The organism is Phocaeicola fibrisolvens, from assembly GCF_025567125.1.
GTDB lineage: Bacteria > Bacteroidota > Bacteroidia > Bacteroidales > Bacteroidaceae > Phocaeicola > Phocaeicola fibrisolvens.
The window spans coordinates 40,090-139,335 of sequence record NZ_JAOQJI010000006.1; the positions used below are offsets into that span (position 1 = coordinate 40,090).

The 99,246-nt window shown below is 45.4% G+C and carries 77 protein-coding genes and 5 tRNA genes; 44 read left to right on the forward strand and 38 right to left on the reverse strand.

Annotation, left to right across the window (positions count from 1 at the left end; translation table 11 throughout):
- Positions 1–10 precede the first annotated feature (10 nt).
- The 4 genes from OCV81_RS04035 to OCV81_RS04050 all read right to left on the reverse strand — a co-directional run bounded on the left by OCV81_RS04035 (position 11) and on the right by OCV81_RS04050 (position 1,533).
- Positions 11–83: transfer RNA gene (locus OCV81_RS04035), tRNA-Gly, on the reverse strand.
- Between the two features lie 5 nt (positions 84–88).
- Positions 89–174 (reverse strand) — tRNA-Tyr (locus OCV81_RS04040).
- 49 nt (positions 175–223) lie between these two features.
- Positions 224–718 carry a 6,7-dimethyl-8-ribityllumazine synthase gene (gene ribH / locus OCV81_RS04045; RefSeq protein ID WP_148328599.1) on the reverse strand — a complete coding sequence of 165 codons (495 nt, stop codon included), beginning with the start codon at positions 716–718 and terminating at the stop codon, positions 224–226.
- A gap of 137 nt (positions 719–855) precedes the next feature.
- Positions 856–1,533: a tetratricopeptide repeat protein gene (locus OCV81_RS04050; RefSeq protein ID WP_148328601.1), complete on the reverse strand. Its 678-nt coding sequence runs from the start codon at positions 1,531–1,533 to the stop codon at positions 856–858.
- Positions 1,534–1,679: 146 nt separating this feature from the next.
- Between OCV81_RS04050 and recF the strand changes: the two genes are divergently transcribed.
- Together recF and OCV81_RS04060 are read left to right on the forward strand one after the other, a co-directional pair.
- On the forward strand, positions 1,680–2,801 hold the full coding sequence (recF, locus tag OCV81_RS04055) for a DNA replication/repair protein RecF (protein ID WP_148328603.1): 1,122 nt from the start codon (positions 1,680–1,682) through the stop codon (positions 2,799–2,801).
- Positions 2,788–3,078 (forward strand): DciA family protein, encoded by a 291-nt coding sequence (locus OCV81_RS04060; protein WP_007561091.1) that lies wholly within the window; start codon positions 2,788–2,790, stop codon positions 3,076–3,078. The genes recF and OCV81_RS04060 overlap by 14 nt, the downstream gene beginning before the upstream one ends.
- Here the strand turns inward: OCV81_RS04060 and OCV81_RS04065 are convergent.
- Genes OCV81_RS04065 through OCV81_RS04090 form a run of 6 tightly spaced genes read right to left on the reverse strand, consistent with a single transcriptional unit; the run spans position 3,046 to position 8,966 of the window.
- On the reverse strand, positions 3,046–3,618 hold the full coding sequence (locus OCV81_RS04065; protein ID WP_148328605.1) for a 5-formyltetrahydrofolate cyclo-ligase: 573 nt from the start codon (positions 3,616–3,618) through the stop codon (positions 3,046–3,048). The genes OCV81_RS04060 and OCV81_RS04065 overlap by 33 nt on opposite strands.
- A gap of 6 nt (positions 3,619–3,624) precedes the next feature.
- Positions 3,625–5,277, reverse strand: coding sequence for a S41 family peptidase (locus OCV81_RS04070; RefSeq protein WP_204434996.1), 1,653 nt, complete (start codon positions 5,275–5,277; stop codon positions 3,625–3,627).
- A gap of 4 nt (positions 5,278–5,281) precedes the next feature.
- A complete protein-coding gene (locus OCV81_RS04075; protein ID WP_022354294.1) occupies positions 5,282–5,716 on the reverse strand; it encodes a dCMP deaminase family protein in 435 nt (144 codons plus the stop codon).
- Positions 5,717–5,727: 11 nt separating this feature from the next.
- On the reverse strand, positions 5,728–6,201 hold the full coding sequence (locus OCV81_RS04080; protein WP_148328609.1) for a DUF4847 family protein: 474 nt from the start codon (positions 6,199–6,201) through the stop codon (positions 5,728–5,730).
- Positions 6,202–6,209: 8 nt separating this feature from the next.
- Positions 6,210–8,249: a M3 family metallopeptidase gene (locus OCV81_RS04085; protein ID WP_148328612.1), complete on the reverse strand. Its 2,040-nt coding sequence runs from the start codon at positions 8,247–8,249 to the stop codon at positions 6,210–6,212.
- Positions 8,250–8,279: 30 nt separating this feature from the next.
- Positions 8,280–8,966 carry a Crp/Fnr family transcriptional regulator gene (locus OCV81_RS04090; RefSeq protein WP_148328614.1) on the reverse strand — a complete coding sequence of 229 codons (687 nt, stop codon included), beginning with the start codon at positions 8,964–8,966 and terminating at the stop codon, positions 8,280–8,282.
- 183 nt (positions 8,967–9,149) lie between these two features.
- Between OCV81_RS04090 and OCV81_RS04095 the strand changes: the two genes are divergently transcribed.
- The 3 genes from OCV81_RS04095 to OCV81_RS04105 all read left to right on the forward strand — a co-directional run bounded on the left by OCV81_RS04095 (position 9,150) and on the right by OCV81_RS04105 (position 12,010).
- Positions 9,150–9,749 carry a MarC family protein gene (locus tag OCV81_RS04095; RefSeq protein ID WP_239464885.1) on the forward strand — a complete coding sequence of 200 codons (600 nt, stop codon included), beginning with the start codon at positions 9,150–9,152 and terminating at the stop codon, positions 9,747–9,749.
- Positions 9,750–9,818: 69 nt separating this feature from the next.
- On the forward strand, positions 9,819–10,892 hold the full coding sequence (mnmA, locus tag OCV81_RS04100; protein WP_148328616.1) for a tRNA 2-thiouridine(34) synthase MnmA: 1,074 nt from the start codon (positions 9,819–9,821) through the stop codon (positions 10,890–10,892).
- Positions 10,893–10,906: 14 nt separating this feature from the next.
- A complete protein-coding gene (locus OCV81_RS04105) occupies positions 10,907–12,010 on the forward strand; it encodes a tetratricopeptide repeat protein (RefSeq protein WP_148328618.1) in 1,104 nt (367 codons plus the stop codon).
- Positions 12,011–12,027: 17 nt separating this feature from the next.
- Here OCV81_RS04105 and OCV81_RS04110 read toward each other — a convergent pair whose 3' ends face one another.
- A complete protein-coding gene (locus OCV81_RS04110) occupies positions 12,028–12,891 on the reverse strand; it encodes an AraC family transcriptional regulator (protein WP_148328620.1) in 864 nt (287 codons plus the stop codon).
- A gap of 104 nt (positions 12,892–12,995) precedes the next feature.
- Here OCV81_RS04110 and OCV81_RS04115 point away from each other — a divergent pair, with 104 nt between their 5' ends.
- Both OCV81_RS04115 and uxuA read left to right on the forward strand, forming a co-directional pair.
- Positions 12,996–13,811, forward strand: coding sequence for an SDR family oxidoreductase (locus OCV81_RS04115; protein WP_148328622.1), 816 nt, complete (start codon positions 12,996–12,998; stop codon positions 13,809–13,811).
- Positions 13,812–13,831: 20 nt separating this feature from the next.
- Positions 13,832–15,013 carry a mannonate dehydratase gene (gene uxuA / locus OCV81_RS04120; protein WP_148328624.1) on the forward strand — a complete coding sequence of 394 codons (1,182 nt, stop codon included), beginning with the start codon at positions 13,832–13,834 and terminating at the stop codon, positions 15,011–15,013.
- A gap of 1 nt (position 15,014) precedes the next feature.
- On the opposite strand, the gene OCV81_RS04125 is transcribed toward uxuA, so the two are convergent.
- A complete protein-coding gene (locus OCV81_RS04125) occupies positions 15,015–15,851 on the reverse strand; it encodes a helix-turn-helix transcriptional regulator (protein WP_148328626.1) in 837 nt (278 codons plus the stop codon).
- 143 nt (positions 15,852–15,994) lie between these two features.
- On the opposite strand from OCV81_RS04125, the gene OCV81_RS04130 reads away from it, so the two are divergent.
- On the forward strand, positions 15,995–17,188 hold the full coding sequence (locus OCV81_RS04130; RefSeq protein WP_262640108.1) for a multidrug effflux MFS transporter: 1,194 nt from the start codon (positions 15,995–15,997) through the stop codon (positions 17,186–17,188).
- Between the two features lie 23 nt (positions 17,189–17,211).
- Here OCV81_RS04130 and OCV81_RS04135 read toward each other — a convergent pair whose 3' ends face one another.
- Together OCV81_RS04135 and OCV81_RS04140 are read right to left on the reverse strand one after the other, a co-directional pair.
- Complete coding sequence (locus OCV81_RS04135; protein ID WP_148328630.1) at positions 17,212–17,574, reverse strand: Fic family protein; 363 nt, start codon at positions 17,572–17,574, stop codon at positions 17,212–17,214.
- On the reverse strand, positions 17,567–18,082 hold the full coding sequence (locus tag OCV81_RS04140) for a Fic family protein (RefSeq protein WP_148328631.1): 516 nt from the start codon (positions 18,080–18,082) through the stop codon (positions 17,567–17,569). Before OCV81_RS04140 ends, OCV81_RS04135 begins: the two co-directional genes overlap by 8 nt.
- 148 nt (positions 18,083–18,230) lie before the next feature.
- Between OCV81_RS04140 and OCV81_RS04145 the strand changes: the two genes are divergently transcribed.
- The 4 genes from OCV81_RS04145 (at position 18,231) to OCV81_RS04160 (ending at position 22,326) form a co-directional block, all read left to right on the forward strand.
- Complete coding sequence (locus OCV81_RS04145) at positions 18,231–18,800, forward strand: helix-turn-helix domain-containing protein (protein ID WP_204434990.1); 570 nt, start codon at positions 18,231–18,233, stop codon at positions 18,798–18,800.
- A gap of 83 nt (positions 18,801–18,883) precedes the next feature.
- The gene (locus OCV81_RS04150) at positions 18,884–21,100 is read left to right on the forward strand and encodes a TonB-dependent receptor (protein ID WP_148328743.1); all 2,217 of its coding nucleotides are present in this window, start codon (positions 18,884–18,886) and stop codon (positions 21,098–21,100) included.
- A gap of 29 nt (positions 21,101–21,129) precedes the next feature.
- Complete coding sequence (locus tag OCV81_RS04155; protein ID WP_148328633.1) at positions 21,130–21,486, forward strand: heavy-metal-associated domain-containing protein; 357 nt, start codon at positions 21,130–21,132, stop codon at positions 21,484–21,486.
- A gap of 90 nt (positions 21,487–21,576) precedes the next feature.
- Positions 21,577–22,326, forward strand: coding sequence for a Cof-type HAD-IIB family hydrolase (locus tag OCV81_RS04160; RefSeq protein ID WP_394802513.1), 750 nt, complete (start codon positions 21,577–21,579; stop codon positions 22,324–22,326).
- 331 nt (positions 22,327–22,657) lie between these two features.
- On the opposite strand, the gene OCV81_RS04165 is transcribed toward OCV81_RS04160, so the two are convergent.
- Both OCV81_RS04165 and OCV81_RS04170 read right to left on the reverse strand, forming a co-directional pair.
- Positions 22,658–23,668: a GGGtGRT protein gene (locus OCV81_RS04165; RefSeq protein WP_072541826.1), complete on the reverse strand. Its 1,011-nt coding sequence runs from the start codon at positions 23,666–23,668 to the stop codon at positions 22,658–22,660.
- Between the two features lie 17 nt (positions 23,669–23,685).
- The gene (locus OCV81_RS04170; RefSeq protein WP_022354280.1) at positions 23,686–24,387 is read right to left on the reverse strand and encodes an iron-sulfur cluster assembly scaffold protein; all 702 of its coding nucleotides are present in this window, start codon (positions 24,385–24,387) and stop codon (positions 23,686–23,688) included.
- A 291-nt stretch (positions 24,388–24,678) separates the two neighbouring features.
- On the opposite strand from OCV81_RS04170, the gene OCV81_RS04175 reads away from it, so the two are divergent.
- Both OCV81_RS04175 and OCV81_RS04180 read left to right on the forward strand, forming a co-directional pair.
- Positions 24,679–25,188, forward strand: coding sequence for a DMP19 family protein (locus OCV81_RS04175; protein ID WP_148328637.1), 510 nt, complete (start codon positions 24,679–24,681; stop codon positions 25,186–25,188).
- A 125-nt stretch (positions 25,189–25,313) separates the two neighbouring features.
- Positions 25,314–26,096 carry a hypothetical protein gene (locus OCV81_RS04180; RefSeq protein ID WP_148328639.1) on the forward strand — a complete coding sequence of 261 codons (783 nt, stop codon included), beginning with the start codon at positions 25,314–25,316 and terminating at the stop codon, positions 26,094–26,096.
- 96 nt (positions 26,097–26,192) lie between these two features.
- On the opposite strand, the gene OCV81_RS04185 is transcribed toward OCV81_RS04180, so the two are convergent.
- The 3 genes from OCV81_RS04185 to OCV81_RS04195 all read right to left on the reverse strand — a co-directional run bounded on the left by OCV81_RS04185 (position 26,193) and on the right by OCV81_RS04195 (position 29,886).
- Positions 26,193–26,849, reverse strand: coding sequence for an HAD family hydrolase (locus OCV81_RS04185; protein ID WP_148328641.1), 657 nt, complete (start codon positions 26,847–26,849; stop codon positions 26,193–26,195).
- Complete coding sequence (gene folB / locus OCV81_RS04190) at positions 26,846–27,226, reverse strand: dihydroneopterin aldolase (RefSeq protein WP_148328643.1); 381 nt, start codon at positions 27,224–27,226, stop codon at positions 26,846–26,848. Before folB ends, OCV81_RS04185 begins: the two co-directional genes overlap by 4 nt.
- A gap of 119 nt (positions 27,227–27,345) precedes the next feature.
- Entirely contained in the window at positions 27,346–29,886 is a 2,541-nt protein-coding gene (locus tag OCV81_RS04195; protein WP_148328645.1) for an adenosylcobalamin-dependent ribonucleoside-diphosphate reductase, read from the reverse strand.
- Between the two features lie 320 nt (positions 29,887–30,206).
- On the opposite strand from OCV81_RS04195, the gene OCV81_RS04200 reads away from it, so the two are divergent.
- Positions 30,207–30,947 (forward strand): NADPH-dependent oxidoreductase, encoded by a 741-nt coding sequence (locus tag OCV81_RS04200; protein WP_148328647.1) that lies wholly within the window; start codon positions 30,207–30,209, stop codon positions 30,945–30,947.
- Between the two features lie 49 nt (positions 30,948–30,996).
- Here the strand turns inward: OCV81_RS04200 and dnaA are convergent, their stop codons facing one another.
- From dnaA to OCV81_RS04215, 3 genes are all read right to left on the reverse strand, one after another.
- On the reverse strand, positions 30,997–32,412 hold the full coding sequence (gene dnaA, locus OCV81_RS04205) for a chromosomal replication initiator protein DnaA (RefSeq protein WP_148328649.1): 1,416 nt from the start codon (positions 32,410–32,412) through the stop codon (positions 30,997–30,999).
- Between the two features lie 432 nt (positions 32,413–32,844).
- Positions 32,845–33,732: an MlaD family protein gene (locus OCV81_RS04210; protein WP_148328651.1), complete on the reverse strand. Its 888-nt coding sequence runs from the start codon at positions 33,730–33,732 to the stop codon at positions 32,845–32,847.
- Positions 33,733–33,750: 18 nt separating this feature from the next.
- A complete protein-coding gene (locus OCV81_RS04215; RefSeq protein ID WP_148328653.1) occupies positions 33,751–34,929 on the reverse strand; it encodes an N-acetylmuramoyl-L-alanine amidase family protein in 1,179 nt (392 codons plus the stop codon).
- A gap of 166 nt (positions 34,930–35,095) precedes the next feature.
- Between OCV81_RS04215 and folD the strand changes: the two genes are divergently transcribed.
- From folD to OCV81_RS04230, 3 genes are all read left to right on the forward strand, one after another.
- Positions 35,096–35,974 (forward strand): bifunctional methylenetetrahydrofolate dehydrogenase/methenyltetrahydrofolate cyclohydrolase FolD, encoded by an 879-nt coding sequence (folD, locus tag OCV81_RS04220; protein ID WP_148328655.1) that lies wholly within the window; start codon positions 35,096–35,098, stop codon positions 35,972–35,974.
- 88 nt (positions 35,975–36,062) lie between these two features.
- Positions 36,063–36,136: transfer RNA gene (locus OCV81_RS04225), tRNA-His, on the forward strand.
- A 34-nt stretch (positions 36,137–36,170) separates the two neighbouring features.
- Positions 36,171–36,244: transfer RNA gene (locus tag OCV81_RS04230), tRNA-His, on the forward strand.
- A gap of 247 nt (positions 36,245–36,491) precedes the next feature.
- On the opposite strand, the gene gdhA is transcribed toward OCV81_RS04230, so the two are convergent.
- Positions 36,492–37,829: an NADP-specific glutamate dehydrogenase gene (gene gdhA / locus OCV81_RS04235; RefSeq protein WP_148328657.1), complete on the reverse strand. Its 1,338-nt coding sequence runs from the start codon at positions 37,827–37,829 to the stop codon at positions 36,492–36,494.
- 210 nt (positions 37,830–38,039) lie between these two features.
- Here gdhA and OCV81_RS04240 point away from each other — a divergent pair, with 210 nt between their 5' ends.
- Positions 38,040–41,006: a PEP/pyruvate-binding domain-containing protein gene (locus OCV81_RS04240; protein WP_148328659.1), complete on the forward strand. Its 2,967-nt coding sequence runs from the start codon at positions 38,040–38,042 to the stop codon at positions 41,004–41,006.
- A 71-nt stretch (positions 41,007–41,077) separates the two neighbouring features.
- On the opposite strand, the gene OCV81_RS04245 is transcribed toward OCV81_RS04240, so the two are convergent.
- The 4 genes from OCV81_RS04245 to OCV81_RS04260 form a co-directional block, all read right to left on the reverse strand.
- Complete coding sequence (locus OCV81_RS04245; protein WP_148328661.1) at positions 41,078–43,552, reverse strand: glycoside hydrolase family 31 protein; 2,475 nt, start codon at positions 43,550–43,552, stop codon at positions 41,078–41,080.
- 134 nt (positions 43,553–43,686) lie between these two features.
- On the reverse strand, positions 43,687–46,536 hold the full coding sequence (locus OCV81_RS04250) for a ligand-binding sensor domain-containing protein (protein ID WP_148328663.1): 2,850 nt from the start codon (positions 46,534–46,536) through the stop codon (positions 43,687–43,689).
- 179 nt (positions 46,537–46,715) lie between these two features.
- Entirely contained in the window at positions 46,716–47,561 is an 846-nt protein-coding gene (locus OCV81_RS04255; protein WP_148328665.1) for a helix-turn-helix domain-containing protein, read from the reverse strand.
- A 40-nt stretch (positions 47,562–47,601) separates the two neighbouring features.
- The gene (locus tag OCV81_RS04260; RefSeq protein ID WP_148328667.1) at positions 47,602–50,070 is read right to left on the reverse strand and encodes an outer membrane beta-barrel family protein; all 2,469 of its coding nucleotides are present in this window, start codon (positions 50,068–50,070) and stop codon (positions 47,602–47,604) included.
- Positions 50,071–50,402: 332 nt separating this feature from the next.
- On the opposite strand from OCV81_RS04260, the gene OCV81_RS04265 reads away from it, so the two are divergent.
- The 7 genes from OCV81_RS04265 to OCV81_RS04295 are packed head-to-tail and all read left to right on the forward strand — an operon-like array spanning position 50,403 to position 59,546.
- Positions 50,403–51,224, forward strand: a complete 822-nt coding sequence (locus OCV81_RS04265) for a DUF4493 domain-containing protein (protein WP_148328669.1) — start codon at positions 50,403–50,405, stop codon at positions 51,222–51,224.
- Positions 51,225–51,236: 12 nt separating this feature from the next.
- Positions 51,237–52,577, forward strand: coding sequence for a DUF4493 domain-containing protein (locus OCV81_RS04270; protein ID WP_148328671.1), 1,341 nt, complete (start codon positions 51,237–51,239; stop codon positions 52,575–52,577).
- Positions 52,578–52,581: 4 nt separating this feature from the next.
- Entirely contained in the window at positions 52,582–54,264 is a 1,683-nt protein-coding gene (locus OCV81_RS04275; RefSeq protein WP_148328673.1) for a DUF4493 domain-containing protein, read from the forward strand.
- 8 nt (positions 54,265–54,272) lie between these two features.
- A complete protein-coding gene (locus OCV81_RS04280) occupies positions 54,273–55,001 on the forward strand; it encodes a hypothetical protein (RefSeq protein ID WP_148328675.1) in 729 nt (242 codons plus the stop codon).
- Between the two features lie 11 nt (positions 55,002–55,012).
- Entirely contained in the window at positions 55,013–56,632 is a 1,620-nt protein-coding gene (locus tag OCV81_RS04285; RefSeq protein ID WP_148328677.1) for a PCMD domain-containing protein, read from the forward strand.
- Positions 56,625–58,841 carry a DUF4493 domain-containing protein gene (locus OCV81_RS04290; protein WP_148328679.1) on the forward strand — a complete coding sequence of 739 codons (2,217 nt, stop codon included), beginning with the start codon at positions 56,625–56,627 and terminating at the stop codon, positions 58,839–58,841. Before OCV81_RS04285 ends, OCV81_RS04290 begins: the two co-directional genes overlap by 8 nt.
- Positions 58,842–58,850: 9 nt before the next feature.
- A complete protein-coding gene (locus OCV81_RS04295) occupies positions 58,851–59,546 on the forward strand; it encodes a DUF4493 domain-containing protein (protein ID WP_262640092.1) in 696 nt (231 codons plus the stop codon).
- A 160-nt stretch (positions 59,547–59,706) separates the two neighbouring features.
- On the opposite strand, the gene OCV81_RS04300 is transcribed toward OCV81_RS04295, so the two are convergent.
- From OCV81_RS04300 to OCV81_RS04310, 3 genes are all read right to left on the reverse strand, one after another.
- Positions 59,707–61,041, reverse strand: a complete 1,335-nt coding sequence (locus tag OCV81_RS04300) for an NADP-specific glutamate dehydrogenase (protein ID WP_148328684.1) — start codon at positions 61,039–61,041, stop codon at positions 59,707–59,709.
- A gap of 166 nt (positions 61,042–61,207) precedes the next feature.
- Complete coding sequence (locus tag OCV81_RS04305) at positions 61,208–61,387, reverse strand: hypothetical protein (RefSeq protein ID WP_148328686.1); 180 nt, start codon at positions 61,385–61,387, stop codon at positions 61,208–61,210.
- A 107-nt stretch (positions 61,388–61,494) separates the two neighbouring features.
- Complete coding sequence (locus OCV81_RS04310) at positions 61,495–63,780, reverse strand: NADP-dependent malic enzyme (RefSeq protein ID WP_148328688.1); 2,286 nt, start codon at positions 63,778–63,780, stop codon at positions 61,495–61,497.
- A 431-nt stretch (positions 63,781–64,211) separates the two neighbouring features.
- Between OCV81_RS04310 and OCV81_RS04315 the strand changes: the two genes are divergently transcribed.
- From OCV81_RS04315 to OCV81_RS04360, 10 genes are all read left to right on the forward strand, one after another.
- A complete protein-coding gene (locus OCV81_RS04315) occupies positions 64,212–65,318 on the forward strand; it encodes an efflux RND transporter periplasmic adaptor subunit (RefSeq protein WP_394802515.1) in 1,107 nt (368 codons plus the stop codon).
- Between the two features lie 98 nt (positions 65,319–65,416).
- Complete coding sequence (locus tag OCV81_RS04320; protein WP_148328690.1) at positions 65,417–68,647, forward strand: efflux RND transporter permease subunit; 3,231 nt, start codon at positions 65,417–65,419, stop codon at positions 68,645–68,647.
- 8 nt (positions 68,648–68,655) lie between these two features.
- Positions 68,656–70,038, forward strand: coding sequence for a TolC family protein (locus tag OCV81_RS04325; protein ID WP_148328692.1), 1,383 nt, complete (start codon positions 68,656–68,658; stop codon positions 70,036–70,038).
- 22 nt (positions 70,039–70,060) lie between these two features.
- Positions 70,061–70,828, forward strand: coding sequence for an acyl-ACP--UDP-N-acetylglucosamine O-acyltransferase (gene lpxA, locus OCV81_RS04330; protein ID WP_148328694.1), 768 nt, complete (start codon positions 70,061–70,063; stop codon positions 70,826–70,828).
- Between the two features lie 11 nt (positions 70,829–70,839).
- The gene (locus tag OCV81_RS04335) at positions 70,840–71,481 is read left to right on the forward strand and encodes a TetR/AcrR family transcriptional regulator (RefSeq protein WP_148328696.1); all 642 of its coding nucleotides are present in this window, start codon (positions 70,840–70,842) and stop codon (positions 71,479–71,481) included.
- A 138-nt stretch (positions 71,482–71,619) separates the two neighbouring features.
- Positions 71,620–72,996: an SGNH/GDSL hydrolase family protein gene (locus OCV81_RS04340; RefSeq protein ID WP_148328698.1), complete on the forward strand. Its 1,377-nt coding sequence runs from the start codon at positions 71,620–71,622 to the stop codon at positions 72,994–72,996.
- The gene (locus tag OCV81_RS04345; RefSeq protein WP_148328700.1) at positions 72,983–73,951 is read left to right on the forward strand and encodes a GDSL-type esterase/lipase family protein; all 969 of its coding nucleotides are present in this window, start codon (positions 72,983–72,985) and stop codon (positions 73,949–73,951) included. Before OCV81_RS04340 ends, OCV81_RS04345 begins: the two co-directional genes overlap by 14 nt.
- The gene (locus OCV81_RS04350; protein WP_148328702.1) at positions 73,917–75,419 is read left to right on the forward strand and encodes an MBOAT family O-acyltransferase; all 1,503 of its coding nucleotides are present in this window, start codon (positions 73,917–73,919) and stop codon (positions 75,417–75,419) included. The genes OCV81_RS04345 and OCV81_RS04350 overlap by 35 nt, the downstream gene beginning before the upstream one ends.
- Before the next feature lie 163 nt (positions 75,420–75,582).
- A tRNA-Arg gene (locus tag OCV81_RS04355) sits at positions 75,583–75,654 on the forward strand.
- Between the two features lie 261 nt (positions 75,655–75,915).
- Positions 75,916–76,665: a copper homeostasis protein CutC gene (locus tag OCV81_RS04360; RefSeq protein ID WP_148328704.1), complete on the forward strand. Its 750-nt coding sequence runs from the start codon at positions 75,916–75,918 to the stop codon at positions 76,663–76,665.
- Here OCV81_RS04360 and OCV81_RS04365 read toward each other — a convergent pair.
- The 3 genes from OCV81_RS04365 to nagB all read right to left on the reverse strand — a co-directional run bounded on the left by OCV81_RS04365 (position 76,649) and on the right by nagB (position 82,181).
- Positions 76,649–79,279 carry a transglutaminase domain-containing protein gene (locus OCV81_RS04365; protein WP_148328706.1) on the reverse strand — a complete coding sequence of 877 codons (2,631 nt, stop codon included), beginning with the start codon at positions 79,277–79,279 and terminating at the stop codon, positions 76,649–76,651. The genes OCV81_RS04360 and OCV81_RS04365 overlap by 17 nt on opposite strands.
- Before the next feature lie 113 nt (positions 79,280–79,392).
- A complete protein-coding gene (locus OCV81_RS04370; protein ID WP_148328708.1) occupies positions 79,393–81,378 on the reverse strand; it encodes a glucosamine-6-phosphate deaminase in 1,986 nt (661 codons plus the stop codon).
- 11 nt (positions 81,379–81,389) lie between these two features.
- Complete coding sequence (gene nagB / locus OCV81_RS04375; protein WP_148328710.1) at positions 81,390–82,181, reverse strand: glucosamine-6-phosphate deaminase; 792 nt, start codon at positions 82,179–82,181, stop codon at positions 81,390–81,392.
- 181 nt (positions 82,182–82,362) lie between these two features.
- Here nagB and OCV81_RS04380 point away from each other — a divergent pair, with 181 nt between their 5' ends.
- Complete coding sequence (locus OCV81_RS04380; protein ID WP_148328712.1) at positions 82,363–83,568, forward strand: ROK family transcriptional regulator; 1,206 nt, start codon at positions 82,363–82,365, stop codon at positions 83,566–83,568.
- An 80-nt stretch (positions 83,569–83,648) separates the two neighbouring features.
- Here OCV81_RS04380 and OCV81_RS04385 read toward each other — a convergent pair whose 3' ends face one another.
- The 4 genes from OCV81_RS04385 to lysS form a co-directional block, all read right to left on the reverse strand.
- The gene (locus tag OCV81_RS04385) at positions 83,649–84,389 is read right to left on the reverse strand and encodes an HAD-IA family hydrolase (RefSeq protein ID WP_148328714.1); all 741 of its coding nucleotides are present in this window, start codon (positions 84,387–84,389) and stop codon (positions 83,649–83,651) included.
- A gap of 128 nt (positions 84,390–84,517) precedes the next feature.
- Positions 84,518–85,867, reverse strand: coding sequence for a glucose-6-phosphate isomerase (locus OCV81_RS04390; RefSeq protein ID WP_148328716.1), 1,350 nt, complete (start codon positions 85,865–85,867; stop codon positions 84,518–84,520).
- Between the two features lie 14 nt (positions 85,868–85,881).
- A complete protein-coding gene (locus OCV81_RS04395; protein ID WP_022353602.1) occupies positions 85,882–86,877 on the reverse strand; it encodes an NAD(P)H-dependent glycerol-3-phosphate dehydrogenase in 996 nt (331 codons plus the stop codon).
- Between the two features lie 76 nt (positions 86,878–86,953).
- A complete protein-coding gene (gene lysS / locus OCV81_RS04400) occupies positions 86,954–88,681 on the reverse strand; it encodes a lysine--tRNA ligase (protein WP_148328718.1) in 1,728 nt (575 codons plus the stop codon).
- A gap of 250 nt (positions 88,682–88,931) precedes the next feature.
- Between lysS and OCV81_RS04405 the strand changes: the two genes are divergently transcribed.
- From OCV81_RS04405 to OCV81_RS04430, 6 genes are read left to right on the forward strand one after another with little or no spacing between them, the layout of a single operon-like run.
- Positions 88,932–89,696 (forward strand): amidohydrolase, encoded by a 765-nt coding sequence (locus OCV81_RS04405; RefSeq protein WP_148328720.1) that lies wholly within the window; start codon positions 88,932–88,934, stop codon positions 89,694–89,696.
- Positions 89,697–89,707: 11 nt separating this feature from the next.
- The gene (locus OCV81_RS04410) at positions 89,708–91,327 is read left to right on the forward strand and encodes a thiamine pyrophosphate-dependent enzyme (RefSeq protein WP_148328722.1); all 1,620 of its coding nucleotides are present in this window, start codon (positions 89,708–89,710) and stop codon (positions 91,325–91,327) included.
- Positions 91,324–91,911: an indolepyruvate oxidoreductase subunit beta gene (locus tag OCV81_RS04415; RefSeq protein ID WP_148328724.1), complete on the forward strand. Its 588-nt coding sequence runs from the start codon at positions 91,324–91,326 to the stop codon at positions 91,909–91,911. Before OCV81_RS04410 ends, OCV81_RS04415 begins: the two co-directional genes overlap by 4 nt.
- Positions 91,912–91,917: 6 nt before the next feature.
- Positions 91,918–93,240, forward strand: a complete 1,323-nt coding sequence (locus OCV81_RS04420) for an aminotransferase class I/II-fold pyridoxal phosphate-dependent enzyme (protein ID WP_148328726.1) — start codon at positions 91,918–91,920, stop codon at positions 93,238–93,240.
- A gap of 33 nt (positions 93,241–93,273) precedes the next feature.
- Complete coding sequence (locus OCV81_RS04425) at positions 93,274–94,575, forward strand: phenylacetate--CoA ligase family protein (RefSeq protein WP_148328727.1); 1,302 nt, start codon at positions 93,274–93,276, stop codon at positions 94,573–94,575.
- 17 nt (positions 94,576–94,592) lie between these two features.
- Positions 94,593–95,009, forward strand: a complete 417-nt coding sequence (locus OCV81_RS04430) for a hypothetical protein (RefSeq protein ID WP_022353609.1) — start codon at positions 94,593–94,595, stop codon at positions 95,007–95,009.
- Positions 95,010–95,172: 163 nt separating this feature from the next.
- On the opposite strand, the gene OCV81_RS04435 is transcribed toward OCV81_RS04430, so the two are convergent.
- Positions 95,173–97,377, reverse strand: a complete 2,205-nt coding sequence (locus tag OCV81_RS04435; RefSeq protein WP_148328729.1) for a sodium-translocating pyrophosphatase — start codon at positions 97,375–97,377, stop codon at positions 95,173–95,175.
- A 124-nt stretch (positions 97,378–97,501) separates the two neighbouring features.
- Here OCV81_RS04435 and OCV81_RS04440 point away from each other — a divergent pair, with 124 nt between their 5' ends.
- Positions 97,502–98,620, forward strand: a complete 1,119-nt coding sequence (locus OCV81_RS04440; protein WP_148328731.1) for an AraC family transcriptional regulator — start codon at positions 97,502–97,504, stop codon at positions 98,618–98,620.
- The last annotated feature ends 626 nt before the right edge of the window (positions 98,621–99,246 follow it).

The following is a 99,246-nucleotide window of genomic DNA, read 5'->3' on the forward strand; positions in this document are numbered from 1 at the left end:
TTTTTTGATGAGCGGAAGACGGGACTCAAACCCGCGACCCTCAGCTTGGAAGGCTAATGCTCTATCAACTGAGCTACTTCCGCAAATTTGGTGGGCAAAGATGGATTCGAACCACCGAAGGCGTAAGCCAGCAGATTTACAGTCTGCCCCATTTGGCCACTCTGGTATTTGCCCGTCCGCAACTAAGATTATTGCTTTTCTCAATTGCGTTGCAAAGGTACGATTATTTTTTTAACTTGCAAACAAAATCAATCATTTTTATTGCTGTAACTGCACATTCGTCACCTTTATTCCCTAATTTGCCTCCAGCACGATCTTCCGCTTGTTGCATATTGTTGGTGGTAATCAGACCATAAATAACTGGGATGTCGGTAGTTGCATTCAGTTCAGTAATACCTTGGGTAGCACCGGCGCATACATAGTCGAAATGGGGGGTGTCGCCTCGAACCACACAACCTAATGCGATGACGGCGTCTACTTTTCCACTTTTGATGAGTTGGGCGGAACCAAATGTCAGTTCGAAACTTCCAGGAACAGGATAAACCAAAATGTTTTCATCTTTGGCGCCGTGTTTTTTCAGGGTACGGACGGCCCCTTCGAGCAGGGCACCGGTGATATTGTGATTCCATTCGGAAACTACAATACCGAAACGCATCTGTGAAGCATCGGGTACGGAGTTGAAATCGTAATCAGAAAGATTGTGATAAGCTGTTGCCATATTTTTTGTTTTAAGGGTTATTAGAAGATAAAAAAGCCAGACCGAAAAACTGGAGTACATCCGCAGATGCTTTGAGTTTTTCGGTCCGGCTTGAATGATGATACTCTTTTATGATAATAGAAGAATGTTTGCTGGAATTATTTCAAAGAAGCACGTTCGATGTACTTGTCGATATCCATAGCTTGGTAAGAGTTGCCGTATTTGTTTTTTACTTGTTTGTAAGCATCTACGGCTTCTGCGTTCTTACCTTGTTTCTCCAAGATCTGTCCGGCCTGAATCAGATAAATCGGACTCAATGACGTGCTGTTGGCACGTTCGGCAGCTTTCAGTAAAGTAGCCACTGCTTTGTCAAGTTGACCAACCTGTGCGTAGCAGTTTCCTAGTGCTCCCATTACGGATGGGGCTACCAGCAAGTCGCTTCCACTAAATTTGTCCAAGTATTTGATGGCATCTTCGTATTTGCCAAGTTGAGCATAGCAGAGACCTGCGTATGCATTGGCCAGGTTTCCGGCATCTGTGCCGCTGAACTGGTCTGCCAGTTTGACGAAACCTGCATAGCCCAGGCTGTCGCCCTTCAGTGCTGTTTCAAAATTGTCTGCTCCAAAATATTGTTCACCTTTGAAAATAGCTTCTGAAGCCTTCAACTCGTTCGGTTCAGAAATGAAGTGTTTGTATCCGAGGTAACCTCCGACAACGACAACCAGAACGATTACTATCCCTAAAAGTACATTCTTGTTTTTGATAAGAAATGCTTCTGAAGTGCTGAGCGCTTCGTCTACATTCAATGGGTCATGAGTGTGTTTTTGTTCAGTCATTTGATATTTGTTTTTATTATTTTCAGAATCCACTTATTTGGACAGCAAAAGTAGTTTATTTATACTTATAAATGAAATTTGCGGGCAGTTTTTTTAATCAATCTTGCTTTTATTGTTAATTTTGTATTCTAAATAATGAGTATCTTATGTGGCTTAAACGCATTTCAATCGTAAACTATAAGAATCTGGAGCAGGCGGAACTGACTTTTTCCCGTAAGATGAACTGCATCATCGGAAAAAACGGAATGGGGAAGACCAACCTGATGGATGCCGTGTATTATCTTTCTTTCTGCAAGAGTGCAACCAATCCAATTGATTCACAGAATATCCGTCATGAGCAGGATTTTTTCGTGTTACAGGGATTTTATGAGACGGACGGCGGCGATCCGGAGGAAGTGTATTGCGGGTTGAAACGTCGTCAGAAGAAGCAATTTAAGCGGAACAAGAAGGAATATACCCGCTTGTCGGACCATATCGGGCTGATACCGCTGGTCATGGTTTCACCGGCAGATACGTTGCTGATAGCGGGAGGAAGTGAAGAGCGCAGAAGGTTTATGGACGTGGTGATTTCGCAGTTCGACCGTGAATATTTGGATGCGTTGATTCGTTACAACAAGGCCCTGATGCAGCGGAATACGTTGCTGAAAGCAGAACTGGAACCGGATGAGGAACTGATGATTGTGTGGGAGGAAATGATGGCTTCCACGGGAGAGATTGTGTTCCGCAAGCGGCGTCAGTTTATTGAAGAGTTTATTCCGATTTTTCAGTCGTATTATGCTTATATTTCCCAAAACCGGGAGCAGGTGAAACTGTCGTATCAGTCGCATGCGGCAGAGGGAGACTTGTTGACCTTGCTGCGCGAGAACCGGCAGCGGGACCGGGTGATGGGATATTCCCTGAAAGGTATTCATAAGGACGACCTGATTATGCAGCTGGGGGAATTTCCCATGAAGCGGGAAGGCTCACAGGGGCAGAACAAAACGTATCTGATTGCACTCAAACTGGCACAGTTTGAATTCTTGAAGCGGACAGGGAGCGGCACTACACCATTGATTCTGCTGGATGACATCTTCGACAAACTGGATGCTCTTCGGGTGGAGCAGATTGTGAAGCTTGTGGCAGGTGACAATTTCGGACAGATTTTCATAACGGATACCAACCGTGACCATCTGGACCGTATCTTGAAAAAGATTGAGGGCGACTATAAGTTGTTCGAGGTAGAAAACGGAGAGGTTTCCGAACGAAAGGAAGGGTATGAAGCGGAATAATACGGAACAGATAGGGGACGTGCTCCGGCAATTCCTTCGTCAGCAGGGGCTGGAGACGCCTTTGAACGAATATCGGTTGGTAGATGCCTGGAAGGATGTGGTGGGGCCGGTCATTACCCGTTACACTACGAATCTGTTTATCAAGAACCAGGTGCTTTATGTCAGCCTCTCTTCCTCGGTCATCCGTCAGGAACTGATGATGGGGCGGGAGATGCTGATTCGTAACCTGAATGCGCAGGTGGGCTCACAAGTCATCGTGAACATTGTGTTCCGTTGAGTATACACATCCTTGTTCAGTCCAAACTTCGTGCATGGGGCGGTCTGTAGGCTCTGTCGGGATGTGCGGGTAGAGCTGGAAATGAAAGCAGACACCTATATTATAGGAATGCAGGCGGGAGAGGGCACGGTCATAGTATCCCTTTCCACGTCCTAGTCGGTTTCCAGTCCGGTCGAAGGCTACACCGGGAACGATGCTAAGTTCAATTTCATCCAAGTTTTCCACTTGTCTTCCGGTCGGTTCTTCAATGCCGAATGAACCAGTCTGCAACGAATCTTTTCCTTCGTAATACCGGAATTCCAATTCATTTCCTTTTACCAGCGGCAGTATGATGTGTTTGTACGGATGCCACCGTTCGATAAACGCGTGAGTTTGTACTTCATCCGGTAAGGAATGATAGAGCAGGATGGTTTTTGTTTGTAAGAATAAAGGGTGGTCTTCCAGTTTTTGGAATAAACTGGAAGACCATTCCGCTTTTTGAGAAGCGGAGTATTTCCGCTTCTCTTGTGCTATTTGTTTGCGTAATTCTCTTTTGTCCATGAAGTCCTATTTCTTTTTCTCGTTGGAAGCCTGCATTTCAGGAGCCTGTGGGAAAGACTCACCCTTTTCCAGAATTTCCACTGCCTTCAATACCGTCTTGTCGGTTTCATTGAGGAATTCTACATACGCCTCCATGCCCAGCATGTTGTAGATAATATTTCCGTAAAGGCTCATTTCAAACAGCTTCCGTGATTTAGCCATCAGGTTGTTGCGGCGTTTCAATCCTTTCTTTTCAGCCCATGCGGCAAAATTGTTCAGCAGGTTCTGCTTTTTCAGGTATTCCTCCATCTTTTCAGTGGTATCGTATTTCTGAAGTGTGCTCCGGTTTTGGTCGGTATACTCGAAGGTATAGCGGATAATCAGTCCACGGTTGGCGGCCATGCGGAAATAAGAGGTCATACCCGTGGTGTCTTGTGGTACGAAGATATCGGGCATGATGCCTCCTCCTCCATACACCGGACGTCCCAGACGGGTGCGGTAGACTTCTGTTTCGTTCTGCTTGATGCTGTCGGCCGAGAAGAACTCTCCGTGTTCGTATCGGGTAAGCAAGTCCAATTCATATTCCGATTCTTTTCCTTTTTCGTATGGCTTCTGAATGCAACGGCCCGACGGAGTGTAATAACGGGCGATGGTCAGGCGGATGGCAGAGCCGTCGCTGAATTCGATGGGTTGTTGTACCAGTCCTTTCCCGAACGAACGGCGTCCGACGATGGTTCCGCGGTCATTGTCCTGGATGGCTCCGGCAAAGATTTCGCTGGCAGAGGCTGAACCTTCGTCCACCAAAACCACGAGCGGCATTTTCTGGTTGCTTCCCGTGCCGTTGGAATTGTAGTCCTGGCGTGGGGATTTCCGTCCTTGCGTGTACACAATCAGGCGGTTATTGGGGAGAAATTCATTGACCATCTGTATGGCAGCAGCCATGTAACCTCCTGTATTTCCACGAAGGTCTATAATCAGTCCTTCACAGTTTTTCTGGCTCAGTTTGGCCAAGGCTATCAGTAATTCCGGATAAGTAGTCTCTCCAAACTTGTTGACTTTGACATATCCCACTTTTTCGTTAATCATGTAGGCTGCATCAATGCTTTTGACCGGAATGTTGCCTCGTACAACCGTGAAATGCAGCAACTCTTTTTCTCCCGGGCGGTACACACCGAGTTTGACCTTGCTGCCTTTTTCACCTTTCAGTCGTTTCATGGCTTCTTCATTGGTGACGATTTTTCCTACGAAGGCAGAATCGTCTACTTCTACGATACGGTCGCCGGCCATCAGTCCCACCTTTTCGGATGGGCCTCCCTGAATGACGTTGTTCACATGGATGGTGTCATTCTGGATGGTAAACTGGATGCCGATGCCACTGAAACTGCCTTTTAAGTCGGCTGTAACGGCTTCCAGGTCTTTGGCCGGAATATAAGAAGAATGTGGGTCGAGTTCCGAAAGAATCTGTGGCATGGCTTCTTCCACCAGGTCGCTGATATTGACGGTATCCACATACTGGTCGTCAATGATACGCAGCAAGGCATTCAATTTGTTGGAAGACGTGTTGATGATGCCCAGTTTGTTGCCGGAAAAATGGTTGGCATAGAATGTACCGATGGCGATACCTGCAATCAGGCAGATGGCCAGCAGAAACGGAATAAAGCGTGTACTATTGTTCTTCATAATTTTATTCATTGGGGTTAAGATATACAACTTCAATATGCGCTCGTTTCAATAAGTCCAGTCCGTCTTCCAGGCGGTATTTCTCGGCATAGACCACTCGCTTGATGCCAGCCTGGATAATCAGTTTCGCACATTCGATGCAAGGGGAGGCGGTGACATACATGGTAGCCCCTTCACTGCTGTTGCTGGAGCGGGCTATCTTGGTGATGGCATTGGCTTCCGCATGAAGGACGTAAGGGCGGGTCACTCCGTTTTCGTCTTCACACACATTTTCGAATCCTGCCGGTGTGCCATTGTATCCGTCCGAGATAATCATCTTGTCCTTGACAATCAATGCTCCCACCTGACGCCGCTTGCAATAGGAGTTTTCGGCCCAGATGAGAGCCATGCGCATATAGCGCTTGTCCAGGATTTCTTGTTTATGTTCTGATGGTTCCATAATGATGCTGCCTAGTTGTTAAATCCTTTGGGGTAAAATTGAATGTAATGATTCTTGTCGAGGTTGAACAGTTTGATAAGTCGTGAGCTACCACGATAGAATTTCGCATTACTTATTTCGTCATAAAACGTTTTATCTAGTCCGGTACGATTTCCATTGGTCTTCAGTTGAATGGAAAAGCTTTGGTCGTTGCCGTTGGCACTCCAAGTTCCAGTAAAAGTGAAATTATTTCCGTTTCCTTCCACTGTACCGTCTTCTTTAAAAATGATGTTGTATTTGTTTTGGTCATCATTGATTTTAGCCAGTTCATCCCGTGTCAAAGTGGAATTGAAGTTGTTGTCGTCTTTCCAGTCGCTGGTGCTGTAAGAGCCGCTCCAGTGCCATGTTTGTCCGCTGGAGAAAATTTCATGCACATCGTCTTCTTGGTTACATCCGGCCAGCAGTAGGAGTAACATGAAGAACCTGTAGATTTTGAATGTTTTCATTTGTATGCTTATTTTATTCCATTTCTTTTTAATAGAGCGTCGATGGTCGGTTCTTGTCCTCGGAAACGTTTGTAAAGCGTCATCGGATGTTCGGTGCCCCCTTTTGATAAAATATTTTCCCGGAAGGAACGTGCCGTTTCCGGATTGAAGATTCCTTTCGCCTTGAAAACTGAAAAGGCATCAGCATCCAGTACTTCCGCCCATTTATAGCTGTAGTATCCGGCTGAATAGCCGCCTGACATGATATGCCCGAACTGTACGCTCATGCAGGTGTCGTCCAGTTGTGGAAGCAGTTGGGTGCGTTGCCAGGAAGCTTTTTCGTATGCCTTTACATCTCCCTCAAACGGGGTCTGGCGGGTGTACCAGGCCATGTCGAGCAATCCGAAACTGACTTGACGCAGGCAAGCATAAGCTACGTTGAAGTTGGAAGCATCTACAATGCGCTGAATCAGTTCCTCGGGAATCGGTTCGCCCGTCTGGTAATGACATGCGAATGTATTTAAAAATTCCTTTTCTATGGCAAAGTTTTCCATGATTTGTGAAGGAAGTTCCACAAAATCCCAATATACGTTCGTGCCGCTCATGCTTTGGAAGCGCGTATTGGCAAACATGCCGTGCAGGGCATGACCGAATTCGTGCAGGAAGGTGTTGACTTCAGAGAAAGTCAGCAAGGCCGGTTTGTCTTTTGTAGGCTTGGTGAAATTCATGGTTACGGAGACATGCGGGCGGCTGTTGGTGCCGTCGTCTTCTATCCATTGTTCCTTGTAACTTGTCATCCAAGCGCCCGAACGCTTGCCTTCACGGGGATGAAAATCGGTATAAAGCACGGCCAGAAAACTGCCGTCACGGTCGAACACCTCGTAGGCCTGCACGTCCGGATGGTACACCGGGATTTCTTGGTTTTCCTTGAAGGTGATTCCATACAGGCGGGTAGCCAGTCCGAATACCCCTGCTTTTACGCGGCTCAGTTCGAAGTAAGGGCGGAGCGCTTCTTCGTCGAGACTGAATTTCCGGTTCTTCAGTTTTTCTGCATAATAAGAAAAGTCCCAGGGCATCAGTTCGAAGTCGTTGCCTTCCAGTTCGCGGGCCAAGGTGCGGATTTCCTTTACCTCCTCCCGAGCCACGGGTGTGTAGGCCTCCAATAAGTCGTTCAGCAGCTTGTACACATGGTTGCTGTTCTCAGCCATACGCTTTTTCAGTACATATTCCGCATAATTGGAAAAGCCCAACAGCTGTGCCAGTTCCATGCGTAGGTTGACCAACCGTTTTACGATGTCCAGGTTGTTGAACTCATTGTCGTGGCAACACTGGGTGTTGTAGGCCATGTAAAGTTGTTTGCGTAAGTCTCTTTTGTCGCTGTACTTCATAAAGGGTACGTAGCTGGGAGCCTGCAGGGTGATAATCCAGCATCCGTCTTTCCCTTTCTCATGAGCGGTATGGGCAGCTGCTTCCACGGCACTTTCCGGCAGTCCAGCCAATTCGTCTTCGTGTCGTAGCACCAGTTCAAAGCTGTTCGTTTCTTTCAGATGGTTCTGTGAAAATTTCAGGGTCAGGCTGCTCAGTTCCATACTCAGCTTGCGGAAAGTCTCTTTATCCTTTTCCGGCAGGTTGGCACCGTTACGGACAAATCCGTCGTATGACTTTTCCAACAGGCGTCGTTCTTCCGGTGTCAGTGGAAGTGCGTCCCTTTGTTCATATACCGCCTTGACCCGTGCAAACAATGCCTCGTTGAGGCTGATGTTGTTGGCATGTTCCGAAAGTTCCGGCGTCATTTTCTCCGCAATGGCTTCCAGTTCATCGTTTGTTTCCGCACTCAGCAGGTTGAACAAGACGGTGGTGACTCTGTCTAAAGTTTTTCCTGCGTGTTCCAAAGCCAGAATGGTGTTTTGGAATGTGGGTGCTTCCTGATTTTGTATGATATTTTGTATTTCCTTATCTTCTAGTTGCATACCTTCCCGAATAGCTGGTTCGTAATCTTCCATTCGTATCAGTTGAAATGGAGTGGTATTATGAAGGGTATGATAAGGTTGTAAAAATGGATTATTCATAATGGTAACAATTAATATAGGATAGGAATATCAGTCTTTTTTGTCTTGTAGGAGTGTGACTTCTCTTAAGTCATTGATTGTAAATGTTCTTCTTCCTAGTTGGATTAGTCCTTTGTTTTGTAAATCATTCAGTACATTCGATACATTGATACGGGTATCGTCAATCAATCTTGCCAGATCTTCCATGCGGATAGACATTTTTTTTGTTCCATACGGTGTCATGCACCTCAATAAGAGAAAGTTGATGATTTTGTCGCGTGTCTTTCCGATGTGGGCATTCCAAAGTTTGTTGTAAATTACCTGACTTCGGTTGCTTAGCATGTTCATATAGTTCAAGTTAAATACTTCATAGCGGCACAGTTCATTGAGAATGTATGATTTTTCGATGTTCAGCGTATTAACTTCCGTGATTGCTGTATAAGAAGCTGTGAAATAGGGACGCATGCCAAATAGTGAATAAGGTTCGATGACATTTGGACTTTTGAAACTTTCCCAGATGGTGTATTTATGGATAGGGTCATTGGATTCTATTTGTACTTCTCCATCTAATACAAAAATAAGTTGATTACAGGGAGTGTCTTGTTTGACTAGACAACTTCCTGGTTCATATTTATTAAAGTGAATCTTCACTTTTTCTAGAATATCAGTAAAGTCGAATTTGGATATTCCCTGAAACAAGGGGAGCTGTAAAAGCTTGTCATACATTGTCAATTCCATCTCGCGTTAACTTTATTAAGTTATCTTTTAACAGACAAAGTTAAGTATATTTCCTCAGCGAAGATATCGGCAGTCAGTTGCTTTTATCTTTTTTATTCTTTCTTACCGTCTGATAATGTTTGTAGAAGATTTGCAGATGAATGAAAAAATGATAACTTTGCAGAAGTAATTTTGGATATGATTATGAGTGGATTTGATTTTCAGCAGTTCCTTAGTGCTTTTATTGTGCTTTTTGCGGTGATTGACATCATTGGTTCTATTCCTATTATTCTGGATTTGAAGCAGAAGGGACGATCAGTGAATGCTCCGAAAGCCACTCTGATAGCTTTTGCTCTTCTTTTGGGTTTCTTTTATGCCGGTGATATGATGTTGCGCTTGTTTCAGGTGGATATTGCTTCCTTTGCCGTAGCTGGTGCTTTTGTTATATTTCTGATGTCGCTGGAGATGATTCTGGATGTAGAGATTTTCAAAAACACGGGCCCTATTAAAGAAGCCACTTTGGTGCCTTTGGTGTTTCCATTACTGGCTGGTGCAGGAGCATTTACCACCCTGTTGTCTTTGCGGGCAGAATATGCACCGATAAACATTGTACTGGCATTGGTCCTGAATATGGTATGGGTATATATAGTATTGAAATTGACCGACCGTATTGAGCACATGTTGGGAAAAGGTGGAATTTATGTCATCCGTAAGTTTTTTGGCATTATTCTATTAGCTATTTCGGCTCGTTTGTTTACGGCCAACATTACTTCATTAATAGAACAATTCCAGGCTTTGAAATGAGATATACCGTGAAAAGGGTATTGGGCATTTGTCGTGTGAGCGGTATATTTGCCGTTAAAAAAGAAATATATGAATATAGCAGCATTGATATCAGGAGGAGTTGACAGTGCAGTGGCTGTGCATCTGTTGTGTGAGCATGGATATAAGCCAGACCTTTTTTATATAAAAATAGGAATGGATACGGATGACGGATTGACTTGTACGGCAGAAGAAGATATTGAATTAGCTTCCGCTACTGCCCGTAAATATGGCTTGCCTTTTCATATTGTGGACTTGCAGAAAGAATATTGGGATAACGTTGTGGCCTATACGGTTGACAAGGTACGGCATGGGTTGACTCCCAATCCGGATGTGATGTGTAACAAATTGATAAAGTTTGGTTGTTTTGATCAAAAGGTCGGACATGATTATGAGAAGATTGTTACAGGACATTATGCCTCTACACTTGTAATAGACGGACAGACATGGTTGGCTACAGCAAAAGATCCGGTAAAGGATCAGACCGATTTTCTGGCGCAGATCGACTCTCTTCAGGTATCGCGTTTGATGTTTCCATTAGGAGGGCTGCTTAAGCAGGAAGTTCGCTCACTGGCTTTAAAGGCAGCGTTGCCGAGTGCTCGTCGAAAGGACAGTCAGGGAATTTGTTTCTTGGGAAAGATTAACTATAACGAGTTCATTCGTCGTTTTTTAGGCGAACGTCCGGGACCCGTAATAGAATTGGAGACTGGAAAGATTATCGGGCAGCATCGAGGCTACTGGTTTCATACTATCGGACAACGTAAAGGTCTAGGGCTTGGAGGTGGACCTTGGTTTGTGGTAGGCAAAAATATAGAAGAAAACATTATCTATGTGTCGCATGGTTATGATACGGACAAACAGTTTGGCCATTCTTTTTTTCTAAAAGATTTTCATTTCATTACATTGAATCCTTGGAAAGAACAAGAAACTGAGATTCGTTTCAAAATACGTCACACAGATACCTTTCAGACTGGAACGGTCCGTCTTTTAGAAAAAAATGGATTGCTGGTGTCCAGTAAGGAGCCGATACAGGGGATAGCTCCTGGACAGTTCGGGGTGATTTATGATAAAGATGCTCGCTTATGTATAGGCAGTGGCGAGATCAGGACGAATGAACTTTTTTAACAGAAAGGCTGACTATGCAAATTTCTTTTCAACTGAATTCATCTGCTCCTTTGCATTTCAAGGAATTTTTTAGCCGCTTGGAGGTCCCTGTGAATGTGACTCTTAAAGGTATATATAAAGGGAAGTTAATTTGTTATTTTCATCGTCCGGGACATTCTACCACTTCGTTTGTGATTTCAGACGACCGGAAAGGCCGGGTGGAGGTGGCCATGGATGGGTTGTCTTCTTATGATGACTATAAGTTTTTTCCTTATTTGATTGATACATTGGGATTATATCTGAATGGAACTAGTCCCAAACTACTATCAAAAGAGGATGGAAAGTCTTATTCTGTTTATGAACGGTTGAGTACACAATGGATTGAAGACTGTATCAGTGAAGAGATTGCTTCATTGAAGGTCGTACTTTCTGTTATTCCCCGCTGTTATCTGGAATTACCGAAAGAAGGTATCCGTTATGTGTCGTTGGAGCAGTTGAAACAGTATGGAGTAAATCTTCATTCTTCGACTTCCCGTATTTATGGTTATATTCAATATTTGCTTCGTAAGGGATGGCTTTTGGAAGCAACAAGGGAGGAATTGATGGCCGATAGTTTGGAGTACGCTATGGAAGTAGAAATAGATGTTCCCCAACACGTATCAATAGGGCGTATCAAATCATGGCAGACGGATGGCACTGAAACGTGGGAGAGTTTTTCACAGGAAGATGTAGATATGTTGCTGGAACTGGGAAAGGAATATCGGAAAGGCGTGCATGTGGATGGAGTAGTTCTAAATGATATTGGTACTTTGTATCAAGAAGGAGTGGGGGTTGCGCCCGATGGGTATGAAGCTGAGTTTTGGTTTAAAGAGGCTGTTCGTCAAGGAGATTTGACTTATGCTTCTGTTAACTTGGGCGATTTATACCGTAAGGGGTGCGGTCGAATGCCTGTATCATTGCCCCAGGCATTCGAGGCTTATCGTCATTCGTCTGATCCTTATGCATTTTATCGTATCGGGCAGGGATATGAAGAAGGATGGGTAGGTACACCTGATTTGCATCTGGCAAAGTTTTGGTATGAGAAAGCTGCTCAGGAAGGACATCATCTGGCACTCAAACGTCTGGGGCGTAAAGAGTGATGGGATAAGCTGTTCGTTTAACTCATTTTTTTTCGATAGGAGGTTGGTGTTATTCCAGTGTGCTGCTTGAAACATCGGTTAAAGTGAGCTATTGACTCAAACCCACACTCCAGACAGATTTCAGAAATGTTCCATCGTTCATTTAGTAACAGTTTGCAGGCGTAGCCTATTCGCATGTCTGTGATGTGTTGCTTGAAAGTCTTTCCCGTATTTTCCTTGAAGAAACGGCAGAAAGCGGTCGTATTCATGGCTGCATAAGAGGCTACGTCTTCCAAACGGATGTTTTGTGTATAGTGTGTGTTGAGGTATGCTATAACCTTTTCGATTTTTCGTCCATGCAATCGGGAGGGAACGGGTTCGTAGGCGGGAGAAGAAATGAATTTGAAGGGAATTGTGTGTGTCAGTACATCCAGTAGCCGTAGAAATTCTACAATCTGTTCCACTCCTTCTTTTTGGGGAATGCATTTGATTTTATTGGGAATATCCGGATAGGCAGCAAGTGAATATAACAACCCTCTTTGGGCATTTTTTAGCAGGCGGCTGATGGCTTGGAATTGGCTGTAGTGGGAAAAAGCATATTGCATGAAATCTTTTTCGAACTGGATGATGACCCCGTTTACTCTCAGATTCTCCTGTTGGGTGTATTCCGGTGGATTTTCTACGTAGTGTGGCAAATTGGAGCCAAGTACAAAAAGTGACTGGTCTGAAAAGTGGGTTATGCTGTCTCCAATCATCCCTTGACCATATCCTTTTTCAACGTAAATAATTTCAAATTCACTGTGGAAATGCCAAGGATAGGTGAAACGTTTGTAATCGTAGTACCGTGCTTTAAGCGGGTTGGTATCCGAAATGTCCAGTTGTTCGTTGAGTATCTTTTTCATGGTGAACGTAATAATGGCAAAGTTACGCAAATAACCTGCAAAAATCGGTGAATTTGTGTGTTTATTTCTCCTCTAACTTTGTGGCAGATTAAAATCTGTAAGTTATGAATAATCTGTTTGATGTATCCGGACGTGTAGCCGTAGTTACGGGTGGTTCCGGGGTATTGGGAAGTAATATATCCGAAGGTCTGCTGAAGGCCGGAGCAAAGGTGGCTGTGATTGGGGCACATCCCGACCATGTGGAGGAAGCTGTGGAAAGATTGAGGCAGACGGGAGGCGAAGTGTATGGCTTTACCTGCAATGTGCTCGATATGGATAGCTTGCGGAAAGTGAAGAACGAGGTGTTGGCACAATGGGGAAGGGTGGATATTTTGGTCAATGCGGCAGGAGGAAACATTCCCGGAGGTACGCTGACCGAAAGCCAGCATGTGTTCGACATGAAAGTAGAGGATTTGAATAAAGTGCTTGATTTGAACCTGAACGGAACGGTGTATCCTTGTCTGGTGTTTGGAGAAGTGATGGCAGCACAGAAGAGTGGTAGCATTGTCAATGTCTCCTCCATGGCGGCGTGCGAAGCCATTACCCGGGTGCCGGGATATTCTATGGCCAAAAGTGCGGTGGAGAACTTTACCCGTTGGATGGCCCAGGAAATGGCCCTTAAATTCAGCGAGAAAATCCGGGTCAATGCCATTGCTCCCGGTTTCTTTATCGGCAACCAGAACCGGGCCGTGCTGATTAATCCGGATGGCTCATTCACGGAACGCAGCCGGAAGGTCATTGCTAAAACTCCGATGAGGCGTTTTGGGGATATTTCAGAGCTTAATGGAGCCGTACAGTTCTTGTGCAGTGAAGCCGCCAGTTTCATTACGGGCGTGACATTGCCAGTAGATGGCGGATTCAGTTCATTCAGTGGAGTTTAAAATCGGTCGGAGGGAAAAAGATGGAAAAGACATGGCGATGGTTTGGAAAGAAAGACCCTATCACGCTTTCTATGCTCCGTCAGATAGGAGTGGAAGGGATTGTCACGGCCCTGCATGAGGTGCCCAACGGAGAAGTCTGGACGGTGGAAGCCATCCAGGACCTGAAAGCTTACATAGAGTCGTATGGATTGAGGTGGTCGGTCGTAGAAAGTCTTCCCGTGTGTGAAGCCATCAAATATGGTGGCCCGCAACGGAATCGGTTGATTGAAAACTACAAAACCAGTCTGGCCAACTTGGGTATGTGTGGCGTGAAAACCGTTTGTTATAATTTTATGCCGGTTATCGACTGGATACGTACGGATTTGCATTATGCATTGCCGGACGGAAGCACGTCGCTTTATTTCAATCGCATACGTTTTGCTTATTTCGATTTGAAAATCCTGCGTCGGGAAGGAGCGGAACAAGATTATATTCCGGAAGAAGTGCAGGAGGTGGACGAGCTGGACCAAAGTATTACTGCAGCCGAAAAGGCCGAACTGATTGATACGATTATCGTCAAGACCCAGGGATTCATCGACGGGAACATTCAGGAGGGGGAACTTTATCCGGTCCGCAAGTTCCGTGAATTGCTGGCTTTATATAAAGGTATAGACCGCCAACGGTTGAGAGAAAATTTGCGTACATTTCTGGAGGCGGTGATGCCCGTGTGTGATACCTACGGAGTGAACTTGTGCATTCATCCCGATGACCCTCCTTTCCAGGTGCTGGGTTTGCCTCGCATTGTGACAGATGGAGCAGATATCGAATGGTTGTTGCAGGCTGTGGACAATCCGCATAACGGACTGACCTTCTGTGCCGGTTCCCTGAGTTCCGGCAGTCAGAACGATACCCGTGAACTGGCCCGCCGTTTTGCCCGAAGAACCCATTTTGTCCATCTGCGCAGTACGGAGATTTTACCAGGAGGAGATTTTAGGGAAACGTCTCATTTAGCCGGAAGAGGACAGCTGCTCGACCTGATTCGCATCTTCGAGAAAGAGAATCCCGGACTTCCCATGCGGGTAGATCATGGACGTACGATGCTGGGAGATGAAAAGGAAGGGTATAATCCCGGGTATTCTTTCCACGGGCGCATGCTGGCGTTGGCCCAGGTGGAAGGCATGATGACCGCTGTCCGTGACGAGCTGAAGCGGGGACTGATATAACTTAGCTTTGTTTCAGGGCTCGGAAAGCCTTTGGGGCGATGCCGGTGTTCTTTTTAAAGAAGCGGCTCAGGTAGGACGAGTCAGGAAAGTGGCAGAGGGAAGCAATCTCGGCAATCGACAAAGCCGGGTTGTTGAGCAACACCTTTAGCTCGGCTGTCAGCTGTTCGTCAATGAGCGCCTTGGGCGTTTTTCCGTTGGAAAACGACAAGGTTATTTCATTCAAGTAGCGTGGAGAGATGCAAAGCTGTTCGGCATAGAAAGACACTTGGTGCATCTGTGCCGCATGCTCGTGAATGAGGTGCATGAATTTATGAAACAAAAGCTGTTTCCGGGTGTACGACTCAGCTTTCGATACGTATGTGTCGGGAATGGAACTGAAAATCCACATGAGCATGCTTTGCAGGAAGTTCAGTTCCAGCCGTTCGCGGAATGCAGGTGAAGGCCGGCTGAAGAGTAGCTGGGCCATGTCAATCCACAGGTTGACATTCTTCCAGCTTTCTTCTCCATGGTCGTATTGGGGGAATTCCCTCATGTAATTAAAATAGGTTGTATCGAGGGAAATGGCGGCTTGTAGAAATATCTTTTTGGGGTAGAGCAGCAGACGTACGTGGAAGTTGTCCGAGGCTTCCATCAGTTGCATGATGCTTCCTCCCCAGAAAATAAGTTCCGACATTTCCCGAAGATGAAACTGCTGGGCTCCTGTAGAAAGAATGCATGCTCCGCGGGTGCACAATATCTGTACGCCACAGTTGAAGTGGAGGGGAGAAGGCCGGAGAAAATCCAGATTCCCTTCGTCGTAGTGGATTCCGTTGAGGGATGATAACAGAGAAATATCCATGTGTAGGTGCTTTTATGAAACAAAAATAGACTTTTTTCTCGGAATAAAATTCATTTTGTGCGGTTTTTGAAAAGTTTTGTGCGGCAAAAGGTATGATATGGCCTTTGGATAATTACTAATTTTGCAGCGTTTTAAAAACAAGCATTATGACAAGAAAAAATTCGCAATTGTTTATTCTCGTATTTTTAGGGGTACTGACGGCTTTCGGGCCTTTTGTAACCGATATGTATTTGCCTACTTTGCCTGCCATGACAGGCTTTTTCCATACCACTTCCTCACAGGTGCAGCTGGGACTGACGGCCAGCATGATTGGGCTGGCTGTGGGACAGCTTTTTTTCGGTCCGCTCAGCGACAAGTATGGCCGTCGTCGTCCGTTGATTATCGCCATGTGTCTGTTTCTGTTAGCTACTTTGGGTTGTCTGTATTCTCGCACCATCATGCAGTTCGTGGGTTGGCGATTGATTCAGGGAATGGCGGGTGCTGGAGGTATCGTCATTTCTCGTTCCATCGCAGCCGATAAATATTCCGGTAGGGAGTTGGCAAAGATGCTGGCCATTATCGGAGCCATCAACGGGGTTGCTCCTGTGGCCGCTCCGATTGCCGGAGGCGGTATGGCTGACAGTGTGGGGTGGCACGGTATTTTCTGGGTATTGTTTGGACTGGGTGTTATTCTGTTGGCCGGAAGTCTGCATTTCACGGATTCCTTGCCGGCTGTCCGTCGGCAGAATGCGCGTTGGAGCGATGTCTATAAGAGTTTCCTCACCGTCATTCAGAACCGTCGGTACGTGTGCTACATTTTTCAGTTTGGTTTTGCGCAGGGAGTGATGTTTGCCAACATCTCTTCTGCTCCCTTTATCATGCAGCAGCATTATGGATTCTCTCCTTTGATGTTCAGTCTTTGTTTTGGCATCAATGCCATTGCTATTGTGGTTTCTGCGGCTGCATCGGTCAAGTTTGCCCATTCAGAACAGGCGTTGTACCGGGGAAGTGTGGGAATGGTCATCGCCTCTTTCTTCCTCTGCATTGCACTTTGTGCCAATTGTCCTTTCTGGCTTTACGAGGTCTTGCTGCTTTGTCTGCTTTCCATGCTGGGGCTGACTTTCACCGCCTCCAATACGTTGGCAATGGATAGTGAACGGGAAAATGCTGGTATGGCTTCGGCTTTGCTGGGAGCGCTGGGCTTTGCTTTTGGCGGTATCGTCTCTCCGTTGGTGGGACTGGGCAATATCATGGTATCCACGGGGATTATGTTTTTGGTCGGTTCTGTCTGTGCGCTGGTGTGTACACGTATCGCGCTTCGTCGGGCTTTCTCACTGGCGCAGTATTACCGGAGATAATCTTCGATACTTCTTTCCCTCCCTCAGCCAAACGAGGGAGGAGTTGTGGACAGAAAGCGGGTTGTTTGTTGAGCAGCCTCTTTCAGGGTCTGGAGGAAGAATATCACCCAAGATTCATACGTACCGCTTTCGTGTACTTTCTGTAATTCTGTGTAGTATCGGAGGGCGTACTTCCCTAAAGTGTAAGAAAAGATGAAAGCCGGTTTCCGGATGACTTTGTGGTCGAACAGAAAGAGAAGGTGGAGCAATCGGCCGATTCGTCCGTTGGCATCGATGAAAGGATGGATGGCCTCAAACTGGTAATGGATGAGTGCAGCCCGTATGAGAATGTGCAGGCCTGATTCCTCGTGGATGAATTTTTCGAGTTCGGAGAAGGCTTCAGTCATGTCTTCTTCGGTGGGAGGAACGAAAAGAGCGTTTTTTCAGGTTGCATCCTTCCGGCCCTATCCATACGGGTGAGTTACGGAATTCTCCCGGATATTTCTTTTCATACAAGTCGCTTTGGCACATCAGGTAATGTGCATTCTTGAGCAGACGTCCGCAGAGAGGCAGTGTTTCCAGACTGTCTAACGCATAGGTTGAGGCCTCTGTCAGTTGCCGGATTTCTTCCTGTTCCTCTTCATTCCATTGGGAAGAGAAGGACGGGATGCCAAAAGGGAAAAAGTATTTCCCTGCAGCAAGCATCCACGAAGCTTCAGCTTCTTTTCGGAGGACTTTTTGTACCTCTTCCTCTTCCAGTTTACAGAGGGTTTGATTCAACTGGTCGATGGCCTCCTGAGCCTCGCTAACGAAAGGGGCGAGCAATTCCTCTTCCACGTGAACGGTGGAAAGAGGGGCGGGAATGAAAGAGGTATATTGGGCCGTTCCCTGCAGTTTTTTGCGATAAGTTCCCATGGTATAAGTGGTTGAATTTTCTACAAAGATACTTTTCCTTTTGCATAACCCTCATGAAATGTAGATTAAATGACCGGAAAAGAAGATGACAACATGGTTGTAAAGTTTTATACTTATCTTTGCCGTCCGATAAACAGGAGATTGTGGAATGGAAAAGACCTGCATTTACATTAAAAATATGGTTTGCCGCCGTTGCATCTATACGGTGACGGAAGTGTTTCAGGAAAATAGCGTTTCTCCCTTGAAAGTAGAATTGGGCGTTGTGACGTTGGCCCAGCCTTTGCTTCCTGACCACTTTCATAACATACAGGCTCGTTTGGAACATTATGGCTTTGAGGTGATTGACGACAAACGCATGCGTATTGTCGAACAGATTCGGGTGGGAGTCATCGAACTGGTACATCATGCCGAAGAGCAGGAAAAGGTGAATCTTTCTGACTATTTGCAGCAGAAGTGTCACCGGGAGTACAGTTTCCTCAGCAAATTGTTTACCGAAATGCAAGGCATTAGCATCGAGAAATATTATATCCATCAGAAAATAGAACGGGTCAAGGAGTTGCTTTTCTATGATGAACTGAGTGTCGGTGAGATTGCCGATAAGTTGCATTATTCCAGTGTGGCTCATTTGAGCGGGCAGTTTAAGGCTGTGACCGGATTGTCGCCTACTCAATTCAAACGGATGAAAGGGCATGCGTTGAGGCCGTTGGACGAGATATAAATCATATCCATAATTATGTAACGTCCGGTTTGTGTATGTAGCTTACTTTTGTCGTGTGAATTTAAAGCATGAACAGTGATATGATGAAGAAAATTGTATGGTTGATAGGAGTGTGGATAGGATGTGGAAGTGTGGCAATGGCACTTCCTGAAAGGACCGTCAAAGGATATGTGATGGATAAAGAGGGAGCTCCCTTGCCCGGGGCTTATGTGTATGATGAGAGCAAGCATACTTCGGTGACGGATGAAAACGGATATTTTGAGTTGGCAGTACCGGACGAGGCCAAACTGCTGAAAGCCGATTACGTAGGCTTTACGACATTGACATACGAGATGGAACGTCCGGACGATATCCAGATTCTGGTGATGTCTCCCAGTACGGAATTGAAAGAAGTGGTGGTGACAGCCGGAGGTCTCGGAGCTATCAAGAACCGGAAAAGTGTGTTGAACACAGAGAGTGTCACCTCGCAAGCCTTGACGCGTGCGGCCTGTTGCAATCTTTCGGAAAGTTTTGAGACCAATCCTTCGGTAGACGTGGCCTACAGTGATGCGGTGACGGGCGCCAAACAGATACAGTTGCTAGGACTGGCCGGCACTTACGTGCAGATGCTGACCGAGAATTTTCCTAATTTGCGCGGGGTGGCTTCCACGTACGGACTCGACTATATTCCGGGGCCGTGGATGCAAAGCATACAGATATCTAAAGGGGCCGCTTCCGTAAAGAACGGATACGAGTCGGTGACCGGGCAGATTGACGTGGAGTACAAGAAGCCGAAGGTGGCAGACCCCTTGCTGGTGAATCTGTTTGGCAGCAGTACCGGACGTTATGAGGGAAATATGGTGGGTGCCGTGGAGTTGAATGACCGTTTGTCTACCGCTTTGCTTGTGAACTACTACAATGAGGAGCAGGCACACGACAGGAACAAAGATACTTTCTTGGATATGCCCCAAATGCAGTCGTTCAGTGCGATGAACCGCTGGCATTATCAAACCTCCCGTTTCGTTTCCCAGTCGGGCATTAAGATTCTGACCGACCGCAGAACCAGCGGGCAGACGGAACATACTTTACATGCTGCGGACGAGATGTCCCCTTATACCATTCACAACGATGCCAATCGGGTGGAAGGATTCACGAAGAATGGATTTATCTTGAATCAGGAACGGAATGAAAGTGTGGCCCTCATCGTGTCGGGGTCGTATCATGACCAGCGTGCCAATTATGCCGACAAGGTGTACAATGTGTATGAATCGAATGTCTATGCTTCTTTCCTTTATGAAAGTGAGTTTGGAGCGCATCATAAACTGGCGGCCGGACTGAACTATAACTGGGACCGGTATGTGCAGAGTGGCAATGTGGTGGACCTTTACTGTCCACAGTGGCATCAGGTGTCGGAGAAGGTAGGAGGAGCGTATGCGGAATATACGTGGACTCCTCTCCAGAAGTTTACGCTGATGGCTGGATTGCGAGCGGACTACAGTTCCTTGCATCATTTCTTTGTGACACCCCGTGTTCATGTGAAGTATGAGGTGACTTCGTGGCTGAGTCTGCGTGCCTCTGCCGGGAAAGGATACCGCACCACTTTTGCGCTTCCGGAGAACAGCTATTTGCTGGCAAGCAGCCGCACGTTTCATCTTGCAGAAGATTTAAAACAGGAAGAAGCATGGAATTATGGAGTGACTGCTTCTTTCCATATTCCCGTGAACCACGAAGAATTGACCCTCAATGCGGAGTGGTTTTATACGGATTTTCAGAATCAGGTGGTGGTCGATTTGGACCAGGATATGCATAGCGTTTATTTCTACAACCTGGCGGGACGTTCTACCTCCAGTGTGTTCCAGATAGAAGCCAGCTATCCGTTGTTTCGGGGATTCACCCTGCTGGGAGCTTACCGTTGGATGGATGTGAAGTGTACATACGATGGACAGACGATGCGCAAACCGTTGACAAGCCGCTACAAGGCACTGGTGACCGCTTCTTATGAGACGCCTTTGAAAAAATGGCAGTTGGATGCCACGGTCCAGTTCAACGGGGGAGGACGTATGCCTTTGGCCGACGCGGTGCATCCGTTATGGAATACTTCTTTCCCCTCGTTTGCCCAGCTGAGTGCGCAGATTACCTATCGCTTCCGCCGGTGGCAGATTTATGTAGGAGGGGAGAACCTGAGCAATTATAAGCAGCAGTCCCCCATTGTATCCGCAGCCAATCCCTACAGTCCGGATTTCGATGCGACAATGGTCTGGGGTCCTACAATGGGATACAAACTTTATGCAGGAATCCGTTACCAGATTCCTAAGTTATGACAGAATATGTAATTTAAAAATACGAGACAATGAAAACAAAACTGATGACATTCCTTATGCTGATGATGTGGGTTTTCTCTTTCTCCGCATCGGCTAAAAACGTGACAGAGCACAAAAAAGAAAAATCGGAAGTGACTTTCCTGGTATCCATGAAATGTGAAAAATGTCAGAAACGCATTGAAAATACCCTCTCTTTTGAAAAGGGAGTGACTGGTTTGGATGTCAATCTTCCTAAAAAGACGGTGACGATAGAGTATCGTGACGGAAAAACTTCGCCCGAAAAGCTGAAAGAGGCCATTCAAAAGCTGGGATATACCGTGGCTCCTCTTCCTGCTGCTTCAAAGGCAAACAGTCAGCAAGGGGTGCAGGATAAAAAGAAGGATTGAAAAAAGTAATTCTCCTCTGTATGGTTGAAATCTATTTAGCGAAAAGATAAAGTATGATAAAAGCATTGTTTTTTTGACATCGACGGCACTTTGCTCAGCTTTCAGACCCACCGGATACCTGATTCTACGGTACAGGCTATCCGGCAGGCGAAGGAGCTGGGCATCAAAGTGCTCATTTCCACCGGACGCCCGTTCTCCCTCATTAATAATCTGCAGGAAATCAGTGAACTGATAGACGGATACATCACGGTGAATGGTGCGTATTGTTTCATTGGCGAACAGGTGATATCTTGTAGTCCGATTCCAGAAGAAGATGTGCGTACCCTTATCCGGCAGGCCGATGAGATGAACTTCGCCTGTATGGTGGTAGGAGAGAAAGACCTGATAATGTACAACAGTAATGAAAAAGTGGATTATATTTTCCGACAGATGCTGAATGTACATGGCATGAAAGAAAGCCGTTCGCTCGATGCCTTATGGGCACATCCCATTCTCCAGTTGACGCCGGTCATTTCGGAGGAAGAGGAACGGCAAATCATGCCTCGGCTTCCTCATTGCGTATCCAGTCGCTGGTATCCCGATTTTGCCGATATTACGGCACAAGGTACAGATAAAAGTAAAGGACTGAGAGCTGTCATGGATATCCTGGGATTGAAAAAGGAAGAAACGATGGCTTTCGGCGACGGAGGCAACGACATTCCCATCGTCCGGGAAGCCGGAATCGGTGTGGCGATGGGCAATGCGAATGAGTCACTGAAAGCTGTAGCGGATTACGTGACCGCCAGTGTGGAGGAAGAGGGCATCCGGAAAGCCTTGGAGCATTTTGTCTTTCAATCCTGATATTAGTTCCTCAGATTTCCTGATTTTGGAATGGGGTGTTGAAGGGAAAATGGATAAACTTACTGTTTGAAAATGATGAATTGGGCTGCAAAAATCACTCTTTTAAAGCTAAACTAAGCGGTAGTAGACCTGTTTTATGTTTCACTGCAATAGACTTTGGAGAGAACGGATTTCAGCTTATTATAGCCTTGTATTTTCTTTTTGTTTAGTAAGGTTAAACATCATAAGATGAGGCTTTAAAGTGTTTATCAGCTATAATCTATTGCAAATAAAAAAAAACTCCTGCAATCGCTTGGATTACAGGAGTTTATTATATTGAATCAAGTATAAATTACTTATTCAAAGCCAAAGCTACGTTTACAGCGCAAGCTACTGTACATCCTACCATCGGGTTGTTACCGATACCCAGGAATCCCATCATTTCTACGTGAGCAGGAACTGATGAAGAACCCGCAAATTGCGCGTCTGAGTGCATACGGCCCATAGTATCTGTCATACCGTATGAAGCAGGACCTGCAGCCATGTTATCCGGATGAAGTGTACGACCTGTACCACCACCTGAAGCTACTGAGAAGTAAGGCTTACCAGCAAGAACACGTTCTTTCTTGTAAGTACCTGCAACCGGGTGCTGGAAACGAGTCGGGTTAGTAGAGTTACCTGTGATAGATACATCTACATTTTCGTGCCACATGATAGCTACACCTTCACGTACATCGTCTGCACCGTAGCATTTTACTTTTGCACGAGGACCGTCTGAATACGGAGTTTCTTTTACGATGTTCAAATCACCAGTGAAGTAATCGAACTTAGTCTGAACGTAAGTAAATCCGTTGATACGAGAGATAATCATCGCAGCGTCTTTACCCAGACCGTTCAAGATACAGCGCAACGGGTTCTTACGAACTTTGTTGGCCATTTCTGCAATCTTGATAGCACCTTCTGCAGCAGCGAATGATTCGTGGCCTGCCAAGAAAGCGAAGCACTGAGTTTCTTCACGGAGCAGACGAGCTGCCAGGTTACCATGACCCAAACCTACTTTACGGTCATCGGCTACTGAACCCGGAATACAGAAAGCCTGCAAACCGATACCGATTGCTTCTGCAGCGTCAGCAGCGTTCTTGCAACCTTTTTTCAGTGCGATGGCACAACCTACTACGTATGCCCATTTAGCATTCTCGAAGCAGATACCCTGAGTTTCCTGACAAGTCAGATACGGATCAAGGCCGGCTGCGTCACAGATTGCGTTAGCTTCTTCAATGTCTTTGATACCGTTTTCATTCAAAGCAGCCAAAATTTGCTTGATACGACGGTCCTGACTTTCAAACTGTACTGGTCTAATCATAATCTGTATCCTCCTTATTATTCTTTACGTGGGTCAATATATTTAACTGCGCCTTGTTCGGGTTTGAAGCGTCCGTAAGTTCCGGTAACAGCTTTCAATGCTTCGTTAGCATCTACACCCTTCTTGATCTGTTCCATGAATTTACCCATGTGAACAAACTCGTAACCGATTACCTGGTTGTCTTTGTCCAAAGCCATACGAGTGATGTAACCTTCAGTCAATTCCAAGTAACGAGTACCTTTTGCTTTTGTACCATACAGAGTACCAGTCTGGCTGCGGAGTCCTTTACCCAAGTCTTCCAAGCCTGCACCAATCATCAAACCGCCTTCAGAGAAAGCTGACTGAGTACGACCGTAAACAATCTGCAGGAACAATTCACGCATTGCGGTGTTGATGGCATCGCAAACCAAGTCTGTATTCAGTGCTTCCAGAATTGTCTTACCCGGCAGAATTTCAGAAGCCATAGCAGCTGAGTGAGTCATACCTGAGCAACCGATTGTTTCTACCAGACATTCTTCGATTACACCTTCTTTGACGTTCAAAGTCAGTTTACAAGCACCCTGCTGTGGAGCACACCATCCCACACCATGAGTTAAGCCTGAAATGTCTTTGATTTCTTTTGCTTGAATCCATTTTCCTTCTTCAGGAATTGGGGCCGGACCGTGGTTAGGTCCTTTAGCAACACAACACATGTGTTCAACTTCATGTGAATAAATCATATTCTTTACGTTTTATTGGTAATAAAAAATAAGTATTTCGTAAACCACGAATTACGGATTTTCTTCCTTAATCCGTACGCAAAGTTAGTCGTTTTATTTCTTTCTGCAACGTGCGAAACCAAACTTTTTCTTACATTTTAATGATATTTTTTCCAGTTTGGCCTGTTTTGCAAACTCCGCTTGCCAAAATGTTTTTCCTCTTCTGAAAGAATCTTGTATCTTTGTCGCAGATACGGTGACAAGCCGTATGGCAGGTCTACATAAAGATAGGTAACAATTATTAGGTATAGCATGGAAATGAATCAGATTACAGTGTCCGATGCGGATTTGCGCAAAGGGGCGGAAGAAGGAATGGATGCGTTCTTGAAGGTGTTTATCGATAAGTATTTGGAAGTGACGGGGGGAGTGATTAATGGACAAACCATGCCGTTGCTCAACGGCTATCAGCATACGCTGCTGGGATATCACTTTTTCCGGGAGGAAGTGATGGAAGGCGGTTTTGTGCAACTTATCCAGAATGGATACGGACCGTATATCTTTGACAATCCGTTTGCCAAGGCGATGCGTCTGTTTGGGGCAAAGGATTTTTCGAAGTTGATTTATGAAGCTAAGAAGATTTACGATGCGCACCGTGTCGATTTGGAGAAAGACTGTACGGAAGAGGAGTTCATGGCCATGTATGAGCAATATGAGGCGTTCGACGATTTGGAAGAAAAATATATGGAAGACGAAGAACTGATTACGGCGCAGATTGCTGAGTATGTAGATGAGCATGTGGAATATTTTGCTGTTATAGGATAAAATTAAATCTGTTTATTTATGTTAAATTCTTTATGCTTAGTGCAGTATTTTCTATTTGCTTCATTTTAATTTATGAATTTTAAGTCTGATAATATATTTATAAACAACAACAGTAATATAAAGTTATGAAAAAACAAAAATTAGCAGTGGCTTTTGCTGCGTTATTGACGATGGTGGGGTTTAGTTCTTGTTTGAATGGAGATAATGACCCAACGGTATCTCCTCAAGAACTGATGAGAGTAAATGGGGGAACTGGTTTTTATAGTTTTACAAGTGCATACGGTTATACTGTGACTCCATTGAATATGAGTGACTTGAGTAATTTGAGCTTACAGTCCTACGCGATTGTACAATATTCTTATGATTCTTCAGTATTGGAATGGAATGAAGATAAGAAGGTGACGGTTAATAATGTAGTCAGCATTAAGGACGATTTTACTTTCCCGAAGGCTCCTGAGGCTGATGCAGGTAATGCTCCGCTTTATATGATTTCTAGTTCGATGGCTCAGCCGATGTATTTTGATAAATACAACTTATTTATTCCGGTAACTTATTATTATAAAAATTCATCGGATTCTGATGATTTGAAGGCGGAATTGAATTCACATTCTTTTGCGTTGTATTATGATCCGAATGATGCAGAATCTACGGATGGCAAACTGTTGCTTCACTTGCGTCATAAAGTAGCGGATACAGAGGTTCAGAGAAGTGACTATGGTACGGAGTACCGTCATTTTAATATTACTTCAGTTTTGTCATCCTATGCAAGTGCGCATGGGGTTTCAATGCCAGATAAGTTGGTAATTGAATATGAAAGGTCTTCTTCTTCAAGCTATGAGAATAAAACTTCTGAAAAACTTGAAATAAATTATAAATCGGTATTTGAACAGTCAACGGTTAATCAGTAATAAATAAATAGAAAGGCCTTTCCTTGCGGGAGAGGTCTTTCTTGTTTTTGTATCTTCTTTCAACAGGAATAAGGCTTGTATTTGCAATGTCTCAGATTATAGAATCTGTAGAAAACGAGCAATATCCATTGGTTCTTTTGCTAAGTAGTCAGGGTTAAATTCTTGTAGTTCGCTTTGAGGGCGGAATCCCCAGCATACTCCGATAGTTGTTACATCTGCATTGAGTCCAGTTTGCATATCTACTCCGGAATCGCCGATGTAGACTGTTTCTTCTTTGTGTACCTCGGCTAGCTTGATAATTTCCTTTATTACTTGTGGATTGGGTTTGGTCGGGACATTTTCTCGTTGTCCGAATACAGCAGTAAAATGGATATGAGGAAAATATTGTCCGATTAATTTACTGGTTGCTTCCTGGTATTTGTTGGATGCAACAGCTATTTGAAGGTGATGTTGTTGTAGGAGGTTGAGTAATTGCTCAATGCCAGGATAAGGGCGGCTCATGTCGGCATTGTGTAGATTGTAGTATGGGACAAACTTAGATCGGATTCGTAATACGTTCTCTGGGGTTCTATCTTCTTCCGGAAGTGCCCGTTCGAAAAGTTTGTTGATTCCGTTTCCTACAAAAAATCGGTAAGTATCCGTTGAATGAGTAGGGTAGCCATACTGGGTGAGCGCGTAATTGGTTGCGGCTGCCAGATCGGCAATTGTGTTCAGTAAAGTTCCGTCTAAGTCAAAAATAGCAAGTTTTTTCATATTGCGTTAGTTTTGGTAAAAGTCGATTCTACTCCTGTTTCCTGGCAATCAGCTCCCATGGGAGGATTCTGTTTGAATAGGGTAATTTTGATTTCCGTAAGAGTTGGAAAGTCGTGAAACAGTCGTTGGGCGATACGTTGTATGACGTGTTCCAGCAGGCGGGAAGGAATTTGCATTTCTTTTTTTACAGCCTGAAACACTTCAGCATAATTGATGGTGTAAGTTAGGTCATCCATTTGGGATGCACGACTGAAATCGGTTTTCAGTGTCAGGTTGAGAATGTATTCAGCGCCAACTTTGTTTTCTTGAGGGAGTACGCCGTGATATGCATATATTTTCACTCCGTTCAGGTGAATGTACATTTTGCTTTGTTTCATGATGGGAAAGATGTAGGGAAATAAGAGAGGCATGAATCAAGCGTGTTCTGAAAACTCAAAACCATTCACATGATTCATGCCTGAAATTTTTTAGAAATGTTGCTCAAATATCATGAGGTTTATCCGCAGCGGGAAGAACCGCAGGTTTTGCAAATCAAGCAGCCTTCCTGATAAACAAGGGTTTCGTGTCCACAATTTGGACATTTCACTCCTTTGGCCTCAGTTCCGTCTTGTACGTATTTTTTTAAGGCTCTTTCTACACCATTTTTCCAAGTGTTGATATTTTCACTGTCGAGTTGCAGGGAACTAACCAATTTGATTACTTGTTCAATCGGCATTCTCCAACGGAGGACTCCGGAAATCAGTTTGGCATAGTTCCAGTATTCCTTGTTGAATTTTTCAGACAAACCTTCAATGGTCATTTTGTAGCCTCGTTTGTTTTCGAACTGGAAGTCATAGTGCTTGGTTCCATCTTCATCATAGCTTTTGATGATACGTCCGGAAGTAACAGACTTCGGTAGTACGATACCTTCTTCATCATCCTGAAGACCTGTAAAGATTTCGTAGGGTCTTCCATCCAATAGTCCGACGAAGGCTACCCATTTTTCTTTGTTGTTTTGGAAACGGACGACATCAGCTTCCAGCACTTTCGGGCGTACTTCTACTACCTGGGGTGGTTTGCAACGGCACTCTTCTTCTTTATTGTCTTTTTTCTTGGTGGAAATCAAGACTCCAGCGCGTGAACCGTCGCGGTATACTGTACATCCTTTGCATCCAGAACGCCATGCTTCTACGTACAACTGGTTGACGAGGTCTTCACTAACGTTGTTAGGCAAATTGATGGTGACACTGATAGAATGGTCTACCCATTTTTGGATGCGGCCTTGCATTTTCACTTTCATCAGCCAGTCTACATCATTTGACGTAGCCTTGTAATAAGGTGACTTAGCTACCAAGGCATCAATTTCTTCTTGAGTATAACGCTTGTCGGGGTCATAGCCATTGACTTTCATCCAGGTGAGGAATTTGTGATGGAATACTACATATTCTTCAAATGCATCTCCTGTTTCATCAACAAAGTCGACGTGTACATTTGCATCATTTGGATTGACCTTACGGCGGCGTTTGTATACTGGCATGAAGACCGGTTCAATACCCGATGTGGTTTGTGTCATTAAACTGGTAGTTCCTGTTGGAGCGATGGTCAGACAAGCAATGTTTCTTCGACCATATTTTTTCATTTCTTCATACAACTGTGGATCAGCATCCTTCAGACGGTTGATGAATGGGTTGTTCTTTTCACGTTCTGCATCGTATATTTCGAAAGCTCCACGTTCCTTAGCCATGTTTACTGAGGAACGGTAGGCCTCCAATGCAATGGTTTTATGTACCTTTTCGGAGAATTCTGTGGCTTCCTCAGTACCGTAGCGCAGTCCCATGGCAGCCAGCATGTCGCCTTCTGCTGTAATACCTACTCCTGTACGACGTCCCAAGCCTGATTTGTGATATATCTTCTCCCACAAGTGACGTTCCGTTCCTTTCACTTCCATGCTTTCTGGATCGGAGTCAATTTTTTCAAAAATACGTTTAATCTTTTCTAGCTCGAGATCGATGATGTCGTCCATGATACGCTGGGCCAGTGCTACATGTTTTTTAAACAGTTCGAAATCGAAATAAGCTTCTGGAGTAAAAGGATTTACTACGTAAGAATAAAGGTTGATTGCCAGTAGACGGCAGGAGTCGTACGGGCATAAAGGAATTTCTCCACATGGATTTGTAGAAACCGTGCGGAATCCTAAATCGGCATAGCAGTCGGGTACAGATTCACGGATGATGGTATCCCAGAACAATACGCCAGGCTCGGCTGATTTCCATGCATTATGTACAATTTTCTTCCATAAAGAAGAGGCATCGATTTCTTTGGAAACCATTGGGTTGGGAGAATCGATGGGGTATTGTTGTGTGTAAGGCATACCTTCTATGGCAGCTTGCATGAATTCATCGTCCAGTTTTACAGATACATTGGCTCCTGTTACCTTTCCTTCGGTCATTTTAGCGTCAATGAAAGCTTCCGAGTCAGGGTGTTTAATGGATACGGTCAGCATTAATGCGCCACGGCGTCCGTCTTGTGCTACTTCACGGGTCGAATTGGAATAACGTTCCATGAAAGGAACCAATCCAGTTGAAGTCAAGGCTGAGTTTTTTACTGGGGACCCCTTCGGACGGATGTGAGATAAGTCGTGCCCTACACCTCCCCGTCGTTTCATCAGTTGTACTTGTTCTTCATCGATACGGATAATAGCTCCGTAAGAGTCTGCATTTCCGTCCAGTCCGATAACGAAACAGTTGGAAAGAGAAGCTACCTGATAATTGTTCCCAATTCCAGTCATAGGGCTTCCCTGAGGAATGATGTACTTGAAGTGATCAAGTAGTTCGAAAAGTTCCTGAGCACTGATAGCATTAGGATATTTTGCCTCGATACGGGCTACCTCATTGGCGATACGCCAATGCATATCCTCTGGAGATTTTTCATAGATATTTCCAAATGAGTCTTTTACTGCGTATTTGTTTACCCAAACACGTGCGGCTAGTTCATCTCCTTTGAAATACTCCAATGAAGCATTATATGCTTCATCGTAGCTATACGTCTTCTTTTCCACGGTTGTTTATATATGAATAAGTTTGTTTTCAATAAAATTTAATTTGTAGAATTCGCTTTATTTCAAACAAACCGCTGCAAAGCTAAAGATGTTTTTTTAATTGGCAAAATAAAAGTGAAAGAAGTTATTAACAATCTTGATGGTTTTCAGAAATAAAATTTTATATATTTGTTTTTCAGTTAATTATGACTTTTGTTTTATCGAAAAGTTTTCCAAAACGGAAAACTTTTCGATTGGGCGTATATTTCTTATATATAAAAAGGCTGTGGATTTTCGAAGATTCTTTTTACCTTTGTTTGGTATTCATTAAAGCCGATATTATGGAATCTATAAAAAACAGACGGACAATCCGTAAGTATAAGCAGGAGGATATACCTGCCAGTTTGTTGAATGAGTTATTGGAAGAGTCTTTTCGTGCTTCCACAATGGGAAATATGCAGTTGTATAGTGTAATTGTAACGAAAGATGCTGCAATGAAGGCTCGATTGGCTCCAGCGCATTTTAATCAACCAATGGTGACTTCTGCTCCAGTGGTTCTTACTTTTTGTGCTGATTTCAACCGTTTCTGTAAATGGTGTGAACAGCGAAAGGCTGTACCGGGTTATAATAACTTTATATCTTTCTTAAACGCTGCTTCTGATACGTTGTTGGTAACGCAGAATTTCTGTACTTTAGCAGAGGAGAAAGGTTTAGGAATTTGTTATTTGGGGACTACAATCTACAACCCGGACCAAATTATTGATATTTTGAAACTTCCGAAATTGGTTGTGCCTGTAGCAACCATTACAGTCGGTTATCCGGATGAATGTCCTCCTCAGCCTGATCGTTTACCTGTTCAGGGAATTGTTCATGAAGAAACATACCATGATTATACATCTCTGGAAATAGATAAACTTTATTCATACAAAGAAAATCTGCCGGAGAACAAACATTTTGTGGAGATTAACCACACTGAGACTTTGGCACAGATTTTTACTGACATTCGTTATAAGAAGTCGGATAATGAGTTTATGTCGGAGGGATTAAAGAAAGTTTTGAAGCGTCAGGGGTTTGACGATTGATAATCGATGAGATAATAAAAAAGGCGGTTTAATTAAACCGCCTTTTTTATTATCTCATCCGAAGACTTGCCTCAATTTCTTCAATTTCTGCTTTAAATGATTTATCAACATCTACCTGATCCTTGACAATTTTGCAAGCATGAAGCACGGTTGCGTGATCTTTGTTGCCAATCAACTGCCCGATCTTGGAAGAAGATGTGTCGGTATGTTTTTTGGCTAAGTACATGGCTACCTGGCGTACTTGTACTACTTCCCGTTTGCGGGTTTTAGTATGAATTGCTGTTTCATCAATTTTGTAGTGTTCGCATACTTTGACGATGATATCGTTTATCGTCATCGGTTTGCTTTCCGCGCACTTGACAGCTTTTCTTACGATTCGTTGAGCCAGTTCCAGGTCTATTTCGCGTTTGAATAAAATAGATTGTGCCAGCAAGGAGTTGACGATACCTTCTAGTTCTCGTACGCTTTCATTTACATTTTCAGCAATGTAGCTGATGACTGATTCAGGAATAACCAGTCCGTCACGTTTGATTTTGTTGCGTAGAATGTTTTTTCGCAGTTCAATATCCGGTTTTTCCAACTCAGCTACCAGCCCCCATTTGAAACGGGTCAGCAGTCGGTCTTCCATGCCTTGTAGCATAACGGGAGCACGGTCGGAAGTCAAGATAAGTTGCTTTCCGTTCTGGTGCAGATGATTGAAGATATGGAAGAATGTATTTTGGGTTTTGGTGACTCCTGCAAATTCTTGGATGTCATCAATGATTAATACATCAATTGTTTGATAGAAACTGATAAAATCATTGAAATGATTTGTACGTACAGAGTCAGTGTATTGTACTTGAAACAGATGTGCTGATACATACAATACACGTTTTTCCGGATACAATTCTTTGATGCGCGTTCCGATAGCGTTGATCAGGTGAGTCTTTCCTACTCCAGAAGGACCATAAATGAACAACGGGTTAAAGGTACGTGCAGGATTTTGGGCCACAGTTTCAGCTACAGTTCTAGAAAACTCATTACTATTTCCTTTGATGAAATTTTCAAAGTTGTAGTTGGGATTCAAATGGGGATCCAAATCTTGCGGAGCTGCTGCTTGTAAAGGATTGGGCGTCTTGTTTCCATTATAGACGGGTGCCTGTTCCGGAAGAGCAGAGGAACGTTTGGTTCCTTCTATATTGACAGTTATATGGTTTGTCTTATCTGTCAGGATGGAATACATCAACTCCGTGCCTTCACCTATTTCCTTATAGATGGCGGCGCGTAGCAACCCCACGTATTTTTCTTCCAGATATTCATAGAAGAAAGGACTGGGGACGCCGATCGTCAATGCCTTTTCTGTATCCTCATATTTTAAAGGTACGATAGGCTCAAACCATGTTTTAAAAGCTGTAGCGTTTACGTTGTCTTTGATAAAAGCCAGGCAACGATTCCATAGCGCAACAGCTTGGTTATGTTCAATCATACGTGCGTTGTTATTAATAAAGCGAAACTTCTACGTTTGCAAATTTCGTAATGAAATTTCAGAAAAACAAATGCCTTTTTCCTTGCTTTTTATTTTCGGAATTTAAGGGGTTGATAAATAGGTTGTTACGAAGTTGTTAAATATTTGATAAAAAGAAATGCTCTTGTGTATCTATAATATTTTATTTATCAGAATTTTGCGTGAACAGTTCTTTTTTTCTTGTCTTTCCTCTTCTGATTCCTTTTGCTTCGTTATCAGTGTATTACAGTGTTTTTATACAACCCTTTTAAAATTGTGTGTTATTTAGATTGCTTCTATATAAGACAAATGGAATGTCCAAGACTTTGAAGCAGATGATGATTTTGTCTGATACCTCAACAGGAGAGATATCGTCTGGTTTGATGTCTCTCCTGTTGAAGTGAAAATATTTTTTTATTTGTCTTTTTTGCCGAACAGTGAGAAGTGTACATACCGTTTGGGATGTTCCTGCAAGTCTTTCAGTAGAGAGGCTGCATTGGCAGAAGTCGCATTTAAGTTCTGGTATAATTCATCATCGTTTAGTAGGAGGCCGATTGAATTGTCTTTGCTGTTTAGTTTGGTGGTTAATATATGCACACTTAGCAAAGTTGAATCCACTTTTTGAAAGGTAGAAGCATAGTCAATACCTTTCAGATTTTCACTGATACCTTTCAGGTTTTCCGTAATGGCAGTTACATTGCTGGTTAATTGTGGAATATCTTTGCTCATCAGTCCATGTAATTGTGTGCTGGTGGCATTAAGAGAAGCTGTTAGTTGCTCTGCATTATGCAAGGTATTCTTTAAGGAAGGATCTGCCAATAGCTGGTTTAGTGACCCCAGTATAGAATCCAATTTGGGCATCATGCGTTCTATTTGAGGAAGCAGGTCTTTTTCAGCTTTTCCTAAGATTCCGTTGTTGGCTGTTCCTTCAATAGTATCTCCTGGAGTCAAGTATGTGGTAGATTCATGTTGCAGTAACATGTTCATCTTTACCGTACCAAGCATTTCTGTGACCAGTTCGGCCTTGCTTCCGGTAGGGATACGCATATCTTGGTCGACTTCAATTCCTACCACAACATGTCCAGGTTTGTTGTAATTGTATTGTAGGTCGCGTACGATACCTATTTTATAACCGTTGGCAAATACCGGACTTGATTGAGCCAGTCCGTTTACATCGGTGAAATCTACATAATAATAGCTTTCAGGTTTGAACATGCTGATTCCTTTTAAGTAATTGATACCAAAAAAGAGAATCAGCAATGCACCGATTCCTGCTAATCCGATTTTTACTTCTTTTTTCATATATGTTTTTTCTTATTGTTATCTATTGTTTTTAAATTCTCGTATGGCTTGGTTGATGTTCATTTTTACTCCATCTTTAAAAGCGATAATGAAGGCATCCTTAAATTTGCTGTCTATTTTGTTTCGCTTCAGGCGTAGAATTTTATTGTAGTTGGTATCTTCTCCATAGGTGTATTTGATGATACCGTTTTCCTTGTAGCTGTCTACTGGAGTAAGACCTTTAAACAGCCTGCTTTTGGCAGGAAGCTGGCGGTCGGAAGTCAATATTTGTATTTTGAATACGGGCTTTCCGGAAGAAGTGGCAGTTACATCCTTTTGGAGGTTTTGTTCTTTTGAGAGAGCCCTTGTTTGGGAAAATTCACTTGAGGCTTCAATTGGCATGGCTGCACTTTCTGTAACCGTTGGATGGTTCCCGAGGGTCTTTCCTGATTTGTAAGTCAGGAATGCTTGATAAATGCTTCGGGCAAGTGTGGCACTTCCTTGTTCAGAAAGTAGAAAGGATTCTTCCGAAGGATTCGTTATATACCCCAGTTCAATCAGTACGCTAGGCATTGAAGTGGCGCGTAATACCAGGAATCCAGCCTGGTGCACGCCCTTGTCTGTCCGATTGGCATTTCTGAATTGTCGTTGTACTGCTGTAGCAAAACTGACGCTTTGTGCCATGTTTTTGTCTTGCAGAAATTCAAAGATGATATAACTTTCAGACGAATTGGGGTTAAATCCGGCATATTGTTGTTTATAGTCGTCCTCGATGAGGATTACGGCATTTTCTTTTTTGGCAACTTCTAAGTTTTCTTGGGTACGGTGAAGTCCCAGTGTATATGTTTCTGTGCCGCGGACTTTACTATTTCTGGCAGCCAAGGAATTGGTATGGATTGAAATAAAAAGATCTGCTTTGGCATCGTTGGCAATTTCCGCTCTGCGGTGCAAAGGAACGAATATGTCTTTTTCACGTGTGTAGATAACTTTTGTATCCGGGCAGTTCTGCTTGATAAGCCTACCCAGTTTTAGTGCCACGCTGAGGTTGATATTTTTCTCTTTGCCTCTTTTCCCGATGGCGCCGGGGTCATGTCCACCGTGTCCGGCATCGATTACTACGATGAAAGAATTTTCTGCAGCATGGATTTTTTGTGGCAGAATGAAGGCGAACAAGCAGCCGGTGATAATGAATAGTATGTTGAATATTTTAGTTTGCATAATTAAAATAACGTGACAAAGTTAATATTTTTTCGCCTATTAACTTCTTGTTGATGTAAGAATTCTTCTTTAGCTGTAATAATTGCTAGAAAAACCGAAAAATAAGCAGGTCTTTTCTTTGAAAATCGTTACATTTGTGCAACTTGTTAAACAGAAAGGAATATTTATGACGCTGATTGATGGAAAAGCTGTTTCTGAGAAGGTGAAACAGGAAATAGCAGCTGAAGTTGCCGATATTGTGGCAAAAGGAGGGAAACGTCCTCACTTGGCTGCAATTTTGGTCGGACACGACGGAGGGAGTGAAACTTATGTGGCGGCTAAGGTAAAGGCTTGTGAAGTGTGCGGGTTTAAATCCACTTTGATTCGTTACGAATCGGATGTGACCGAGGAAGAACTACTGACAAAAGTGCGTGAACTGAATGAGGATGACGATGTGGACGGATTCATCGTACAGCTTCCGTTGCCTCCTCATATCTCTGAACAGAAGGTAATAGAAACCATTGATTATCGTAAGGATGTGGATGGTTTCCACCCTATTAATGTGGGGCGTTTGTCTATCGGACTTCCTTGTTATATTTCGGCTACTCCGAATGGGATTATGGAGTTGTTGCGACGCTATCAGATTGAAACGCGTGGAAAGAAATGTGTTATTTTGGGGCGGAGCAACATTGTTGGAAAACCGATGGCTATGTTAATGATGCAGAAAGCCTGTCCGGGTGATGCGACGGTGACTGTCTGTCACAGTCGGAGCAAGGATCTGGTCAGAGAATGCAGGGAAGCAGATATCCTGATTGCAGCAATGGGGCAACCTAATTTTGTGAAAGCCGATATGGTGAAAGAAGGTGCGGTAGTAATTGACGTGGGTACTACGCGTGTACCCGATGCTTCCAAAAAGTCGGGCTTTAAACTTACCGGCGATGTGAAGTTTGATGAAGTGGCTCCTAAATGTTCTTACATTACGCCAGTTCCTGGTGGAGTAGGTCCGATGACCATTGTTTCTTTGATGAAGAATACGTTGTTGGCGGGTAAAAAGGCGATATATTGAGATTTTGGAAGATTTTTTCGAAGAAATGTTTGCAATTTCGAAAAAATCCTCTACCTTTGCAATCGCTTTTGAAAAGGAAGCCAACATGGTGACTATAGTTCAGTTGGTTAGAGCGTCAGATTGTGGTTCTGAATGTCGTGGGTTCGAGTCCCACTAGTCACCCTTTCTTCAGAAGCAGTTTTTTTATACCAACATGGTGACTATAGTTCAGTTGGTTAGAGCGTCAGATTGTGGTTCTGAATGTCGTGGGTTCGAGTCCCACTAGTCACCCGGAAAAGAGGTTTTGCATCACGATGCAGAACCTCTTTTTATTTTGTATCTGTTCTTTTTTAGTGCTTTAGTACGATGAAATTATAAAAAAGCGCTATCAGACCTTCACAGGCTGGATAGCGCAAGCTACAATACAAAATACAAATACAACTAAACGAGATTTTGTGCTAAAATTAAAGCTTTCAAAGATAGGAATAAAAATTCATCTTTCCCTCATGCTTGTATGCAATTTAATTATCCTTAATATTCAGACTATACCTTGAGCCATCATGGCATGAGCCACTTTCATGAATCCGGCGATGTTGGCACCCTTCACGTAATTGATATATCCGTCGCTTTCCGTACCATACTTCACGCACTGTTCGTGAATGTTGTGCATAATCTGGTGCAACTTCTCGTCCACTTCCTGTGCGGTCCAGCTCAGGTGCATGGCGTTCTGGCTCATTTCCAGTCCAGAGGTAGCCACACCGCCCGCATTGACTGCCTTGCCTGGCGCATACATCATCTTGTGTTCGATGAAAGCATCAATGGCTTCCGGCGTACATCCCATGTTGGAAATTTCTCCCACACAGAGCACCTGGTTCTTGATGAGATGCTGTGCATCTTCTCCGTCCAGTTCGTTCTGGGTAGCACATGGCAGGGCGATGTCCACTTTTACCTCCCACGGGCGGCGTCCCGGTACGAAGGTAGCTTTCGGGAATTTCTCCGCATACGGTGCTACGATGTCGTTGCCCGAAGCACGCAGTTCCAGCATGTAGTCAATCTTTTCTCCCTCGATGCCGTCCGGGTCGTAAATGTAACCGTCCGGTCCGGAGATAGTCACCACTTTTGCTCCCAGCTGGGTAGCTTTGGTAGCAGCTCCCCAGGCCACGTTGCCGAAACCAGAGATGGCCACCGTCTTTCCTTTTATATCAATACCTTTTGCATCCAGCATGTGTTTCACAAAATACAAGCCTCCGAAGCCCGTGGCTTCCGGACGAATCAGCGAACCGCCGAATTCCAGTCCCTTGCCCGTAAACGTTCCGGTGAACTCACGCGTCAGTTTCTTGTACATGCCGAACATGTAGCCCACTTCGCGTCCACCCACGCCGATGTCGCCTGCCGGCACGTCCATGTCCGGACCCAGATGGCGCCACAATTCCAGCATGAAGGCCTGGCAGAAACGCATGATTTCCGCATTACTTTTTCCGCGCGGAGAGAAGTCGGAACCTCCCTTTCCACCGCCCATCGGCAGCGTGGTCAGTGCATTCTTGAAAGTTTGTTCAAATCCCAGGAATTTCAGGATAGACAGGTTGACCGATGCATGGAAACGGATACCCCCCTTGTATGGGCCGATGGCGTTATTGAATTGCACGCGGTAACCCAAGTTGGTCTGTACTTCCCCCTTGTCGTCCACCCATGTGACGCGGAAAGTGAAAATACGGTCGGGTTCTACTAGCCGTTCAATGATTTTAGCCTTTTCAAATTCGGGATGCTGGTTGTAAATATCTTCGATAGAAAGCAATACTTCTCTTACTGCCTGAAGGTACTCTGATTCACCTGGATGCTTGGCTTCCAAGGATGACATGATCTTGTTAATATCCATAATCAAATAATTTAAGGTCTGACAAAATGAAATGTTTTGTATATGCAAAGATAGGAATTTACCTGTATTGGCAAAGCTTTTCCCCTTATTTTTCGTGTGATGGCTTAAATTTTGATAGTTTTTTACCAGCACTCAAGAAAGATTTGCAAAAATCAGGTGAATTTCCGATTTTTGTTTTTATAAACAAGAATAAGCTTAAAACAAGATACCATGCTAAACAACCTGAGAATTAAACTCCGACAGCTTTATTTCAAGGATACGCAGTTTGCCAACCTGATGACAAAGCGTATTTTCAACGTGCTGCTAGTGGCCAATCCGTACGATGCGTTCATGCTCGAAGACGATGGCCGCATCGATGAGAAGATTTTTAATGAATACATGAACCTGAGCCTGCGCTACCCGCCCCGTTTTACCCAAGTGTCCACGGGAGAGGAGGCATGGGAGCAGTTGCGCAACACCATGTTCGACCTGGTCATCTGTATGCCGGGTTCCGACAACAGTGACACCTTCGACATTGCCCGCGACATCAAGCGGGAGTATCCTCATCTGCCGCTGGTGGTGCTGACTCCTTTTTCGCATGGCATCAAGGAACGGATGGAACACGAGGACCTGAGCATTTTCGAATACGTGTTCTGCTGGCTGGGAAATACTGATCTGCTGGTGTCCATCATCAAGCTGATTGAGGACAAGATGAACCTGGAGCACGACATCAAGGAAATCGGTGTGCAGATGATTCTGCTCGTGGAAGACTCCATCCGCTTCTATTCGTCCGTGCTGCCCAATCTCTACAAGTTCGTGCTCCGCCAGAGCCAGGAGTTTGCCACCGAAGCCCTGAACGAGCACCAGCGTACGCTGCGCATGCGTGGTCGTCCTAAAATCGTGCTGGCCCGTTCGTACGAGGAAGCCATGGACCTGTATAACAAGTACCAGAACAACATGCTGGGCGTCATTTCCGATGCCCGTTTCCCCCGTGAAGGCGAAAACGATGCAGAGGCAGGGGTAAGCTTGCTGCGTGAGATACGCAGGCGCGATCCGTTCATCCCACTGATTCTGCAGTCGGCCGAAGAAAGCAACCGCCAGTATGCCCCCGAACTGGATGCCGTGTTCATCGACAAGAACTCCAAGAAGATGAACATCGACCTGCGCGAAGCCGTGTCCGACAACTTCGGTTTCGGCGACTTCATCTTCCGCGACCCCCATACCCTGAAGGAAGTGGCCCGCATCCATAACCTGAAAGAACTCCAGAACGTGATTTTCGCTATTCCGGCAGAATCCTTCCTTTACCACATCAGCCGCAACCACATCTCGCGCTGGCTGTATTCGCGTGCCATCTTCCCGGTGGCCGAGTTCCTGAAACAGATTACGTGGGAATCCCTTCAGGACATCGACGCACACCGGCAGATTATTTTCGAAGCCATCGTGAAATACCGCAAGATGAAAAACCAGGGCGTGGTGGCCGTGTTCCAGCGCGACCGTTTCGACCGCTATTCCAATTTTGCGCGTATCGGCGACGGCTCTTTGGGAGGCAAGGGGCGCGGACTGGCCTTTATCGATAACATGGTGAAGCGTCATCCCGAGTTCGACGAGTTTGAAAACGCCTCGGTCATGATTCCGAAAACCGTGGTGCTTTGTACCGATGTGTTCGATGAGTTCATGGACTCCAACCAGCTGTACCAGATAGCCTTGAGCGATGCCGCCGACGACGTGATTCTGCAGGCTTTCCTCCGGGCCAAGCTGCCCGACAGTCTGGTGGAAGACTTTTTCGCCTTCTTCGATGCCGTCAAGGCCCCCATTGCCATCCGTTCGTCCAGCCTGCTGGAAGACTCCCACTACCAGCCGTTTGCCGGTATCTATTCCACTTACATGATTCCCTATCTGGACGACAAGTACGAGATGCTCCGCATGCTGAGCGATGCCATCAAGGGTGTGTATGCCTCCGTATATTATAAGGATAGCAAGGCCTACATGCAGGCCACTAGCAACGTCATCGACCAGGAAAAGATGGCCGTCATCCTTCAGGAAGTGGTTGGCACCCAGTATGGCGACCGTTACTATCCGGCCATATCCGGTGTGGCCCGCTCTATCAACTATTATCCCATCAACGACGAACTGGCCGAAGAAGGCACGGTGAGCCTGGCGCTGGGACTTGGAAAATACATTGTCGACGGCGGTCTCACCTTGCGTGTCTGTCCGTACCACCCCACGCAGGTGCTCCAGACCAGCGAGATGGAAATCGCCTTGCGCGAGACCCAGACCCGCTTCTATGCCCTCGACCTGAAGAACCTGGGACAGAACTTCTCGCTCGACGACGGCTTCAACCTGCTGAAGCTCCATGTGAAAGATGCCGAGGCCGACGGCGCCTTGAACTTCATCGCCTCGACCTACGACCCGTATGACATGGTGATACGCGACGGCATCTATCCCGGCGGGCGCAAGCTCATCACCTTTGCCAACATCCTCCAGCACGACGTCTTCCCTTTGGCCCGCATCCTCCAGCTTGTGCAGAAATACGGTCAGGGCGAGATGCGTCGTCCGGTGGAAATCGAGTTTGCCGTCAATCTGGACGCCCGTACCAAGAGCGGCGTGTTCTATCTGCTGCAAATCCGTCCGATGGTCGATGTGAAAGCCGGGCTGGACGAAGACTTGACTCTGGTGCCGGAAGAAAAGCTCCTGCTCAAGAGCGGAAACTCGTTGGGACACGGTGTGATGGACGACCTGCAGGACGTCATCTATGTGAAGACCGAAGGCTATTCCGCCTCCAACAACCAGCTGATAGCCTACGACATCGAGAAGCTCAACCGCCGCTTCCTTGACGAAGGTAAGCATTACATACTGGTGGGTCCTGGACGGTGGGGTAGCAGCGACACTTGGCTCGGCATACCGGTGAAATGGCCGAATATTTCGGCGGCCCGCATCATCGTGGAAGCCGGGCTGACCAACTACCGGGTAGACCCCAGTCAGGGCACCCATTTCTTCCAGAACCTGACTTCGTTCGGGGTGGGCTATTTCACCATCAATGCCTACATGAACGACGGTATCTATAACCAAGCCTTACTCGACAGCATGCCCGCCGTAGAAGAAACGAAGTTCCTCCGTTGGGTACGGTTTGAGAAACCGCTTACCGTGAAGATGGATGGAAAGAAGAAATTGGGTGTGGTAGAACTGCCAGAAAACTGATTCCAGGGTTAAAACGAAAAAAAGAGGTGCCTGCATGTGCAAGTACCTCTTTTTCTGTAAATGGGAGTTGGTTACAATTTTATCGTAATCTTCTTACCCGAATAAGTCACTTTCTTGTCGGGTTTCATCGTGACGGTTTCGGCAGATTGTTTGCCCGGCTGCATCAGGGTGATGCAGAAATTGCGCTTTTTCAGCATGTGCGGGAATTCTCCAGTACGGTTGTCGATAGTCAGCGTACGGGTGGCATCGTTCCAGTGGAATCGGATGGTGGAGAACATACCTTTTTCGTAGTTGTAATTGTCGAACTCGTCTTCGTAGAGGGTGAACTCGCCGTCGGCTCCCGGATAGACGCAGATGTCCAGATTGTCCCATTTCTTTTCGGTAGAATATTGTACCTTCGGTCCTAGGGGCAGGATGCTTCCGGCTTTGATGTAGAGCGGCAGGATGTCTACCGGACATGCGCGTTGGAGTTCTTGTCCGCCTTCCACGCTTTCGTTGGTCCAGAAATCAATCCATTTCGTACCTTTCGGCAAGTACACTTTCACCGGAGCGGAAGCCTTGGCCACATCAGGCACGGTGGTTACGCCTTTGTTGCCTTCCACTTTCTTCGTGTACAGCGGTTCGGTGACCGGACGTACCAGAATCTGCTTGCCGAACAGGTATTCGTTGTCCAGCAAGATGGCCTTGCGGTCGGTGGCGAAATCCATCACCAGCGGACGCATCATGCAGCCGTCCTCCTGTACCACGGCCCCGTTCAGACTATATATATAAGGTAAGAGGCGGTAACGGAGTTCGATGATGCGTTTCTGTGCGTCGTAGGCCCAGTCGCCTTCCTTGCCGAAAAGGTCGATTTCGTTCATCATCGGTGAAGAACAGTGGTTGCGCATCAGTGGCATGAAGCATCCCCACTGGAACCAGCGTACATGCAGTTCCTGATAAGCCACGTTGGTGCAGTCGTTGTTGTATTCCCAGCCGAAGAAACCTCCTAAGTCCGTATTCCAGAACGGAATGCCGCAAAGCGTGAAGTTCAGTCCGGCGGGAATCTGCTGGCGGAGTACGTTCCAGCTTGATACCACATCGCCGCTCCAGCTCAGGGCTCCGTAGTGCTGTTGTCCGAGGTAACCTGAACGGGTCATCTGGAATACACGTTTTTCGTCTGATACAGCACGTTGGTGTTCATAGATACCCCGGTTGTGAGCCAGTGGGAAGGCATTGTGTACGGAGCGGAAAGAACCGTCGGCTGTCAGCAGGTCGAAATCACTTTCCTTGGGGTTCAGGTGGTCGGGTTCCGTAGAGTCGGTCCACCAGGCATCAATGTTCATTTGATGCAAGTGGCTGAGGTAACGCCAGTAGAGGTCGCGTGCATCCTTGTTGAACGGGTCGTAGGGATGGGCTCCCGATTGAGGGGGCCAGGTTTCAAATTTCAGCAGGGCATTCATCTTGTCGAGTTCCTTGAACTGGTCGGTCCAGGGGCCGAAGCTGGCCCATACGGAAATCATGAGGTGGGCGTTGTTCTTGTGTACGTATTCCACCATCTCTTCTGGGCTTTTGAAGCGGGGTTTCGGATAGCGGGCATTCTTGTCTTCGCCGTTCGGCAGGTAGCGCAGGGCTTCCGCATCGTCCATCTTGTTGATGTAGCGCGGGTTCATGAATTTCATGGCGTTCCAGTTGGAATCGCATCCCCAGTACTGCCAGTCCTGTACGATACCGTCGAGGGGAATTTCTAGCTTGCGGTACTTGTCGAGTACGCCGCATAGTTCGTCGGGGCTCTTGTAGCGTTCGCGGCACTGCCAGTAGCCCATGGTCCAGAGCGGGAACATGGTGGCTTTTCCCGTCAGGTCGCGGATGCAGGCAATCACGCCGTCCTGCGTGCCGTCTTCATAGAGGAAATAATAGTCGGAGCAAAGGCCCACTTGTGAAGAAAATGAGGTTTCGTAGGGAGTGTCGCTGAAGTCGGAGATACCCGGATTGTCCCAATATACACCATAGCCTTTTTCGGAGGTGAAATAAGGAATGCAGATGTTGGTGTTACCGTTGGACAGGTGAATCTGCTGGTTGCGGTGGTTCATGGCTCCGCTTTGCCGTTGCCCCAGTCCATAAATAGCTTCATCGGGTGTAAGGCTGAACGCCTGGCTCACGGTATACGCATCGCGGTTTACATCCTTCCGAGGGATGAAGTTGGTTCCTTCTACCTTTTCCTTCAACAAGGTTTTTCCTTTTTCATCGGTGTAGGTCACTTTTCCGGTGGCCACATCCAGTGTGACTTTCATCTTTCCGGCGGTCATACACACCGTGTTTCCGTTCTGAGTGTAAGCTATCTCCACTTTCTCAGGTGTCTTGATGACGGGATAACTTTTTTTCTCGGGCATCTCGGCCGAAGGATATTTCACGATGCGCACGATGGAAGGAGAGTAAAAAATCACTTCCCCGTTTAAAACAGGTTGTGCGGTTTGGAATTTTCCCCCTTGGGCAGTTTTTTCAAAATGCTGCGCGAAGGAAGACATGCAAGAAGCCAGTGCGGCTAGGAATAGAATTTCTTTTCTCATTTTGTTCGTTCGTTTTTCGAAGTTTGACCACTAAGGTTGACACTGCCAAATGTAAAAAGATTCTTTGGCGAGGCAGAGAAAAGAATGTGTCAAAGAGCGGTATGAAATGCTTCAAAGGGCATTTTGACGCATTTTTATCCCTCCTTTGATTCAGATGTACCCTCTTGATCCTGTTTTTTCTGGTATTCACTGGGCGTGAGGCCGTACTCTTCCTTGAAGCAGGCGGTGAAATATTTTCGGTTGTAATAGCCGAGGGCCAAGGCCACTTCGTTTACCGTGGTATGACTGTCTTTCAGCATCCGGCAGGCATGCTGCATCTTGACGCGGCGGATGTATTCCAACGGTGTCAGTCCGGTGATGGCCTTCAACTTGCGGGTCAGGGTGGAGCGTGACATGTTGACTTTTTCGGCCAGGTGCTGCACGTCGAAATCCGGTTCGCTTAGATTGTCTTCTACCGCTTTCAGAATATTATCCAGGAGCATCTTGTCCAGCTGGGCAAATTCCAGGTCGGAAGTCTTGATTGCCGCATGTGTCTGTGGTTTTTCATCCAAATAGGAACGCATTTTCATCAGTTCTGTGCTGTCGGCATACAGTTCCTCATTTTTTTGTTTCATCCGGCGGAGGTAAAAGTAAATACCAGTAAAAATTCCGGCAGACAGAAGTACTACATAAAAGGTGATGGCCCATCCTGTCTGGTAGAAGGCAGGCAGTCGTTCTATTCGTATTTGAGTAATCTTTTCGCTCCATACTCCATAGCCGTCGGTTGCTTTCACTTCAAACAAATACTTTCCTTTTGGTAGATGTTTGTAGCTGGCAACATGTTGTCCGGTAGCTGTGTAACTCCATTTTTTGTCTAGTCCAATCATACGGTAGGCATATCGAATTTTGGCCGCATTCAAGTAGTCGAGTGAGGAAAAATGGATTTCCAGATTATACTCATCCGGTTGAAGAGTCAGTGTCTGCTCTTTGCCCTTTCTTGGTTTGTCCATAACATATATGCCGGTTATGAATGTAGGGATATTTTGACTGGGTTGGTCAAGTCGTGAAGAAGGAGTGACAGCACAAATACCTGGAATTCCTCCAAAATAAATCCGTCCGTCATGCCCTTTGCAGATGGCTGTAGGAATGAAGCGGTGGAGCAACATGGAATTGTCGGTGGTGAGATAGGTGGAATACGAATGGTTCCGGGGATTGTATTCTATCAGTTTTTGGTTGGTGTCAATCCAAAGATGTCCGTAGACATCAAATTCCAGCTGATTGACGATGTTTCCGCTCAGACCACACAAAACCGTATGATCTGTCAGTTGCCATGTGTTGAGGTCGAGTGCGTAGACTCCTCCTTCTTGGGTACCGATCCAGATACAGCAATCTTCCTGAATGCTCAAGCAAGTCACAGAGAGCGGTGAAGACACTTTCTGGCATGCTTCTTTCTTGGGCTTCAGGTAGAGACCTTTTTGAGTACCTATCCACAAATTGCCTTGTTTGTCTTCTTTCAGGGCATTTACCTGTCCCAGAGTGTCGCAGATGATATTCCATTGATTGTCTGGTAAGGAGAAGGCATAGAGTCCGGAGTTTGTTCCCGTCCATAACATGCCATTCTGGTCTTCGTAAGTGAGTGTGAAATATTGTCCGGATTGGGCTGAAGGCAGACTCAGGCTACGTACATGCTTTATCTGCATGTGCTCCCGGCTAAATTCATAAATAAGGTTGTGAGCTTCGGGGACAACCCATACATTTCCTTCTTTTCGGGATTCGGACATTTGTTTGATTGCATCAAGCGAGAGTGAGCCCAATGAAGGGAAATCAAAGTGTAGACTGACTTCTTGGCGACTTAGGTCATAAAGTCCGAGGCCGGTTCGTTCTTGAGATATCCACATTTTGCCTTCTCCGGCGTCACTCAAGGCCATGATAGCCGGTTGGAAACGAATGCGTTGTTGCAGTGCCGGAAGAGAAAATTCCTCTGGTGCATCTTCCGTGAAATGTACAATAAAGCTTTTTCCATCGAAAGAGGCAACCCATAGTGACCCGTTTTTGTCTTTATAGATTTCATTCAGCATGCTTCCATAGCTTGCCGGAAGTCGGAAATCGGTCTGACGCAGCTGACGGCAGGTCTCGTCGTAGCGCATGGCAATCAAAGAGCTTCTGGTTGTCATCCAAAGGGTACCCTTGTGTTCATCTTGTGCCAGATAAAGGATATTTCCTTCTTTTTCTCCTATCGGGTTTACGGGAAGAGGAGAATAGGTATAGATTGAGTCTTTGGGGGCAGAGGGATTAAAAAGTAGGACTCCTTTTGATTGCGTGCCTACCCAGAAGTAGTTGTGTGTCCGGTCCTGGAGAATAGTGGTGAGGTCTCTGCTGACTGGAGGCTCAGCATATTGTTTGAAGGTATCCAGTTTTTTGTCATAACAATAAATACCTCCTTTTCCGATGGTTATCAGAATCTGTTTCTGTCGGCTTTCACAGAATCCAGCCATCCAAGAAGGCTTTCCCTTTATATCGTATAGAAGATAGGTTTTGATACGTTTTCCGGAAGTATCGTATTTTATCAGTTTATTTCCTGTGGCAATCCACATATATCCGTCGGAGGTTTTTTGCATAAAGTAGATAAAACTTCTTTGCAACGTTTGCGAATCGAGTGGAATGACTTTTCCATTTGTTTTGTCCAGAATATAAGCTCCTTGGTCTGTACCAAACCAGATTCTTCCTTTGTTGTCTTCCGCAATCGATTGGATGGTGTTGTTGCGCAGCAGTCCCGGCGTATGAATGTCGGAGCGGATGACATCCACCTGATAGCCGTCGTCTCGGCAAAGGCCATTGACTGTGCCGTACCACATCATTCCTTCGCTGTCTTGAAAAATGCGGTGTATGGCACTGACCGGTAGTTGAGGAAGGGAAGGGATAGGCGTCAGCCGGATGCTTTGTACGGCTTGCAAGGCGGTGAAACAGAACCACCAGAAAATTGATAAGACAAACGAATTTTTCATGTTTTTTCAGGGCTAAAAAACGTAAAGGCGTTTGGACTGAAACGCTTAGACGTTTTGCTTAAAACGCCTTTACATTTTGATCAAAACGCTTAGGCGTTTTACTTGAAACGCTTAGGCGTTTTTTTCTAATCTTCAAAAGTCTTCTTTTCTCTTCAGAAAGTCTGCTTAAAGTATCATTTTTATCCGTTGTTCCGGTATTCTAGCGGACTCATTCCCACATAGCGTTTAAAATATTTCCCGAAAAAGGAAACATTGGCAAAGTTCAGGGAGTCGGAAATGTTCTGGATGGAAAGCTGTGAAGATTTCAATTGTGATTTTGCATCCATGATAACCATAGACGAGATGATGTCGACACAAGTTTTTCCGGTGATTTGTTTCACTGTGGTACACAGATGGGCGTGAGTGATGTTCAGTTTTTCTGCATACCAGGCTACGTTGCGTGTCTGACTGTAGTGTTGCATGACCAGCTGAGTGAAATTGCGACAAATCAGTTCACTTTTTGACAAAGAATGAACTTCATCAGTTTTATTTCGGTAAAGGATGGAGATACCCTTATGGATGTCGGCATACAAATTGGAAGCCATTTCCTGTCTGATTTTCTCTGGAAAGAATTCGTACATTTTTATCAGCAGCTGTAGGTAGGCTTCCATCATTTTCGTACCTTCCGGCCTCAGATTGATGACAGGACGGCCGAGGGTAAGATACATAGAATCGAGAAAAGCATGCGACTGAAGGTTGTGTTCCATGTATTGGGATGAAAATCCTAGAAAGTAGATGTTCAGGTCGCCTTCAATGCTATGTATCTGAAAAATACTTCCAGGAGTAAGGGTGATGAGATTATTGGCTTCTACTTTTATTTTGTTGAGATTTACCGACGCCTCCACTTCGCCAGAAGTACACAGCACAAAAATTTCACATTTCAGTCGTACCGGATAATTGGTGTATAGTCCTAGCAGTTCCTTGCTGATACCAGTACCTGCCAGCCATTCCTCCGGCAAATCTATTTTAGGAAGTTCTTTTTCCATCGAATCTTATTTTTCGCAAAGATAAGAAATTCGCCGTAAATTACTGCATTTGTCCACCTGTCTTGTTTTCCCCTCCTGCTTTTATATCGTCGTTTGTAATGCTTCTCTGCGTTTTCTTTACTTGTGTCTTCAGTTCACCGAATCGCCAGCTGATACTGATTCCGTATCTTCTTGAAGGATAGCGGCTTTCCGACCAGGAACGGAAGGTGTCTGTAATTGTCTCGTTGTTGTATGAAGTATATTTCTGCAAAAAACTGCTGGCATAGAGTGAGATGTTGAGGCGCTTTTCTTTCAGGAAAGAGCGGCTCAGGTTGATTCCGTAATAGTAAAAGGACGATCCTTTTCCTTGCAAAGAAATGTTGGGTGTGCTCCCTCCTCCGTAGAGGCTAAGGCGGAGTTCCCATGGAATGGTTTGCTGTACGTTGGCAAACAAGTTGCCGTTGAATCCGTTATTGCTGGCATTGAGTGCTTGACTTTGGTAGTCAGCGTAGCTTCCGCTTGCGTTGACCGAAATACGGGTAGTGCTTCCTGGATTCCAGTTCATCCACAAGGAAAGGCGGGTCTGCTGACTTTTCCCTACATTCCCATACGTGTTTTCCTGTACTCCATTGTTCATGAAAGAGTAGGCTTCGATGCCATTGTTGGTGAAGGTATAAGTGAGATTGGCGTTCAGGTTAAATTTGGCACTGAAACGGTTGTATGTCAGTCCGAGTATATGAGCTTTTTCCGTATCCAGGTCCGGATTTCCGTAGCTTACGGAAGTGGGGTTACTGGTATCCCGGAAGGGGTTCAGGTACCATATTCCAGGGCGGTTGATGCGCATGTTGTAGTTGGCTCTCAGGGTAGAAGTTGTTCCTAGCATATAAGAAAGGTTTACCGTAGGAACCACGTCGTCGAATCCCGTGTGAAAGTTGCGTTCGGGCATATAGTCATATTTCACATCCATAAAAGTGTGTTCGTAACGTACGCCTGCTTTTGCTCCGAATTTCTTCCATTTCAGTTGATAGTCAGCGTATGCAGCAAGAATCTGTTGTTTCTGCTGGTATTTACTGGAAAGATTTTCACTGGCTTCCATTTCTCCCTGTGCGTTTTCGATATAGTATTTGCTGTCGCTGTAGTTGTCACGGAATATGTATTTCATACCGGCATCTATATAGTGAATGTCGTTCAGTGGATTCACGTAGTCTATTTGTGCAGTATGCTCTGCTGTGTGGGCTTTGTTGTCGAAATATTGGTGAAGAAGTTCGAAAGGAACATTTTTTATGTCTTCGTAATAGGTATCTGCTTCGTTGTTGTTAGGGGCATTGTTGAACTTATACGACAGTGTGAGGTATTCACCTTTTTTCCGGAATGAATGCTGGTAGTCTGCGTTGATTCCGATGTTTCCAAATTCGCTGACTGAGTTGTTGGGACTCCGGTAGCTGTATCGTTCATTCCATGTATCGTCTTTCATGACGGTTTGTGATTCACTGTGGATATCAAAATTTCCGCCAAATATATTGGCAGAGAATGTAATAAGGTTCAAAGTGTCGATTTCGTAGCTTCCTTCGATGTTGCCGAACTGGAAATTTCCTTTGTTTTTCGAAAATCCTTCGTTGAGCAGGTGCCGGTAGTCGGAAGAGGTGAAGTCTTCTCGTCCGCTTTCGGAATAATTTCTCGGCTGGTTCTGATAATTATAGGAATAGTTTCCAGTAACGGTAAATTTCCCGACCTGCACAGTTCCGTATGCATAACCTGAAACGCCCATGTTTCCGGCATTGCCTCCCAACGTGACGTTATATCCTTGCATTTTTGCATCGGTCGTGATGATGTTCAGTATACCGCCGATACCTTCTGCGTCGTATTTGGCTCCTGGCTCAGTGATGACTTCAATGGACTTGACCGAGTTGGCTGGAAGACTTCTCAGCACTTCTTTCGGGTTGTTGCTCATCAGGGTATTGGGCTTTCCGTTTACATGTACCTTAAAATTACTGGACCCGTTCACTTCAATGTTGTCTTCACCATCTACAGTGACAAGTGGTACTTTTCTTAACATTTCAAGAGTCGTATTGGTTTTTGAGTCCGGGTCGTCTTCAATGCTGTAGGAGATTTTGTCGATTTCAGCCTTTACGAGAGGTTTTTGTGCCACTACTTCTACTCCCTTGAGCATTTGAGTGTCGTCGTAGGTATATAATGTGCCCAAATCGGCCACAGGGTTGGCTTCTGTCAGCGTGAAATGACGGATAACTGTTCGTTTGCCTACAGACGTGATTTGCAGGGTGTAGTTCCCTTTTTGGGGAAGTCTCTCTTGAAATCTTCCTTTTTCATCCGTTACATTCATTTTGACGGGTTTGTTGGGGGAAGTTTTTAATGTGATGCGGATAGTGGCATAAGGTTCACTTTCGTGAGTAAGTGAATCTGTGAGTATCCCTTTTACTATATAGTGGGAGGATTGGGCTTGTACGTTGAATACTTGAAAAATCATCAGGATGAGAATGCCTGCCATGCGAATGACTGTCTTGTGTTTCATGATTAAGGTGGCTTGTGTGCTATTAGGTTTAAATTGTGAAGATTAACTTTTCAAATATACGAAAAAAATGAAATAACCGGTGTTTGAGGGATAAAAATTGAATTAAATTTCGCTCTGTCTTGCTGTATGTATTTGGCGGCCCTTTATTTAAGATTTGAAAAACAGACTATCTAAATCTAAAAAAAAGATTGTTTAAAATGTAGTTATCAGGCATATTTATTCAGTTCCTCTTTGCTCGTTTTAAAAATCAGACAAAAATAAAATAAATAGACCTTGTGGGAATTTTGAATTTGGTGTTACTTTGCACACGAAAAGAAAAATTTTATTATCAGATGAAAATGAAAAACTATTTGAAGGTATTTTTCTCATTGGCGCTACTTTTCTCTTTAGGAGGTTGCAGCAGTGAGAAAGAACAAGAGAGTGTTTCTGGACAAGGCAGCATTATGGTTGATTTGTCGACTAGTCTGTCTTATAAGAGCCGTTCGGTAGACGAAAGTGCTTATCAGAACGTACAGAATTATAAAGTGTCTCTGTATAAGGGTGACGAAGCCGTTTATACGGATAAACTTTATGGGGAACTGGATGTGGAACAGAAGGTAGACTTCGGAGTGCCTTACACATTGACTGCTTACTATGGAGAAGACGTGCCTGCGGGTTATGACAAACTTTATGTGAAGGGAAGTGAAACCTTTACGGTTTCTCAGGGAGATAGAAAGACCGTTTCTATCACTTGCAAACCTGCCAATGCAAAAATGAAGCTTGTTTACAAAGGAAATGATGACAGCGATCAGTTTGAAGATTATTTTAAAGACTGTACTGTTTCTATCAAAACTGACTACATGAGCGATGCATGGACAATGAACAAATCAAATGAAGGTCAGGAACTTTATCTGAAGACCGGTGACGAAGGTGTGAAAGCCACTTTGTCGTTTGCTTTGACAGATAAAAATGGTTCTCCTGTGACAGTGAGTGGATTTGAAAGCAGCAAAGAAATCGACTTGAAGCCGTGTTATTCTTATACATTGACCATTAAACCTAATCAAACGGAGATTGCTGGAGGTAAGTTTGGCCTGACGGTAACGGTAGATGACGGTGTGACAGAAGAAGATGTAACAGTGGAAATCCCTGGCGAATATATTCCAACTTCAAAATAAAAGACGAAAAATATGAAAAGATATAAAGGTTTAATTTGGCTTTTAGGCCTTATGATAGGATTTTCATCTTGTGAGATGCGCGATGAAATCTTAGGAAAGAATGAATTAGGCGAGAACGCCGGTACACTGGAACTTAATTTGACTTCAGTATACAATGGAGTAGAAATGAGTCGTGCCGGTGAAGTGGTAGATAACGGTACTACTACGGGTAATTTCAATGAGGAAGATATCAATGTAGACGGTTATACACTGGTCGTTACGAATACAGATACGCAGGAAGAAGTGGCAAAAGGTCTTGTCAGTGAATTGAAAAATGCAGATGGCAAGGTGTTGATTCCATTGAATGAAGGTAACTATTCTGTAAAAGCTTATAATTATGACGGTGCAAACGTGAGCGTTTCAGAACGTCCATATTTTAAAGGTGAACAGACTTTTTCTGTAAAGAAAGGTATTTCTACCAATGTAGGACTGAACTGCAAATTGTCTTGCATTGAAATGGAATTGGGTGTGACTGCTTCTTTCTTGGAAGCTTTCAAAGATGACTATTCAATTACTGTAGACAATGGAGACAATGCCAATCAGATTTTCAATAAAGATAATCTTGGTAAGAAATATTATTTCCAGACTCCGAGCCAGAAAAATAGTCTGAATGTGTCAGTAAAAGCTACTTCAACGGAAGGTAATTTTATTGAATTGGTAGCTACAGTACAGAAACCGGCTGATGCAGAAGGTGGTATTGCCAACTTGGCAGATGGAGATTCTTTTGTAATCAATCTGACTGACGAAGGTTCTACTGATTCTTATCTTTCTATTGGCTTGACTGTAGACCTGACATTTACAGAAGTTGGAGAAACAATTGAAATTCCGGTAGAAAATATTACTTACGACGGACCGAGTGTACCGGGTGGTGAAACTGATCCGGAACCGGAAGCCGCTATTACTTTTGAAGGATTGCCTGCTAAGTATACTTGTACAGCTGGTGATTCTGAAATTGAAGGTTTGCAAGATGTACATATCTCAGCTACAAGAGGAATTAAAAATTTGAATGTAACGATTTCCGGAGAAATTGCGGGGCTTTTAGGAATGGTTCAATTGCCTGAAACTTTTGATATCTGTAATATGGATGAAGATGTTAAAGAAAAGGTTATTGGTTTACAACTTGTAACAGATGATGAGTATAACCAATTGCACGCAGGTACTTGTACTGATTTTACTTTTAAATTAGGCTCACTGCTGGTTTTAATTCCAAAAGTTGTTCAATCAGGAGACAGTGTATTTAACTTGTCTGTCTCAGATGGAGTAGATACAAAAAGCGGAGATATTACGGTTACAGTAAATCCAAAGGAGGAATAAACTTATGAAACTAACAAATATAGTATTAGGAATGTTTCTGGGTGCAGGAGTTTTAGCTTCCTGCCAGTCGGAAATAGAGGAAGCCAAAGGTTATGGTTATCTCCAGTTGTCTTCTGTCGATGTCAATAAGACTGTAACTTCTCGTGCAGATGTTACGAGTTCAGAAGCAATTGCTGTAGATGTGTTGGATGAATCAGAAACTGTGGTAAAACATGCGGACGATTGGAAAGATTTAAATGATGTGTTATTGCCGGTTGCCACATATACCATTAAGGCTTATTCTGCAGATAAAGATAAAGAGGCACAGGGCTTTGAGGCACTTCCTTATTATGAGGGACAGACTGAAGTGGCAATTGAAGCCAATAAAGCAAAAGCGGTAGAGGTGACTTGTAAACTGGCTCAGTCTATGGTGTCTATCAATTGTTCTGAGAGTTTTAAAAATACCTTTAGTGATTATGCTTGCTCAATTGAGGGGGCAGATGCGTTGAGCATTTCTTTTGCTAAGGATGAGACCCGTGCAGCATACGTGAAATCAGGTCAGGCCTTGACGTTGAAGGTGGATTTTGGTAATGGAAAGGTTTTCTCTCAACAAATTACTGAAAATGCAGAAGCTGCTTATTATTATAAGGTGAATTTGGATATTACGGAAGGTAATGCAACCTTTGACATTACGGTAGACCAAACCATTCATCAGTATGAAGTGGTTGTAAAGGTGCCGACAAAGCAGGAATCTACTGATTTGAAGACTGAAGATATCAAGAACGACGTATCTAAGGTTTGGGGACAGTTTGCTTATCTGTCAGGAACTTGCTCTTTGCAGGATGCCGCTTCACCAGTACAGTTCGCTTACAAAAAGAAATCTGAGTCTGAGTGGAAAACTGTAGAAGCTACTAAGGGAGAGGGCAATGCATATTCAGCTAAGGTATCTCCGTTGGATTTCAATACAGAATATGAATATTATATCTTGTGTGGAGATAAGATAGGTGAAACTTGTGGGTTTACAACAGAAGCCTTTGAAGAAATTCCGAACTTGAGTTTTGATAATTGGACGCAAAATGGGAAAAATTGGTATCCTAATTCAGAAGCTTCAAATAGTTACTGGGCTACAGGTAATGAAGGGGCAACTACATTGGGAAGTTCGAATAGTATTCCGGTAGAAGGTAGTGATGCTCGAACAGGTAAGGCTGGAAAACTGGAGACAGTAACTGTGCCTTTGGTTGGATATGCGGCTGGTAATTTGTTAATCGGTTCTTATTCTACTAATCTCAATGATATGGCTTCTAGTGTACAGTTCGGTCGTTCTTACAATGGTGCACGTCCGGTAAAACTGACAGGATATTATAAGTATACTCCGGGTACTTCAATGAATAAAAATGGAAAGATTCCTACCGATCGTACTTTGACTGTAGATGAATGTGATATTTATGTAAAGCTTTGGTCAGGAGATGAGGTTATAGCAGAATCACATTTTATTACGAATCAGACTGTTTCTGAATATACTCGTTTTGATCTTCCGATTGAGTATACAAATATGACTAAACGTCCTGATAAGATTACGATTGTAGCTACTTCCAGCCGTTATGGTGGTGAATTTGAAGGGACCAATATGTTTAATACAAAAGTTGTCGGACAAGTGGCTGCAGGCAGTACCCTTTGGGTAGATGATTTTGAATTGTCATACTATTAATATTTTACATGAAGAAATATTTAATTCTATTACTAACCTTTTTGTGCGTGGCTTCTGTCCACGCACGAAAAGGTTATGATCGTAATATAAAACCCTCTTTGTTTGTGCCGAAAGGTTCATGGATGGGAGGTGTTACGTTTTCTTATACTGAGTTAACAGGAGATAATTATAAGTTCCTGATATTGGATGATATCAATGGTGAAGGATATACGTTTAAGGTGAGTCCTTATGCCGGATATTTTTTCAAGGATAACATGGCGGCTGGTTTACGTTTGAATTACAACCGTACGTATGCAGATATCGGGAACATTAATCTGGACTTAGGTGATGATCTGACATTTGATATCAGTGATTATAAATACCTGGAGCATGAATATACTGCTTCCGGTTTTTTGCGTACTTATATGGGACTGGGAAACAGTAAGGTTTTCGGTTTCTTCAATGAATTGCGTCTGACGTATGGATATGGACAAGGAAAGACTTTGTCTGGTTCAGACCAGAAAGCTACGGGTACTTACCAGACTTCTCATCGTCTGCAGATAGGTGCAGCTCCTGGATTGACAGCATTTGTGACAAACAACATGGCCGTGGAAGTTTCCATCAATGTGGTCGGGTTGGATTTCAAATGGATAGAACAGACCACCAATCAAGTAGAACATGGGTCATACCGACAGAGTTCTGCAGATTTTAAAATTAATATATTCTCAATTAACATCGGTATTTGTACATATTTTTAAATAGACAGATTATGCTTATAAAAGCTTTGAAATATAGCTTAGTATCACTCTTGTTACTGAACATGTCTTCATGTATAGAAAATGACATTCCTTATCCTTATATTGAGGGAGTGATTCAAGAAATTCAGGTGGAAGGAATGCAGGGGGAAGCCGTGTTCAATAATCAGGCTCGTACTATTGAACTTACTATAGGTGAGGATGCTTTTATAGATAGTTTGCCAATTACAAAATTGGTGGCTAATACGGAAGCTTTAATTTATCCGGATTCAACCGCATGTATCAAGTATTCGGGTTTCCCTGAGTTTAGTTTTTCTTCGTTAAGTGAACTTCCTGCCAATGCCAATACAGCCATTAACTTTACAAAACCTGTAAATTTCTTGCTGAAGACTTATCAGGAATATTGGTGGAAAATCACGGTGAAACAGGAAATAGAACGCACTATCGAAGTGGAAAATCAATCAGGTACGGCACCTTCTTTGGATTTATATAATCACATTGCTATTATTTATGTGACGGAAGATGCAGATTACAAAAATATCAAAATCAAAACCTTGAATTTGGAAGGTTCAAAAACTGTACTGGTACCTTCTGCGGAGACGGTGACAGATTTTACCCGACCGCGGGTGTTCAAGGCATATCGTAATGGTAGGTATATATGTGATTGGACCGTTGATGTGCAGAAATCCTCAGTAGCAGCTTCTGTAGAAAAGGTAAATGCATGGGCTACGAAGGCTTATGTGAGTGGCAGTTTTCGGGCAGGAAGTAAGTTGTCATTGGAATATCGTGTGAAAGGTGCGGATGTTTGGACCACAGTGGACGAATCTGCCGTTACTGAGACTGGAACCACATCCTATTCTGCAGAGTTGAAAGGTTTGACTTCGGGTACAGATTATGAAGTTCGTGCACTTGCTGCTGGGACAGAAGGTGAAGCATATTCGTTTCAGACGGAAACAATTGTGACTCTTCCTAATATGAATTTTGATACATGGACTCAGAGTGAAAAAACATGGTATCCGAATCCGGTAGCCAATAATTATGATGACCCACAAGCTTATTGGGCAACAGGAAATGAAGGTGTGACTATTTATAAAGATCCGAGCACAGTACCAGTTACAGGAAGTGATGCATATAAAGGAAAAGCTGCAAAGATGTATACCTATGGAGATATATTATTGGTAGGAGCAGCAGCTGGAAACCTATTTATTGGGACATATAAGACGAATATAGGAAAGCCAGTTTCGAGTCCGTCATTTGGTCGTTCTTATTCGGGGGCTCGGCCCACTAAATTAAGTGGATATTATAAATATAAATCAATGCCCATTACATATAATGGTACTGTTCCTGGCAATTTGAAAACTGACCAGTGCCATATTTATTTAAGATTATGGAATTCGGCCGATCGAGAGATTGCTTATGGTGAATTTGTGAGCTCCGAAACTGTTACCGAATATACAAAATTTGAGTTTGATATAAAGTATAGTGATACAGAATCGAAACCTGCCAAAATTGCGATTGTAGCTACTTCCAGTAAATATGGAGGAGATTTTGATGCCGATGGCAAAAAGGTTATTGGTCAGGTAGGTGATGGAAGTACTTTGTGGGTAGATGAATTTGAATTAAGTTATGATTAAATTGATAAATAAAAAGATGAGATACATCAGCAGCTTGTGCTTATTGATATGTTGTATATGGTTGAGTGGATGTCAGGCTGATGAGAATCTGCGTTCTGCGAATGAAACGGGATTATTAATAACATTGACCGACGAGTCGGACCATGCTTATGCGCGTACGATGCCATCAGCATTGGAAAAGCCTGTGGCAGATATGTTCCACTTGCGTGTGGCATATTCTGGAACAGACAATGTGGCTTATGATGATAAATGTACAGAGTCCATTTTGCTGAAGGAAGGTACGTATGATTTGACAGCTACTTATGGAGAGAATCCGGTGATAGCTTTGGATGCTCCTTATTATATCGGAAAACTGGAGAGTCAGGAAGTTGTGACGGGACAGATGACTTCTGCCAATATTTCATGTACGGTAGGGAATGCATTGCTTTCAGTAATTTATAACGAGAGTGCCTTGAAAAAAGTATATGATACTTATTTTGTAACTGTATCAGTCGGCCAGGAGTCTGTAGATTTGGATGCGACTTCCGGGAAAAGTGCCTATTTTCAGGCAGGTTCTTCTGTAAGTTTGGTGTTTCATGGTCAGTTGGCTGGTACGGGCCAAGAAGTGTCTTATGATATTCCGGCACAAGAAAAATTTGCCAATATTCCTGCCAAAACGCATGTGAAGGTTACTCTTGGTGTGGATGAATCTTCGGTGTCATCAGGAGTGGGTATTTCGGTAGAGAAATTGGAAACAGAAACGGTCTCCGTAGTAGAAACTTTGCCCTCTGAATTTATGCCGAAGCCCAAGTTGGAAGCTGAAGGTTTTGTGAATAATGAGCTTTCATTTGCAGAAACAGAGAAAAAAACAGCGGTTATTCGTTTGAAGCTGGCTTCTCCTTTGCAGGACTTGAAGTTGAAATTCCATTCGACGGACGAGAAATTTGCAGGACTGGAGGCAGAGAAAGAGTATGTGTTGTCGAATGCGGAAGATAAGGCTGCGATAGAAACTGCATTGGGTATTGTATTGCCGGATATTGGAACTACAGAAGGAAGTCTTGACTTTACATCTTTGATTCCTCAGCTAATGACAGACAATGGTAATACGGTTTCTTCGACGATTGAAGTCGATGTGGAAGCGAATAATCGTTGGGCTAGTGAAGATGAGACTGTAAATCGAGTGTATACATTGAAATGTAATAAGCCGGAATTTGATGTCGTTGTCAATCCTGATAATTTTTGGTGTAAAGAGTTTTCTATTGATGGTTGTAATATAAAAACAGGAGATGCTGAAACGATTTCCCAGAAACTTCAGTATCAGTATCGTCAAAAGGGAAGCGATGAATGGCTGAATTGTGGCCAGTTGGTTCAATTGGAAAATTATCCAACTAATAAGCAGTTTGAAGTGAGAGCTGTTTATCGTGAAGGTATTGTTACTGATCCTGTGGATGTAGAATTAGAAACGCCGCAACAATTACCTAATTCTGGAATGGAGAAATGGCATACTATTAAAGGAGAAACATTTAGAGTATCAGATAGTTGGTTCCAAAAGAAGACCTATTATAAATTTTATCCTAGTGCAGAAAGAGAGAGTGATGTTTGGTGGGATACGAATAATATGCGTTCTCAGGATGGAAATATTATTCTAGGTATGGGACATCCGGTATGTTTTGCTCCATGTGTAAGTTATTCTGAGGATATTAAGCATGGAGGGAGTCGTTCTGCCTTAATTTATACTTCAGGACATGGTGGAGGATATGCTTCTACAGGAGAGATGCTTTATGTAAAAGGAGCTTTTGCTGGGAGTCTCTTTATTGGAAAATATTCATGGGATAATGGTAAGGAGAATTTTGTAAATGGACATACCTTTTCATCTCGTCCCACTTCATTAAAGTTTTGGTATAAATATGTACCTAAAAATCAAGATGCTTTTAAGGTCTGTATTGAATTGAAACATCAAGATGAAGTAATTGCTACAGGAACTTTTATTCCTTCGGTTATTTCTTCTGAAACAGGGTGGCAAGAAGCTACAGTGAATGTGGTTTATGTAGATCATCCTAAAATAGCTACATCAGTTTGTGTGCAATTTTGGTCTACTAGTAAAACATCATTTAGTAATAGTGATTTTGATCAAAATAAGTCCATTTCATTTCCTATAATGGGTGATTGGAATGTTCATATTGGTAGTATGTTTTATGTTGATGATATCTCTTTGATTTACGACAAATAAGGAAGAATGATGAGAAAGAAAATACTATATATTTTATCCGGAATCCTCTTGTTGGCAGGTTGTCGGCAGGAGAATCTGACTGTTCCTTCTGGAGAAGGATACTTGTCGGTAGGGAATATTGAATTGCAGGCGCAGACTATCACTGAGATTGCATCTCGTGCAGTAGACGCAACTTTACTTGTGGAATTGTGGAAAGGAGGAGTAAAGGTACGTGAACTCTCGGTCGATGAAATGCAGAATAAGATTGAGTTGGATGCTGCTGATGATTATACATTGAAAGTATATAGTTCGAATTATGGTGAAGAGACGAGCTGGGGAAATGCAGACAAAGGAGAACCGGTCTATTATAAGGAAGTGCCTTTTAGAGTGAAGGAGGGAGAAACTACTTCCTTGAAAATACAGGTTCCCATGATTGATTTTGCAGTTTGTCTGGATTTGTCGAATGTAACAGGTGAGTGGCTGAGTGAGTATAACTTTACGGTGACCTCTGGTGGAAGATCTGTATCACTGAAGGATGGGGAAACAGCTTATTTTCCGTATGCTGAAGGAGTATTTTTCACTTATCAGTTGGATGTAACGAATACGGATTCAGAATCCAATACGCAATCAGGCAGTTGGGGAAACAAGGACGGTCAGACGGTGAATATAAATACATTGTATACGATATCTTATAATTGGTCCACTCGGTCATTGGTAGTAAATTAAAAATTGACCGAGACATTGTTTTAAAGATCTCCTTATTCTTCTGAAGGGAATAGGGAGATTTTTTTTATCAGGTTTAAGACAAGAATCTATAGAAATAAAAACGGGTGAAACTTGAATTTCTTCAAACTTCACCCGAATTGTTATGCGGTAAGAATAAATATTATACAATACCTTGAGCCATCATGGCGTTGGCCACTTTCATGAATCCAGCTACGTTGGCACCTTTTACATAGTTGATATAACCGTCGGGTTCCGTACCGTATTTCACGCATGCTTCATGGATATTCTTCATGATGCTCTTCAACTTTTCGTCTACTTCTTCTTGTGTCCAGCTCAGCTTGATGGAGTTCTGTGTCATTTCCAGACCGGATACAGATACACCGCCTGCATTGGCTGCTTTACCCGGAGCGTAAAGAATTTTAGCTTCTTGGAATACGCGGATGGCTTCTGGAGTAGAAGGCATGTTGGCTCCTTCGGATACAGCAAACACTCCGTTGGCAATCAAGGCTTTCGCATCGTCACCGTTAATTTCATTCTGAGTGGCAGAAGGAAGGGCGATGTCGGCTTTTTCATTCCATGGACGTGCACCTGCTACGTACTTGCAGCCGTATTTCTCTGCATATTCACGGATACGTCCGCGGTAGAGGTTCTTCAGTTCCATGATGTAGTCCAGTTTCTCGCGGTCGATGCCGTCCGGGTCGTAGATGTAACCGTCGGAGTCGGACATGGTGACAACTTTGGCTCCCAACTGAATCAGTTTTTCTACGGTGTATTGTGCTACGTTACCAGAACCAGACACCAAACAAGTCTTACCCTTGATATCGATGTTACGGGTTTTCAGCATTTCGAGCAGGAAGTAGATGTTACCATAACCGGTAGCTTCTGGACGGATGAGTGAACCACCGAATTCACGGCCTTTACCCGTCAGTACGCCGCTGAACTCGCGGGTCAGTTTCTTGTACATACCGAACATATAGCCAACTTCGCGACCGCCTACGCCGATATCACCGGCAGGAACGTCGGTTTCAGGACCGATGTGACGCCATAATTCCAGCATGAAAGCCTGGCAGAAACGCATTACTTCAGCATTGGACTTACCACGTGGAGAGAAATCGGAACCACCTTTACCACCACCCATCGGAAGGGTAGTCAGTGAGTTCTTGAAGGTCTGTTCGAAAGCCAGGAACTTCAGGATTCCCAGGTTTACGGAACTATGAAAACGGATACCACCTTTGTACGGGCCAATGGCGTTGTTGTGTTGTACGCGGTAACCCATGTTGGTGCGGATGTTGCCCTTGTCGTCCATCCAAGTGACACGAAACTGATATACGCGGTCAGGAATACACAGGCGTTCAATCAAATTGACTTTATCGAATTCAGGATGTTTGTTGTATTCCTCTTCGATGGTTCCTAACACTTCTTCTACTGCCTGATGATACTCAGGTTCATTGGGGAATCTTCTTTTCAGATCTTCCAGAACTTTCGCTGCATTCATAATTTAAAAGATTATCTGTCTTATTTATTGGTTTGATTAATCAGGTTAATCGTCATTCGATTGTTTGATGTGCCAAAAATATAGATAAAATTTCTTTCATGCAACAATAAATCAAGAAAAGTGAGTAAGAGGTGTCAAAAATATTCTTTTAGTAACTTATTTGTGTTTATTTGTTTCTGTTTTTAAGCGACTTGATAACAGGTATAAATACTAGGGCTCCTGAAATAAGTATCATGACGATGAGCGGACCGTCTATCTTAGGGGCGGATGTGAGGACCAGAAAGCAAAGGGCGGCCCAGCAGAGGGTCAGAACGACACATTGGGTGTGGTTGAGCGGTTTTCTCATAGCTGTAAGTTGGAAATAAATGATACACGGAGGAACAGACGGGCAAGGGAATCTGCAGGTTTCCTTGCGGCTGTACCTCCGTGTGGGTTTAATGGATTATGAAACGCTTATTGCGCTTTTTTCTTTTTGTCGACGATGGCATCGATGCAGGCAATGGCGGTGATGTTGACAATGTCGCGCACGGAGCTTTCGATGTCGGTGAAGTGAATCGGTTTGTTCAATCCCATCTGAATCGGGCCGATGACCTCCGTCTCACTCATGCTTTGGATGAGCTGGTAGGTGGCGTTGGCTGAACTCAGGTTCGGGAATACCAGTGTGTTCACTTCCTTGCCTTTCAGGCGGGTGAAAGGATATTTCTCGTCACGGAGTGCATTGTTCAAGGCAAATTTCACTTGCATTTCGCCGTCGATAGCCAAGTCGGGGTATTCCTGATGGAGCTGGTTCACAGCTTCGTGTACCTTGGCTGGGCTACCTTCGGTATCGGAACCGAAGTTGGAGTAGGACAGCATGGCCATCACGGGTTCCTGATTGAAGAAACGTACGGCTTTGGCTGACAGCTTGGCAATGTCAATCAGGGTATCGGTATCCGGATGACGGTTAATCAGGGTGTCGGCAATGAAATAGGTGCCTTTCTTGGAATTTAGGATGTGCATGGTACCGAAATGTTTGTATCCCGGCTGGATGCCGATGACTTCCTTGGCTACCTTGATGGTGTTGGAATACTTGGTGTATAGTCCGGTAACAAATGCATCGGCTTCACCGGTTTCTACCATCATCATACCGAAGTAGTTGCGTTCGAACATCTTGTCGTTGGCTTCCTGGAAGTTGGCACCTTCACGGGCCCGTTTTTCGCAAAGGATGCGGGCATAGCGTTCGCGACGTTCGGCTTCGCGGTCGTGACGCAGGTTGACGATTTCAATGCCTTCCAGATTCAGATCGAGTTCTTTGGCCAGTTTTTCGATGCGTTCTTCGTTGCCCAGCAGAATCGGGTGGCAGATACCTTCGGCCTTGGCTTCCACGGCAGCTTTCAACATATTGGGGTGGATGCCTTCAGCAAAGACCACACGCTGTGGGTTATGGCGGGCAGTCTCATACAGCTGGCGGGTCAGTTTGTTCTCTTGTCCCATCAGCTCTTTCAGGCGGTTCTTATATTCGTCCCAGTCGGTAATCTGTTTGCGGGCTACGCCGGATTCCATGGCAGCTTTGGCTACGGCCATGGAGACTTCGGTAATCAGGCGCGGGTCTACCGGTTTTGGGATGAAATATTCCGGTCCGAAAGTCAGGTTGTTCACATGGTAAGCTTCGTTGACCACGTCGGGCACCGGTTTCTTGGCCAGTCCGGCGATGGCACGTACGGCAGCCAGTTTCATTTCTTCATTGATGGCAGTGGCACGGGTGTCGAGGGCACCACGGAAAATGTAGGGGAATCCGATGACATTGTTGATTTGGTTCGGATAGTCGGAACGTCCGGTAGACATCAATACGTCCGGGCGGGAAGCCATGGCATCTTCGTAGGAAATTTCCGGAGTCGGGTTGGCCAAGGCGAAGACAATCGGATGAGAGGCCATGCTGCGCACCATATCTTGTGTCAGGACATTGCCTTTGGACAGCCCGAGGAATACATCGGCACCTTTAATGGCTTCTGCCAAGGTGTGGATGTCGGTACGGTCGGTCGCAAAGAATTTTTTCTGTTCGTTGAGGTCGGTACGTTGCTTGGAGATGACTCCTTTGCTGTCAATCATAACAATGTTTTCCAAACGGGCACCGAGTGAGACGTAGAGTTTCGTACAAGATACGGCAGAAGCACCGGCTCCATTGACCACGATTTTTACGTCTTCAATCTTTTTTCCTGCCACTTCCAAGGCATTCAACAAGCCGGCACTGGAGATGATAGCTGTACCATGCTGGTCGTCATGCATTACCGGAATGTCCAGTTCTTCTTTCAAACGCTGTTCTATCTTGAAGCACTCAGGAGCCTTGATGTCTTCCAAGTTGATACCTCCGAAAGTTGGGGCAATGGCCTTTACGGCTTCAATGAATTTATCCGGATCTTTTTCGTTTACCTCGATGTCGAATACGTCGATGCCTGCATAGATTTTAAACAGCAGACCTTTTCCTTCCATGACAGGTTTTCCACTCATGGCGCCGATGTCACCCAATCCCAATACGGCGGTTCCATTGGAAATTACGGCCACCAAGTTACCTTTGTCGGTATAATCGTAGGCCGTATCCGGATTTTTTTGGATTTCCAGACAGGGTTCTGCTACTCCAGGAGAGTAGGCCAATGACAAATCCCTCTGTGTCTGATAGGGTTTGGTGGGGACTACTTCGATTTTCCCCGGTTTGCCTTGCGAATGGTAGAGCAAAGCAGCTTCTTTTGTTATTTTTGTCATAATTTCTTCGTTTTTTAGGTATTTCAAAGAATAAAGCGTTGCGCAAATGTAGGAATAAAATAACAAATGGACTGTTTTTTTCTGAAAAAAACTATAAAACGAATTTTGTTTATGTTTTTTGTCGATGTTTATCGTCAATTGGTCGGATTAATTTGGCTATATGTAAGTATATCTTCGTTTTATGGTTATTCTTAGTTAAAGGCCGTTTTTCAGGCTGTACTTTTTCACTATATTTGCACCATTAAAAACTAAAAAAGGGCTTAAAGTTTTCATTGAAGAACTTTATATTTTGAGAGAGTGAAGAATAAAATCAATTTTTAGTTATGAATATAAGTATGAGCACAAAAAGAAACAGAAGTCTTTCTTCTAGCCGAGTGGCATTCTATGCATTGACTCTTTCGGTTCTGACTGCTTGTGGTGGTCAGGGGGGTATGAAAATGGGTGATGATCAATTTGCGGTACAGGCGGTGGCATTTACTTCCACTAACCAGTCAACTCAGTACCCGGCAACAATCAAGGGTTTGCAGGACATCGAAATCCGTCCTCAAGTTTCAGGTTTTATTGTTAAGTTGTGTGTGGATGAAGGTGCGACCGTTCACAAAGGACAGGCGTTGTTCCAGATTGACCCGACACAGTACAAGGCTGCATACGACCAGGCGAAGGCAAGCGTGGCTTCAGCTAAAGCTAACCTGGAAACTGTGACTTCTACGGAGGCCAACAAGAAAATGTTGCACGAACAGAAGATTATCAGCGACTTTGAATATCAGACTGCGGTCAATAATTTGCTTTCTGCAAAGGCTAGTCTGGCCCAGGCAGAAGCTGCTTATGCCGCTGCCAAACAAAACTTGGGATTCTGTACGGTGACTAGTCCGTCGGATGGTGTAATCGGTACATTCCCGTATCGTGTGGGTGCGCTGGTTAGTCCGTCGGTAGCTGAACCGCTGACTACAGTTTCTCAGATTGGCGATATGTATGTGTATTTCTCTATGACTGAAAAGCAGTTGCTGGCCTTGACTCGTGCAGGAGGTACATTGAAGGAACAGCTGGAAAAGATGCCGGCAGTGAAATTGCAACTGGCAGATGGTACTATGTACTCCGAGGAAGGTAAGATTGATGCTGTAAGTGGGGTGATTGACCAGAGCACCGGTTCTGTAAGCATGCGCGCTATTTTCCCGAACAAGCAGAACGTGCTGCGTAGTGGAGGTATGGCAAACGTGGTATTCCCTTACACGATGAGTGATGTGATTCTGATTCCCCAAACTGCTACTCAGGAAATTCAGGACAAGAAGTTTGTGTATGTGTTGCAGTCAGACAATACCATTAAACATACGGAAGTGCAGATTTCCAACTTGAACGATGGAAAGAATTACATCGTGACAGGTGGTTTGAAACCAGGCGACAAGATTGTAGTCGAGGGTGTTCAGACTTTGAGCGACGGACAGAAGATTACTCCGATTACTCCGGCTGAAAAGGAAGCTAAATATCAGAAAGCTTTGCAGGATCAGAAGGAGGGTAACATTCAGACAGCTTTCAATTAATTAATAAAGGTTCGTAAAAGAAGGTGAATCTCGTGATGACCGTTACGGGCGTGTAAGAGAACGGGATTCCCGGGACTGAAATAAAATTGTATTAAAGAATGAAACTAGATAAATTTATTAACCGTCCGGTGCTATCAACGGTAATCTCTATCTTGATAGTCATTTTGGGTGTGATTGGTCTGGCTACTTTGCCAGTTACACAATATCCGGACATTGCGCCTCCTACCGTATCGGTAAGAGCTACTTATACAGGTGCGAACGCACAGACTGTATTGAACTCAGTGATTGCTCCGCTGGAAGACCAGATTAACGGTGTGGAAAACATGATGTACATTCAGTCTAGTGCATCCAACAACGGTTCTGCTGATATCAGCGTATATTTTAACCAAGGTACCGATCCGGATATGGCGGCGGTCAACGTACAGAACCGTGTTTCTATGGCGCAGGGTCTGTTGCCGGCTGAAGTAACTAAAGTCGGTGTGACTACGCAGAAACGTCAGAACTCCATGTTGTTGATTTTCTCTTTGTATGATGCAGAAGATAAATACAACATTGAGTTTATTGAAAACTACGCTAAAATCAACTTGATTCCGGAAGTTCAGCGTGTGAAAGGTGTGGGTGATGCCAACGTGATGGGTCAGGACTATTCTATGCGTATCTGGTTGAAGCCGGATATCATGGCACAATATAATCTGGTGCCGGCAGATATCTCTAATGCTTTGGCCGAACAGAATATTGAAGCGGCTCCGGGACAGTTTGGTGAACGTGGTAACCAGACTTTCCAGTACACTATCCGTTACAAAGGACGTCTGCAGCAGACGGAAGAATTTGAAGACATTGTGATTAAGGCTCTGCCCGACGGTGAAGTGCTTCGTTTGGGAGATGTAGCCCGTATTGAACTGGGTCGTCTGGCCTATACCTTTAATAATACAGTAAATGGTCATAAGGCGGTAACTTGTATCGTGTTCCAGATGGCGGGAACCAACGCTACGGAAACCATCAACAACTTGTTGGATGTAATCAGCAAAGCAGAAGAAAGTTTGCCTGCCGGTTTGAAGATTAACGTGGCACAGAATGCCAACGACTTCTTGTATGCGTCTATTCACGAAGTTATCAAGACTTTGATTGAGGCATTTATCCTGGTGTTCATTGTAGTGTATGTCTTCTTGCAGGATATGCGTTCTACGTTGATTCCGGCCATTGCCATTCCGGTAGCTTTGATTGCGACCTTCTTTGTCTTGAAACTGATTGGATTTAGTGTGAACTTGCTGACCCTGTCGGCGATGGTGCTGGCCATTGCGATTGTGGTCGATGATGCGATTGTGGTGGTGGAAGGTGTCCATGCAAAACTGGACCAGGGATACAAATCTTCTCGTGAGGCTTCTATCGATGCCATGAGCGAGCTGGGTGGTGCATTGGTATCCATTACACTGGTCATGATGTCCGTATTTATTCCGGTAAGTTTCATGGGTGGTACAGCCGGTACATTCTACCGTCAGTTCGGTATCACCATGGCTATCTCTATCGCCTTCTCTGCATTGAACGCATTGACTTTGTCACCGGCCTTGTGTGCCCTCTTCCTGAAACCGCATGATTCCGAACATAAGCCGAAGAAGATGAGCATGATCGATCGCTTCCATACCTCTTTCAATGCGGCCTACGATTCTTTGTTGAAGAGTTATAAAAAACGTGTGGTATTCTTTATCCATAAGAAATGGCTGTCAATGGGACTGGTAGTTGCTTCTATTGTGCTGTTGATTTTCTTCATGAAGATTACTCCGACCGGTATGGTGCCGAACGAAGATACAGGTACTATCATGGGTGCCGTGACCTTGCCTCCTGGAACTTCACAGGAACGTGCCATGGAAGTATTGGCCAAGGTAGACAGCCTGGTAGCCGCAGAACCGGCTGTTCAGTCACGTACTATTATTTCTGGTTATAGCTTCATCGGTGGTCAGGGACCTTCTTACGGTTCTGTCATCATCAAGTTGAAAGACTGGGAAGAACGTTCATTGATGCAGAACTCAGATATTATTTATGCGACTTTGTTCATGCGTGCGCAGAAAGTCATCAAGGATGCACAGGTATTGTTCTTTGCTCCTCCGATGATTCCGGGTTACTCTGTATCAAGTGATATCGAGTTGAACATGCAAGATAAGACCGGTGGTAGCTTGGATCATTTCTTTGAAGTGGTGAACAGTTATACCGCAGCTTTGGAAGCACGGCCGGAAATCAACTCTGCGAAGACCACCTTCAACCCGAGCTTCCCGCAGTATCAGCTGGATATCGATGCGGCAGCTTGTAAGAAGGCGGGTATCAGTCCGAGTGACATCCTTTCTACCATGCAGGGATACTTCGGCGGTTTGTACGCATCTAACTTCAACCGTTTCGGTAAAATGTACCGTGTAATGATTCAGGCTGAACCGGATGCCACCAAGAACATGGAATCGCTAAATGGCGTGAAAGTGCGTGGAAGCAACGGAGAAATGGCACCTATCACTCAGTTCGTCAGCTTGAAGAAAGTATATGGGCCGGATATCATCAGCCGTTTCAACCTGTACACTTCTATGAAGGTGATGGTGGCTCCGGCTTCCGGATATACGTCAGGTCAGGCACTGCAAGCCATTGCAGAAGTGGCTAAGGAAAACCTGCCGACCGGATTTGGTTACGAGCTGGGAGGTATGGCGCGTGAGGAGGCTTCTTCAAGCGGCAGTACGACAGGTATCATCTTTGTGCTCTGTTTTGTATTCGTGTACCTGTTGCTGAGTGCCCAGTATGAAAGTTACATCCTTCCGCTGGCCGTATTGCTTTCCGTACCGTTCGGTTTGATGGGTAGCTTTATCTTTGTCAACGGATTCGGTGCATTGGGTAGCATCCCGGCCTTGAAGATGATTGTCGGTTCTATGTCAAACGATATCTACATGCAGATTGCCTTGATTATGTTGATGGGTCTGTTGGCAAAGAACGCCATCTTGATTGTAGAGTTCGCCCTCGACCGTCGTAAGCAGGGTATGAGTATCTCATGGGCTGCCGTTCTCGGTGCCGCCGCTCGTCTGCGACCTATCTTGATGACCTCTTTGGCCATGATTGTCGGTTTGCTTCCGTTGATGTTTGCTTTCGGTGTAGGTGCTCACGGTAACCGTACATTGGGTTCTTCCGCTATCGGTGGTATGTTAATCGGTATGATTTTGCAGATTTTCATCGTTCCTGTATTGTTCGTCATCTTCCAGTGGCTGCAAGAAAAGGTTAAACCGATGGAATGGGATAGCCTCGATGAAAGCGAAGTAGAGTCTGAAATTGAACAGTATTCTCCTAATACGCATAAATAAGATTGATAATGAAAAAACAGATAATAGGAATGATGTGTCTGACTGCCATGATGAGCAGCTGCCACATTTATAAAGCTTACGACCGTCCGGAAACGATAGATGCCTCAGGCATCTATCGCGACCCGGCTTCGGCAACCGATACGTTGGCTTCGGACACAGCCAATATGGGAAATCTGCCTTGGAAGGAAGTGTTCCGTGATGCAAAACTGCAGGCTTTGATTGAAGAAGGATTGGCCAACAACGTGGATATGCAGGCAGCTGCCCTTCGCGTACAGGAAGCAAAAGTGATGCTGACTGCTGCGAAGTTGTCTTACTTGCCTACTATAAACTTTACTCCTCAGGGAACACTGAGCAGTTTTGACAAGTCGAAACCGACACAGACTTATCAACTGCCGGTTTCTGCCAGCTGGGAAATTGACTTGTTCGGGAAAATCCTGAATGCAAAGCGTGGACAGAAAGTGGCTTACGAACAGAGTAAATATTCTGAACAGGCTGTGCGCTCACAGATTATTTGCGGCATTGCCAATACGTACTATTCTTTGTTGATGCTTGACCGTCAGGTGGAAATCACGACTGAAACGGCTGCCATCTATAAGGAAAACGTACGGGTGATGGAAGCCATGAAGATTGCTGGTATGACTACTGAAGCGGCTGTGGCACAGATGCGTGCGGCAAGTCATCAGGTAGAAGCTTCTTTGATGGATTTGAAACGCCAGGTACGTGAAACGGAGAATTCATTGGCTGTGTTGCTGGCAAGAACTCCACAAACTATCGACCGTAGTACACTGGATGCACAGGTAATGCCGGAAGAACTGACAGCCGGGGTTCCGATGCAGTTGCTGGAAAATCGTCCGGACGTGAAGATGGCCGAAATGACCTTGGCTTCTGCTTATTATACGACTAATTCGGCACGTGCCGCTTTCTATCCGGGACTGAATATCACGGGTACCGCCGGATGGACAAACAGTGCGGGAATGGCAGTGCTGAATCCGGGAAAACTGATTCTGAATGCGGTGGCTTCACTGGCTCAGCCTATCTTCAACAATGGTAAGCTGATTGCCAACTTGAAAGTATCGAAGGCAGAAGAAAAGATTGCGCAGATGAATTACCAGCAGACGATTCTGGAAGCAGGTAAGGAAGTGAGCGACGCATTGTTCCTGTATGACACACAGAACAAGAAACTGGTGGAAGACCGTGGGCAGGTGGAACAACTGGATAAGGCAGTGACTTACACCAAGGCTTTGTTCCAGAGCGGTGATGCTACTTACCTGGAAATTCTGACTGCACAGCAGAACTTATTGAGCGCCCAGTTGAGCGAAGTTTCAGATAATTTCCAGCGTATGCAGGCTGTCATCAACCTGTACAGTGCACTGGGTGGAGGAAGAGAATAAGTAACCTTAAATATGAAGAAACATGATTAGTCCTTTAGCTTATGTGGATCCGTCGGCCAAACTTGGCAAGAATGTGACGGTGCATCCATTTGCCTATATCGACAAGAATGTAGAGATAGGCGATGATAATGTGATTATGCCCTACGCCAGCCTGATGAGTGGCACGCGCATGGGAAACGGCAATACGGTTTATCAGGGAGCAGTCGTTGCGGCTGTTCCCCAAGATTTTGCTTATACAGGAGAAGATACACTGGCCATCATCGGGAACCATAATGTGATTCGTGAAAATGCCGTGATTATCCGTGGTACACATGCTTCACACGCCACAAAAGTAGGTGATAACAATTTCATTATGACAGGTGCTCGCCTGTCACACGATGTGGAAGTGGGAAACCGTTGTATCATCGGAAACGGTTCACAGGTATCCGGTAACTGTATCATTTATGATTGTGCCATTCTGACATCGAATGTGCTGATGCAGGGAAACACGCGCCTGGGTAGTTATTCGCTGGTACAGGGTGGATGCCGTTTCATCAAGGATATCCCTCCTTATATCGTGGCTGCTCACGAACCGATTGCGTTCTACAGTATCAATACGAAGGTGCTGGAATATACCGGCATTTCTGAAACGGTGATCAAGCACATTGCACAGGCTTACCGTATCTTGTATAAAGCCAATACGTCTCAACATGATGCATTAGCCCGTATTCGGGAACAGATTCCCCACGGACCGGAAATTGAGAATATTCTTCAGTTTGTGGAATCTTCTCAATTAGGTATTATTCATTGATAGAAAAAACGATGGCAGGACGAAGAAGAGAAAGCAATCGTGAAGAGCTGAAAATGCGTATCGTAGATACTGCGGCAAAGGCTTTTAAGCGCTTGGGGATTAAGGCTGTCCACATGGACGACATTGCAGGCTCACTATCCATTTCCAAACGTACACTTTACGAATTGTTCGGCGACAAGGAACAGTTGTTGCTGGAGGTATTCAGCTTTTATCGTCAGTGCGTCAATCAAGACATGCAAGAACTTACTTCCAGGGCGGACAACGTACTGGAAGTGGTTCTTACGTTTTATGAACGAAAGGTCAACGAGTTGTGTCAGGTAAACCCTTTGTTTTTCCGCGATTTGCGCAAGTATCCCAAGGTGTTGGATTTCATACATGAAGAGCAGCAGCGAAATGATGTGGATGCTGTGAAGTATTTTCAGAAAGGGGTGGAACAAGGCATATTCCGTGATGACATTAATTTTCAGATTATCAATCAGACCATGACCATGCAGATGGACCTGTTGATTTACTCCGATATTACTTTACATTATCCTTTGGCAGAGATTTACAGTGAGATTACCATTCTGCACATGAGAGGGATTACTACGGAGAAAGGGAACCGTATGGTAGATGAATTCTTGAAGAATATCCGGGAAAAACGCCAAGGATAACGCTTTCATACCCAAATACCTCTATCTTTACAGAAGCCAGGCCATGCCTCGGCATAGTCAAAATTAGAAAACTGCGTTTTCTATTTGCCTCTGCACTCGGCTTTCACTATCTTTGCACTCGATTTTAGAGGAAAATTCATGAAGAATAGATTATTATACACTTTCCTGTTTACCCTTTTGGTAGTAGCAGGTTTGTTTGCCTTGCATTTCCTGCCGTCTCTCTCTTTCAGAAACAAGCCTTTGAGAAAGGTAGATTTGCTTTCCGATATACGTATCAAAAAAGAGGTGATGGAACCGATGGACTCCGATACCTTTGTCTTGCCTCCTCCCGTGAAGCCGGCCTTTGTGGATACCTGCAAGGACGGCATGGTTTGTATTGAGGAATATGTAGATTCTACCGGACGTGGCATGAGCCATTTTTATGAAGCATTGGGACAGGTCAATGCGATGGACCGCCCGGTGCGTATCGCTTATTTCGGGGATTCCTTTATTGAAGCCGATATCTTGACCGGTGATTTGCGTGAAATGCTGCAGAAGCGTTTCGGTGGATGTGGAGTGGGCTATGTACCAATAACTACCCAGATTGCTGGATTTCGTCCTACCGTTCATCACTCGTTTGGTGGATGGCATAGTCATGCCATTACAGATTCCGTTTATTTCGACCGTTCCCGTCAGGATATTTCCAATCATTACTTCATCCCTTCGCCGGGGGCGTATGTCACGCTGAAAGGGGAGAAGCGTTTTCTTTCCCGCATCGATACGTGCGACTTGTCTACCTGCTATTTTCTGGCTTCAGACTCCGTGACGCTGAGTGCTTCGGTAAATGGTGGTCAGAGTCGATTGTTTCCTATAAAAGGAAATGGGGAGTTGCAGGCCGTATCAGTGGGCGGTCGGATTGGTTCCATACGTTGGAACGTGGAAAAGCTGGATTCGGCTGCTTTGTTCTATGCGGTGACAATGGACCCGAAGCAGGGAGTGGTAGTGGATAATTTCAGTACTCGCGGCAGTAGCGGACAACAGCTGGGGCATATCCCGATGTCTATCCTCCGCCAATACAACCGGTTGCGGCCTTACGATTTGATTGTATTGCAATACGGGTTGAACGTGGCTTCGGAAAAGGTGTTAAACTATACATATTACAAGGATGCCATGAAACCTATCGTAGAACGTTTGAAGGAGGCATTCCCCGAGACTTCAATTCTAATTGTCAGTGTGGGCGACCGGGAATACAAGGATGAGAACGGTGAATTGTGTACCATGCCGGGAGTGAAACGGTTGATTCGTTACCAGCAGGCCCTGGCGGCAGAGACGCATGTGGCATTTTGGAATATGTTTGAGGCCATGGGAGGAGAAGGCAGCATGGTGAAGATGGTGGAAAGCAAACCGCAGATGGCCAATTACGATTATACACACATCAATTTCAGGGGAGGAAAGCACATTGCCGGACTTCTGTTTGAGACGTTGATGTACGGAAAGGAGCAATATGAAAAACGGAAAGCCTATGAGATGGAATAAACTGTGTGTATGGCTAGTGTCATGCTTCTTGTGTCTTTGGGTTACAGAAGGTGTGGCACAGGATGTAGTACCGGTGAAATCACGCCCTGACCGTCATTCCGGGCATGTGTCCGACAGCAAGGCCATGCAGCAGTTGCTGAAATTTATTCAGGTAAGCAATCCGATGCCTGCCAGTTTCAGAGAAACAACGGAAAACCGGATTGAAGACCCGACGGGAGAACTCCTTCCTTTTTGGCAGAAACTTTCTGTACTCGACCGTCCGCTGCGTATTGTGCACATTGGTGACTCGCACGTGCGGGGACATGTGTTTCCGTATGTGGCCCGCCGGCAACTGGAAGATGATTTCGGACGGGAAGCGGTACTGGATATGCAAGTGAATTACCGTACGTCCGGACTGGCGCACGAAACGGGAGCGGCGGGAATCGTTTACCATATACTAGGGGTGAACGGAGCGACTTATGGTTCTTTCTCCACTCCGGAGAACATACAACAGATTATCGACTTGAAGCCGGACTTGGTGATTCTTTCTTTTGGCACGAACGAGGCACACGGTCGTCGTTATTCTTCTACCGAACATATAGCACACATGGATTATCTGCTGGGAGAGTTGAAGAAAGGGTGTCCGCAGGCAGTTTATCTGCTGACCACTCCACCGGGGGCTTATGTGCGTAACGGTCGGAGGGGAGCTCGGGTAATCAATCCTCGGACAAAACTGGTGGTGAAGACGGAACAGGATTATGCCGCTTCCCGGAAACTGGCCTTGTGGGACATGTACCACATAGTGGGCGGCGAACGGCGGGCATGCCTGAACTGGAGTGCCGGAAACTATTACCAACGGGACAAGATTCATTTCACGCAGGACGGATATATCCTGCAGGGATTACTTTTACACGAAGCGATTATTAAATCATACAACAATTATGTGGAAACTCAACTGGACGGAACTCGGAATTGACTGGGATAGATTGAAGGATGTGCTGACGTATGATTCCACGCAGCCCATGATTTTCAGCAGCGGACTGTTTCTTTTCCTTTTCTTAGGATTCAGTCTGGTCTATCTTCTCTTGCAGAAGAAGACCACGGCACGCCTGCTGTTTGTCACTTTGTTTTCGTATTACTTCTATTATAAAAGCAGCGGTTTCTACTTTTTCCTGCTGGGTATTGTCACGGTGTCCGATTTCCTGCTGGCCCGCAGGATGGAGGTCACGCTGTCGGCATGGAAACGGAAAATGCTGGTGGTGTGCAGCTTGTGTATCAACCTTGGGTTGCTCTGCTATTTTAAGTACACGAACTTTTTCTATGAGATGCTGGCGCCTCTGTGGAACGGACAGTTCCAGCCGCTCGACATCTTCTTGCCGGTAGGCATTTCGTTTTTTACCTTCCAGTCGCTGAGCTATACCATCGATGTGTATCGCCGGGATTTGAAGCCGTTGTCGAACCTGCTGGACTATGCGTTTTATGTGTCTTTCTTTCCGCAGCTGGTAGCCGGACCGATTGTGCGTGCCCGCGATTTCATTTCACAAATTCGGCAACCGCTTTTCGTTTCGTCGGAGATGTTCGGACAGGGGATTTTCTTTATCGTGAGTGGCCTGTTCAAGAAGGCGGTCATTTCGGACTACATCAGTGTGAACTTTGTGGAACGTATATTTGATAATCCGGGATTGTATTCGGGACTGGAAAACCTGTTTGGGGTTTACGGGTATGCGCTGCAGATTTATTGTGACTTCTCGGGGTATAGCGACATGGCTATCGGTATTGCCTTGCTGTTGGGATTCCGTTTTCCGCTCAACTTCAACTCGCCTTACAAGGCGGACAGTGTGACCGATTTCTGGCATCGCTGGCACATCTCCTTGTCTACCTGGTTGCGCGACTACCTTTATATCTCTCTGGGAGGTAACCGGAAGGGAAAGATTCGTACCTACATCAACCTGATATTGACCATGCTGCTGGGAGGACTCTGGCATGGAGCTTCGTGGAACTTTGTGGTGTGGGGTGGATTGCACGGGGTGGCACTGGCCTTGCATAAGTTCTTCCGCAGTCTGCTGGGGCGTCCCAAGCAGTACCGTAGTCAGGGCCTGCGGAAATTCTTTGCCGTGGTGCTGACTTTCCATTTCGTGTGCTTCTGCTGGATTTTCTTCCGCAATGCCACGTTTGAAGCTTCTGTTACCATGATCCGGCAGATATTTACAGCTTTCCATCCGGAATTGCTGGAGCAGCTTCTGACGGGTTACTGGAAAGTTTTTGTGCTGATGGGAGTTGGTTTTCTGCTCCATTTCTGTCCTGATAGCTGGCAGAACTCCTGCAGTCGCGGCATGGTACGCCTGCCGTTGGTGGCACAGGCCTTGGTGATGATTGCTTTGATTTACTTGGTGATTCAGGTGAAAAGCAGCGATATCCAGCCCTTTATCTACTTCCAGTTCTAAAGAGGTGGCTTCCTGAGCGTGAGTGAGATGCAACTATTTTGAGAAAGAAAGACTATTTTTTCCTGAAAAAATTAGGAGAAAAGGGGGAATAATTGTATTTTTGTCACGCTTTCGAAATATCCTTTTGGATGGAGGACATTGGAAAGTGTGTTTATTGGTATTTGCGCCCGTAGTTCAATGGATAGAATAAAGGATTCCGGTTCCTTCGATTGGGGTTCGACTCCCCACGGGCGTACATGATAGCTTATTAGACTGAGAATGAACGGTTTAATAAGCTCTTTTTGTTTGTAAATGCATGCCTTTTGAAAATCGTTTTGAGGGGGTGGAGAAAACGCTTCGACGTTTTACTCCAAACGCTTCGACGTTTTGTCTAAAACGTAAAGGCGTTTTACTTCAAACGCTTAGGCGTTTAAGGAGAAACGTCGAAGCGTTTTCCGGCAAGTGCAAAGGCGTTTTCGAAAGGTGAAAAAAATCACTCTTTAAAGTTGACTGAACGATGAAAAACTACATGTTCGAAATTTGTGCGAACTCCGCAGAGAGTTGCGTGGCTGCCCAGCAGGGAGGTGCCCATCGGGTTGAATTGTGTGCCGGCATGCCGGAAGGGGGAACCACTCCGTCCATCGGCGAAATCAAGGTGGCTCGGAAATTGATTGATATCCGTCTGCATGTCATTATCCGTCCGCGCGGGGGAGATTTTCTGTACACTCCTTCGGAACTCGACATCATGGAAGAGGACATTCAGGCTGCCCGTCAGGCCGGAGCCGACGGAGTGGTGTTCGGCTGTCTGACTCCGGAAGGAGAGCTCGACAAGCCGGCCATGCAGCGATTGATGAAGGCTGCCCAGGGACTCTCGGTCACTTTTCATCGGGCATTTGATTATGTGAAGTCTCCTGCTAAGGCATTGGAGGAACTGATTGATATGGGAGTGAACCGTGTGCTGACTTCCGGACAGATGCCCACTGCAATAGAAGGGGCTGCGTTGCTGGCAGAACTGGTGAAGCAAGCAGGCGACCGTATCATTATTATGCCGGGATGCGGAGTGAATGAACACAATATCGCGGAATTGGCCCGGGTGACGGGTGCCAGTGAGTTTCATTTCTCGGCCCGTGAACAAAAAGAAAGCCGGATGCTTCTTCGCAATCCGGCTTTGTCGATGGGAGGTACGGATATGGATGAATACGCTCATCCGGTCACGACCCCCGAAAAAGTTCGTCGTACCATCGCGGCGCTTACAGCCCGTGGATGACGTGGAGCAGTTGCTCGCCCATGCCGATGGTGTATCCGTGTGACTCGAAGACCACGCGGTTGAACGTATCGCCCAGGATAATCACCGGCAGGGTGGGCTTGTTGCCCAGTTTCATGTTTTCGGCTATCATCTTGAGGATGCTTCCGTCCTTGTCGATTCCAAATACCACGTTCGATGGCAGGTTGGGGAACTCTTTGCGGTCGAATTTCCGGTAGGCCGCTTCGTCGGTAAAGAGCAATACAATCGTACGTCCCCATTTTTCAAATTCCGCTTTCTTGATTTCGATGTCTTTCAAGGCATGGTTGGTAGGTTCCTGTCCTACTCCCAGTACGCCGACAATGTAATAACCGCGGCCTGTGGTGCTGAGGATGGATACCTGTTCTCCGTTGTCCGGACGGGTGTACAACGCTTCTGAATTGAAGTTGCCGATGACACGTACTTCCTCCGTATTGTTGCGCATGCAGAGCGGAGTGACCGTGGTCTTGCCTTCTTCTACCGTAAAGAAAGAAACCTGGCTCAATACGCTTCCGTTGGCCATACGGCTGCCGGTTACCAGCATGTAATAACCCGTCGACATTTGGCTTCCGTTTTTCAGCAGGGAAGCCCAGCTGGCATCTTCCGGATGGTTCTGTAGCTGGAAAATGCCGTTGTCGTACTTCGACAAGGTGAAGTGGGTGTAATATTTCGGGTTGTCCAGTCGGGGAATCGGCTCGTAGGTGGCCTTCAGTATACCTTCCGACAAGTTGCCTCCTTCCGATTTTTCAAAGTCCACCAGCACCGGATTGCCGTTCAGACGGTAGCAGATGTTGCCGTTCACTTCATCCTTCCAAGCAGGAATGCCCAGACTGCGGGCAGCTGCTACAAAGAAAATGTCTCTGGACTGGGAGTCGGTCACCCGGCTGCGCCATACCCCTTCCGGTGAGGTGGTTGTAAACAAGGTGCTCAGGTCATTGCGGATGGTCAGGCTGTCCTTACACCATTTTACCAGCACTTGTGGGTCGGCTTTGATTTGGGATGCCAGTTCGGTAGGGAATGCCTTCTGCAAGTAACTCCGGTAAGGTGTCAGCATTTCGCTGGCAATACGCGGGGCCAGCACTTCTTGTATGTCTGCAGTGGTATCCGTGCCATAGAGATGGTCTTCCAGGATGGAGCAAGGCGTATCGCGTAAGTCTTTCTCGGCCAGTGTGCCCAGCAGTTCCAGTGCCCGTGTGCCCTGTCCTTTTTCTACGGCATGTGAAAGGAACTGCATGATGTCGGCATAGTTGCCTCTGGATTTCACGATGAAATCGCTGGTCCGTGTTTCGTCCAGTTTCTGTTTTTGGGCAAATGCTTTGGCCTTTTCTTCTGTCGGGAAGCTGGCCACGTAGGCATTGCGGATAGAATCTTCCTGGGCCATACGCAGGGTATTTTCCTTGCGTTGGGCCTCGGTCACCTCCGGCAGGTTGGCCTTTTCGGCAGGCGGTACGATGTGCAGGGTATCGGCAAACACGTCACCCGGACGGTGGGAGAGGGTAAGGGTCACTTCTTTTTCCTTGCCGAAAGAAACTTTTTTCAGTCCGAAACGTTGGTTGGAAGAAGCATATACCAGCATGTCGCCCAGTCCGGCAGAAAGCGAGGCTTTGCCTTGCGCGTCAGTCGTTTTGTTGGCTACGGTGAAGAACTCAGCGTAATTATAAATCTTGAACTCTACATGGGCACCTTCCACAGCCTTTCCCAATGAATCGACCACGGTGACGGTGACCGGCGCACTCTGCGCATAATTGTCGATGATGTTGATTTCGGTGTAGTTGGCCGTGGTTTTCATCACTTCTTCCGGTCCGTCGTATGCACCGAATACCTTGGTATGCATCAGCATGCCGCGGCTGGCCGGAGCGTTGAACCATCCCAGATTCAGCACAGGTTCCGGTTCGCAGGCGCCGAGGAAGTACCATTTTCCGTCCACCCAGGCTTCCACCCAAGCATGGTTGTCGTCGGTATGTGCCCAGCGCGGTGTGTAGACCTGGCGGGCCGGAATACCTACGGCACGCAGGGCAGCTACCAGGAAGGTGGATTCTTCTCCGCAACGTCCGTAAGCCGTTTTTACGGTAGCCAGCGGAGCGCTGGTACGGCTGTCGGTCGGGGTGTAGACCACTTTTTCATGACACCAGTGGTTTACTTCCAGCACCGCATCGTACATGGACAATTTTTCTATGCGGGGCATCAGTTCCTGGCGGAATACTTCGCGCGAATTATCCAGGTTTTCGTTGTTGACCCGTATGGGAAGCACAAAATGGCGGAAGATTAAATCAGGAATCTGAGTACCCCAAGAAGTTTGTTTGCGGTCCTGAAGTGTCAGACGTACATTTTTCAGGTAGAATTCGCCGGAGTAGTCGGCAATATCGCCCGGAGTCATGTAGGCATACAGGAACATCATGGCTTCTCGTTCTTCTTGTGTCATTTCCTCATTGAAAACCTCAAAGAGATTACCTCGGGTAAGAATTTCTTTTTTCTGGTTAAAGTCTGTTTCTACTTTTTGGCGGTAGTCAGTTTCTTTCAAAAAATGGTCGGAAGAGGTACAGGCCGGGAAAAGGCAACTGAGCCAGAGTCCTAGAATGGGAATAACTAATTTTTTCATGTAATATAAGGTATAAGTGGCGGATAAAAGAAAAGACACGGAAACGGGAGTTCTCTTCGGGAAGAGAAGTCTTTCGTTTCTGTGTCTTTTATAAGGGATAATATGAATGCTTCTTAGATAGGTTTATATTCTACAAAAGCTTCCATGGCTTCATAACAAGCCAATCCTAAGTGGTCATAAAGCGAAGCAGTTCCGCGGTTGCGGTCTTCACTTCTCTGCCAGAACAGACGTTCGTCATTACCCAGGAACGGAGCGCTTTCCATTTGCGACTGATGTTTCAGGATGGAATTGCGTTTTGCACGAAGTTCTTCCGGACTTAACGGTACAGCCATTTCGATGTTCTCGATTTCCCATTCAGCCCATGCACCACGGTACATCCAGATGCGGCAGTCTTTCAGCCATTCAGCTCCTGCGTTCTTTTCCTCATCGATGGCAGCGAAGACAGCGTCTGTACATACACGGTGAGTACCGTGCGGGTCAGCCAAGTCACCGGCTACGTAAATCTGATGAGGTTGCACTTCACGAAGCAGGTTCAGCACGATTTCCACGTCGGCTTCGCTAATCGGATTCTTTTCAATTTTTCCTGTTTCATAGAACGGAAGATCCAGGAAGTGGCAGCGGTTGAGCGGGATTCGGTTGAACGTACAAGCCGTACGTGCTTCTCCACGGCGGATAAGGCCCTTGATTGTCAGGATATCGCGTGTATCCATATCGCCTTCTTTCTTTGTAGAGAAGAACTGCTTGATTTCTGCATATTTGTCACTGATTACCTTGTCTTCGCTGTTCTCAAACAGTTGGTTGAAACCGTTGATAAAGTGCATGAAGCGTACCACTTCTTCATCGCCTACGGCAATGTTGCCGGAAGTTTCGTAAGCTACGTGTACTTCATGCCCCTGTTGTACGAGACGGCGCAAAGTACCTCCCATGGAGATGACGTCATCGTCTGGGTGCGGGGAGAATACTACTACCCGTTTCGGGAATGGTTTGGCGCGTTCCGGACGGTATGTATCGTCTGCATTCGGCTTTCCTCCCGGCCATCCGGTAATGGTGTGCTGCAGGTCGTTGAACACTTTGATGTTGGCATTGTAGGCAGAGCCGTAGAGTGCCAGCAATTCGCTCAACCCATTTTCGTTATAATCTTTATTGGTCAGTTTTAGAATTGGTTTGTTGAGCGTGGTGCACAGCCATACGATGGCACTTCTTACTAGTTTGTCGTTCCATTCACAGCTGGTTACCAGCCACGGGCGCTGGATACGTGTCAGATGAGCGGCTGCAGCCAAGTCAATGCAGACAGATGTATTGGCATGGATTTGCAGGTAAGAAGCGGGTAAAGTGTCACTTACCTTGTCTTCTACCGCACTTCGGATAATGTCGGCTTTATCTTCTCCCCATGCCAGTAGGTAAACTTTCCGTGCACTCAGAATGGTGTTAATTCCCATGGTGATGGAGCAGGGAGGCAGATTGTCTACTCCGATGTTGTGTGCAGCTTCCGAACGGGAGGTTGCATCAATCAAAATCAGACGGGTAGTCGAGCTGGCGTGTGAGCCTGGTTCGTTCATACCGATATTACCTTCCCGACCTACTCCCATGATGACAATGTCGATACCACCGAAAGTTTGGATGCGCTGTTCATACAAGCGGCAGTGTTCCGTAATGGCTTCCTGTGGAATTGTTCCGTCCATCGTAAAGATGTTTTGACGGTCGATGTCTATCTGTGAAAGGAAAAGCTTGTTCAGATGGTTGAAACTGCTTCCTGCACCTTCTGTCAAAGGGTAGTATTCGTATAGGTTGAAGAATACCACGTTGCGGAAGCTGACACCTTCGTCCTTGTGCTTGCGGATTAATTCGGCAAACAGCGGACGCAGGGAAGCTCCGGTACCTACGGCAATGGTGCAGAATTTACCTTCCCGTTGTCTGTCCTGTATTTTGGCTACGATTTCATTGGCGATTTGTACCACACCTTCTTCAATGGTTTCAAAAATGTGGGTAGGTATTTTTTCCAGTCGTGTCAGTACAGAACGTTCCACCGCGTTTTCAGGCCGATAGTATCGGGGAGATACGCGGTTCAGTGAGATTTGAGAGCTAAGATTGGTTCTCATGTTTCAACGGATTAAAGATTGTTTTTTTCGATGTCTTTAAAGTATTTGTAAGTGCCGACTTTCAGTTCATCGGTAGCAGCTTCGTCGCATACGATGATGCCGTGCTGGTGCATCTGCAATGCGCTGATTGTCCACATCTGTGTGATTCCTCCTTCTACGGCATGTTGCAAGGCACGTGCCTTGTTGTGTCCGTTACAGATAATCAACACTTCCTTGGCAGAAAGTACGGTACCTACTCCTACGGTCAAGGCTGTTTTAGGCACTTTGTTTACGTCGTTTTCAAAGAAACGAGAGTTGGCAATGATGGTGTCGGTAGTCAGTGTTTTCACACGAGTGCGTGAGCTCAGTGAAGAACCCGGTTCGTTGAATGCGATGTGACCGTCAGGACCGATACCTCCCAGGAACAAGTCGATGCCGCCGAACTTTTCAATTTCTTTTTCATAATTGGCACATTCTGCTTCCAAATCGGCTGCATTTCCGTTCAGGATGTGGATGTTCTCCTTGCAGATGTCAATGTGGTTGAAGAAATTGTTGAACATGAAAGAATGGTAGCTTTCCGGGTGAGATTCTGGAAGTCCTACGTATTCATCCATATTGAAGGTCACTACGTTTTTGAAAGACACCACTCCTTTTTTGTTCAATTCAATCAAGGCTTTATACATTCCCAGTGGGGAAGAACCCGTGGGAAGTCCTAATACAAACGGCTTTTCTTTTGTAGGGTTAGCTGCGTTGATTTTCTTTGCAACATAATTTGCTGCCCAGCTGGACAGAGCACTGTAATCAGGTTCAATGATTAGTCTCATGGTGGTTAGAATTTTGAATATTGAAATTTATTTTTAACTGTTTTCTTTGATTAAAATCGTCTTACTCCTGCAAATATATCAAAGCTTACTCAGAAAGGCAAATAAAAAAATAGATTTTTTATGCATGAGTTTTTAAAGAAAAATTCTACATTTGTAAATGTTTCTATAAAAAATAACGAATATGGGTCAGACTCTATTGACGAATATACAGAAAGGCGTTAAAAGTGCGCTCGTAAAGCAGCGTATCATTACACATTTGATTTATGCAGGCAGCACCACGATTACAGATTTATCTAAATCAATGGGCCTAAGTGTTCCTACCGTGACGAAGTTTGTGGATGAAATGTGTAGGGAGGGATACGTGAACGATTGTGGAAAACTGGAAACCAGCGGAGGGCGTCATCCAAGTTTGTATGGATTGAATTCGGATTCTGCTTATTTTATAGGAGTGGCTTTGGCAGTGCAGTCTTTAAGCTTGGGAGCCATTAATTTTAAGGGGGATGTGTTGCAGACTAAGATGGAAATTCCGTTTAAGTTGGAGAATACACCGGAATGTCTGGAGCGTATTTGCCGGGAAATAGAAACATTTATTGATGAACTCCCTTGTGATAAGTCAAAAATATTGAATATCTGTATCGGCATGACGGGACGTGTCAATCCGGAAACAGGATGCAGCTATACCCATCTGACGTTTGGTGACAAGCCACTGGCTGAAATGTTCACAGAAAGACTGGGCATTAATGTCTGCATTGATAATGACAGCCGTGCCATGGCATACGGGGAGTTCATTACGCGTCCGGAAAAGTGTCCGAAAAATCTTATCTTTGTCAATGTGAACTGGGGGTTGGGGTTGGCTATCATCATCGATGGCAAACTCTATTCTGGAATGTCTGGATTTGCAGGTGAATTTGGACACAACTATGGATATGACAATCAGCAGATTTGTTATTGTGGAAAGAAAGGATGTATCGAGACAGAAGTTTCTTGTTCGGCATTGTATCGTAAGTTTATAGCCCGTCTCCGTCAGGGAGAAAATTCCATTTTGCTGAAGGAAAAATCTATCGATGAAATTACTTTGGCGGATATTATTTCTGCGGTCCGTCGGGAGGATGTATTGGCTATTGAACTGGTGGAAGAGATTGGAGCAAAACTGGGACGTCACATTGGCGATTTAATCAATGTATTCAATCCGGAACAAGTGATTATTGGTGGTGAATTCTCTAAAGTAGGTGAATATTTGCTTCCGCCGGTCATTTCGGCTGTCCGAAAATATACACTGAATCTGATGTATAAGGATTCAGACATCGTATTGTCTGAGCTGAAGGAGAAGGCCAATGTAATCGGTTCTTCTTTGCTGTCGAGAAGTAAATTGTTTGCGTTGGAATAATATAAAGTATTTGGATAATATAATAATCCACGGAAAGAGAAGTAGGCATGTCGGTACGACTCTTTTCGTGGATTTTTTTGTTATAGGGAAATTGTTTGTAGACCTTGGTAAAACGCTTCCCAGTTTTCATTGAAGGACTGCATGGAGGGGAAAAGCAGATTGGCTCCTTCTTGCAGGAGTACTTCATTTGGAAGGGGGCCTGTATTCAAGGCTACGGTAAATATTCCAGCTGCTACTCCGGCACGTACGCCGAGCGGGGCATTTTCGATGACAATTGCTTCATTTGCTTTGATTCCAGCTTTTTGTAAGGCCATCAGATAGGGTTCAGGGTTGGGCTTTCCGTATTTTACATCAAAAGCTGTAACCATCAGCTCACGGTGGAAAATATCCGGGAAGTAGTGATTCAGTTTGTCCAATAAGGAATGTTGTCCGGAGCCGGTCACTACCATGGGAATAAGTCCGGTTGCCTTGATCTTATTCAGTACTTCGAGGGCCCCGGGCATGGGAGTTGCTTTAGGTAGACTGTTAAACAAATCACTTTTCGTTTGGTAGATGTTTTTGATTTCTTCTTCAGAAGCTTCATAACCTCTTTCCCGTTGGCTGACAATATTAATGGTGGAAGCACCCGTTCGGCCTTCGTGTAGATAGGCCTCTTCTCTGCTCAGGTTCATGCCGTATTGTTTCATAGCTTCATGCCAAGCTGTGGCATGGTTTTTCATGGAATCGAACAGCACGCCGTCCATATCGAACAAGACGGCTTTCAAGTTGATTTGTGTAAAATGATGGGTAGTGAGATATTGATGGATTTCTTGTTGAAACATGGTGATACATTTTTATAATATTCAGGCACGCATTACATGAATGCAATTCCTTACCTTGATAAATAATCAGGAAGGTGTTTTCATGTAATTCGTGCCTGTAAATGCAACAACGGAGTAACCGTCTTGTCTTATTTCTTCAGACGAGCCTGGATTGCTTCTGATTCTTTTTCGTATCCCGGTTTGTTCAGAAGAGCGAACATATTCTTTTTGTAGGCTTCTACACCTGGTTGGTTAAACGGATTTACTTCGAGCAGGTAACCGCTGATTCCACAAGCCTTTTCAAAGAAGTAGATAAGCTGTCCGAGATAGTATTCGTTCAATGAAGGCACGCTGACACGCAAGTTAGGAACGCCTCCGTCTACGTGGGCAAGCTGAGTACCCAGTTCGGCCATCTTGTTGACTTCGTCGATACGTTTTCCGGCCAGGAAGTTCAAGCCATCCAAGTTTTCTTCGTCGCTTGGGAAGTGGAGTTCGTGACTCGGAGTCTCAATAGAAACGACCGTTTCGAAGATAGTACGTTCACCTTGCTGAATCCATTGTCCCATGGAGTGCAAGTCGGTAGAGAAATCTACTGAGCTAGGATAGATACCTTTGTGGTCTTTTCCTTCAGATTCACCGTACAGCTGTTTCCACCATTCCATGAAATAGTGCAGTTTGGGCTGGAAGTTGACCAGAATTTCAATTTTCTTTCCGCTCTGGTACAATTCGTTACGAGTGGCAGCATACAAAGCAGCCGGGTTCTCGTACATATTTTCGTTGGCGCATACTTTTTCCATTTCGCAAGCACCGGCTACCAGCTGGTCGATATCGATTCCTGCAACTGCTATCGGAAGCAAACCTACCGGAGTCAGAACAGAAAAACGTCCGCCTACGTTGTCAGGGATGATGAATGATTTGTATCCTTCCTTGTCGGCTGTGACACGGGCTGCACCTTTCTTTGCATCAGTAACTGCTACGATGACTTTGCGGGCCATTTCCTTGCCTCTCTGATCTTCACACTGTTTTTTCAGCAGACGGAAAGCCAAGGCTGTCTCTGTAGTGGTTCCTGATTTAGATATGTTGATGACACCGAATTTTTTGTCTTTCAGGTATTCAGTCAGTTCAAACAGATAATCTTCGCTGATGTTGTGTCCGGCAAAGATGATAGTCGGATGTCCGGCTTTCTTTTCTTGCAACCAGGCAAAGCTGTTTGACATGGCTTCAATGACCGCGCGTGCACCCAAGTAACTTCCTCCGATACCTGCTACAACTACTACTTCGCAGTTTTCGCGAAGAGTTTGTGCGGTAGCTTTCAGGTCGTTCAAATGTTCCTTAGTGATGGAAGACGGTAAGTGCAACCAGCCCAAAAAGTCATTTCCCAAGCCTGTACCTTTTTCCAGTGTTTCCATACAAGCTTTTACTTTCGGTTCATAAGAAGCCAATTTTTCTTTGGAGATAAAATCCAAAGTCTTTTCCACGTTTAGTTTAATGTTTTCCATAACTGTTTCTAATTTTATCTAAATGAGTCAGTTAATAATTTGATTTCTATCATTGGGGATATTCGTTCATAAAGGATGTTGTAGACGGCATCTACAATCGGCATGTTCACGTGCAAGTGTTTGTTGAGTTCCTTGATACACTTGGTGCCGTAGTATCCTTCTGCAATCATTTCCATTTCAATCTGTGCACTTTTTACGGAGTATCCTTTTCCAATCATGGTGCCAAATACCCGGTTACGGCTGAAGTTGGAATAAGAGGTCACGAGAAGGTCACCTAGATAGGCAGAGTCATTGGTGCAACGGTTTACGGGATGAACGGTATCTAGAAAACGGTTCATTTCCTGCAGTGCATTCGAAACCAGTACGGCTTGGAAGTTATCTCCATATTTCAGACCACTACAGATTCCGGCTGCGATGGCGTACACATTTTTCAGGACGGAGGCATATTCAATGCCGGCTACGTCAGTGTTGACTGAAGTTTTGATATAGTGTCCGGCCAATTGTTTAGCAAACATCTTGGCTTTTTCTATGTCTTTGCATCCTACGGTAAGATAGGATAATCGTTCCAATGCTACTTCTTCCGCGTGACATGGACCTGCCAGCACGGCGATGTTATTTTCGGGTACATCATACATTTTGTGGAAGTAATCTGAAACAATCAGGTTCTCGTCCGGAACAATACCTTTGATGGCGGTTACGATGAATTTATCCTTCAGCTTGGTCTTTAGCTTTTTGAGGTGACTTTTCAGATACGGTGAAGGGGTGACAAAAATCAGGGTATCCGATTCTTTGACCACCTTATTGATGTCTGATGAAAAGTTGATACACTTCATATCAAAGCGTACACTTGTCAGATAGGCCGGATTATGTCCCAGACGTTTGAATTCTTCAATCCGATCGTCACGGCGCATATACCAGTTTATGGATTCAGCTTGGGTCAATATAATTTTTGCAATAGCAGTGGCCCAGCTTCCTCCCCCCATGATCGCTATTTTTCCGGGTAATTTCATACTCTTATCTCTTAATGAAAAAGCAGAATATGAAGAGTGAAGTCCATTCATTCACCCTTCATATACCTTCCTTCATTTATTTAATCTTTTCTATCCAGCCCGCCACTTCGTCTACTGTCGGGTTCTTCAGCTCCAGTTTGTATTTTTTATTGATACCGCAGATATCCTGATGGAGCTTTTGAGGATTGACATCTTTCATGTCATTTACCAGATTGTATCCGGCTTTCTGGAGAACTGGTACCCATTCTTCTGTTACACCCAGTTCCATGAACTTGGCCGGTGCATCTTTCGGGATGACTTTTTCCGGACGCATCTGTGGGAAGAACAATACTTCCTGGATGGTGTTCTGTCCGGTCATCAGCATGACCAGACGGTCCACACCAATACCCATACCTGAAGTAGGAGGCATGCCGTATTCCAAGGCACGCACAAAGTCCTTGTCAATAATCATGGCTTCGTCGTCTCCCTTTTCGCTCAGGCGCATCTGTTCCTCGAAACGTTCCAGCTGGTCAATTGGGTCGTTCAGCTCTGAATAAGCGTTGCAAAGTTCCTTTCCGTTCACCATCAGTTCGAAGCGTTCGGTCAGGTCCGGATTGTTGCGGTGCTTCTTGGTCAGCGGAGACATTTCAATCGGATAGTCGGTGATGAACGTCGGCTGGATGTAGTTGCCTTCACAGAATTCTCCGAAAATTTCGTCAATCAGCTTGCCTTTACCCATGGTCTCGTCGATTTCCATGTTCAGCTTCTGGCATACTTCCCGAATCTGTTCCTCGCTCATGCCTGTCAGGTCGTATCCGGTGAATTCTTTGATAGAATCCAGCATGGTGACGCGCTTGAACGGAGCTTTGAAACTGATCACATTGTCACCAATCTTGACTTCTGTGGTACCGTTTACGTCCATGCAGATTTTCTCGAGCATGTTTTCCGTAAACTTCATCATCCAGTTGTAATCCTTGTAGGCCACGTAGATTTCCATACAAGTGAATTCCGGGTTGTGCGTACGGTCCATACCTTCGTTACGGAAGTTCTTTCCAATTTCGTACACTCCTTCAAAACCACCCACAATCAGTCGTTTCAGATACAGCTCACTGGCAATACGCATGTACAAAGGAATGTCCAGTGCATTGTGGTGAGTGATAAACGGACGTGCGGTAGCACCTCCCGGAATAGACTGAAGAATCGGAGTTTCCACTTCCACATAACCTTTGGAATTGAAATACTCTCTCATGGAATTATAAATCTTGCTACGTTTCAAGAAAATATCTTTTACTCCGTCGTTGACTACCAAGTCCACATAGCGTTGGCGGTAGCGGAGTTCAGGGTCTTCAAATTTATCGTATGCCACTCCGTCTTTGTATTTTACAATCGGAAGTGGACGGATTGATTTAGACAACACGGTCAGTTTCTGTGCATGGATAGAAACTTCACCAGTCTGTGTGCGGAATACGAAACCTTCGATTCCGATGAAGTCACCTAAATCCAGCAAACGTTTGAAAACGACATTGTATAAATCCTTGTTTTCATCCGGGCAGATGTCGTCACGGGTTATATATACTTGAATACGACCTTTGGAGTCTTGTAATTCGATGAAGGATGCCTTACCCATCACACGGCGAGACATGATACGTCCTGCCACAGATACTTTGCGGGGTTCTGCATCGTCTTTGAATTCGGCTTTTATGTCAGTCGAAAAAGCGTTGGTTACATACTCGGCAGCAGGGTACGGATCAATCCCCATTGCTCTCAATTCGTTCAGGCTGTTGCGTCTGATAATTTCCTGTTCGCTTAATTCTAATACGTTCATTTGTTAGTATATTAACTCATTTTGGCTACAAAAATAAAAAACATTTTGCAAACTACCTCTATTTATAAGAATCTTTTAGGATAAAAACCCTGATAATAGAAGAGTTATTAAAGTATTCTTTACAAACTGTCTGCTTGAAATCTATATTTCAAATATGTACATTTACCTGTGAACTTAAAGTATTTTGATACTAAAATTTGCTTTATGTGATTAAATTGTTACCTTTGGGCGTTTCTAATAAATGAAAAGCATGAAAATAATCTTATTACAGACTGATATTTGTTGGGCCAGTCCTTCTGTCAATGTCAATGCCATTGACGCTGTGATAGATACTTATAATAAAGATGTCGATTTGTTCGTTCTTCCGGAGATGTTTTCTACGGGATTTTGTACGAATCCAGAGGGAACTGCTGAATCTGCTGAAGGAGAGAGTCTTCAATGGATGAAACAGAAGGCGATGAAGCGTAATTGTGCTATTGCAGGAAGTATTTCGGTAGAGGAAAATGCAAAATTCTATAACCGTTTTTTCTTTGTGCATCCCGACGGGAAAGTACAATGGTACGACAAAAAGCATTTGTTCACGTATGGTGGAGAAGACAAACATTATACGGCCGGTACGGAACGTGTCGTGGTGAATTTCCGTGATGTACGGTTTCTGCTCGAAGTGTGCTATGACTTGCGCTTCCCGGTTTGGTCCCGGAATCGGGGCGATTACGATGTGGCGTTGTATGTAGCCAGCTGGCCTTCTCCCAGAGTGGAGGCCTGGAAGGCTTTGTTGCGGGCACGAGCCATTGAAAACCAGTGTTATGTGCTGGGTGTGAACCGGGTAGGAAAAGACCCGTACTGCGATTATTGTGGGGGTACGGCGGCTATCGACCCGTATGGAAAGACACTTTCTGCCTGTGAAGATGGCAAGGAGGGGCAGGTGGAAGCCTTCATAGATATGAATGAACTGGAAGCCTTCCGGAAAAAGTTCCCAGTGCTGGATGATGCAGACGCTTTTACATTGAATTAACTTCTTATTTTATGAAAGACAATCATAAACTTTTGTTATTGGGCGACCAGGCGATAGCGCTGGGCGCCATTCACGCAGGAATTTCCGGGGTTTATGCCTATCCGGGAACTCCTTCGACCGAAATCACAGAATATATACAGGAATCTCCGATAGCGAAAGCGCGCGGGTTGCACAGCAGCTGGTGTACCAATGAGAAAACAGCCATGGAAGCAGCCTTGGGGGTATCGTATGTGGGCAAGCGGGCACTGGTTTGCATGAAGCATGTAGGAATGAACGTATGTGCCGATGCCTTTGTCAATTCAGCCATTACGGGTGTCAATGGAGGGGTAGTGGTATTGGCTGCCGACGATCCTACCATGCATTCCTCTCAGAATGAGCAGGATTCCCGCTTTTATGGCAAGTTTGCTTTAATTCCGATACTGGAACCTTCTTCCCAGCAGGAGGCCTACGATATGATGGCGTATGCATACGACCTCTCGGAGCAGATGCGTACACCGGTATTGATGCGTATTACCACCCGAATGGCCCATTCCCGTGCGGCAGTAGAAGTCGCTGCGTCCGGAAAGGAAGTCACTTGTACGGGACGTCAGTCTGTACCTTCCGACTGGGTGCTGTTGCCGGGAAATGCCCGTCGCCGTTATAGGGAAGTCATCGAGAACCAGCAGAAACTGGAGGCTGAGTCTGCACGTTCTGCCTATAACCAGCTGAGCATGCAGGAAGGGATGGCTGAGAAAGGAATTGTGGCTTGTGGCATCGGTTACAACTACGTGATGGAAAACTTTCCGGAAGGATGTCCTTATCCCATGCTGAAGATTTCACAATATCCTTTGCCGATGGAAGCCTTGACTCGTCTGGCAGACTCTTGTAAGGAGATTCTGGTGGTAGAAGACGGACAGCCTTTTGTGGAAGAACAGCTAAAAGGCATTCTTCCTTCTAAATATGTAGTGAAAGGCCGTTTAAGCGGTGAGTTACCTCGTACGGGGGAACTGACTCCCGACAATGTGCGTCGGGCCTTGGGGTTGCCAAGTGGACAGGTTTATGCAGCCGCACAGAATGTGGTACCCCGTCCACCGGCCTTGTGCAAGGGATGCGGACACCGCGATGTGTATGATGCCTTGAATAAGGTGGCTGCAGAATATCCGGATGCAAAGATTTTCGGAGATATCGGTTGCTATACGCTGGGGGCACTTCCTCCTTTCCGCACATTGAGCAGCTGTGTCGATATGGGAGCTTCCATCACGATGGCCAAAGGAGCGGCCGATGCAGGACTGTTTCCTTCCATTGCCGTGATAGGGGATTCCACTTTCACCCATTCCGGAATGACGGGACTGCTGGATGCGGTGAACGATCAATCGAACATCACGGTCGTTATTTCCGACAACCTGACTACAGCCATGACCGGAGGACAGGATTCAGCCGGTACCAATAAGTTCGAGGCCATCTGTCTGGGGTTGGGAGTGGAGCCGGAGCATGTCCGGGTGGTGGTACCGCTTCCTAAGAACATGGAAGAAATCACCCGGGTCATTCGGGAAGAGATAGAATACAAGGGGGTGTCTGTCATTATTCCGCGCAGGGAATGTATGCAGACGTTGAACCGGAAACTGAAACAGCAAAAAGTAAAGAAACAATGAAAACAGATATCATACTTTCTGGAGTGGGCGGACAGGGAATTCTGTCCATTGCCACGATTATCGGTGAGGCGGCCCTGCATCTGGGGCTGAACTTGAAACAGGCCGAAGTACACGGAATGAGTCAGCGGGGAGGCGATGTGCAGTCGAATCTGCGCTTGTCGGAGGCGCCGATTGCTTCCGATTTGATACCCTTGGGTACAGCGGATATGATTATTTCACTGGAACCGATGGAGGCACTGCGTTATCTTCCGTATTTGTCGAAAGACGGATGGATTATCACTTCGGCCACTCCGTTCAAGAACATTTCCAATTATCCGGAAGATGAAAAATTGAGGGCTGAACTCCATGCGCAGCCTCATGTGGTGGTGTTGGATGTGGAAAATCTGGCAAAGGAAAACCAGATACCCAGGTCGGCCAATGTCATCTTGTTGGGCGCGGCGGCTCCTTTCTTGAAAATCCTGAATGCGGACGTGCTGCGTGAAAGTGTAGGACGTATCTTTGCGCCGAAAGGAGAAGAGGTGGTGCAGATGAATTACCGGGCATTCGATATCGGTCATGAATATGTGAAACAATTGAAATTCTAAAGGCTTATGAACTGCGTGTTTAGTGAAGACCTGGTCAACTCTGTGGCCAAGGAAATGAAGGTGGCCGATTTGTCCAATGCGACCATCGGAGATGTGTTGCTGGTGGCTTCCCGTCTGGAAGAACTTACGGGTATTCCCTTTATCCGGATGGATCAGGGGTCTCCCGGTCTCCCGGCAAATAAAGTGGGGATTGAAGCCGAGAAAAAGGCGCTTGACAGGGGAGTCGGTTCCCAGTATCCGGCTGCTGCCGGTGTGGCGGAATTGAAACAGGCTGCCTCCCGCTTTGTCAAAGCATTCATCAATATTGATATTTCTCCTCGGGCATGTGTTCCCACTACGGGGTCGGTTGCGGGTTCTTTCGGAGCCTTTATCGCCTGTACCCAGCGGATTCCCGGGAAAAACAAGGTGCTGTTCATCGACCCGGGTTTCCCGATACAGAAGTCCCAGTTGCGCATTTTAGGCATTGCGTGGGAGTCGTTTGATATCCATGATTTCCGGGGAGAACCGTTGCGTGCCAAACTGGAAAGTTTTCTTTCCAAAGGAGATATTGCGGCCATTGTCTATTCCAATCCCAACAATCCGGCTTGGATTTGCCTGGAAGAAAGTGAACTGAAAATCATCGGAGAACTGGCTACGCAGTATGATGCGATAGTGATGGAAGACCAGGCATATTTCTGTATGGACTTCCGCCATGCGTTCGGCCGTCCTTATCAGCCTCCTTTCGTGCCTACGGTGGCCCGTTATACCGACAATTATATTCTCATGTTGTCTGCCTCCAAGATTTTCAGCTATGCCGGACAGCGCATTGCCTTGGCTTGTGTGTCCGATAAGCTGTTCGATACGCAGTATCCGGCCTTGGCCTCCCGTTATGAGGATTCAGGCGTGTTCGGGCCGACTTTCATCGCTTCCATTATGTATATGATTACTTCCGGCTGCACGGCCACTACCCAGTATGCCATGGCAGAGATGCTGGAAAAATCCATTACCGGTGAAATCAATTTTGTGGAAGACGTCCGTGAGTATGAACGGCGCGCCCGCCGGATGAAGCAGATTTTCACCGCTCATGGCTTTTCGGTGGTATATGACAAGGATGTCACCCAGCAGGTGGGCGATGGCTTTTTCTTTACCTTGGGCTATCCCGGATTGACGGGTGGTGAGTTACTCCGTGAACTGATGATGTACGGGGTGAGCAGTATCTCCCTGTCGACGACGGGCAGTGAACAGCAGGGTGTGAGAGCCTGTACTTCCCGGATGCGGGAGGAGCTCTATCCGGTGCTGGAAGAACGGATGAAGGCTTTTCAGGAAGATCATCCTGTGCCGAGCAAATAACCAAACTACTACAGAAATAAAGAAAAACACACTATGATTTGGAATCCGAACAAAGAATGTATGCCGCGTGAACAGATGCGTGAGCTACAGGGGAAACGTTTGTGCAAACTGGTGCAGTATGTGTACCATAATGTGCCTTTCTATCGGCACAAGATGCAGGAGATGGATCTCACTCCCGATGACATCCGGGAAATTGAGGACATCACGAAACTGCCTTTTACCACCAAACAGGATTTGCGGGACAATTATCCGTACGGGTTGATGGCGGCTCCTCTTTCGGAAGTGGTGCGTGTGCATGCTTCTTCCGGAACGACAGGTAACCCGACCATTGTGGGATATACCCGCCGCGACTTGTCTATCTGGTCGGAGGTGATGTCGCGTTGTCTTTCGGCATACGGGGTGACTCGGGAAGATACGTTTTCCGTGAGTTACGGATATGGTCTGTTTACCGGTGGACTGGGAGCGCATTATGGCGTGGAAAATCTGGGGGCAACCGTGATTCCGGCTTCTACCGGAAATACGGAAAAACACGTACGCCTGATTCGGGATTTGCATATCACGGGTATTGCCTGTACGCCTTCGTATGCCTTGTATCTGGCAGAGGTGGTGGAACGGATGGGTATCCGCAAGGAAGAACTGGGATTACGTATCGGTGCTTTCGGAGCAGAACCTTGGACGGAAAACATGCGTCAGGAAATCCAGAGCCGTTTGGGGTTGAAGGGCTACAACATTTATGGATTGAGCGAGATTATGGGGCCGGGCGTGTCTTACGAATGCCAGGAGCAGTATGGTTCCCATATCAATGAGGACCATTTCTATCCGGAAATCATCGACCCTGTGACGTGTCAGAACCTGCCGTATGGCACGCAGGGAGAACTGGTGTTTACCACATTGACCAAGGAGGGCATGCCGCTGCTCCGCTATCGCACCAAAGACCTGACTTCCCTGATTGCTGACCCGTGTCCTTGCGGACGTACCAGCGTGCGTATGACGCCGATTATGGGTCGAAGCGACGATATGCTGATTATCCGGGGTATCAATGTCTTCCCGTCACAGGTGGAAAGTGTGATTTTGGGCATGAAGGAATTTGAACCGCAGTATCTGCTGGTGGTCGACCGCAAGAACAACCTCGATACGCTGGAAGTACAGGTGGAAGTGCGCCGCGACTTTTTCAGCGACGACATCGGTTCCATGCTGAAGCTGAAGAAGACCCTGTCCGACCGCCTGAAGAGTGTGCTCTCCATCAGTGCGGAAGTCAAACTGGTGGAACCGAACAGCATAGCCCGTAGCCAGGGCAAGTCCAAACGTGTGATTGATAACCGAGTATTGGTGTAATTAAAGGAAGTGAATCTATGATAATCAAACAATTATCCGTTTTTCTGGAAAATAAGACCGGAAGAATCAATGACGTGGTGCATGCATTGGGAGCAAATGGTATCAATATGCATGCCTTCAGTATGGCCGAGACTGCCGATTTCGGTATTTTACGCCTGATCGTTTCCGATGTGGAGAAAGCAGTCGAGGTGCTCCGGGCAAAAGATTTTGCCGTGATGTCGACCGATGTGGTCTGTCTGTCGTGTGACAATGTGCCCGGCTCGCTGGCAGTGGTGTTGGAATATCTGGCCGAAGAGCAGATTTTCATTGAATACATGTATGCGTTTGCCCAGGCCGACCAGGCCCATGTGGTCATCAAACCCAATGATATGGCACACTGTCTGAAGGTGCTCGAAGCGCATCATTGCCGTGTGCTGGGGAAAGATGAACTTTAGGAAAAAGAACTGCCTGTAAAGAAATACTAAAGTAAAAAATCTCCTGCTTTCAGCCGGAAAGTTCGCATGAACTGAGGCTGAGCAGGAGATTTTTTGTATGGTTATTATTCAGTTTCCATTCCTCGATTGAAGGTCGTATTTCTATATTGCTGCTGGGGGCTGCTTAGAACAAGCTCCAGGAGACGGTCAGTCCGGCCATGACGATGGCCACCATGCTCATCAGTTTGATGAGGATGTTCAGGCTCGGACCGGAAGTGTCCTTGAACGGGTCGCCTACCGTATCGCCTACCACGGTGGCCCGGTGTACTTCGCTGCCTTTCCCGCCAAAGTTACCTTCTTCCACGTATTTCTTCGCATTGTCCCAGGCACCGCCGGAGTTAGCCATGAAGATGGCCAGGATAAAGCCCGATGACAATCCCCCTATCAGCAGTCCGATGACGCCCGGTACTCCGAACAGCAGTCCCGTCACAATGGGAGCGATGATGGCCAGCAGGGAAGGGAACACCATTTCTTTCTGGGCACCCAGTGTGGAGATTTGTACGCAGCGGGCATAATCCGGTTCTGCCTTGCCTTCCAGAATCCCTTTGATTTCACGAAACTGTCGGCGTACTTCTTCTACCATGTGGGCTGCGGCTCTGCCCACCGCATTCATGGTCAATCCGCAGAACAGGAAGGCCATCATGCTGCCGATGAACATTCCAGACAGCACTTTCGGATTCATCAGTGTGACATCGTAGTACATCATGAAATCCGTGAATCCGGCTTCGTGAATGACTACTTCCAGTCCGTTGGGAAGTTCCAGTACCGTCGTACCGATGCGTTCCAGTCCGATACGAATTTCTTCGATGTAAGAAGCTAACAGGGCTAGTCCGGTCAGGGCAGCCGAGCCGATGGCAAATCCTTTTCCTGTGGCTGCCGTGGTGTTTCCCAAAGAATCCAGCGCATCAGTCCGTTTGCGTACTTCTTCTCCCAGGCCACTCATCTCGGCATTGCCTCCGGCGTTGTCGGCTATCGGGCCATACGCGTCCGTAGCCAAGGTAATGCCTAAGGTGGACAACATGCCCACCGCCGCAATGCCGATGCCGTAGAGTCCCATACTGATGTTCGTGAAGTCAAATCCCGAGGCCAGCCAGTAGGACAGGATGATGCCGGCTACGACGGCAATGACCGGAATCGTGGTAGATACCATGCCTAGTCCGATGCCCGAGATAATGACCGTAGCCGGTCCGGTCTTTCCGCTTTCCGCCAGTTTCCGGGTCGGCTTGTAGGATTGAGAGGTATAGAATTCCGTAGATTGCCCGATGATGACCCCTACCACCAGTCCAATGACAACGGCACAGGAGATGTAGAGCCAGTTTTCCAGCTGCAATAGCCAAAGAATCGCGAACGTAGCGATGACAATCAGTCCCGCGCTGAGGTTGGTGCCCGTTGACAAGGCCCGGAGCAGTTCCCTCATGCCCGCGTCTTCTTTGGTACGTACGGCAAAAATACCGATGATGGACAAGAGGATACCGACTGCTGCAATCAACATCGGGGCAATGACTGCCTTGAACTGCATGACCGTATCGCCGGTCCCGATGTAGGCCGCCGCTCCCAAGGCTGCTGTGGCCAGAATGGAACCGCAGTAAGATTCATAGAGGTCGGCCCCCATTCCCGCTACATCGCCCACATTGTCGCCCACGTTGTCGGCAATGGTCGCCGGGTTGCGCGGGTCATCTTCCGGGATACCCGCTTCCACTTTCCCCACTAGGTCGGCTCCTACGTCGGCTGCCTTCGTGTAAATGCCTCCTCCTACACGGGCAAAGAGGGCCTGTGTGGAGGCTCCCATACCGAAGGTTAGCATGGTGGTGGTAATGATACACAGTTTGGCCGTCGGATTCAGGGCATCTTCCGGAATACATTGTTCCAGCAACAGATACCAGAAAGAAATGTCGAACAATCCCAGTCCGACCACTACCAGACCCATGACAGCTCCGCTGCGGAACGCCACTTTCAGGCCTTTGTTCAAAGAGTTCCGGGCCGCATGTGCCGTGCGTGCCGAAGCGTAGGTAGCCGTTTTCATCCCCAGGTAGCCCGACAGGCCGGAAAAGAATCCTCCCGTCAGGAAGGCCACAGGCACCCAGTGGTTTTGCAGGTTAAATCCGTAGGCCATGACGGCAAACAGCACCGCCAGAGCGATAAACACGATAGTGACGATTTTATATTGCTGTTTCAGGTACGACATGGCTCCTTGCCGTACGTACGAGGCGATGCGTGTCATGGCAGGAGTTCCTTCGCTTTCCTGTTTCATCTGCCGGTAGAAATATCCGGCAAGTGCCAATGCCAGCAGCGATGCGGCCGGTATCAGCCAGAAGAGAGATGTTTCCATATAAAAAGATGATTAATAAGAGGTTTGTTCAAAAATACAGAAAAATACTGAGATAGCCGAAAAACTTCATAACTTTGTATGCCGATAAATAAGTATTGTTATTGCTGGACTATTTTTTATTTTTATGAACTATCTATTATATGAATTTTCGCTTTGTGCCGCATTGGCACTGATGCTTTTTTTCGGGGGGTATTTTCTTCTTGGAAAGGTTCCAGATAAAACTATTTTTGATAATTATCTTCGTTCCCGTCAGACGATGGGAGTAGCACTTTTGGTTCTTTCAGCCAATTATCTGATACATTTTCTAGGTGGAATTCGTTTTGCCAATATCAATGCGGCTATCTTGATGAATCTTTCTACTTATTTCCTTTGTTATTGGCTTTTCAGTTCAGCACTTACCACGTTGCTGGATCGGTTCTATCTTACGCGAAAGCGTTTTACGGTACATTTACTTGGATGGTTTCTGTTTACTTCTCTTTCTGGATTTGTGTTGTTGGGATTGGCTGAGGGAGTTATACAACAAATGGGACTGATTTTTATGGCCGTATGGTTGTTCGTCTATGGCTTTTGGCTGGCTTGCAGGCTCATTTTGACTTACCGACGGGCTGTCAAGTCATTCGATGATACTCATTCCGATTACATTGCCGTCTATGTGCGCTGGATGTCAATTTTTACTTATTGGGCTGTCATTTATGGGGTGAGTTGCGGCTTGTTGACCTTTCTGCCTGACAAATATGTGTTTTTATGGATTCTTTCTTCCATACCATTTTATATCTATTTGTTTTGTTCTTATCAGAACTATCTGTTATTCTATGAGCAAGTGGAGCGTGTGTTGGAAATGAACCAGGATGAAGAGGGCCAGGAATCAGTTTCAGAAACATCGCATAATATTCCTCAGTTTTATGAAGGAATCGCTCGGAATCTCTCAAAATGGGTGGAAGAGAAGGCCTATACACAACCAGGATTTACCATTGAAGATTTGGCTCGTATGTTGAATACCAATCGTACGTATTTGAGCAGTTATATCAAGAATACCTATCATGTATCTTTCCGGGAGTGGATTACAGGACTTCGAGTGGAATATGCCAAACAGATGTTGCGAGAGCATACTGATTTAAGTGTACGCCGGATTTCTGAAGCTTCCGGATTTTTATCATTAAGTTATTTTACCAAGATTTTTGCGGAAAAGGAGGGATGTTCACCTGCCCGTTGGCGTAAGAAAATGGAAGAAATCCATCAGTAGAATGAGATGCAGTTGTTTGCTCAAATCACAAAAGATTACTGTGTCCGCAAAAAAAATAATTTGCTAAGATAGCAATGGTTTGCTGTGTCCGCAAAAATGAATAGATGGATGAATTTATTCTCGTAAAGTGTTGATTTATTGATGATTTTCTCTTTATTTTGTAGTGCCAGTTCATGCAGATAGTTTCCTTTTTCATAATTGGAAAAGATGATAAACTATGCTGTGAGTTACTTGTACGTGGGGAAACAACGGTACCATCGTGGTCTGTGCTGTACCTAGACTAATAAGGGGAAATTAGTTTATGAAAGCACAGCCCGGAATCAAGATGGTACCGTTCCCATGTGCAACACTAAGAACTTTCGGTGGCTGATGGGTTGGCTTTTTAAATGAAAGTGCCTTTTCATTTACTTCCTTTTTTCTTTTTATTTTCTTTATACCGCAGTGTAGAATATATATTCCACAGTGTGAAATATGTATCCCACACTGTGGTTTTTGTATTTCACACTGTGGGACAGAGAATACACCTTTGATTTTGTTTTCACTACTGTCCAATAAAAGTTAGCTAATCGGTCTTTGAAATTATTGAAATACAGTCTTTTAAGCAGTCCTTTAGAATGAAACGGATT

Bases quoted from the DNA above. Each gene is read 5' to 3' on its own strand.
- ribH (WP_148328599.1), bottom strand. From the start codon at position 718: ATGGCAACAGCTTATCACAATCTTTCTGATTACGATTTCAACTCCGTA.
- OCV81_RS04050 (WP_148328601.1), bottom strand. From the start codon at position 1,533: ATGACTGAACAAAAACACACTCATGACCCATTGAATGTAGACGAAGCG.
- recF (WP_148328603.1), top strand. From the start codon at position 1,680: ATGTGGCTTAAACGCATTTCAATCGTAAACTATAAGAATCTGGAGCAG.
- OCV81_RS04060 (WP_007561091.1), top strand. From the start codon at position 2,788: ATGAAGCGGAATAATACGGAACAGATAGGGGACGTGCTCCGGCAATTC.
- OCV81_RS04065 (WP_148328605.1), bottom strand. From the start codon at position 3,618: ATGGACAAAAGAGAATTACGCAAACAAATAGCACAAGAGAAGCGGAAA.
- OCV81_RS04070 (WP_204434996.1), bottom strand. From the start codon at position 5,277: ATGAAGAACAATAGTACACGCTTTATTCCGTTTCTGCTGGCCATCTGC.
- OCV81_RS04075 (WP_022354294.1), bottom strand. From the start codon at position 5,716: ATGGAACCATCAGAACATAAACAAGAAATCCTGGACAAGCGCTATATG.
- OCV81_RS04080 (WP_148328609.1), bottom strand. From the start codon at position 6,201: ATGAAAACATTCAAAATCTACAGGTTCTTCATGTTACTCCTACTGCTG.
- OCV81_RS04085 (WP_148328612.1), bottom strand. From the start codon at position 8,249: ATGAATAATCCATTTTTACAACCTTATCATACCCTTCATAATACCACT.
- OCV81_RS04090 (WP_148328614.1), bottom strand. From the start codon at position 8,966: ATGGAATTGACAATGTATGACAAGCTTTTACAGCTCCCCTTGTTTCAG.
- OCV81_RS04095 (WP_239464885.1), top strand. From the start codon at position 9,150: ATGAGTGGATTTGATTTTCAGCAGTTCCTTAGTGCTTTTATTGTGCTT.
- mnmA (WP_148328616.1), top strand. From the start codon at position 9,819: ATGAATATAGCAGCATTGATATCAGGAGGAGTTGACAGTGCAGTGGCT.
- OCV81_RS04105 (WP_148328618.1), top strand. From the start codon at position 10,907: ATGCAAATTTCTTTTCAACTGAATTCATCTGCTCCTTTGCATTTCAAG.
- OCV81_RS04110 (WP_148328620.1), bottom strand. From the start codon at position 12,891: ATGAAAAAGATACTCAACGAACAACTGGACATTTCGGATACCAACCCG.
- OCV81_RS04115 (WP_148328622.1), top strand. From the start codon at position 12,996: ATGAATAATCTGTTTGATGTATCCGGACGTGTAGCCGTAGTTACGGGT.
- uxuA (WP_148328624.1), top strand. From the start codon at position 13,832: ATGGAAAAGACATGGCGATGGTTTGGAAAGAAAGACCCTATCACGCTT.
- OCV81_RS04125 (WP_148328626.1), bottom strand. From the start codon at position 15,851: ATGGATATTTCTCTGTTATCATCCCTCAACGGAATCCACTACGACGAA.
- OCV81_RS04135 (WP_148328630.1), bottom strand. From the start codon at position 17,574: ATGACTGAAGCCTTCTCCGAACTCGAAAAATTCATCCACGAGGAATCA.
- OCV81_RS04140 (WP_148328631.1), bottom strand. From the start codon at position 18,082: ATGGGAACTTATCGCAAAAAACTGCAGGGAACGGCCCAATATACCTCT.
- OCV81_RS04145 (WP_204434990.1), top strand. From the start codon at position 18,231: ATGGAAAAGACCTGCATTTACATTAAAAATATGGTTTGCCGCCGTTGC.
- OCV81_RS04150 (WP_148328743.1), top strand. From the start codon at position 18,884: ATGAAGAAAATTGTATGGTTGATAGGAGTGTGGATAGGATGTGGAAGT.
- OCV81_RS04155 (WP_148328633.1), top strand. From the start codon at position 21,130: ATGAAAACAAAACTGATGACATTCCTTATGCTGATGATGTGGGTTTTC.
- OCV81_RS04165 (WP_072541826.1), bottom strand. From the start codon at position 23,668: ATGATTAGACCAGTACAGTTTGAAAGTCAGGACCGTCGTATCAAGCAA.
- OCV81_RS04170 (WP_022354280.1), bottom strand. From the start codon at position 24,387: ATGATTTATTCACATGAAGTTGAACACATGTGTTGTGTTGCTAAAGGA.
- OCV81_RS04175 (WP_148328637.1), top strand. From the start codon at position 24,679: ATGGAAATGAATCAGATTACAGTGTCCGATGCGGATTTGCGCAAAGGG.
- OCV81_RS04180 (WP_148328639.1), top strand. From the start codon at position 25,314: ATGAAAAAACAAAAATTAGCAGTGGCTTTTGCTGCGTTATTGACGATG.
- OCV81_RS04185 (WP_148328641.1), bottom strand. From the start codon at position 26,849: ATGAAAAAACTTGCTATTTTTGACTTAGACGGAACTTTACTGAACACA.
- folB (WP_148328643.1), bottom strand. From the start codon at position 27,226: ATGAAACAAAGCAAAATGTACATTCACCTGAACGGAGTGAAAATATAT.
- OCV81_RS04200 (WP_148328647.1), top strand. From the start codon at position 30,207: ATGGAATCTATAAAAAACAGACGGACAATCCGTAAGTATAAGCAGGAG.
- dnaA (WP_148328649.1), bottom strand. From the start codon at position 32,412: ATGATTGAACATAACCAAGCTGTTGCGCTATGGAATCGTTGCCTGGCT.
- OCV81_RS04210 (WP_148328651.1), bottom strand. From the start codon at position 33,732: ATGAAAAAAGAAGTAAAAATCGGATTAGCAGGAATCGGTGCATTGCTG.
- OCV81_RS04215 (WP_148328653.1), bottom strand. From the start codon at position 34,929: ATGCAAACTAAAATATTCAACATACTATTCATTATCACCGGCTGCTTG.
- folD (WP_148328655.1), top strand. From the start codon at position 35,096: ATGACGCTGATTGATGGAAAAGCTGTTTCTGAGAAGGTGAAACAGGAA.
- gdhA (WP_148328657.1), bottom strand. From the start codon at position 37,829: ATGGATATTAACAAGATCATGTCATCCTTGGAAGCCAAGCATCCAGGT.
- OCV81_RS04240 (WP_148328659.1), top strand. From the start codon at position 38,040: ATGCTAAACAACCTGAGAATTAAACTCCGACAGCTTTATTTCAAGGAT.
- OCV81_RS04245 (WP_148328661.1), bottom strand. From the start codon at position 43,552: ATGAGAAAAGAAATTCTATTCCTAGCCGCACTGGCTTCTTGCATGTCT.
- OCV81_RS04250 (WP_148328663.1), bottom strand. From the start codon at position 46,536: ATGAAAAATTCGTTTGTCTTATCAATTTTCTGGTGGTTCTGTTTCACC.
- OCV81_RS04255 (WP_148328665.1), bottom strand. From the start codon at position 47,561: ATGGAAAAAGAACTTCCTAAAATAGATTTGCCGGAGGAATGGCTGGCA.
- OCV81_RS04260 (WP_148328667.1), bottom strand. From the start codon at position 50,070: ATGAAACACAAGACAGTCATTCGCATGGCAGGCATTCTCATCCTGATG.
- OCV81_RS04265 (WP_148328669.1), top strand. From the start codon at position 50,403: ATGAAAATGAAAAACTATTTGAAGGTATTTTTCTCATTGGCGCTACTT.
- OCV81_RS04270 (WP_148328671.1), top strand. From the start codon at position 51,237: ATGAAAAGATATAAAGGTTTAATTTGGCTTTTAGGCCTTATGATAGGA.
- OCV81_RS04275 (WP_148328673.1), top strand. From the start codon at position 52,582: ATGAAACTAACAAATATAGTATTAGGAATGTTTCTGGGTGCAGGAGTT.
- OCV81_RS04280 (WP_148328675.1), top strand. From the start codon at position 54,273: ATGAAGAAATATTTAATTCTATTACTAACCTTTTTGTGCGTGGCTTCT.
- OCV81_RS04285 (WP_148328677.1), top strand. From the start codon at position 55,013: ATGCTTATAAAAGCTTTGAAATATAGCTTAGTATCACTCTTGTTACTG.
- OCV81_RS04290 (WP_148328679.1), top strand. From the start codon at position 56,625: ATGATTAAATTGATAAATAAAAAGATGAGATACATCAGCAGCTTGTGC.
- OCV81_RS04295 (WP_262640092.1), top strand. From the start codon at position 58,851: ATGAGAAAGAAAATACTATATATTTTATCCGGAATCCTCTTGTTGGCA.
- OCV81_RS04300 (WP_148328684.1), bottom strand. From the start codon at position 61,041: ATGAATGCAGCGAAAGTTCTGGAAGATCTGAAAAGAAGATTCCCCAAT.
- OCV81_RS04305 (WP_148328686.1), bottom strand. From the start codon at position 61,387: ATGAGAAAACCGCTCAACCACACCCAATGTGTCGTTCTGACCCTCTGC.
- OCV81_RS04310 (WP_148328688.1), bottom strand. From the start codon at position 63,780: ATGACAAAAATAACAAAAGAAGCTGCTTTGCTCTACCATTCGCAAGGC.
- OCV81_RS04315 (WP_394802515.1), top strand. From the start codon at position 64,212: ATGAAAATGGGTGATGATCAATTTGCGGTACAGGCGGTGGCATTTACT.
- OCV81_RS04320 (WP_148328690.1), top strand. From the start codon at position 65,417: ATGAAACTAGATAAATTTATTAACCGTCCGGTGCTATCAACGGTAATC.
- OCV81_RS04325 (WP_148328692.1), top strand. From the start codon at position 68,656: ATGAAAAAACAGATAATAGGAATGATGTGTCTGACTGCCATGATGAGC.
- lpxA (WP_148328694.1), top strand. From the start codon at position 70,061: ATGATTAGTCCTTTAGCTTATGTGGATCCGTCGGCCAAACTTGGCAAG.
- OCV81_RS04335 (WP_148328696.1), top strand. From the start codon at position 70,840: ATGGCAGGACGAAGAAGAGAAAGCAATCGTGAAGAGCTGAAAATGCGT.
- OCV81_RS04340 (WP_148328698.1), top strand. From the start codon at position 71,620: ATGAAGAATAGATTATTATACACTTTCCTGTTTACCCTTTTGGTAGTA.
- OCV81_RS04345 (WP_148328700.1), top strand. From the start codon at position 72,983: ATGAGATGGAATAAACTGTGTGTATGGCTAGTGTCATGCTTCTTGTGT.
- OCV81_RS04350 (WP_148328702.1), top strand. From the start codon at position 73,917: ATGTGGAAACTCAACTGGACGGAACTCGGAATTGACTGGGATAGATTG.
- OCV81_RS04360 (WP_148328704.1), top strand. From the start codon at position 75,916: ATGAAAAACTACATGTTCGAAATTTGTGCGAACTCCGCAGAGAGTTGC.
- OCV81_RS04365 (WP_148328706.1), bottom strand. From the start codon at position 79,279: ATGAAAAAATTAGTTATTCCCATTCTAGGACTCTGGCTCAGTTGCCTT.
- OCV81_RS04370 (WP_148328708.1), bottom strand. From the start codon at position 81,378: ATGAGAACCAATCTTAGCTCTCAAATCTCACTGAACCGCGTATCTCCC.
- nagB (WP_148328710.1), bottom strand. From the start codon at position 82,181: ATGAGACTAATCATTGAACCTGATTACAGTGCTCTGTCCAGCTGGGCA.
- OCV81_RS04380 (WP_148328712.1), top strand. From the start codon at position 82,363: ATGGGTCAGACTCTATTGACGAATATACAGAAAGGCGTTAAAAGTGCG.
- OCV81_RS04385 (WP_148328714.1), bottom strand. From the start codon at position 84,389: ATGTTTCAACAAGAAATCCATCAATATCTCACTACCCATCATTTTACA.
- OCV81_RS04390 (WP_148328716.1), bottom strand. From the start codon at position 85,867: ATGGAAAACATTAAACTAAACGTGGAAAAGACTTTGGATTTTATCTCC.
- OCV81_RS04395 (WP_022353602.1), bottom strand. From the start codon at position 86,877: ATGAAATTACCCGGAAAAATAGCGATCATGGGGGGAGGAAGCTGGGCC.
- lysS (WP_148328718.1), bottom strand. From the start codon at position 88,681: ATGAACGTATTAGAATTAAGCGAACAGGAAATTATCAGACGCAACAGC.
- OCV81_RS04405 (WP_148328720.1), top strand. From the start codon at position 88,932: ATGAAAATAATCTTATTACAGACTGATATTTGTTGGGCCAGTCCTTCT.
- OCV81_RS04410 (WP_148328722.1), top strand. From the start codon at position 89,708: ATGAAAGACAATCATAAACTTTTGTTATTGGGCGACCAGGCGATAGCG.
- OCV81_RS04415 (WP_148328724.1), top strand. From the start codon at position 91,324: ATGAAAACAGATATCATACTTTCTGGAGTGGGCGGACAGGGAATTCTG.
- OCV81_RS04420 (WP_148328726.1), top strand. From the start codon at position 91,918: ATGAACTGCGTGTTTAGTGAAGACCTGGTCAACTCTGTGGCCAAGGAA.
- OCV81_RS04425 (WP_148328727.1), top strand. From the start codon at position 93,274: ATGATTTGGAATCCGAACAAAGAATGTATGCCGCGTGAACAGATGCGT.
- OCV81_RS04430 (WP_022353609.1), top strand. From the start codon at position 94,593: ATGATAATCAAACAATTATCCGTTTTTCTGGAAAATAAGACCGGAAGA.
- OCV81_RS04435 (WP_148328729.1), bottom strand. From the start codon at position 97,377: ATGGAAACATCTCTCTTCTGGCTGATACCGGCCGCATCGCTGCTGGCA.
- OCV81_RS04440 (WP_148328731.1), top strand. From the start codon at position 97,502: ATGAACTATCTATTATATGAATTTTCGCTTTGTGCCGCATTGGCACTG.